Source organism: Achromobacter sp. 1014246743, assembly GCF_059760725.1.
In genome coordinates this window covers 1-113,732 of sequence record NZ_JCBANA010000003.1, presented here as the reverse complement: position 1 = coordinate 113,732, position 113,732 = coordinate 1, and the positions used below count along the sequence as shown (strand labels likewise).

Genomic DNA, 113,732 nt, shown 5'->3' with positions numbered 1-113,732 from the left:
CGACGAAGACCACCACCTGCGGCGCTACATCGCGCTGGGGCAGGCATGATCGGCAAGGACACGACCATGACCCAGGCCTACGCCGCCCCGCCTATCGCCCCGCCCTTTTCGGCGCCGTTTCCGGTCAAGACCGCCGCCGACGTCGCACGCCTGGCGGCCCGGCCGCTGGCCGACACGCTGACGGTGCAAAGCACCTACGAGATCTTCCGCAATTCGGCCGCGGCCTTTGGCGCGCGCAAGGCGCTCACCTTCCTGCGCAGCGCCGACCCGGACGACTCGCCCATCCACTGGAGCTACAACGAGCTGCTGGCCGGGATCCACCAGACCGCCAACCTGCTGCATCGCCTGGGCGTCGGGCCGCGCGACGCGGTGGGCGTGCTGCTGCCCGGCTGCCTGGAATACCACCTGGCGCTGTGGGGCACCGAGGCCGCCGGCATCGTGCAGCCCCTGAACCCGCTGCTGACCGACGACAAGCTGGCCTCGCTCTTGACCACCGCCGGAGCCAAGGTGCTGATCGCCTACGGCTCGGACGCGGAATGCGGCGCCTGGTCCAAGGCACTGCGCCTGGTCGAACGCGTGCCGTCCCTGAAGACGCTGCTGCGCGTGGCGCCGCACGACGAGGCGCCCGACCAGCGCCCCACCCTGCCGGACTTCGCGCAGGACTTCAACGCGGCGCGGGCCGGGCAGCCGATGGACCGCCTGGTCAGCGAACGCGTCATCCGCGCCGAAGACGTGGCGGCGTATTTCCATACGGGCGGCACCACCGGCGCGCCCAAGCTGGCCATCCACACCCACGCCAACCAGGTCTTCACCGCCTGGGCCGCCGTGCAGCTGCAAGGCGCCGGGCCGGGCGACGTGGTCATCAACGGCTATCCGCTGTTCCATGTGGCGGGCGTGCTGCCGGCCTCGCTGGCGGCGCTGTCGGCCGGCGTGCAGACCGTCATCCCCACGACGCTGCTGCTGCGCAACCGCGACGTGCTGCGCAACTACTGGCGGCTGGTCGAGCGCCACCGCGCCACCTCGCTGCAGGGCGTGCCCACCATCCTGGCCGCGCTGGCCGACATTCCGCTGGCCGGGGCCGATATTTCCTCGCTGCGCTATTGCCGCACGGGGGCCGCGCCCTTGCCGGCCGAGCTGGCTGCGCGCTTCGAACGGCTGTTCGGCCTGCACGTGAACGAAAGCCTGGGCATGACCGAAATGGCCGGCATCACGTCCATCACGCCGCCGGGCTCGCGCTTTCCGGTCAATTGCGTGGGCTTTCCGCTGCCCTACGTGCAGGTGCGCGTGGCCGCGCTGGACACGCCCGCCGGCCAGCCCGCGCGCGACCTGCCGCCGGGCCAGCCCGGCATGCTGCTGTTCAAGTCGCCCAACGTGATTCCGGGTTTCCTCGACCCCGAGGACACCGCGCGCGCCTTCACCGACGACGGCTGGCTGATCAGCGGCGACGTGGGCGTGCTGGACGCCGAGGGCCGTCTGCACCTGCAAGGCCGCGCCAAGGACCTGATCATCCGCAGCGGCCACAACATCGACCCCAAGACCATCGAAGACGCCCTGGCCACGCACCCCGCGGTGCACATCTGCGCCGCCGTCGGCGCGCCCGACCCCTACGCCGGCGAACTGCCCATCGCCTTCGTCACGCTGGCCGAGGGCGCCGACGTGTCCGAAGCCGACCTGGTGGCCTATGCCGCCGCCCATGTCGACGAAGGCCCCGCGCGGCCCAAGCGGGTCATCGTGCTCGAACACATGCCCATGACCAACGTGGGCAAGATCTACAAGCCCGACCTGCGCCGCCTGGCCACGGCCGTGTCGGTGCAGGCGGTGGTCGAGCGGGTGCTGCAAAGCGCCGGCCTGCCGCCGGACAGTGCTGTCCTGCGCGTGCTGGCCGACGCGCAACCTGACGTCGCCGTAGAAGTCGACGCAACCACCCCCGCGCCGCTGAAGGAGCAGCTGCGCGAGGCGCTGGCCCGTTTGCCGGTCAAGGTCGCCGTCCACGGCTGACGACTGGCGCCCCCATAAAAAACACACAGGAGACAACCCCATCATGGTCCACCCCCCCCTGCGCCGCACCTGCCTGGCTGCCCTGCTGGCGCTGGCCGGCATCGCACTGGCCCCCGCCGCGTCGGCGCAAAGCGCCTTTCCCACCAAGCCCATCACCGTGATCGTGCCGTTCCCGGCCGGCGGGTCCACCGACCGCCACCTGCGCATCGTGGCGCAGGACGCGTCCAGGTACCTGGGCCAGACGGTCATCATCGAAAACCGCCCCGGCGCCGGCGGCACGCTGGGCCCGGCCACCATGTCGCGCACCGCCAAGCCCGACGGCTACACGGTCGCGCTATACACCCTGGCCATGCTGCGCATGCCCTACATGCAGAAGACCACCTGGGACCCGATCAACGACTTCACCTTCATCATCGGGCTGTCGGGCTATACCTTCGGCGTCACCGTGCGCGCCGATTCGCCGTTCAAGACCTTCAACGAATACATCGAGGCCGCGCGCAAGAACCCGGGCAGCGTCGATTACGGCTCGACCGGCGTGGGGTCGTCGCCGCACCTGCTGATGGAAGAAGTCGCCCTCAATGCCAAGGTCAAGCTGAACCACGTGCCCTACAAGGGCAACGCCGACATGCAGCAGGCGCTGCTGGGCGGCCACGTCATGGCGCAAAGCGACGGCACCGGCTGGGACCAGTTCGTGGACTCGGGCAAGATGCGCCTGTTGGTCACCTTCGGCGAAAAGCGCACCACCCGCTGGCCCGACGTGCCGACCGCGCTGGAACTGGGCTACAAGGTCAGTTCCACGTCGCCGTACGGCCTGGCCGGCCCCAAGGGCATGGACCCGGCGGTGGTCAAGGTGCTGCACGATGCCTTCAAGAAGGCCTTGCTCGATCCGGCCAGCCTGGACGTGATGAAGCAGCTGAACCAGGAACCCGTCTACCGCGACAGCGCCGACTACAAGGCGTGGGCGCAGGCCACCTACACGAAGGAAAAGGGCCTGATCGAGTACCTGGGGCTGATGGCGAAGGATTGACGCCGCCGCGCGCCGGGCGGCTTCGGCCCGGCGTGCGAGGGGGTCAAAGGCCAGGAGTCAAGGCGGGGCTTGGCGCGCAGCCTGGCCCCGCCTGTGCTTTTCAGAAGGCACTCTTGTACGCGTACAGGCCCGGGGCGCCGCCCGTCATCACGAACAGCACGGCGGCATCCGGCGCATGGTGGCCGGCGCGCACGTCGGCCAACAGGCCCGCGAAGGCCTTGCCGGAATACACCGGGTCCAGCAGCAGCCCTTCGCTGCGGGCCAGCAATTCCACCGCCTCGACCATGGCCGGGGTGGGCACGCCGTAGCCCGGGCCGCGCTGGCTGCCGTCCACCACGATGTCGGCCGGTGCCAGGGCTTCTGGCGCGGCCTGCTCTGCATCCGGCCCGGCCTGCAGCAGCGCCAGCGTGGCGGCCGTGAGATCCAGCGTCTTGGCGTGGGCGACCGCCTGCTCGGCCAGCGTGGAGAACGATTGCACCGTCGCCGCCGGCTTGCCCGCCGCGATCATGCCCGCGGCCAGCCCGGCGTGCGTGCCGGCGCTGCCGTTGGCCACCACCACGCGGGTGAATTCCACGCCGGATTCGCGCGACTGCGCCAGGATTTCCAGCGCGCAGGCCGCGTAGCCCAGCGCGCCCGTGGGCGTGGACCCGCCCAGCGGCGCCAGGTAGACGCGGCGGCCGGCCAGTTCCAGCGTGCGCACGCGTTCCAGCGCCGCGGCCATGGCATCGGCGCCGGCCGGCAGGTCATGCACCACCGCGCCCAGCAGGCGATTCAGCAGCATGTTGCCGTTTTCTTCGTAGTCGGCATCGCTGCGCGGCACGACGCGGCCCAGCACCAGCTCGCAGGCCAGGCCGGCGCGGGCGGCTGCCGCCGCCGTCAGGCGCGCGTGGTTCGATTGCAGGCCGCCCACGGTCACGACCGTGTCGGCGCCCATGCCGCGCGCCTCGCCCAGCAGGAATTCCAGCTTGCGCAGCTTGTTGCCGCCACCGCCCAGCGACATGTGATCGTCGCGCTTGACGTACAGGCGCACGCCATTGGCCGCCGTGCCCAGGGCCGCTTCCAGGCGGGCCAGGCGCTGGATCGGCGTGGGGCCGTCAAGCAAGGCGTAACGGGGAAAGCGCTGCAGCGCAGCGGCAAGATCGATGGCCATGGAGGGGTTTCCGAAAAGCAGGGATGAAGGCAGGCCGATGGACAGCCCGGAAGTCAGTGCGGACGTCGGCGTCAAGCCGTGCGGATGTCAGCCCGGACATCCGCGCGCAAGACGCCAGCAGACCCCAGCAGGATACGCCAAGACCGCCCCGCGATTCATCATGTCTGTCAGGGCGATTGTGTAGCGCTCGACAGCAATCGCGGTGCCGCCGCATCAGGCCGCAGGCAATCCCTGCGCCGCCTGGCCGATCTGGTCGAAACAGATGTCGCGCGCGATGCGGGTGGCGGGGCTTTCGCTGCGGCCGCGCAGCGTGACGAAGGCGAAGTGTGCGGCGATGTCGAAATCGGCCGGCGGCGGCACGCGCGCCAGCACACCCGCTGCCACGAGCGAGGCCGCCGACGCCAGCACGCCCAGGAACACGGCGTCCGACTGCGCGGCGATATCCAGCAGGCAGGCAATGTCTTCGCTTTCCCGGTGCAGCGCAAAACCCTCTGGCCTGGCCGCGGCGACGCGCCGGGCGATCTCGGGCGACAGGCCGGTGGACATGACCGGATACGCCAGCACCTGCGGCAGCGACGGCCGCGGGCCTTGCAACAGCGGGTGGCCGGGCCGGCAGACAAAGCCCGAGGCCAGCGCCGGCATCGGCGCCACGTCCAGGTCGGCGTCGTTGTCCAGCGTGCGCACATGCACCACCAGCGCATCCAGCGTGCGTTCGCGCAGGCTGACCAGCAGCGAATCGGTGGGCCCGCGCGACAGCTTGACGCGCAGCGCGGGGTGGCCGTGCAGCATGCGGCGCATCAGCGGCACGCTGAGCAAGGCGCTGGGCGCGGCGCCCAGGCCCAACGCCACCGAGCCGGTCTGGCCCTGCGCCAGCATCTCGGCTTCGCGGCGGATTTCGTGCACTTCGGCCAGCACGCGGCGGGCGCGCTGCGCCACCTGGCGGCCCAGCGGCGTGGCCTCGTTGCGCTTGCCGATGCGATCGACCAGCGGCGCGCCCAATTCGGCTTCCAGCAACTGAATGCTGCGGCTGAACGCCGGCTGCGACAGGTGCAGCGCTTCGGCCGCCCGGGTGAAGGAGCCGGTTTCCAGCAGCGCCACCAGGTGGGCCAGTTGCGACAGGTTCATGAGTGGATCGCCTCGTCAGGTGGGCACAAAACCATGCATAAAACGCATTGTAATCAGCCAATCAATCGATTGGACAGATGAAATCACCGCTTCTAGCATTCTGGAAAACACTACGACACACCAAGGGACCTTCATGAAAAAGCTGCTGTTTTCCGCTGTAGCCATCGTGGCCGCGCTGGGCGCGGGCATTGCCCGGGCCGACGATTACCCCGCCCGCCCCGTCTCGCTGATGGTGCCCTACCCGGCCGGCGCGGCCAGCGACATCACCGCCCGCGCGCTGCAAGGCCCGATGGCGCAGGCGCTGGGCGGCCAGGTCATCGTGGAAAACCTGGGCGGGGCCAACGGCGCGCTGGGTGCCAACCGCGTGCTGGGCGCAGGGGCCGACGGCTATTACCTGTTCCAGGGCTCGCCCAACGAACTGATCCTGGCCGGGCTGACCAATAAGTCGGTCAGGTACAAGCCGGAAGCGTTCCGCATGATCGCGCCGGTGGCGACCTCGCCGTATGTGGTGGTGACCCGCGCCGACCTGGGCGCGGCCAATGTCGACGAACTGGTGGCCATGGCGCGCGCGCGCAGCGTGCCGCTGACGTACGGATCGGGCGGTGCCGGGTCGATGATCCACCTGATCACCGAAGCGCTGTCGCGCCGCGCCGGTGTCCCGTTGACGCACATTCCGTACCGCGGCGGTGCGCCGCTGATCACCGACATGGCCGGCGGCCAGATCGACTTTGCCATCATGCCGTACCAGGCCAACTATGACGACCTGCGGCGCGAGGGTCGGCTCAGGATCATCGGCACGCTCAACCGCGAACGCCTGGCGGCGCTGCCCGACGTGCCCAGCGTGCAGGAAAGCGCCAGCCTGAAAGACTTCAACTACGCCATCTGGACCGCCTACCTGGTCAAGCAGGGCACGCCCGACGCGGTGGTGCAGAAGCTGCATGCCGCCGTCGAGGCATCCCTGGCCGATCCCGCGGCGCGCAAAACGCTGCTGGCCCAGGGCAAGATCCTGTTCGATCCGCAGACCCTGGCCGACAGCGCCGCCTTCTATGCCGAACAGACCGCCGCCCTGACCGAACTGGTGCGCGCCAGCGGTTTCACGGCGGACTGAGCGCCCGGCGCTTCCTCTTACTCGCCCCGCGCGGCCGCCGCGGGGGCCTGCATTCCGATCCATGGAGTTCCGCATGTCCGACACCCTGATCCAGCCCGTGCTGGCGCATCTTGCAGCACGCCAGCCGCTGATCGAGCATTGGCTCAAGGCCTTCCTGCGCATTCCCAGCGTCAGTGCCGATCCGGCCTTTGCGCCAGGCATGGCGCAAGCGCGTGACTTCCTGTGCGAACGGCTGCGCCGCGAAGGCCTGGCCAACGTGCAGTTGCTGGACGGCGGCGGCGAGCCGGCCGTCTACGGCGAATGGCTGGGCGCGCCCGGCAAGCCCACGCTGCTGATCTACGGCCATTACGACGTGCAGCCGGCCGATCCGCTGGACCTGTGGCGCACGCCGCCTTTCGAACCCACCGAGATCGACGGCCGGCTGTATGCCCGCGGCACGTCCGACGTCAAAGGGTCGACCACGGTCGCGCTGGAAGTGGTGTTCGCCTACCTGGCCACGCTGCGCAGCTGCCCGGTCAACATCAAGCTCTTCATCGAAGGCGAGGAAGAAACCGGCAGCCCCACCTTGCGCACCCTGATCCAGCGCCACGGGCCGCTGCTGGCCGCCGACGCGGTGCTGTCGGCCGACGGCGGCCGCGCCAGCGCGCAGGTGCCCACCATCAATACCGGCGCGCGCGGCCACGCAGCGCTGGAAATCCGCCTGCGCACGGCCGGCAAGGACCTGCATTCGGGCCGTTACGGCGGTGGCGTGCGCAATGCGCTGCACGAAATGGCGGCGCTGCTGGCCACGCTGCACGCGGCGGACGGCCGCGTGGCGGTGGCCGGCTTTGATGACGACGCCACGCCGCCCACGCCGCGCCAGCGCCAGGACACCGCCGCCTTTCCGTACGACGAAGCCGCCTTCTTCACCGACGTGGGCGCAGCCAGCCACGGCGAGCCCGGCTACAGCCCGCGCGAACGCATCACGCTGCGCCCGGCGCTGGACGTGAACGGCATGTGGGGCGGCTACACCGGCGCGGGCACCAAGACCATCATCCCGTGCGAGGCCGCGGCCAAGCTGACGGTGCGCGTGGTGCAGGGCCAGGACCCCGCCCGGGTCATCCGCGCCGTGCTGGCCCACCTGCAAGCCGCCTGCCCGCCCGGCTGCGCGCTGGACGTGACCGCCCTGACCGACGGTTCGCCCGCCTCGACCCTGGCGCCCCGGCATCCGCTGGTACGCGCGGCCAGCGACGTGCTGCGGGCCAGCGCCGGCCAGGAACCGATCCACGTGCGGCTGGGCGCCAGCGTGCCGATCACGTCGCTGTTCAAGGAAACGCTGGGCATCGACACGCTGATGTTCGGCTTCAACCTGCCGGACGAGGACGTGCATGCCCCCAATGAGTTCTTCCGGCTGGGTTCGATCCGCGAAGGCGTGCAGGCCTGGACGCGGCTGCTGGACGCGTTGAGCCGCTATACGCCGGCGGCGTTCAGGCAGGGCTGACGGGCGGCCGCCACACGCGGTCAGCAGGCGCGGCGCCCTGGCGCCGCGGGCCCGGCCGTTCCTGGCCTGCGCGCGCCAGCGCCGGGGCGCCAGCGGGGCCAAGGCGCCGCCACCGCATTCGCGCACAGGTTTGGTATGCAATAAATGTTGCCTTTCCTGTACGCGTTTTTGCTAGACTGACTGCCCTGCGTTCTCCCCTGTCGGCCATTGTTGCCGCGCCCAATGACCGAGCAAGCCCTTCCCGACCCCAGTGCCGACGATATCGCCCGCGCCATCGCCGCCGCCATCGTGGCCCACCGCCTGCCCCCGGGCACCCGTCTGCGCGAAGAGGCCCTGGCGCGGGTCTACAAGGTCAGCCGCACCAAGATCCGCGCGGCGCTCCTGATGCTGTCCAAGGACAAGCTGATCAACATCGTGCCCGACAAGGGCGCCTTCGTCAGCAAGCCCGACGCCAACGAGGCGCGCGAGGTCTACGCCGTGCGCCGCATCCTGGAAGCGGCGCTGGCGCGCGAATTCGTGGCGCGGGCCACCGCCGCCGACTACCGCCGCATCGACGCCCACCTGGCCGAGGAACGCGCCGCGGTGGAAAGCGGCGACGTGCAGGCACGCAACCGCCTGCTGGGCGACTTCCATATCCTGCTGGCCGAGACGGTGGGCAATTCGGTGCTGACGGGCATGCTGCGCGAACTGTCGGCGCGCAGCGCCGTCATTACCGTGCTGTATCAAAGCTCGCACGACGCCAGTTGCTCGTCGCGCGAACACCATGCCTTCATCGAGGCCGCGCGCGCCGGCGACGCCGAACGCGCCTGCGCGCTGATGGACGAGCACCTGGAACACGTGCAGACCGCCCTGGACTTCAACGAAGACGACCGCGCCGGCGGCGACCTGGTGACCGCCCTGCTCAGCTGACGTGCAGCGAGTTTGATCCCGCTCAACTTGTGCCACATGGCCGCCCGATACAGTGGTACGTAGACGGCCGCCATTCGCGGGGGCCGCGGCACAAGCACGGGAGACATCATGTACAAGCACATCCTCATCCCCACGGACGGCTCGCCGCTGTCCACGGAAGGCGTCGTCAAAGCCCTGGACCTGGCCCGCGCGCTGGGGGCCCAGGTCACCATCCTGACCGTCGAAGAGCCCTTTCATGTGTTTGCCATGGGCGCGGCCCAGGTGGCCCACAACCTGAACGAATACCAGGACCAGATCCGCGCCCAGGCCGAACGCCTGCTGAGCGCGGCGGCGTCGCAGGCGCGCGAAGCCGGCGTGCCGTGCGAAACGCTGCGCGCCACGCACGAAGACCCCTACCAGGCCATCATCGACGCCGCCCGCGACCGCCGCTGCGACCTGATCGCCATGGCCTCGCACGGCCGCCGCGGCATGGCCGCCGTGGTGCTGGGCAGCCAGACGCAGAAGGTGCTGGCGCATTCCACGACGCCGGTGCTGGTGTACCGCAAGCAGGCTTGAGCGTCGTCCCGTGCGGTGTTTGACGGCGCCGCGGGCCGGCAGGCATGCCGGCTCGCGGCGGCGGCACGATCACGCCCCCGGACGCAGCAATTGCCCCATTCTTTCCTGTATCCACTGTTCGGTGGGGCTGGGGCTGCGGCCCTGCAGCCATAGCGTGCGCACCGACAGCGGCGGCAGGGACAGGCCCGCACACGGCACGCCGACCAGATCGTTGCGATAGCCCTCGTATTCGGCGATGTTCAGCGGCAGGATCGCCCAGCCCAGGCCGTCGGCCGCCATCGCCGCAATGCTGTAGAAGCTGTCCGAACGCCAGGCTGATGGGCTCATCACCACGTCCTGCACGCCGTCCATCTGCATCACCAGCTGGCGATGCCGCGCCAGGTCGTTGCGCGTGACGTCGCGCAGCGCGGCCAGCGCATGCCCACGCGCCACGAAGATGCCCTGCCCCACGTCGCCTAGATAGCGATGGGCGAACGCCGCCCCCGGATCCCCCCGGTCGAAATGAAACGCCACGCTGGCGCGGCCCTGCTGCACATAGTCGGCCACTTCGGTGGCCGTGCCGTTCAGCTGGGTCAGTTCCAGCGCCGGGAAGCGCGCCGACACCTCTTTGACCAGTTCGCCCAGCACCAGGTAGGGCAAGGCTTCGTCCAGCGCCACGCACAGGCGCGCATCCTGCCCGGCGGCGAACGACAGCGCGCGCTGCTCCAGCCCCGCCGCCTGGCGCAGCAGTTCGCGCGCCTCTTGCAGCAGCACCTGGCCCGCCTGCGTCAACGTGGCGTTGCGGCGCGAGCGGTCGAACAGTTCCACCCCCAGGTCGGCCTCCAGCAGGCCCAGCGACGTGCTGACGGCCGATTGCGCCCGGCCCAGTTGCCGGGCCGCCGCCGAGAACGAGCCCGCGTCGGCCGCCGCCACGAAATGCCTCAGCTGATCCAACGTCCAGTTCATGATGGCCCCTTTCAATCCATCTATTTTATAGATGCAATCAAACTTTTTATAGAAATTATGTAGATAGATAATGGCGGCCTTACAGGAGTATCCCTATGACGCAGCGCAACCTTACCCACGCTGTCGCCCCAGCCGCCCCTGGCCGCTGGCTCGTGCTGGCCATCGTGTCCAGCGCCCTGTTGCTGATCGTGGTGGACATGACGGTGCTCTATACCGCCTTGCCCCGGCTCACGCACGAACTCGGCGTGACGGCCTCGTCCAAGCTCTGGATCGTCAACATCTACGCGCTGGTGGTTTCCGGCCTGCTGCTGGGTATGGGCACGCTGGGCGACCGCCTGGGCCACAAGCGCCTGTTCATGATGGGCCTGGTGGTGTTCGGCGCGGCCTCGCTGGCCGCGGCCTATTCGCCCAACCCGGGCGCCCTGATCGCCGCGCGCGCCGTGCTGGCGATCGGCGCGGCCATGATGATGCCGGCCACGCTGTCGATCCTGCGCCTGACCTTCACCGACGAACGCGAGCGCGCCGTCGCCATCGGCGTGTGGGCCTCGGTCGCCTCGGGCGGCGCCGCGCTGGGCCCGGTCATCGGCGGCGTGCTGCTGGAACACTTCTGGTGGGGCTCGGTGTTTCTCATCAACCTGCCCATCGTGCTGCTGGCGCTGCCGCTGGCGCGCCGCTACATTCCGGCCAGCCGCCCCGACCGCCAGCGCCCGTGGGACCTGACCGGTTCGCTGCAGGTCATGGCGGGCCTGATCCTGACGGCGTACGCCCTGAAGGAACTGGGCCGCGCCCAGCCGTCCTGGCTGCATGCCGGGCTGGCCTGCGTGGGCGGCGCCGCGATGCTGGCCGTCTTCGTGCGGCGCCAGCGCGCGCGGCCCTACCCGCTGATCGACTTCGCCATCTTCCGCAACCCCAGTTTCAGCTCGGCGGTGGCGTCGGCGCTGTTCGCCGCGGCCGCCCTGCTGGGCATGGAACTGGTCTTCAGCCAGCGCCTGCAGCTGGTGCTGGGCATGTCGCCGATCGACGCGGCGCTGTACATCCTGCCTTTGCCGCTGGCTGCCTTCATTGCCGGACCGCTGGCGGGCTGGCTGCTGTCGCGCGTGAGCGGCGCGCGGCTGCTGTTCGTGTCGCTGCTCGTGTCGGGCCTGGGCATGGCCGGCTACCTGTTCAGCTTCGATGGCGCCCTGGCCGCGCAGATGACCAGCCTGTGCGTGCTGGGCGTGGGCATCGGCGCCACCATGACGGCCGCATCCAGCACCATCATGCAAAGCGCCACGCCGGAACGCGCCGGCATGGCCGCGTCCATCGAAGAAGTGTCGTACGAACTGGGCGGCGCGCTGGGCGTGACGCTGATGGGCTCGATCCTGTCGGGCGTGTATGCCCACACGCTGGATGTGCCGGCGGGCTTGCCGGCCGCCGGCGCGGGCGCCGCGCGCGACAGCCTGGACGAAGCCCTGATCGTGGCCGAGGGCCTGTCGGCCGACCTGGGCGCCTCGCTGGCGCACCTGGCCCGCACGGCTTTCGATGCGGGCTACGGGTCATCGCCACGGCCACGGTGATGCTGCTGGGCACCGCCATCCTGGTGCTGCTGAACCGGCTGCGCGGCGGCGCCCGGTCACGCGGGGCGACGGCGGGCTGATCCTGCGCCCGACGCCGTCGCGCGGGCGGGCAGCTATTTCATGACCGCAGTGCGAAAGGCCTGGTCCATATCGGCGATCAGGTCTTCTTCGTGCTCCAGGCCGATCGAAATGCGGATCAGGCCTTCGGACACGCCGGCCGCGTCGCGCTCGGCGGCCGGCACGCCCGAATGCGTGGTGGACGCGGGATGGCACACCAGCGACTCGGTGCCGCCCAGGCTGACCGCCGACTTGAACAGGCGCAGCGCATTGATGAAGCGAAACGCCTTGGGCCGCCCGCCGTCCAGCACGAACGCAAAGGTCGACCCCGGGCCGGTGCACTGGCGCTTGTAGACGGCCTGGTAGGCGTCGTCCGCGATCATTTCCGGATGGAAGATCTGCACTTTCTCGTGCGGATTGCCCGCCAGCCACTGCGCCACCTTGGTCGCGCTGCGCGCGGCCTGCTTCATGCGCAGCACCACGGTTTCCATCGAGCGCGTGATCATCCAGCACGAATGCGGGTCCAGTTGCGACCCGAAGGCGCTGCGGATGGCGCGCACTTTCTTGATCAGCTCTTTCGTGCCAGTGACCGCGCCGGCCACCAGGTCGCTGTGGCCGCCGACGTATTTGGTCAGCGAATACACGCACAGGTCCACGCCCTGCTCGGCCGGCTTCTGGAAGATGGGTCCCAGCAGCGTGTTGTCGCACACCGAGATCGGGCGGTAGCCGTGGCGCGACGCAAACGCGTCCAGCTCGGCCGTCATGGCCTGGAAGTCGATCAGCGCGTTGGTCGGGTTGGCCGGCGTTTCCACATAGAACAGGCGCACCGGGCCCTTGGCCGCGGCGGCTTCCAGGGCGTCGCGCATGCTTTGCGCCGACAGGCCGTCATGGATCGGATGCGAGCCGATGCCCCATTCCGGAAAGATCTTGGCGATCAGCGTTTCGGTGCCGCCGTACAGCGGCACGGACTGCACCAGCTGATCGCCCGGCCGCAGGAATGCCAGGAACACCGCGCTGATCGCCGACATGCCGCTGGACGTGACCGCGGCGTCTTCCGAGCCGTCCAGCAAGGACAGGCGGTCTTCGACGATTTCCAGGTTGGGATGGTTGAAGCGGCTGTACACCAGCCCGGCCGATTCGCCCTGCGGCAAGGGCTTGCGGCCCGACACCAGGTCGAAGAACTCGGCGCCGTCTTCGGCCGACCGGAACGCGAAGGTCGACGTGAGGAACACCGGCGGCTTGACCGCCCCTTCGGACAGGAAGGGGTCGAAGCCATACGACATCATCTGCGTTTCCGCGTGCAGCGGACGGCCGAAGATGTCTTTCTTGTGATAACTGGAATAACTCATGGTGTGCCTCTCTTTGGGGGAATTGCGGCCTACCTGCGGGCAACGTGCTCGTTCGGACACGATAGCGCCGCCCGCCGGGCGATGCAGCGAGTATGGGCCGCCCCGGCCACAATTTTCTTTCCATTTCTGCTGTCGAGATCGGATAATGAGAAATATTGTTTCCCATAACTCACCAACCATGAAAGACACTGCCTTGTTACATCAACTTGACGCGATCGATTGGAAAATCATGAAAATCCTTCAAGAAGATGGTCGCCTGTCCAACGCCGAACTGGCCGAGCGCGTGTCGCTGTCCGCCTCGCCCTGCTGGAAGCGGCTCAAGCGCCTGGAAACCTCGGGCGTCATCCGCGGCTACCAGGCCATCCTGGACCGCCGCGCGCTGGGCATGGGGGTGGTGGCCTTCGTCAGCATCTCGCTGGACAACCACACCGAGAAAACCTGCCACGCCTTCGAGGCCTCGGTGGCCGCCATGCCCGAAGTGCTGGCCTGCCACAACACCACCGGCCAGCACGACTACCTGCTGCACATCGTGGCGCGCGACTTCGACGCCTATTCCGAATTCGTGCGCAACCGCCTGCGCACGCTGCCCGGCGTGAAGGAACTGCTCAGCACGCTGTCGATGCACGAAGTGAAGTCGTCGACCAAGCTGCATCTGTAGCGCTTGCCGCGGCGTGCCCCCTTGCGCCAGAAAACCACAGCCGCCAGAGGTGTCATGAAGCTGTAGCGACCGAAAAATAGAGTGTCGATTCCGATTGAATCCCAAAGAGGACTTCCTGTTATGAAATCGACGCTCCGCATTGCGGCGGCTGGCGCCTGCCTGTCCGTCTTCGCCCTCTGCCCCGCCCTCTCGGCGGCGGCCACCGCCCCCTCGGTCCAGCTGTACGGCCTGATCGACACCGGCCTGCAATACGTCAACAACGGTCCGGGCGGCAACAGCAAGACCGGCCTGGCCACGGGCAATCTCAGCGGTTCGCGCTGGGGCCTGCGCGGCACCGAAGACCTGGGCGATGGCCTGTCCACCGTGTTCGTGCTGGAAAACGGCTTTGATTCCGACAACGGCACCACCATGCAGGGCGGACGCCTGTTCGGCCGCCAGGCCTACGTGGGCCTGGCCAGCAAGGACTGGGGCCGCCTGACGCTGGGCCGCCACAACACGCTGATGATCGAATGGATGAGCAAGTACAACCCGTTCGACAACGCCAACTTCTCGATCAAGCGCCCTGACGCGGCATTCTCCGACCGCACCGACAACGCCGTCATGTACGTCGGCAAGTTCGGCCCCGTGTCGGTCGGCGGCTACTACAGCTTCGGCTGGAACAACGAACAATCGTTCGACGACAAGACGCTGGGCCGCATGATCGGCGGCGGCGTGCGCTATCAGTCCGGCGGCCTGGACGCCGGACTGCTGTACCACTCCAAGAACGCCGACAAGCCGGCCAAGGGCGCCAACAGCGACAACCGCGAAGACCGCATCGTGGCCGGCGTGTCGTACGACTTCGACGGCTTCAAGCTGTACGGCGGCTACCGCTGGCTGGAACAGAAGCTGACGCAGCGCAACTACAAGAACAACCTGACCTGGCTGGGTTTCACCTACCTGCCGGTGCAGAACAACCGACTGTCGTTCACCGTGTATCACCTGGACGATGCCGTCTGCGACGACATGAACAACGCCGTCTGCCCCGCCGCGCAAGCCGCGGGCACCGGCCAGAAGTCGACCATGTTCGTGCTGGGCAACGAATATGACCTGTCCAAGCGCACCACGGTGTATGCGGTGGCGGCCTACGCGGTCAACGACGACAAGTCGTCGCAGAGCGTCATCGGCGGCAAGTACGGCGCCAACGTCGAGCCGGGCAAGAACCAGTTCGGCCTGAACCTCGGCCTGCGGCACCGGTTTTGAGCGCGCTTGATCCCACCGCGGGCGGCACGGCGATTGCCGTGCGCGGCCTGCGGCACGCCTTCAACGGCCACACCGTGCTGGACGGCGTCGACCTGGACGTGCCCGCGGGCACCGTCCTGGCGCTGCTCGGCCCGTCGGGCTGCGGCAAGAGCACCCTGCTCAAGGCCCTGGCGGGCTTGCTGCGGCCGCAGTCCGGCCGCATCGACTTCGGCGGCGCCACCGTCTGCGACGCGCGGCGCCACGAGCCGCCGGAACGCCGCGGCCTGGGCATGGTGTTCCAGGACTACGCCCTGTGGCCGCACCTGAGCGTGGCGCAGAACGTCGCCTTTCCGCTGGAAATGCGCGGGGTGCCGCGGCGCGAGCGGCCCGCCCGAGTGCAGCAAGCCCTGGCCCTGGTCGGCCTGGACCAGCACGCCACGCGCCGCCCGTCGGACCTGTCCGGCGGCCAGCAGCAGCGCGTGGCGCTGGCCCGCGCCATCGTGGCGCGGCCGCGCGTGCTGCTGTTCGACGAACCGCTGTCCAACCTGGACCGGGCCCTGCGCGAATCGCTTTGCGTCGAGATCGGCGCACTGCTGCGCCGGCTCGGCACCACCGCCGTCTATGTCACCCATGACCACGAGGAAGCCCATGCCCTGGCGCACACGATCGCCCGCATGGCGCACGGCCGCATCGCCGACCTTGTCATGTCCAAACCCCGGGACTCTGCCTAAAATGCCCCACGCACCCCTTTCAAAACTCCTCGCTACGTTCTTTATGACGCTTTCGTTCGGATTGGCCTCGGGCCAGGCCAAGGCGCTTACCGTTTACACCGCGGGCCCCGGCGGCCTGATCAAGCAATTGGCCGCGGGCTTCCAGGAAAAGACCGGCATCAAGGTCGACGTGTTCCAGGCCACCACCGGCAAGGTGATGGCCCGCCTGGAAGCCGAGGCCGCCAATCCGCGCGCCGACGTACTGATCTCGGCCTCGTGGGACACCGCGCAAGACCTGGACCAGCGCGGCTGGCTGCTCGCCTATGACAGCCCCAATGCGGCCCAGGTGCCGGCGCGCTTCAAGACCCCGACCTACGTCGCGCAGGGCATTTCCGCACTGGGCATCGTCTGGAATTCGCGCAGCGGCACGCCCGAACCGCGCGACTGGTCCGACCTGACCGGCCCGCAGTTCAAGCAGGCCGTCACCACGCCCGACCCGGCGCTGTCCGGCGCCTCGCTGGACCTGCTGCTGGGCCTGCAAAGCGCCCAGGGCGAAGCCGCCTGGAAGCTCTTTGAAACGCTGCGCGACAACGGCATGACGATCTCGGGCCCCAACGCCCAGGCGCTGACGCCGGTGCTGCAAGGCGCCAAGGCGGCGGTGTTCGGCGCGGTCGACTACGTGTCGTACGCCAGCGTCGAAAAGGGCGAATCCATCAAGGTCATCTTCCCGTCCAGCGGCACCGCCATCGCGCCGCGTCCGATGATGATCCTGAAGACCACCAAGGCGCCCGACGACGCCCGCAAGTTCATCGACTACGTGCTGTCCGAAGACGGCCAGCGCGCCGTCGCCGACGCCTGGCTGATGCCTGCGCGCCAGGACGTGGCCGGCAAGCGGCCCCTGTTCAAGGACCTGGCGCTGCTGCCCGAGACCGCGCCCGGCGCCCACCGCGCCGAGGTGCTGGCCCGGTTCGCCCGCCTGTTCGGCCAACACTGACCGACCGGGATGCCGGCCCGCCCGGCATCCCCACCCCCACCATGAAAAGCGTCTTCATCCTGGCGGCCATCACCCTGGCCGCCCTGGGCGTGCTCGTCGCCCTGCCGATGGCCTTCGTCGCATTGCAGGCCATCTTTCCGCACCTGGCCGACGGGTCGCTGCGCAACCCCTTCGGCGCCTGGGCGGCCACCCTGGCCACGCCGGCCGCACTGACCTTGATCGGCGGCACCCTCAAGCTGGGCCTGGGCGTGGCGGCCGTCAGCGCCGTGATCGGCATTCCGCTGGGCGCCCTGCGTGGTCTGTTCCAGGTGCCGCTGGCGCGGCTGTGGGACCTGCTGTTCCTGGTGCCCTTTTTGCTGCCGCCCTACATCGCCGCGCTGTCCTGGACCATGGCGCTGCAACCGCGCGGCTACCTGGAACAGCTGGCCGGCTTCCACCTGGGCCCGCTGCTGTTTTCCCCGGCGGGCGTGACGCTGGCGATGGGGCTGGCGATCTTTCCGGTGGTGTATTTCGCCGTGTCGCGCAGCATGGCCGCCACCGGCGCGAGGCTGGCGGACGTGGCGCGCGTGTTCGGCGCCGGGCCCTGGCGCGCCTTCGTGCGCGTCACCCTGCCGCTGGCGCTGCCGGCCATCGCGGCCAGCCTGCTGCTCGCCTTCACCCTGGCCATCGAGGAATACGGCGTGCCCGCCGCGCTGGGCTCGCAGGCCGGCGTCAGCGTCATGACCACCGCCATCGAGCGGCGACTGGCGGACTGGCCCATCGACCTGCCCGGCGCCGCGCTGCTGTCCATGGTGCTGGTAGCGTTGGCGTTGACCGCCTACGCAGTGCAGCGCGCGCTGGTGGCCGGACGCGGCTTCGAAACCACCACCGGCAAGCCCGCCCCGCTGGCGCGCGGCCCACTCGGCCCCTGGCGCTGGCCGGTGCTGGCCCTGTTTGTCGCCGTCGCGCTGGTGGCGGTCGCGGCGCCGCTGGCCTCGATGCTGGCGGCCGCCTTGACGCGCCACGTCTCGGCGGGCCTGTCGCCGGCCAACCTGACCCTGGCCCATTTCGCGGCCTTGTTCCAGAGCGGCGGCGAAGCCTGGCAGGCGTTGTCCACCAGCCTCTTCCTGGCCAGCGGCACGGCGCTGGCGGCCGGCGCCGTGGGCCTGCTCGCGGCCTGGTGCGTAGCGGGCCGGCACGTGCCGGGCGCCGCCGTCATCGACGCGCTGGCGCTGCTGCCCGCCGCCCTGCCCGGCGTGGTGGTGGGCGTGGGGCTGATCCTGGCCTGGAACCAGCCGTTCTGGCCCGCGTCGCCCTACGGCACCTGGGGCATCCTGCTGCTGTCGTACACCTGCCTGCTGCTGCCCTACCCCGTGCGCTACGTCAGCGCGGCGCTGTCGCAGATCGGCGCCAACCTCGAAGCGGCCGCGCGGGTGCACGGCGCCAGCGCGGCGGCGGCGCTGCGCCGCATCGTGCTGCCGCTGGTGCTGCCGGGCCTGGCCGCGTCGATGCTGATGGTGTTTGCCGTGGCCTCGCGCGAATTGGTCACCTCGCTACTGCTGGCGCCGGCCGGCGTGCAGACGGTGTCGATCTTCGTCTGGCGCCAGTTCGAGCAAGGGTCCGTGGGCGAAGGCATGGCCATGGCCGCGGTGGCCGTGACCGTCAGCCTGACGCTGATGCTGGCGGCCACGCTGATCCGGCGCCGGCAATAAGGCTGGCCTGAAGCGCCGCGGGGCCTTGCCTTGCAAAGGCACGGCCCCGCGCGCAGGCCCCGCACAACGCCGGGGCCGTTTGCTGAATTACATCTGCCCCTGCACTACCCGGTTGCGGCCCTGGCGCTTGGCCTGGTACAGCCCGCGGTCGGCCACCTGGATCAGGTCGGTGCAAGGCTGGTCGGCCACCGGTACGGCCGTGGCAGTGCCCACGCTGACGGTCAGCCACGGTCCGCCGCCCGCATCCTTCTGCGGAATCTGCATCGCTTCCACCGCGCGGCGCAGCTTTTCGGCGGCCAGGCGGGCGCTGCCCGCCGGCGTGCCCGGCAGCACCAGCGCGAATTCCTCGCCGCCAAAACGCGCCGCCAGGTCGGTGGACCGGTCGCAGCTGGCAAAAATGGTGTTGGCCACGCGTTTGAGGGCCTCGTCGCCGGCGATGTGGCCGTAGGTGTCGTTGTAGGACTTGAAGTGGTCCACGTCGATCATCAGCATGCTGATCTCGCGCCCGTCACGGCGCGCACGCAGCCATTCGGCGTTGAGGTATTCATCGAAATAACGGCGGTTGCCCAGGCCCGTCAGGCCGTCCGAATTGGTCAGGCGGCGCAGTTCCATATTGCTTTCCAGCAGCTGCTGCTGGCTCTGGCGCAGGGCCTGGTAGGCCTCGTCACGTTGCACCATCGCCAGGTACGAGCGCGAGTGGTAGCGGATGCGGGCCACCAGTTCGATCGAATCGGGCAGCTTGACCAGGTAGTCGTTGGCGCCGGCCGCGAACGCCGCGCTCTTGATGGCCGGGTCTTCCTTGGTGGACAGCACGATGATGGGAATGTCGCGCGTCACCGGATGGCTGCGGTATTCCTGCACCAGGCTCAGGCCGTCCACGCCCGGCAGCACCAGGTCCTGCAGAATCACGGTGGGCCGCGTCTGGATGGCGACGGTCAGGGCCTTGTAGGGGTCCGAACAATAGTGGAAGTCAATGTTGCCCTCCGTGGCCAGGGACCTGCGGATGGCCTCGCCGACCATCACCTGGTCGTCGACCAGCAATACCATGGCCGCATGCGAATTCAGGTCCGCCGACGCCGGGCTGTCAATGGGAGGGTGCATAGTGTCTGTCCTTGATGTCTCGCTGTATCCGCCGGCTCAAGCAAACGCCTGGATCAAACGGGGGGCAATCTTGTCCAACGGGCGGATTTCAACGGCGGCCTGCAGCGCGGCCGCCGCTTTCGGCATGCCATAGACTGCGCTGGTGGCCTGGTCCTGGGCAATGGTCAGGCAGCCGCGCTCGCGCAGCGCCTTCAGGCCGCGCGCCCCGTCCTGGCCCATGCCCGTCAGCAGCACGCCGACCGCCAGGCCGCGCCAGTGCTGCGCCACGCTATGAAAGAATACGTCAATTGAGGGACGGTACAGGCTTTCTTTGGGATTCTCGGTGTAACGCAGCGTACCATCCGCCACCAGATGCAGATGGTCGTCGGTGCCGGCAAGCAATACCTGGCCCGGCGCCGGGCGCTCGCCTTCGCGCACCAGCCGCACCGGCAGATCGACCTGATCGTTGAGCCAGTCGGCCATGCCAGCGGCGAACGAGGCGTCCACGTGCTGTACCAGCACGATGCCGGCGGGAAACGTCACGGGCAGGTCGCGCAGCAGTTGCGCCAGCGTGGCCGGGCCGCCGGCCGACGCGCCGATCACCAGCAGCCCCTGCGACGGGCCCGGCTGGGTCGCGCTGCGGGCCACCGGCGTCAGCGCCGTGCGGTTATTGCCGTAGCGGCCGATCAGCCAGCCGATATTGCGGATCTTGCGCAGCAAGGGCGTGGCCGCCGTGCGCAGGTCGGCGCTGCCCACCACCGGCGTGTCCACCGCGTCCAGCGCGCCGTAGCCCATGGCATCGAACACGCGCGCAGTGTGGCGGGCCACGTCGACCGTCACCACCACGATGGCGCAGGGAGTTTCGGCCATGATGCGGCGCGTGGCCTCGACGCCGTCCATGACGGGCATGATCAGGTCCATCAGCACCACGTCGGGGCGGTCCTGGGCACAGCGTTCCAGGGCCTCCTGGCCGTTGGCCGCCACCCAGGCGACTTCCAGCCCGGGTTCCAGGGCGATGACACGCCGCAGGGTTTCGACGGCCATCTGCAGATCGTTGACGATGCCGATTCTCACGTTCGCGCCTTTCCGATCAGGTCTTCGACGGCGTCCAGCAGGGCGTCGTCGTGGAAGCTGCCCTTGGCGAGGTAATAGTCGGCACCGGCATCCAGGCCGCGCCGCCTGTCCTCTTCGCGATCTTTGTAGGACACTACCATCACCGGCAGGCTTTGCAACTTGGGGTCAGCCTTGATGCGCGTGACCAGCTCGATGCCGTCCATGCGCGGCATGTCGACGTCGGTCACCACCAGGTCGAAGGGCTCGTTGCGCAGCATGTTCCAGCCGTCCATGCCGTCCACCGCCACCGCCACGTCAAAGCCGCGGTTCAGCAGCAGCTTGCGTTCCAGTTCGCGCACGGTCAGCGAATCGTCCACCACCAGCACGCGCTTGCGGCGCCGCGCCTGCGCCACCGGGCCACCGCCGTCCACGCGGGTCAAGCGCCCGCCTTCGACCAGCTTCTGCACCGACAGCAGCATGTCCTCGACGTCCAGGATCAACAACGGCGTGCCGTCGTCCATCAGCGAACCGGCCATCACGTCCTGCACCTTGCCCAGGCGCGGGTCCAGCGGCTGCACGACCAGGGTGCGCTCGCCCACGTAGCGATCCACGGCGATGCCGTAGCGCTTGTCGTGGTCGCCCACCACCACGACCTGCAGCGTCTCGGCCGCCGGGGCGGGGTCGCCCGACCGCAGGATCTGGCGCGCCGACACCAGGCCGATCTGGCGGTCCATGAAGCGGAAATGCTGGTGCCCTTCAAGCTGCTCGATGTCCTCGGCGCGCACCTGCAACGCGTGGCTGACGTAGGCCAGCGGAAACGCGTAGATTTCGCCCTGCACCTCGACCAGCAGGCTGCGCACCACCGACAGCGACAGCGGCATTTCCAGCACGAAGCGCGTGCCCTGCCCCGTCTGCTGGTGGATGCGCACGGCGCCGCGCAACTGCCGCACCATGGTCTGCACCACATCCAGCCCGACGCCGCGGCCCGATATCTCGGTCACCTCGCCGCGCGTGCTGAAGCCGGACAGGAACAGGAATTCCAGCAGTTCGGCCTCGCTCAGGCGCGCCGCGGTGTCGGCGTTGGTCAGCTTGCGCTGCACCACTTCGACCCGCAGGCGGTCCAGCGAAATGCCGCCGCCGTCGTCGCTCAGTTCGATCAGCAGCATACCGGCGGCGTGGCGCGCCGACAGCCGGATCAGGCCCTCGGGCGGCTTGCCGGCTTCCAGGCGATCCATCGGCATCTCGATGCCGTGGTCCACCGCGTTGCGCAACAGGTGCATCAGCGGCGCATCGAGCTTGTCCAGGATGTCGCGATCGACCTGGGTGGCGTCGCCATCGATTTCCAGCCGCACCTGCTTGCCGAGCGAGCGGCCCAGGTCGCGCACCATGCGCGCCATGCCCCCCACGCCGTCGCCGAAGGGCCGCATGCGGCAGGCCAGCGCCGTGTCGTACAGGCGCTGCGCCAGGTGGCCCATGCGCCAGCCGAATTCATCGACCTCGCTGGCGCGCTGCGTCAGTTCCTGCTGGCAGGCTTCGACGATGCGCTGGGCATCGTCCAGCGCGGCCTGGCTGCGGGCATCCAGGTGCGCCTCGGCCAGCGACGCGCGCAGGCTGTCCAGCGCCTGGCCCGCGCCCGATTGCAGGCGCCGCAGCCGCAGCATGGACGCGCTGAACGGCGCGATCCAGTGCGATTCGACCAGGGTTTCGCTGGACAGGCCCAGCAGCTTGTTGAGCGTGTCGGCCGTGACCCGCAGCACCCGCTCGCCCTCGCCCAGCGCCTGGTCCGACACGCGGCGCGCGGGCGGGGGCGGCGGCGGCGGGTCGCCAGGCCGCTGGATCGGCGGCAGGAAGTCGGATGGCCTGGGCGCACGTTCGACCACCGCCGCGGCCGGCGGCGCATTCGGCGCGTTGGACAGGCGGGCCACCAACTCGTCGATCTCGCTGCCCAGTTCGGCGCCCGGCGTGGCTACGCGCTGCAGCAGGTCCGCACCCAGCAGCAGCGCGTCGATATCGGCGGCCTGCAAGCGCAGCCGCCCTTCCTGCGCCGCCACCAGGCAGTCTTCCATTGCGTGCGCAATGCGCACGGCCGGATGCAGGTCGACAATGCGCGCGGCCCCCTTGAGCGAGTGCGCGGCGCGCATGCAGGCTTCGAGCTGGGGCGCCGACGTCGGGTCGTGCTCCAGCGCCAGCAGGCCGTTGTTCAGCACCTGCACCTGATTGCGGGTTTCCAGCTGGAACAGTTCCAGCAACGAGGCGTCGCGCATCTGGTCCGGGTTCACGCCAGGCTCCGTTCCATGGCTTGCATCAACAGGGTCTCGTCCAATACGCCCACGCTATGGGCACCGCAGCGCACCACGCCGCGGGAATATTTCAGGCTGGCGCCTTCGACCGTGGCGGGCAGCGCGCCCAGCGCGTCCAGGTCCACGGAATGGATACCTTCGACCTCGTCGACCGGCAGCACCACCGCGCGGCCGGCGCCGCCGAAGATCAGCATGCGCGCCGCCGACGGCCGGTCGCGGCCGTTGTCGGACGCCGTGGCGTCCAGCCCCAGCAGCCGCGCCAGCGACACGCACACCGTCAAGGTGCCGCGCACGTTGGTCACCCCCAGCACCGCCGGGTCGCGCCGGTGCGGCAGCGTCAGGATGGCCCGCGTGCTGGCCACTTCGTCCAGCGCCTTGGTGGACAGCCCCAGCCATTCGTTGCGCAGGCGGAACACCAGCAGCGACGACAGGCGCGCCTGCGCCGCCAGGGCGGCAGTGGTGTCCTCGACCTGCGCCGCGGCCTGCGGCGGCAGGCGGTCCAGGATGCGCTTGGCCGCCGCGGCATACACCGGGCAGTTGCGGCAATGCACGTGTTCGGGCAGCCGTTCGCAGCTTTTATCGCCGCGGATGCCGATGCGGTTCCAGCAATCGTCCACTTCGGACAGCCTGGCCAATGCGTCAGTCACGGCGGGCCTCCTGGCGCGCGGCGCGCGCCTGCAAGCGGCGGGCGCCTTCCTGGTCGCCTTCGGACGCGATCAACGCGGCCAGGTGCAGCAGCGCCTCGCGGTGGGTCGGGTCCAGGTACAGCGCCTTGCGGTAGGCGGCCTGGGCCTGTCGGGCGTCGCCTTCGGCGTCCTGCAACAGGCCCAGCAGGTACAGCGCCTGGGCGCTGGCGCCGTGGCGGTCCAGGTGAGCGCGGCACCGCGTCATCGCCTCGGCGACACGGCCCTGGTCGGCCAGCATCGCGACACTGCGCAGCGAGGCCTCGGTGTCGTGGGCGGCAGGCGCAGGATAGGACGGGGAATGGGCGGCGCTATGGCCCGCCAGGGCGGACGCCGTGGCGACGGCCGGGCGGGGCGCCACGGCCCGGATCGGCGCGCGGCCTTGCGCCCCCAAGGCGGGCCGAGGAGCGGGCGGCGGCGCCGTCCAGGCCATCGAAGCGGGCGCGGCGCCGTCAACCGGGGCCGCCGGTTCGGCCCGGAACGCAAACGCCCGCGCCATCGGCACCGCCGGCAGGCGCCGCGCCGTCAGCAGGCTGGTCTCGGCCGGCCCCACGAACAGAATGCCGTCGCGCCGGGCAAAGCGGCGCAGCACCGCCACGGCCCGTTCCTGGGTGGCGGCGTCGAAATAGATCAGCAGATTGCGGCAGAATACGAAGTCGTAGGGCGCCGTGTGCGGCAACAGTTGGTCGTCGAACAGGTTGCCCGCCAGAAAGCGCACGCGGGCCGTGACGTGCGCGGCCAATTGATGGCCCTCGGCCGTTTCGGTGAAATAGCGGTCGCGGTACGACAGGTCGTCGCCACGGAAGGAATTGCGGCCGTAGCAGGCGCGGCGGGCGAATTCGACCATGCGTTCGCTGATGTCCACCGCGTCCACCTGGAAGCGCGCGGCCGGCACGCCGGCATCCAGCAAGGCCATGGCGATGGAGTAAGGTTCTTCGCCGCTGGAACAAGGCACGCTCAACACCCGCAAGACCTGCTCGCTGGAAGCGGTGGCTGCGGCGGCCGGTGCCGCGGCGGCCGATGCCCTTGCCGACAGCCCCGTGCCAAACAAGCGCTCGCGCGCCAGCGCCGCCATCGCGGCCTGCGATTCCGGGTAACGGAAGAACCACGTTTCCGGCACGATCACGGCCTCGATCAGCTGCTGCATCTCGGCCGGCGAGGTCTGTACCCGCATCAGGTAGTCCTGCTCCTCGTCCGCGCCCACGGCCTGCATGCGCAGGCGCACCGCGCGTTCGATCGCGGCCTTGCCGATCGAGCCGCTGTCCAGCCCCATCTTGCGCTTGAGCACCGTGCTGAATTCATCCACCCGCATCATGGCAGGGCTCCTGCCCGCGCCGCGTTGGCGGGAAACAGCAATGCGCGCACCGGCTCGGGCAACAGATCCGCCACCCTCACGGCCTGCACCATGCCGCGCGCATCGCTCAGTACGGGGCCCAGGTAGCGCGCGGCCGGCATGTCCAGCCCCACGGGCTGGAACGCGGCGGGATCATAGTGCACGGTTTCGGTCGCCTGCTCCAGGATCAGCCCCAACAAGCGCGCGTCGCCCTGGCCGGCGGGCCGGTAGCGCACCAGCGCCAGCCGGGTGCTGGTCACCATCACCGCATCACCGGCGCCCGCCAAGGCGCTCAGGTCAATGGCCGGCACCGCCGTGCCGCGGCAGTCGAACACGCCGGCCACCCAGGGCGGCGTGCCGGGGACCTGCTTGAATGCGCGCATGCCCAGCACTTCGACCACGTCGGCCGCGTCCAGCGCGTAGCGGTCCGCGCCGATGCGAAACAGCAGGTACAAACGGCGCCGGGCGGCGGCGTTGCCGGCCGCCGCGGGCGGGATCGGGGCAAGGTCGGGCATGGCCGCCTCAGACCTTGAAGCGCGATACGCCGCTGCGCAGGTCGTTGGCCACCAGCGTCAGCTCTTCGATCGCCAGGCTGGACTGGCGCAGCGATTCCACCGTCTGCTGGGCCGCGTCGCTCAGTTGCTGCAAGGCCTGGTTGATCTGCTCGGCGCCGGTCGCCTGCGCCTGCATGCCTTCGTTCACCATCTGCACGCGCGGCGCCAGCGTCTGCACCTGCTGGATGATCTGCGACAGCTGGTCGCCCACCTGCTGCATGTCGGCCATGCCGCGGCGCACTTCTTCCGAGAACTTGTCCATGCCCATCACGCCGGCCGACACCGACGACTGGATCTCGCGCACCATCTGCTCGATGTCGTAGGTCGCCACGGCCGTCTGGTCCGCCAGGCGACGGATCTCGGTCGCCACCACCACGAAGCCGCGGCCGTACTCGCCGGCCTTCTCGGCTTCGATGGCGGCGTTCAGCGACAGCAGGTTGGTCTGGTCAGCCACCTTCGTGATGGTGGTGACCACTTGCGTGATATTGCCGGCCTTCTCGTTGAGGATGGCGAGCTTGGCATTGACCGAACCGGCCGCGCCGACCACGTTGCGCATCGTGTCTTCCATGCGCGCCAGGCCGACCTGCCCGCTGCCGGCCAGCGAGGCCGTCTGCTCGGCGGCGCCGGACACTTCCGTCATGGTGCGCACCAGCTCGCGCGAGGTGGCCGAGATTTCGCGCGACGTCGCGCCGATCTCGGTGGTGGTGGCCGCCACTTCCGATGCGGTGGCCTGCTGCTGCTTGGACGTGGCCGCGATTTCGGTGACCGACGTGGCCACCTGCACGGCCGAGCGCTGGGTCTTGCTGACCAATCCGGTCAGTTCGTCCACCATGCCATTGAACCCGCCCTCGATGGCGTTGAATTCGTCCTTGCGGGCCAGCGTCAGCCGGCGCGTCAGGTCGCCGCTGCCGGTGGCTTCCAGCGTCTTGACGATGGCATTCATGGGGTTGACGATGGCGCGCATCAGCAGGATGCCGCAGATGACGGCGGCCACGATCGCCAGCCCCAGCGACACGAGCATGCCGACCTCGGCCGTGTCCACGGCCTTCTGGATGCTGATGGCCGACTCGTCGGCCTGCTGCTTGTTGGCCGCCACCATCTGGGCCAGCACATCGCGGCCGATGTAGAACGCCGGACGCAGGTCGGACTTGATCTTGGCCTGCGCCTTCGCCGGGTCCGCCTGCATGGCGGGATCGAGGATTTCGCCGCGGATGCGCATGTAGGCTTGCAAGGTCTTTTCGAATTCCTCGAACATCCGCCGGTCGTCGCCGCGCACCACCGTGCGGCGGTATTGCTCGATGTTCTCGTGCAGTTGCTGGTCATTCTTGGGCAGCGCGGCCAGGCCAGCCTGGCGCTCCTGCTCGGAGTCGCTGTTGAAAGCGTCCTGCACCACCACGAAGCCCGCGAACCACGACGAACGGATCGACGTGCTGTAGTAGATGCCCGGCACCGCGTCCGAATTGATCGACTTGGCCTCGGCCTCGACCTGCAGCAACCGCTGGTAATCGACCACCACCATCAGCGCCATGATGGCCAGGATGACCAGGAAGCTGGCGATGATGCGTTCACGTAGTGTCAGATTCTTCATACCGGGGACCTTTGTGCAGTATCGGCTGCCCGCGCTCGGATCGGCGCGGTCGACGCTGGCGGCGCACGTTGTCGGCGCGCCGGCCGCCCGTTCATGACGGGATGTGGGAATAATCAACAATTATTGCAAAGGCGCGGCCGCTCAGCCATGAAAAAACAGGGGAAACCCCATAAAGCCGCCCTGGTTCGTCGGAAAAAAGCAAAGCCCTCTTACAAGGGCTTGTCTTTTAGTGTGACAACGCGTACCCAATGCTCGCATGCCTGCGGCCACAGGCTTCAGCGCAACCAGTTTTCGACGGCAAGGCCGCGGATACGCTCGAATTCCCGGGTATTGCCGGTCACGAGCGTCAGGCCCAGCGCGCAGGCATGCGCGCCGATCAACATCTCGTTGCCGCCGATGCTCTGCCCCGCCGCTTCCAGCTCGGCGCGGATGGCGCCGTATCTGGCATCGGCCGGCGCTTCCAGCGGCAAGACGGGGATGACCTCCAGCAAGCGCTCCACCTTGGCGCGCAACTTGGCGGAGCCCTTCTTGGCGCACCCGAAGCGCAACTCGGCCGCGACGATGACGCTGGTGCACACCTTGCGATGACCGACCCGGGCAATATGCCGCGCCGCCGGACCGGCGGGGTCGCGCAGGAGCGCGCTGATGATGCTGGTATCCAGCAGATAGCCACTCACAGCGCATCCTCGGGCGGCGGTGGCGGATCGGCGATATCCGGAAACTGATCATCAGGTCCGAGCGGCGCTTCCTGCTGCCATTGCGCCAGCAATTCCACGACGTTTCTCGGCCCTGCCAGCGGTTCGATGATGAGCCTATCGCCCTCTCGGCGGATCAGCACGCGATCGCCCGGCAATTCAAATTCGGCCGGGATGCGAACGGCCTGGCTGCGGTTGTTGCGAAAGAGCTTGGCTTCGCGAGGCCGCAAGGCAGGTTTCGGGATCGTCATGGCAGCCCCGCCGCTCAAAATTGCATATGCAAAATTGTATATGCCTATGAATCAGTTCCACAAGCCCTGAGGCGGACGCTGCCCCACCCAGTCGCGCACCTGCTCATAGGCATGCGCCAGCCGCAGCACCGCCAGGTCACCGCGAGGCGGGCCGATCAGCTGCATGCCCATGGGCAGCCCGGCCGCGCCAAAGCCCACCGGCACGCTGATCACCGGGCAACCGGCCAGCGTCCAGGGCGTGACGGTTTCCATCCAGCGGTGATAGGTATCCATGCTGCGGCCGGCGATTTCCTTGGGCCAGTCCAGCTGCGCATCGAACGGGAACACCTGGGCCGTGGGCACCGCCAGGAAATCGACGTCCTGGAACATGGCCAGCACCGTCTGGTACCAGGCGCTGCGCTCTTCGGTGGCCTGGAATACCTGGTGCGCCGTCATGCCGTCCAGGCCTTCGACTTCCCAGATCAGGGCGGGCTTGACCAGCTTGCGCGTTGCGGGGTCGCGCACCAGGCCATGGAACTGCCCGCCCACCATCAGGTGGCGGTGGGCCAGCCAGATGCGCCACAGCCGCGCCGGGTCGAACGGCACGCGGTAGGCGTCGACCTCGCAGCCCGCCGTTTCCAGGTCCGCCAGCGCCTGCTCGCACAGTTCAAGAATGCCCGGTTCCATAGGCAGGTAGCCGTTCCAGTCGCCCAGCCAGCCGATGCGCGTGCCGCGCAGGTCGGCGTCCAGCGGCTGCGCGAACACGGTCGGATCATCGCCCAGCGACAGCGGCACCCGGGCATCCGGCCCGGCAATCACCGACAGCATGCGCGCCACGTCGCGCGGCGTGCGGCCCATGGGGCCTTCGTACGACAACTGCTTGAGGAACACTTCGTTGGACGGCCCATAGGGCACGCGCCCGGCCGACGGCCGCATGCCGTAGACATTGCAGAACGCCGCCGGATTGCGCAGCGAACCGCCGAAATCGCTGCCATCGGCCACGGGCAACAGACGCGCGGCCAGGGCCGCCGCCGCCCCGCCGCTGCTGCCGCCGGCCGTCTTGGACCGGTCGTACGGATTGAGGGTGGTGCCATAGACCTGGTTATAGGTGTGCGAGCCCAGGCCGAACTCCGGCACATTGCTGCGACCGATGAAGATCGCCCCTGCCGCGCGCATGCGTTCGACCAGGATGGAATCGTGCGATGGGACGTGGTCTTTGTAGACCAGCGAGCCCATCGACGTGACCATGCCGCGCACGGCGGTCAGGTCCTTGGGCGCCTGCGGCAGGCCATGCAGCCAGCCCAGCCACTGCCCCGCCGCCAGTTGCGCGTCGCGCTCGTCGGCTTCGCGCAGCAGGTCGTCGGCATCACGCCGCGCCACGATGGCGTTCAACTGCGGGTTGACCGCGTCGAGGTGCTGCAGATAGGCCGCCATGACCTCGCGGCAAGAGACGCGGCGCTGACGGATGGCGTCCGACAGCGCATGGGCGGGCATGGCGACGATATCGTTCAGGCGGCCCAGGGGCGCGGGCGGGGGGGTGCGGGGTTCCATCGTTGTTTCCTCTTGGGTCTGCTCTTGGGGCTGCTCTGGGGCTGCGTTCGAGCCGGCGGTCCGGCGTGCTGGCCGGCTGGCGATCGGGCCGCCATTGGCACGCCGACAATACTACGCCGTCAAACGGCGCGCACAGCCATCAAGAGAGACATTCCGGCGTCATCGCGCCGCACGGCCGCGCGCGGAATCAGACGGACGGACGCGCAAACACCAACAGCGTGGACGTCGCCGACGCCAGCAAGCGACCCTGCGCATCGGTCAGCTTGGCTTCGGCATACGCCACCCGCTGGCCGAATGACAGCACGCGGCCTTCGGCGCGCAGCAAGCCGCTGTGGCGCGTGATGGCCTTGTGATAGGCCACCTTCAGTTCCAGCGTGGTGTAGGCCTGTTCAGCCGACAGGCGCGAATGCACCGCGCAGCCGCAGGCCGAATCCAGCAAGGTGGCGGCATAGCCGCCGTGCACCGTGCCGATGGGGTTGTAGGCATGCGGGCCGGGCGTGCCGGCGAACACCGCCAGGCCTTCCTCGGCCTCGATGAAATCGAAGTCCAGCGACACCAGGATGCCGGGTTTGCGGCCCGAGGCCAACAACGCGCGCAACTGCTCCAGGCCGCTCAGGCCGGCGCCGGTCTGATCGACCAGACTGGGTTCGCGTTGCGGGGCGGTGGACACGCGGGCGGACTGGGAGGAATCGGACGTCATGCGCAGGGCTCCGGAATGGGAAGGGAAAGGCCGGTCAACCGGGGCGTCGCGCACGCCCACGGCAATCGTCGAACACGCTGATGATCCTGATATGACAGCCATCATATAGCAAACATTCGATGACGCCAGCCTGTCCGGCATTGCCCCCCATCCTGCCAACGCCCGACCGCTCCCCGCATCGAACCGGTCAGCGCGCCGCCCGGCCCGTGCCGATCAGATCGATCAGCCCGTCGGACAGCGTGCCGCGCCAGCTCAGGTAGTCGTGCCCACCCGCCACTTCCTGGTGGGTGACCCGATAGCCCTTGGCCTGCAGCACGTCGCGCAGATGGCGATTGGTTTCGACGATGCCGGGCTGGCCGCCGCGGCCCATCTCGAACCGTCCCGCCACCAGGTAGAAGCGCACCGGCAGCGTGCGCCGGGCGGCAAACTGGCGCGTCAGCCATTGGTCTTCCTGGCCCGGCTGGCCCCACCAGTACGAGCCCGACTGGCTCAGCACGTTGCCGAACACCTCGGGATGGCGCAGCGCCGCATACGACGATGCCAGGCCGCCGTAGCTGGACCCGCCGATGACGGTGCGGGCGGCCGGCGCGGCGATGCCCTGCCGGGCCGCCCACGGCATCAGTTCGCGCGCCAGGAAATCGGCGAAGTCCGGATTCGGCGGCAGTTCGGCCGCGCGCGAATCGGCCGTGGGGTTCGAGATCAGCACCGCCGCCGTCGGCGGAATCACGCCCGCGGCGATCATGTTGTCCAGAATCGTCGGGGTGGGCACCCGGCTCAGATAGGGCCCGGCATCGAACAGCACCAGCACATGATTATGGGCGGCGCCAGGGCGCCAACCGGCCGGCCGGTACAGGTGGATATCACGGGTGTTGCCCAGGATGGCGCTGGCCAGGGGACGGGTTTGGACCGTGCCCGGTGTGACGCCGGCGCGCGGCGCCACCCAGGGCTGGGCGGGCGCATCAGCCAGTTCCAGCACCGACGCGTACTGGAAGGCGTCGATGCCGCGCTCGGGATAGGCCTTGGGATTGAAGGGATCGGCCTGCGCGGTGGCCAGGATGGCGCGGCGCCGGGCCGTGTCGGACGCCGGCAGTTCGGGCACGTCGGGCGCCATCTTGTACGACAGCCGCGCCGACCGGGGCAGCACGAAGCTCTTGTACCAGACGTCTGACGCCCCCAGCCGCTGCAACGGCGCGTGGTCGGAAGACGGGCTGCCGAACAGCCGCACATTGCGCTCGGCGCCGCGCCACAGGAAAGTCACGCGGTCGTGCGTGGCATCCACCGGTTCCACCAGCGGCGCGCCGCGTTCGGCGATCTCGCGCCAGAAGGCTTCGGTGCTGCCGCCCTGCGCCAGCGTGCCCGCCAAGGCCGCCAACCGCGGGCTGTCGATGACGGGTGCGGGCGCGCGCTGCGCCGCCAGCGGCACGCGTTCGGCCACCGTCCAGCGGTAGGCGCCCTGCCCGGCCGCGCGCACGAGGTAGCGGCCGTCGGCCGGCGCCACCAGCATCAGCCCGCCGGCCGGACGTTCATCGTCGCTCAGCCGGCGCACGTGGCGGCCGTCGGCGTCCAGCAGGTCCAGCGTGACGCCGCGCGCGGCTTCCCAGTCACCCGCCAGGAATTCGCCCTTGGACAAGGTCAACGCCGTGTCCGCTGGCGTACCGGGCACAACCTGGCCCTGGGCGCTTTGCGCCCGGGCGTCGCCGGGGCCGCCCAACGCGAAGGCCAACGCCAATGCCAAGGGAGCGGCCCGCCACGGATTCATCTTGCTGCTATGCATCTTCGTTTTCCTTACCAGCGGTAGTTCAGGCTTGCGGACACGGTGCGGCCGGTGCCGTAGAAGCACGCGGTTTCACCGGCGCACGAGGCCACGTAGGTCTTGTCGAACAGGTTGTTGACGTTCAGTTGCAGACGCGCGCCGGCCAGCCGCGGCGACACCTGCGCCAGGTCGTAGCGCAGCACGGCGTCGTAGAGCGTCACGGCCGGCACCTTGAAGGTATTGAGCGGATCGCCGTAGCTGGTGCCCACATAGCGCACCCCCGCGCCCAGGCCCAGGCCGGCCAGCGGCCCCTCGGCGGCGGTATACATGCCCCACAGCGCCGCCAGGTGGCCCGGTTGGCGCGCCGGCTGCCTGCCCTGCACGCCGGCCTGCGAACTCTGGCGCACCTTGGGGTCCACATAGGTGTAGGACGCCACCACTTCCAGCTGGCGCGTCAGGTTGCCGCGGGCTTCCAGCTCGACCCCGCGCGAGGCGATCTCGCCCGTCTGCACGTTGAACCCGATGGTGCTGTCGTAGGTGGCCACGTTGCGCTGGCGCAGGTCGAAATACGACGCGGTGAACATCGCATCGGTGCCGGGCGGCTGGTACTTCAGGCCGGCTTCCCATTGCTTGCCGGTGGTGGGCTTGAACGGGTCCGATCCGGGCGCGCCGCGCGTCAGTTCGGGTTCGAACGACGTCGAATAGCTGGCGTACGGCGCCAGGCCATTGTCGAAGTTGTAGATCGCGCCGACGCGGCCGGTGAAGGCGTCATCGTCCTGGCGGCTGTCGGCGCCCAGGCGGTTCTCGGTGCGCGCGCGCGACCAGTCCTTGCGGCCGCCCAGCACCACGTTCAGTTGGCCGATGCGCACCTGGTCCTGCAAGTAGGCGCCCAATTGCGAGGCGGTCTGCAACTGGTCGGTCATCAGCGCCAGCGGCCCCACGGGCTGGCCATAGACCGGGTTGCGCCAGTCCAGCGTCGGACCCTTGCCGCGCAGCAGCTGGTAGTCGGTGCGCGTCTGGCGGTAGTCCACCCCGGCCAGCACGGTGTGGCGCGTGGCGCCCAGGTCGAAGTCGGCCTGCGCCTGGTTGTCCACCACGACCTGGCGGATCTTCTCGTGCTCGTCGCTGGCCGTACGCGTGAACGTCGCCTGGTCGGGCAGCAGCACACCGAACACCAGCTTGCGGTAGCGCTGGCTGATGGTCGAATAGCGCAGGTTCTGGCGCAGCGTGAAAGTGCCGTTCAGCCGGTGTTCCAGTTCATATCCCACCGAGCCCTGCTCGCGCCAGGACTTGTCGTAGTCGGGGTCGCTGCCGTTGAAGCTGCGCGGAATGTGGCCATAGCCCTTGCTGCCGCCATACACCAGCCCCATGGCCGGCAGGAAGTTGCGGTAGCCGGCTTCGGGCTCGTTCTGGTAGCTGGTCAGCAGCGTGAAGCGCGTGTCGCTGTTGGGCAGCCACGTGAACGCCGGCGCCAGCGCCACGCGTTCATCGCGCACGCCATCCACGTCGCTGTGCTGGGTGCGCGCCAGTCCGCTCAGCCGATACAGCAGCTTGCCGTCGTCGTCGATCTGGCCGCCGGCATCGAACGCGGCCGAGGCGCGTTCGTGGTTGCCGACATCGAACTGCACCTCGCGCAGCGGCTCGGCCTGCGGCCGCTTGCTGACCAGGTTGAGGATGCCGCCCGGGCTGGCCTGGCCATACAGCACCGATGACGGACCCCGCACCACTTCCACCCGTTCCAGCAGCCAGGGATCGATCTGCCCCTTGGACGCCGAGCCATAGGCCAACCCGTCCAGGAACTTGGGCGCGTAGCCGAAGCCGCGCATGAAGACTTCATCGGTCTGGTTCGACGACCCGCGGTACTCGGTGAACACCCCGCTGGAATAGCGCAGCGCCTGCGACACCGATTGCACATCCTGCGCCTGCATCTGGTCGCGCGTGATCACCGACACCGCCTGCGGCGTTTCCATGATGGACGTGTCCGTCTTGGTGCCGCCCGAGCTGCGCCGCGCCAGCATGCCGTCCACCGGACCGGTGGCGCTTTCGCTGCGCCCGTCCACCGTCACGGGCGCCAACGTGCTGATGCCTTGCGGCACGACCCGCAACGACCAGGCGCCCGACGCGCCGCGTTGCGCCTGCATGCCGTGGCGCGCCAGCAGCGCGGCAAAACCGTCTTCGACCGTGTAGGCGCCGCGCAGGCCGTCGCTGTGCAGCGCATCGGTCAGGCGACTGTCGCCAGCCAGCAGCACGCCGGCCTGCAAGGCATAGCGGTTGAGCACGTCGGTCAAGCGGCCCGGGCCGACATCGACGTGATGAACGGTGGCGGCCGGGGCCGACGGACCGGCCGCCGCGCACGGCGGGGCCAGCGTGGTGGCCAACGCCACGGCGGCGGCCGCGGCCGACAGTTGCCGGGACAGCCAGGCCCGCCGCAAGGCCGGACGCGGCGCGGGCGCGTGGGGGATCGACATGAAAGCTCCTGAATTCGGGTTGTGCAAGCACAGGCCTGCAATGTCTATACCGAACCAGGAACCGAAAAGGGAACTGCACGGACGACCACCCACCAGGGCAAGGTACGGCTGGCCTTGACCGGCAGCACGGCTTCCAGCATGGCCAGCGCATGGTCGGTGTCCGCCAAGGGGAAATTGCCCATCACGCGCAGGCCCGCCACCGCGGGATCGCAGCCCAGGTAGCCGCGCCGGTAGCGCCCCAGTTCCGCCAGGAAATCGGCCAGCGGCCGGCTGTCGGCCAGCAACACCCCGCGCGCCCACGCGTGCCGGGCCGGGTCGGCGGTCGCTGCGGGGGCGATGCCCGACCGCGTGAACACCGCCCGTTCGCCTGCCGCCACGCGGCGCCGTTCGCCGGTATCGGCGCAGCTCAGCTCCACGGCGCCGTCGAACACGTCCAGCGTGCTGTCGGTGGGGCCGCAGCGTACCGAAAAACGCGTGCCCAGCGCCCGCAGCAGGCCCTGGTCGGTACACACCAGGAAGGGTCGCTGGCGCGGATCGGCCGCGGTGTCCACCAGGATCTCGCCGGCATACAGGCGCAACAGCCGGCGATGGTCGTCGTAGCGCGGCTCGACCGCGGTGTCGGTGTCGAGCCAGAGATGCGTGCCGTCGGCCAGGATTTCTTCGCGCACCTCGCCCACCCCCGTGCGCAGGCCGGCATGCCACGACCGCCAGGGCGTCCCGCGTACCGTGAACAGTCCCGCCACACCGGCCGCCCCCCAAGCCAGGCACAGCCGCAACACGCGGCGGCGCCGTTGGCCCGAGGCCCGCAACACCCCTGCTCCCAGCGCGGCGCCGGCCTGACCGGCCAGCACTTCGAAACGGCCGCTGACCTGTTCCACATACGACCAGGCCTGGCGGTGGGCCTCGCGCGCCTGCACCCAGCGCGTCCAGCGCTGCCGGTCAGCGGCCGTGCAGTCGTGGTCGCGCAACACCGCATACCATTCGGCGGCCTGCTGCAGGGTGTCGAAATCCGGGGCGGGCCCGGCCGCGGCGACCGGATTTTCCGTCAAGGCCTGCCGCATTCAATGCCCCGGCGGGACCGTCGCCGCGCCGACCGCGCCGATCGTGCCGGCAACACCGGCTGCACCGGCTGCACCAGGCGCACCTGGCGCGCCGCTGGCGCTTGCCGCAAGGGCGATGCAATGCAGCATGGCCTGCGCCATGTATTTCTTCACCATGCGTTCCGACACGCCCAATCTCGCGCCGATGTCCGCATAGCCCACGCCTTCCAGTTGTGCCAGCACGAAGGCCTGACTGACCTTGGGCGGCAGCCGGTCCAGCATGGCGTCGATCTCGAACAGGGTTTCCAGGATGATGGCGCGTGATTCCTCGGACGGCGCCACGGCCTCGGGGCGAGCCGCCAGGGCTTCCAGGTAGGCCTGTTCCAGCCGCTGGCGGCGCCAATGGTCCACCAGCAGACCGCGTGCGATCGTGGTCAGGTAGGCGCGCTGCCCGCCTTCGCCGCCCTCGATGCCGCGTGGCCGCGCCAGCACCCGCACGAAGGTATCGTGGGCCAGGTCTGCCGCGTCACAGGCGTTGTTCAGGCGAAACGTCAACCAGCGCTGCAACCACCCATGGTGGTCGCTGTACAAGGCGGCGGCGTCAGTGGGCGGGCACGGCATGGCATCGACATCGATTTAATAGGAATAAGTATCATTATTACCTGAAAGATGCCGCGATTGGATGCCTGTCTCATCCGTGCAACGCGTTTATCGGACGGTATCGCCAGACGGCGGCATCTGGCGCCTTCGGTGGCGACACCCCTCGGGACCTATTCAAAAAGATGCTGCGCCAGGTGATCCACGAACACCCGCAGCTTGGGCGACGGATGCCGGCTGGCGGGCCATAGCGCCCACATCGTGCCGTTGCCGCGCGTGCGTTCATCCAGCACGATCTGCAGCCGACCGTCCGCCAGCTCCTTGCGAATGGTGAAGTCAGGCAGGCAGACGATGCCCAGCCCGCTCAGCGCCAGGAATATCCGCATCTCGACGCTGTTGCACACCAGGGTCAGCGGCAGTTCGGGCGGCTGCGCCGTGGGGCCCACCTTCAGCGGCCATTTTTCCAGCTTGCCGGTGCTGGGGTAGCGGTAATGCAGGCAGCTGTGGCGCAGCAGATCGGCCGCGCGCTTCGGCGTGCCCTGTGTTGCCAGATAGTCCGGCGAGGCGGCCAATACGCGCCGGAACGGGCCCAGGCGGCGGCGTTTCAGTCCCGAATCGTCCATCTCGCCGGTGCGCACCACGGCGTCGTAGCCTTCGCCAATCACATCGACCATGCGGTCGGTGAAGTCCAGGTCCAGCTCGACCTGCGGGTAGCGCTTGAGGAAACTGGCCAGCGCCGACTCGAACAAGCCGCTGTAGCGCGGCAGGCTCACCCGCAGCCGGCCGCTGGGCGTGCCGCTGGCTTCGGACAATTCCAGTTCCGCCGCTTCGACCTCGCACAGGATGCGGCGGCAGCGCTCCAGGAACTTCTCGCCTTCCGGCGTCAGGGCAATGTGACGGGTGCTGCGATGAAACAGCCGCACCTTCAACCGCGCCTCCATCCGCGCCACGCTCTTGCCCACCGCCGACGCCGACACCCCCAGCACCCGGCCCGCCTCGGCAAAGCTGCGCGTGTCGGCCACCAGCACGAACACGCCGATACCGCTCAGGCTATCCATTGCGTTGCCTCGTCATTGCTGCCTCGTCATTGATTGCGTTGCCTCGTCATTCATTGCGTTGCCTCGTCATGCATTTTCCTGGCCTCGCGATCCCGTTGCCTTGCTGTCCATTGTTCCGTCTTCCGCCATCTCAATACGGACTCTCATGTCCGGAATATTCGGAATCCTAGCCTATTTTTCTTTTATGGCTGGCTGCCTATTCTGCGGGCACTGCGTGGGCTGAGTGGCGTTCCCCCCCCACATCACGCCCACATTCCTGTTTCGCTTGCGGCGCTGCGCCGCCTGATCCGACCATGACATCGCCTGAGCTTTCCCCCGCCCCCAACCGCTGGCTGCAATTGCTGGCCGCCTGCCTGACCGCCGTACTGATCCCGCTGTGCTTCACCGGCCCCGCCGTGGTGCTGCCCTCGATCAGCCAGGCGCTGGGCGGCACGCCGGTGCAATTGAACTGGATCCTGAACGGCTACATCCTGGCCTACGGCAGCGTCATCATGGTGTCCGGCAGCCTGACCGACCTGTACGGCCCGCGCCGCGTCTGGCTGGGCGGGCTGGCGTGGTTCTGCGCCTTTACGTTTCCCGTCGCCTGGGCGCCGTCGGCCGGCTGGATCGACGTTCTGCGGCTGATGCAGGGCGTGGGCGGCGCGGCGGCCTTTGCCGCGGCCATGTCGTCGCTGGCGCCGCTGTTCCATGGCGCGGCCCGCGCGCGCGCCTTCAGCCTGCTGGGCACGACGTTCGGCATCGGCCTGTCGTTCGGCCCGCTGATCTCGGGCTGGCTGGTGCAGACGGCCGGCTGGCGCTGGGTCTTTCACGGTACCGGCCTGGTGGGGCTGATCGGCCTGGCGCTGGTGGCCGCCAGCGTGCGGGCCACGCCGGGCGTGACGCACGGACGCTTCGACTGGCGCGGCGCGCTCAGCTTCACGGGCGCGTTGGGGCTGTTCACCTACGGCATGCTGCTGGCCCCCGAAAACGGCTGGACCGACCCCGCGGTCGCCGGATCGCTGATCGCCTCCGTGCTGCTGGCCACCGCCTTCATCATCGCCGAGCTGCGCACGCCGCATCCGATGCTGGACCTGTCGCTGTTTCGCAGCGCGCGCTTCGTCGGCGTGCAGGTCCTGGCGGCCTCGCCCGCCTTTCTCTTCATCGTGCTGATCGCCATCCTGCCCGGCCGCTTCATCGGCATCGACGGCTATCGCGCATTGGAAGCCGGACAACTGATGATCGGACTGGCCGCCCCCTTGCTGGTCGTGCCTTTCCTGGCGGCGCTGCTGACCCGCTGGGCCAGCCCGGGCGCGCTGTCCAGCGCAGGCCTGGTCGCGGTGGCGGCCGGCCTGGCCTGGCTGGCCCGTGACCTGTCCGGCGGCGCCGATGCACTGTGGCTGCCCATGGGCCTGATGGGAATCGGCATCGGCCTGCCCTGGGGGCTGATGGACGCCATGGCGGTCAGCGTGGTCGAACGCGACCGGGTCGGCATGGCCACCGGCATCTTCAACACCGTGCGCGTGTCCGCCGACGGCGTGGCCATTGCCGTGGTCAGCGCCTTGCTCGCCACGCTGATCCACGCGCAGGCGTCCAGCGCGCTGCCCGGCGCCAGCGCCCCGGCCCTGCTGCAAGCCGCCAACCGCACCGCCCTGGGCCAGTTGGCCGAAGCGACCGAGGTGCTGCCCGGCGCAGGCCCCCTGCTGCACCAGGCGTATGACACGGCCTTCGGCCAAGTGCTGTATGTCCTGGCGGGCATCGCGCTGCTGCTGGCCGTGCTGGTGTACGCGTTGCTGGCGCGCCCGCGGGCGACGCCGGCAGCGACCGTGCGCACGCAAACATCCTGATGCCGTCGGATCGCGCCGGTTTGCGCCAGATCAACTCGCCCGCCTCCCTCGCGCCCTACTATCCAGGCCATCTTTTCAGCCGTCGCCCGGGGAGACGCCCTTGTCCGAATCCGACCTCTGCACCGAAGCCGAAATCCGCGACCTGGTGCATACCTTCTATGCCAAGGCGCGCGCCGACGACGCGTTGGGCCCGGTATTCGAGGCCCAGGTGCACGACTGGGACGAGCATCTGGTCACACTGTCGGACTTCTGGTCGGCCGTGCTGCGAGGCACCCGGCGCTTCACCGGCATGCCGATGCCCAAGCACGTGGCCATGCCGCACTTGAGCGCCGAATTGTTCGAACGCTGGCTGGCGCTATGGGGCGAAACCCTTGCCGCGCTGCCCAATCGCGCCCTGGCCGAGGCCGCGGGCGAAATGGCAAACCGTATGGCGCGCAGCCTGTGGTACGGCTATCAGCTCAGCCGCGACCCGAACCAGCCGTTGACGGACCTGCGCCCGGCGTAAGGGCCTGCCGTAGACCCAGCCCGCCCGCGCCCGCTGCCCTGGCCCTAGTCCACCCGCCACCAGCCAGGCAGTAGCTTGCGCACCTTGGCCCGCCGATACCGGTCGTCGATCAGATGCACCGTGCCCACGTCCTGCTCGGTGCGGATCACCCGGCCGGCCGCCTGCACCACCTTTTGCATGCCGGGGTACAGATAGGTGTAGTCGTAGCCCTGCGCCTCGCCATAGCGCAAGTCCATGGCGCGCTTGATGTTTTCGTTCACCGCATTCACCTGCGGCAGCCCCAGCGTGGCAATGAAGGCGCCGATCAGCCGCTTGCCCGGCAAGTCCACCCCTTCGGAAAACGCGCCGCCCAGCACCGCAAACCCCACGCCCTGCCCGCTCTCGGTAAAGCGCGCCAGGAACGCCGCGCGATCGGTTTCCCCCATGCCGGGCGTCTGCAGCCAGATCGGCACCTGCGGATGACGCTGGCGCATCAGGTCGGAAACCTGCCGCAGATAATCGAAACTGCTCAGGAACCCCAGGTAATTGCCCGGCCGGCGTGCGTATTCGGCCGCGATCAGGTCCACGATGGGCGCCAGCGAACGTTCGCGGTCGCGATAGCGGGTGGACACGTTGCCCACCACCTTCACCACCAGTTGCTCGGCCTGGAACGGCGCGGCCACGTCGATCCAGGCAGCATCCGCCGGCAGCCCCAAGGTATCGCGATAGAACTGCTGCGGGCTCAGCGTGCCCGAAAACAATACCGTGGCATGCGCCGCCGCGTGGCGCGCCGCCAGGTAGGGCGCGGGGATCACGTTGCGCACGCACAGGGTCGACGGCGGCGTCTTGGCGCCCTGCCCCCGCCCATCGGCCCGCGTCACGTCGAACAAGGCGTGCGAGCCGAACTGCTCGGCCAGGCGCATGAAATGCAGCGCTTCGAAATAGAACGCCAGCACGGGATCATCCTGCGCCAACGGCGACTCGCCCAGGTAATCGGTAATGGCCGCCACCGCTTTCTGCACGGCCGCCAACACCCCGGCCGGTGCGGCGTCGTAGGCCTGGTAGGCCTCGACCTGTTTCTTGTTCAGCGCGGTCCACGAACGCTGCAGGCCGTCCAGGGCCTTTTTCAGCGGCTTGGGCGCGGCCTGGCGCGCAGCGGCCAGGGTCAGTTGGTCCAGCTCGCTCGTATACATGCGGCGGGCGCGTTCGACCAGGTTGTGCGCCTCGTCCACCAGCACCGCCACCTTCCATTGATTGGCCTGCGTCAGGCCATGCAGCATGGCGGTGGCATCGTAGTAGTAGTTGTAGTCGCCCACCACCACGTCGCTCCAGCGGATGAGTTCCTGCGACAGGTAGTAGGGGCAGAGGTGATGCGCGCGGGCCACGGCGCGGACCGTGGGCGCATCCAGGCGGCCGTGGGGCCGACGCCCGGTCTGCCCCGCAACCACGCCGTTGTGCGGGCGTGAGCTTGAATCGAGACCTGGGGGTGAGCGCGGGCCGTCGTCTTCGCGTGGGTCACCCTCTTGAATCAATGCCAACGCCGCCTCGCGCGCCGCGGGCAGGCGGTCGTAGAACCCCTGCGCCAGGGGGCAGGAATCGCCATGGCAGGCCTTGTCGGGATGCTCGCAGGCCTTGTCGCGCGCCACCAGGTCCAGCACCCGCAGCCCGGGCGCCGCGGGCTGCGCATTCAGGGTATCCAGGGCCTCAAGCGCCAAGCCGCGCCCCGACCCCTTGGCCGCCAGGAAAAACACCTTGTCCAGCCCCGTGCCCGGGCTGGCCTTGAGCAGCGGAAACAGCGTGCCCAGCGTCTTGCCGATGCCGGTGGGCGCCTGCGCCATCAGGCAGCGGCCATCGCGCGCCGTGCGGTACACGGATACGGCCAGCTCGCGCTGGCCGCTACGGAATTCGCCATGCGGAAACGCCAACTTTTCCAACGCCGCGTCGCGCGCCTGGCGATGCGCCAGTTCGGTGCGCGCCCAGGCCAGGAAGCGGCTGCATTGTTCCTGGAAAAACGCTGCCAGCCAGGCCGCATCGCGGCTTTCGGCCAGCACGGTTTCTTCTTCGGTGGCTACGTTGAAATACACCAGCGCCACCTGCACCTGGGCCAGGCCGCGCGCCTGGCACAGCAGGTGCGCATAGACCCGTGCCTGCGCCCAATGCGCGGCGCGGTGGTTGTCGCGCACGCTGTCGAACCTGCCGCGATAGGTCTTGATTTCTTCCAGGCGGTTGGCCACGGGGTCGTAGCCATCGGCGCGGCCCCGCACCAGCAGCGTGTCGTACTGGCCGGACAGGGCCACTTCGGTTTCATAGGCCGGCCCGCGCCTGCCGGTGACCACCGCGTGGCCGGCCATGCCCTCCAGCCCACTGGGCGCCGGCGTGAAACGCAGGTCAAGGTCGCCCTCGCGGGCGGTGAATTCGCACAGCGCGCGCACCGCGACCGCATAACTCATGCCGCGGCCTCGCGCCAGCTGACATGGCACACGCGCACCGGCATGCCATGCGCCGCGCAATAAGCCAGCCAGCGGATCTGGTTGTCTTGCAGCTTGTCGCCCGGCCCCTTGATTTCGATGAGTTCATAGCCCGGCGCGTCGGGCTGGAACCGGATCAGGTCGGGCAAGCCCGAGCGGTTGGCCTTCACGTCACGCAGCAAGCGCTCGAAGAACAGCTTCAGGTGGGCGGCGGGCAGCGAGGCCAGCGCCTGATCCAGCAGCGCGTCGGACAAGGCGCCCCAGAACACGAACGGCGACTGCACACCCTGCTTTTCCGCGTAGCGCTGGCGGATGGTGGCGCGGTACTGCCCGGTGTCGAGCTGCGCCAGGCATTCGTCGAACAGCGCCTGGCGCCGGGCGTGGAAGTCGGGGGAATCCAGGTCGGCCGGACCGCGCTGGAACGGATGAAAGAACGCCCCCGGCAACGGCGCGAACACCGCCGGCCAGCACAGCAGGCCGAACAACGAATTGATCAGCGTGTTTTCCACGTAGTGCACCGGCGCGTCATCGCGGTGCAGGTGGTCGCGCGCGGCGAATTCCACGGGCGCGGGCGGCTGCGGGCGGTCAAGTTCGAGGTCGATGCGCGTGACCGGCGCGGCCGCCGCGCCACGCGGCGCGCCGTGGCCCAGCTTGCGACGCAGGCGCGGCAGCATGCGTGCCAGGCGCTGGGTTTCTTCTTCGCTTTCGGGCTGGGCCTGGGCCTGCAAGGCCAACGCCAGCGCATCGTCGAAACGTTCCATGCGTTCATGCACGCGGATGCGGCGGTGCCGCGCACCGGGATAGGCGCACTGGGCATAGACGCGCTGGGCCGCGGGCCAATCCTGCGCCCGCTCGCACGCCTGGCCGATGCGCAGCAGCACCTTGGCGCGACGCTTTTCCAGCCAGGCATTGCCGCTGGCGCAATCGGCCACCGCCTGCAACAGGGCGTCCAGGTCCAGCAGGTCGTACGGCACGTCATCCAGCGCGCGGCGGCAGGCGTGCAGCGCCAGGTAGCGGTCGACGTCGTCGCGCGACTGGAAAGCCCGCGACGCCGCATCGAGCGGCACCGCTTCGTACTGGAACACGCCCAGGTCGGCCAGCACGAATTCGGACCAATCCTGGTGCAGATTGCCGAAGAACATCAGGCGCAGGCGTTCGCACAGATCGGCCACTTCAACGCGCCAGGCGAGGTCGGCCTGATCGGCCCAATCCGCATAGGGTTGGGCCGCGGGGTGGGTTGCCCGCAAGGCCTCTAGCCAGTCGCCCTTGCGCGCCCCCTTGGCCGCCGCCCCGGCGAACATCCGGTCGAGTTCGGGCCGCGTATGCAACCCGAACAGTTCGTCCAGCGTCATGGGCGCATCGGCATCCAGCCAGCCCAGCGCCAGCAGCGGCGCCGCGGCATCCACGGTATCGGGGATTTCTTCGTAGACCAGCCGGCTGGCCCGAAACCACGGCCCGCGCCGCATCAGCATGCGCACCAGCAACGCCTGCGATGCCTGCGGCAACGCCGCGAAATCCGCCATGAAGCGGCGTTCGCGGTCGTCCAGCAGGTCGGCATAGCGTTCGCCGACCCACGCCAGGGCGCGCTGGAAATTGTGCAGGTAGTAGTAGCGGTGCGGGGCAAGCATCGGCGGAGCCGGAAGACTGGTTATTTATCCAGTAATCATAGCAGGCCGGACACCCCCCGTGCACCGCGGCACCTGGCCGGTGACGCGGATTCATCCATGCCGCACGATCTCGAACCCCTCGTCCTCCTGTGGCGCCACGAAATAAGCGGTGATGGCGTCGTACTGCGCCTCGCTGGTCGTGAACGGATGCGTGCCCGAGGCGTTGCGCGCACGCAGCCGCGCCTTGCAGACCGCGTCAGGCAGATCCAGGAAATGCAGTTGATGCGGGCAACCAGCGGCCGTGGCGACCTCGCGCAGCCACTCGCGGCTGCGGCGGGTGTTGGCCGGAAAGTCCAGCACCACCGACAGCCCTGCCCGTACCAGCGCAACCACGTGGCTGCCCATGGCATTGCGCAGCCGGCCGGCGCAACGGCCATAGTCGGCGACGTCCAGGATTTCACCCGGGTACAGCGCGGCCAGCCAGGCGTCTTCGGTGATCAGCAGCGTGTGCGGCCGCGACGCCAGTTGCGCGGCCAGGGTGGACTTGCCGGCGCCGATCTTGCCGCACAGGAAGTGCAGCGTCGGCGTGGACGTGGCAGGGGAAAGCGTGGATTGCATGGCATGCCTTCAGAAAAGAAGCCAAGCGGCGGGCCAACAAAAAACCCGCCAGTGGCGGGTTGATGTAGCGATGATCCGACGCGCGCTAACCCACCATTGGCCCAATGGGGGGAATAATCAAGGCGAACGAAGATTGCGGGCGGTTCATGCGAAGATGATGCGCGCGCCCAGCAACCCTGTCAACAAGGATCCCATGCCCGCTCCCACCGTGACCCTGCGCCTGGCCACCGCCCGCGACGCCGACGCCATCGCGCAGATGCACGCGGCCAGTTGGGCCGTCACCTACCGCGGCCTGCTGCCCGACGGCTTTCTCGACACGAACCTGGCCAGCGAACGGATGGTGCATTGGCAGGACAAGATGCAGGACGCCAACGCCGACGCCCAGGCCGTGTTCATCGCCGAACAGGATGGCCAGCCTATCGGTTTTGTGTGCGTGAAGCAGGAACAGGGCAACCCGGACGGCGTGCTGCTGGACAACCTGCACGTGCTGCCCGCCTACCAGGGCACGGGCGCCGGCAAGCGCATGGTCGCGCAAGCCGAGGCCTGGGCCCGCGCCCGCGGCGCCTCGCACCTGTACCTGTATGCGCTGGAAGGCAACACCCGCGCCATCAACTTCTACGAACGCCAGGGCTGGCACTACGCTGGCACGGAAACCGACCAGATCGGCGGCATCACGGCGCAGGCGCGGCGCTACGAACGGCCGCTATAAGACCGCTGCAAGACCGCTGTTGGAACGTTGCAGCCCCCAAAGAAACGGTGCCGCGCCGCCCGCAGGCAACGCGGCGCCGTTGGCCGCATGCAAAACGCGTGAAGCTAGCGCTTGGGCTGCGGCGCCGCGCCCACGTCCTTGCGCACCTTGGCCACGTCGGACGCGCTGACCTTGGCGCCCTGGTTGCCCCAGCTGGACCGCACGAAGGTCACCACGTCGGCGACTTCCTTGTCGGTCATGCGCCAGTCAAAGCCCGGCATGGCGTAGGCCGTGGGGGCCGCCGTCGTGCCCGGCATCTGCGCGCCCTTGAGCACGATGTGGATCAGCGAGGTCGGGTCCGCCGAATTCACGGTCGAGCTCAGCGCCAGTTGCGGGAACGTTTCCGTGTAGCCCTTGCCGGTACTGCGGTGGCAGGCCGCGCAGTTGTTCAGGAACGCCATGGCGCCGTCGCCCTTGTCCGTGCCGGTGCGCAGCGCCTGCGCCACCGTCTCGTTGTAGGCCAGCGGCTTGGTTGCGTCCTTGTTGACCGGCGGCAAGCTCTTCAGGTACACCGCGATGGCGTTCAGGTCGGCATCGGTGAGGTGCTGCGTGCTGTCCTGCACCACCTGCGCCATGCCGCCGAACGCCGCCGAGTGGCCGTTGCGGCTGGATTTCAGGAAGGTCGCGATGTCTTCCTTGCTCCAGCTGCCCAGGCCATCGGTCATGTCACCGCGCAGGTTCTTGGCCAGCCAGCCTTCGACCACGCCGCCCGACAGGAAGGCCGAACCGTCCGCGTCGCTCAACGCCTTTTCCTGCAAGGCCACGCCGCGCGGCGTGTGGCAGGTGCTGCAATGGCCCAGGCCTTCGACCAGGTACTGGCCGCGCAGCAGCGCCTGCTTGTCCGCATCGGCCAGCGCGGCGGCATTGGCGGCGGGGGCCGTCACGACGTCCGGGGCGAACATCCAGCGCCACACGCCCAGCGGCCAGCGCATCGACAGCGGCCAGGTGATGTCGGTGTCCTTGTTGGCCTGCTTGACCGGCGCAACGCCGTGCATGAAGTAGGCGTACAAGGCCTTGACGTCATCCGGCGTCACCTTGGCGTAGGCGGTATACGGCATGGCCGGATACAGCGAATGCCCGTCCTTGGCCACGCCGTGGCGCACGGCCCGGTCGAAGTCCTCGTAGGTGTAGTTGCCGATGCCCGTGTCCTTGTCGGGCGTGATATTGGTGGAATAGATCGTGCCGATGGGCGACTCGATCGGCAGGCCGCCGGCAAACGGCTTGCCGTTGGTGGCCGTATGGCAGGCGATGCAGTCGCCGACGCGCGACAGGTATTCCCCCTGCTTGATCATCTGCGCATCCGCGGCGGCCGGGGTGCCGTCGGCCGCCCAGGCGGCGCCGCACACCAGCATCGAGAGCGCCGCAGCAATGGTTTTCTTCATCATTGTGCGCTCCTCAGGCCTGGACCAGCGGGCCGGGGTTTTTCAGATACTGGTCGCGAATCGCTTGCGCGGCCCAGTACGCCAAGGCGCCGACCAGCCCGGTCGGGTTGTAGCCCATGTTCTGCGGGAAGGCGCAGGCGCCCATCACGAACACGTTGGACACGTCCCAGCTTTGCAGGTACTTGTTGACCACGCTTTCCTTGGGGTTGGACCCCATGATGGCGCCGCCGGTGTTGTGCGTGCTCTGGTAGACCCGGGTGTCGTAGCGCGCGCCCTTCTTGCGCACGGCCACGAAGTGCTTTTCGGGCTTCATGGCCTTGGCCACTTCGTCCATGCGGCCACCCATGTAGCCCAGCATGTCGAATTCGTTGTCGTGCCAATCGAACGTCATGCGCAGCAAGGGCTGGCCGAAGCTGTCCTTGTAGGTCGGGTCCAGCGACAGGTAGGCGTCGCGGTACGACATGACCGAACCGGAAATGCCGATGGTCATGTAGCGCTGGTAGGCGTCCTGCACGCCGGCCTTCCAGGCCGTGCCCCAGCTGGGCGTACCCGGCATGGTGGGCGTGGTCTTGATGGGACGGCCGCCATAGCGCACGTGGCGGATGCTGGCCCCGCCCACGAAACCCAGCGGGCCGTGGTCGAACTGGTCGCCGTTCAGGTCGTCCATGCCCACGCCGCCCGCGCCCGTGCCCACGAAGGGGTTGAGCTGGGTGCCCTTGGGCAGCAGCACGTTGACCGCGCCGTTCATCTGGTAGGCGTAGTTCTTGCCCACCACGCCTTCATTGGTCTTGGGATCGTAGGGCTTGCCGATGCCCGACAGCAGCAACAGGCGCACGTTGTGCATCTGGTAGGCCGACAGGATCACCAGATCCGCGGGCTGCTCGATCTCGCGGCCCTCGGCGTCGATGTAGGTCACGCCGACGGCCTTCTTGCCGGTCGAATCCAGGTTGACCTTGATGACGTGCGACTGGGTGCGCAGTTCGAAGTTGGGCTTTTTCAGCAGCACCGGCAGGATCGTGGTCTGCGGCGAGGCCTTCGAATACATGTAGCAGCCGTAGTTTTCGCAGAAGCCACAGAAATTGCAGGGGCCCAGGCGCACGCCGTACGGATTGGTGTACGGGCCGGACGCGTTGGCGGCCGGCGCAGGGTACGGGTTGAAGCCCACTTCGCGCGCGGCCTTCTCGAACAGCTGGGCGCCGTAGGTATTGGCCAGCGGCGGCAGCGGGAATTCCTTGCTGCGCTTGCCTTCCAGCGGGTTGCCGCCTTCGACGATCTTGCCGTTCAGGTTGCCGGCCTTGCCCGACGTGCCGCAGACGTACTCGAACTTGCTGAAGTACGGTTCCAGTTCGTCGTAGGTGACGCCGAAGTCCTGGATGGTCATGCCTTCGGGAATGAACTTCTTGCCGTAGCGCGTTTCGTAGCGCGTGCGCAGTTCAAGCTCTTCGGGCAGCGCGCGGTAGTGCATGCCGTTCCAGTGGAAACCCGCGCCGCCCACGCCCGTGCCCAACAGGAACGAGCCGTTCTGGCGGTACGGCACCGCCACGTCATCCACGCCGTGGCGGATCGTGACGGTTTCCTTGGACAGGTCCTGGAACAGCTTGCCGCGCACGGAGTACGCCAGCTCGTCCAGCACCTTGGGGTATTCCGCGTCCTTGGGCGTGTCCTGCATGACGCCGCGTTCCAGCGCCAGCACGTGCAGGCCGGCCTCGGTCAGTTCCTGGCCCAGGATCGCACCGGTCCAGCCGAATCCGACCAGCACGGCATCGACTTTGTCTTTCTTGATCGCCATGGCTTACCCCTTTTCCCCGGAAATCGAAACAGGCCCATAGGGATACTTGACGTTGGGCTGGTCGACCCAGTCCATGAAATCGCCACGTGCGCCAGGGAAACCCACCATCTTCCAACCCACCATGTTCTTGTTGCCGCCGTACATCGGGTCGGCAAAGAAGCCTTCCTTGGTGTTGGACAGGAGAAAGCTGAAGAACGTCTTGGCAGGCACGCTTTCCAGTTCGATCTTGCCGCCTTGCAGGTCTTTCAGGATCTGCTCCTGCAGGGGCTTGTCGAGTTCGGCGTAGACCTTGCCGTGGGTCTTCTTGCACCAGGCATCACAGGCCTCGATACCGTGGCGATAGACCTCGCGCGGATTCTGGTTCAGCTGGTAGCCCAGTTCGGGCGCCACGTCGGGATGGAACGGGCCCTGCATGTACCAGAGCTTGCCGTGGCCGAAAGGCGTTTCCATCTGGCGGTCGATGAATTCCGGCACGCCGGCTTCGATCGCGCCCGGACCGTACTGGTCAGCGGGGATCAGGTGATCCACCGCGGCGACGATGAAGTTCCATTCGGGCTTGGTGAAGTAGGTGGGCTCGTAGGCCTTGGCCGCGCTTGCCGCGCCGCCTTCCGAGGCGTTGGTACAGGCCGTGGTCAACGTGCCAACCGCCAGCGTCGACGCCGGCACGATGGCCAACGCCTGCAGAAACCGCCTGCGCGGTTTTGCGTCTTGTGTCATAGACATCTCCGTGAGAATTCCAAGTTGTCCTAGCGCGCTACCGAACATGAACCCTGGAAACACGAACTGCCGGGCTAGAAACAACACGCTTTTCGTTACATAAAAACAGCTTGCCCTTTGAAAAGGGACGTAAGGGAAAGCGGCCCTCATTATGCGCTTTTTGACCGATCTGATCCGGTCAATGGACCGGATCAGATCGCTTTTCTTGCCTTGGGATTCAGTTTTGCATTAAGGACACTGTAAGAAGACGACCCGCCCACGACCGCTCTGTATAGTGCGAAGGCCCCGTTTCTTTCGCGGCCAGCACGCTGTACATCCTGCCAATAAAAGTTACTTACAGACACCACTCCATGACCGAGAAAAGCAAAACCTGGCGCACGTCGACCACGACGACCCGTTGGAGCACCACGAACGACCTGTCCAGCGAGCAGCGCGCCAGCATCGAATCGCTGCTGGACGGCCAGTTGGGCGGCACCGACGTGCGGGTCAGCGAGCAATGGCGCTACGACAGCAGCGGCGAGGACGGCCCGTTCAAGGTGGAGATCAAGGATGGCGCCGTGACGGTGAACGGCCGGCGCTACGCCAGCCTGGACGAGGTGCCGCGCGCCGAGCGCGAGCGCATCGAGGCGCTGCGCGGCGGCCTGGCCGATGGCGGCCTGTGGGACATGCTGAAGGACGCCGGCGTGGATATCGGCGGACTGGCGGGCTCGGCGGGCCGGCCCGATCCGGACAAGCCGGAATTCATCATCGAAACGGATATTCCCGACGTGCGCCATGCCGCGCCCACGGCAAGTGGCGCGCCGCGGGCGGATGCGTTCGCGGCGAGCGCGCCTTCGCCTGATGCCCCGGCGCCAGGCGCCGTGCCGCGCAGCGGCGGCGGCCTGCTGCGCATCGTGCTGGGGGTGGTGGCCGTGGGCCTGGGCTGGTGGGTGCTACGGCTGATGAACGTGCTGTGACGGCGGTACGGCGTCTGCCACCGAGGCCCTAGGTCGTCGTCTGGACGTGCAGACGGCTGGTCTGGCAGCGGTGCAGCGCGCGGTAGTGTTCCAGCGGCCGGCCATTGGCGCCGTAGGCGATGGACTCGATGCGCAGCAGCGGCTCGGGCTCGGTCATGCCCAGCAGCGCGCAGGTTTCGGCGTCGGGCAGCACGGCATCGATCCAGCGCTCGGCGCGCACGATGCGCAGGCCATACTGGCGGCGCAGCACGTCGTACAGCGAACGATTTTCCAGCCGGGTGCGGTTCAGCCCCGGCGCCAGGTCGGCGGGCACCGCGGTTTCCACCAGCAGCTGCAATTCGCCGTCCACGCTGCGCAGGCGTTTCAGCGCCACGACCTGCCCGTCGTCGCTCAAGCCCAGCGACGTAGCCTCGCGCTCGGTGGGTGCGCGCAGTTCCTGCAGCAGCACCTGGGTGCGCACCGTGCGGCCCTTGCGCTCCATTTCATCCGAGAAGCCCAGCACCGTCGAGACGAAATCCTCGTCGCGTTCGCGCGCCGACACAAACGCGCCCTGCCCGCGGATCTTGTAGATCAGGCCGTTGCGCACCAGGTCGGCCAGGGCCTCGCGCACCACGATGCGCGAAATGCCGTACTGCTCGCCGAATTCGGCCTCGGTCGGCAGCTTGGCGCCGACGGCCAATTCGCCTTGCAGGATCTTGCCGCGCACCACGTCGCGGAACTGGGCCCACAACGGGGCGCCGGCGCTGCGGTCCAGCACGGTGTCTTCGGTAGGGGTCGAGCTGCTCATATCGTGACGGGACTGGAAATCGAAACGGGAAACAAAACAAAGTGCCGGTCGCGCAAGGTGGCGATGCAGGCCTGCAACTCGGCGTCGTGGCGCGCGGGGCTCCAGCCCAGCTCGGCCGCGGCGATACCGGCCAGCTCGGCCGCCAGCGCGGCGGTCATGCGGCCACGAATGGCCAGCAGCGTGCGGCGGATCACCAGGTCGGCCAGGTGCTGCACGGCCGTGTCGCGGCACAGAAAGCGGACTTCCGGGGCCGAGTATTCCGGCGCGTGCTTCAGCGGCGCATCGCCCTGGTCCGCAAAGCCGCGCGCCAGCGCCCGCGCCCCCGAACCATACCGGCTGACCAGTTCGGCCACGCGCGTTCGGTTCAAGCCGCTGGCCGCCTGGATGTCATCCAGCAGGCGGTCCAGCCCTGGCGCATCGGCCGGCATGCCGGCGCCGCCACCGATGGCCAACTGCTCGGTGGACTGCGCGCGGGTGCGGCCCAGTTGCGCCAGCACCGCGTCGGCCGCCAGTTGCGCCAGCGAACGGAAGGTGGTCCATTTGCCGCCCACCAGGCAGATCAGCGGCACATCCCGCGAGGCATTCGGCGGATCGATCACCACCGCGTGGTCGCGCGAGATCTGGCCCGGCTTGTCGGCATCCGATTGGGCCAAGGGCCTGACGCCGACGTAAGTGTAGACCACGTTGCCGCGGCCGAAATCCAGCCGCGGGAACACCTCGCGCAGCACGTCCAGCAGGTAGTCGATCTCGGCCGAATCGGTGGCCGCCTGGTCCGGATCGTCCACCGGAATGTCGGTGGAGCCGACCAGCACGCGGTCCAGGAAGGGGTACACGATGCAGACCCGGCCGTCGGACGCCTCGAAATACGCCATGCGGCCGCGCAAGGCATCGCGCAGCGCCGGATGATCCAGGATCAGGTGCGAGCCCTTGGTGCCCATCACGCGCGAACCCTGGCCTTGCAGCGCACCGGCCGAACGGTCCAGCCACGCGCCGGTGGCATTGACCACGGTGTCGGCGGTGACCTGCACCGATTCGCCGGTGAGCGCATCGCGCAGGGTCACCGTGCGCCCCTGGCACGCCGTGACGCGGCAGTAGTTGGACGCAACGGACTCGGACTGGTCGCGGTGGCCGTCGCGGATCAGTTCCAGCACCAGCCATTCGGGGTGGCGGATCCAGGCGTCGTAGTAGGTGGCCGTCCAGCGCACCGCCGCGCCGAACAAGGCGCCGTCTGCCGCCGCCACGCGTGCAATGCGGTGTTCCGGCATGACGCGCTGGCGCCGGCCCAGGCGGTCGTACAGGCGCAGCCCCAGCCCCACCACGCACAGCCCGCGCGCGCCCGGCGAGGCGCGCAGGCCCGCAAAGCGCAGCACGCTGCCCACCAGGCCCCCGAAGCGGCTGGACAGCGGCACCACGGTTTCCAGCGGCCGCACCAGGTGGGCGGCGTTGCGCAAGAGCAGATTGCGTTCGCGCGTGGCCTCGGCCACCAGCGAAAACGCGCCGCTTTCCAGGTAGCGCAGGCCGCCATGGATCATGCGCGACGGCGCGCTGCTGGCGCCCGCGGCGATGTCGCCCTTGTCCACGATCAGGCAGTCCACGCCTTGCAGGCACAGGTCGCGAAAGACGCCCGCGCCGTTGACCCCGGCGCCGACGATGACGGTGGAAAAGTGCCGGCCAGCGAGCTGGGCGGGACGCCGGTAAGGGGTATCGACAGCGGGTGGCGTGGCGGTTGCCGTACCCGCTGCGGGTATACCGGCGGCGCTCATCGCGCGGCTCCCGTCACCTGCGCGAAAGCCGGCGCCATGCTGTCCACCAGCGCATGGAATTCGGCATAGAAGTCGGCATGCGCCGACCGTTGGGCGGGATCCGGCTCGACCCGCTCGCACGGCGCCGGCAGGCAATCCGCCGCGCCCTGCGACAGCGCCGCGTAGCCCGCCGCGCCGCGTGCACCGGTTTCATCGTCGCCGCAGCGTTCCACCGCGTGGCCCAGCAGGCCCGCCAGCAACTGCGCCATGCGGCGGTCGCGCGCGCCGCCGCCCAGCGCGGCCACCCTGCCCGGCACGCCCAGCCCCTGCGCCGCCAGGCGTTTCAGATGCCAGGCATGCCAGGCCGCCACGCCATCCACCACGGCGCGGGCCATGTGGGCGCGAGTGTGGTGGCCTTGCAGCCCCACGAACCCCGCGCTGGCCCCCGGCGGCCAATTGCCGCCATGGATGAACGGCAGGAACCGCAGCCCCTCGGCCCCCAGGGGCACCGACATCGCGCTGTCGACCACCGCGGCCGCATCGGGAAATTGCAGCGCCCGCGCGGCCCAGGCCACGTTGGCCATCGACGACGGGCTGTTCTCAAGATAGAGCCGGCGGTCGGGGTCGCCGAAACGCACGATGGCGCCGACCTGCGGCTTGGGTTCGCGCGCGGGCGCCACCACGGCATTGACGCACCAGGTGCCCAGCACCGCCACCGCGTGGCCCAGGCGCTCGGCGCCCACGGCCCGCAACGACGCCAGCAGATCGATCGCGCCCAGCGCCACCGGCACGCCCGCCGGCAAGCCGAAGGCGGCCGCGGCCGACGCCGACACCTGCCCGACCACCGATCCAGCCGTGAGAAGAGGCGCCGCCTGCCCATGCAGGTCGGCCACCCCCGCGGCCTCGAAGGCCATTGCCGACCAGCCGCCGGTCTTAAGATTCAACAGCCCCGCCGTGCTGGCGTCGCTGGCATCGGTGGCGACTTGGCAGGTCAGCAGAAACGCCAGGTAGTCCTTGGCGAACAGCAGGTGCCGCGTGCGGCCGCGCAGCGTCGGATCGGCCTGGAAACGTTCGGCGGCGATCAGCGACGACTGCCCCGACCACGGTCGGCAACCCACCTCGTCATACAGCGCATCGCCCAGCCGCAGCCCCAGCGCGCGGGCGCGGGCCGCGGCGCGCTGGTCGGTCGAGGCGACCGCGCCCCCGCCCAGCAAGCGGCCACCTTCGTCCAGCAGATACAGGCCCGCACCGTGGCCCGTGCAACTGAGCGCGCGCAGATCGCGCAGGCGCTCGCCCAACTGTTGCGCCACGCCTTGCAAGGCATGCGCCAGCGCCGCTTCGATGGCATCGGCCGCCAGCTCGCACCCGCCCTGCGGCAGTTGCCGGTAAGGCAATGCCCCGCCCGCGGCCGCCAGGGTGGCCCCGCTCCCGGCTTCGAAGGCAACCGCCTTCAAGCCCGTGGAGCCCATGTCTATCCCGAGGTAGATGTCTGTTCTCATGTCATAACATTGTCTACGGAAATTTTCGGCAGGATAGCAGTGTTTCCCCTAGTAATCTAAAAATTTCGGCTGCCCTATAGTGCTGTCGATGTCATAACAACGAATCGATCATTTCAGGTCGATCGGCAGGTTCCCCGGGCCACAGGGCCGTTGGTTGCATCCATGCAAGTCAAGGAGCGGAGACATGAGACGAGATTTCCTGAAGACCGTGGCGGCGGCGGGCGCGGGCCTGGCCAGCGCCAATGCCTTTGCACAGGCCACGCCGCAAGCCCCCGGGCTGCGCGGCAACCCTGACGACGTCTACGTGATGAACGTGATGGTGTCGGGGGTGGAGTACTGGTTCCCCGTGTACGAAATGATGAAGCAGCTGGGCCAGTCGCTCGGCGTACGCACCCGGTATTCCGGCACGCCCGAATATGACGTCAACAAGCAACTGGCTTCGTTCGAGCAGGAACTGGCGCGCAAGCCCGCCGGCATCCTGCTGCACCCGATGAACCCGGACCCGTTCATCGAGCCCATCAACCGCGCCGCGGCCATGGGCATCCCGGTGGTGACGTTTGCGGCCGACTCGCCCAATTCCAAGCGCGTGTCGTTCGTGACGTCCGACAACGACCGCGAAGGCGCGCAGGCGGCCGACGCCATCGCCGCGGCCCTGGGCGGCAAGGGCGAATACGCCGTGCTGGAGAACCCCGGCCAGGACAACCATGACCGCCGCATCGCCGCCTTCATCAACCGCATGAAAACCAAGCACCCCGGCATGAAGCTGGTGGGCCGCGCGGCCAGCAACCAGGACCCCAACAAGGCCTACCAGGCCACGCTGAGCCTGGCGCAGGCCAACCCCGGCCTGGGCGCGCTGTTCATGCCCGAGGCCAATTCCGCGCTGGGCGCGGCCCAGGCCAGCATCGAAACCAAGAAGAACATCAAGGTGCTGTGCTGCGACGTCAACGCCAAGATCCTGGACATGATCAAGTCCGGCGAGGTCTACGGTTCGGTCAACCCCAACCAGGGCGTGCAGGGCTACATGGGCATGATGCTGCTGTTCCTGGCGCGCAACCAGCAACTGATCGACCCCATGAACGACGCCAAGCGCAACGGCAGCAACCCCATGGCCGTGCCGTTCCTGGACAACGGCCTGTCCATCGTCAGCAAGGCCAACGCCGACGACTTCTATTGGGACAAGTACCTGGCGCGCCGCGGCACCAAGGGCATCAACGAATGACGCCCGCCGCGCCCCTGCTGGCACTGCAGGGCATCAGCAAGCGCTTCGGCGCGGCGCAGGCGCTGGCCGGCGTGCACTTCTCGCTGCAACGGGGCGAAATCCATGCCCTCTGCGGCGAGAACGGCGCCGGCAAGTCGACGCTGATGAAAATCATCGACGGCATCCATGCGCCAGATGCCGGCGACATCCTGCTGGAAGGCCAGCGGGTCGTCATCGACGGCCCGGCCCACGCCATGCGGCTGGGCATCGGCCTGGTACACCAGGAAATCGCGCTGTGCGGCGATGCCACCGTGGCCGAAAACCTGTTCATGCCGCACATCAACACGCAACCGCGCGCCTGGATGGACTACGCCGACCTGAAGCGCCGCGCCACCCAGGTGCTGCGGCGACTGGGCCAGGACATCGACCCGGCGCTGCGGGTGGACCAACTGGGCATTTCCAGCCAGCAACTGGTCGAAATCGCCCGCGCCCTGACGCTGGACTGCAAGGTGCTGATCCTGGACGAGCCCACCGCGGCGCTGACCGAAGTGGAATCGGCCGCGCTGTTTCGCGTGCTGCACGGCCTGAAGGCGCAGGGCATCGGCATCATCTACATCAGCCACCGCATGGCCGAGATCTTCGAACACTGCGACCGCGTCACCGTGCTGCGCGATGGCCGCGACGTGCATTGCGCCGCCATTGCCGACATGACGCCGGACACCCTGGTGCGCAGCATGGTCGGGCGCGACCTGGGCAACTATTACCCGCCCGGCCAGGCCGACACCGGCAAGCCGCCCGAGATCCTGCTGGATGTACAGGACATCGACGACGGCGCACGCGTGCACGGCATTTCATTCCGCCTGCGGCGCGGCGAAATCCTGGGCATTTCCGGGCTGATGGGCGCCGGCCGCAGCGAACTGGCCGAAACCGTCTGCGGCCTGCGGCGCGCGCGCCAAGGCACGGTCAGCCTGCGCGGCAAGCGCCTGCGGCTGCGCCGCTATGCCGACGCGCTGCGCCATGGCATCGCCTATCTCAGCGAAGATCGCAAGGCCGCCGGCCTGTTCCTGGACATGCCGATCGAACAGAACGTGTCGTCCATGGCGCTGGCCCGCATCAGCAGCCGCTTCGGCCTGTTGCGGCGCACGGCCGAACGCCAGCTGGCCGTCGACCTCGGCACGCGGCTCAAGCTCAAGTCCGCCGGCGTGGGCCAGGAAGCCGCCTGCCTGTCGGGCGGCAACCAGCAGAAGGTGGCCATCGCCAAGCTGCTGGCCACCCGCCCCGCCGTGCTGCTGATGGACGAACCCACGCGCGGCGTCGACGTGGGCGCCAAGTCCGAAATCCACCACCTGCTGCGCGAGCTGGCCGACCAGGGCGTCGGCGTGGTGGTGATTTCATCCGAATTGCCCGAAATCATCGGCCTGTGCGACCGCGCGCTGGTGATCCGCAACGGCAGGCTGGCCGGCGAGCTGGCCCGCGCCGACATGACAGAAGAAAAGCTGCTCAGGCTGGCCTCGGGCCTGGGCGCACAGGAGACGGCATGATGACCGACCTACCCTCCCCGCAATCCGCCGGCGCGGCGCTGGCGCCCCCTGCCCGGGCCGCCGACGCGCCGCCGCGCCTGCGCCACCGGCTGGCCAGCCTGCGCGAAGCCGGCCTGCTGCTGATCATTGCCGCGCTGTGCATCGTGATGAGTTTCGCCTCGCCCCACTTCCTGACCTGGGAGAACGTGCGGGCGATGCTGCTGTCGTTTTCCATTGAAGGCATCGTGGTGGTCGGCATGACCTTCCTGGTCATCGTTGGCGGCATCGACCTGTCGGTGGGCTCGGTGGTGTGCCTGGCCATGGTGGTGACCGGCAAGCTGTTCCTGATGGGGCTGGACCCGTGGACAGCCGGCCTGGCGGCCATTGCCGCCAGCGCCGCGGTGGGCGCCCTGATCGGCGGCTGCGTCACGCGCATCGGCCTCTCCCACTTCATCGCCTCGCTGGCCTTCATGGTGATCGTGCGCGGCCTGTGCCTGGCCATCACCCAGGGCACGCCGCAGTCGCTGTTTTCCTTGCCGGCCCAGTTCAAGTTCATCGGCCAGGGCACCATTGCCGGCATTCCCGCCGTGATCCTGATCTTCGGCGCCATCGTCGCCCTCAGCGACTTCGCCCTGCGCCGCTCGGCCCTGCTGCGCAAGGTGTTCTATACCGGCAGCAACGAAAAGGCCGCGCTGTATGCCGGCATCCGCACCGGGCGCGTCAAGTTCTGGGTCACCGTGCTGTGCTCGGCGCTGGCCGGCCTGGCCGGCGTGGTGTACACCGCGCGCTTCGGCGCCGCCACGCCCACGTTCGGCGTCGGCATGGAACTGAACGTCATCGCCGCCGTCGTCATCGGCGGGGCCAGCCTGAAAGGCGGTTCGGGCACCGTGCTGGGCGCCGTGCTGGGCCTGGCGCTGCTGTCGGTGGTGACCAGCTCGCTGATCCTGCTGGACGTGTCGCCGTACTGGCAGGACGTGGTCAAGGGCCTGATCCTCCTGGGCGCCGTCACCGTCGACCATCTCATGAACGTCAAGAAAGGACACCGATGAACACCACCACGCTGGGCACTTCCGGCATCCGCTGCCAGACCGTGGGCCTGGGCACCTGGGCCATGGGCGGCTGGATGTGGGGCGGCAACGACGATGCCGCCGCCATCGACGCCATCCGCGCCTCGCTCGATGCCGGCGTGCAGCTGATCGACACCGCCCCCGCCTACGGCCTGGGCCACGCCGAAGACCTGGTCGGGCGGGCCCTGGAAGGCCGCCGCCAGCACGCCGTGATCGCCACCAAGTGCGGCCTGGTCTGGCACACCCGCCAGGGCCGCCACTTCTTTGACGAAGACGGCCAGGCGGTGCACCGCCACCTGGGGCGCGCGTCCATCTTCCATGAGGTCGAGCAAAGCCTGGCGCGCCTGCGCACCGACTACATCGACCTGTACATCACCCACTGGCAGGACGACACCACGCCGGTGGCCGAAACCATGGATGCCCTGCTCGACCTGAAGCGCCAGGGCAAGATCCGCGGCATCGGCGTCAGCAATGTGGAACCCGACATCCTGGCCGAATACCTGCGCCACGGCGCGGTGGACGCCATCCAGGAACGCTACAGCCTGATCGACCGCGACATCGAATCCACCCTGATGCCGCTGTGCCGCGAACACAACGTCGGCATGCTCGGCTATTCGTCGCTGGCGCTGGGCCTGCTGGCCGGCCCCATCGACCCGGCGCGCCAGTTCGGCGGCGACGACCAGCGCGCCGGCAACCCGCGCTTTTCCACTGCCAACCGCACACGGCTGCACGCGTTCTTCCAGGACCTGGAACCGCTGCGCCGGCAACTGGACTGCACCCTGTCGCAGTTGATGATCGCCTGGACCACCCGGCCCGGCGGCGTCACCGTGGCGCTGTGCGGCGCCCGCGACGCCCGCCAGGCCACCCAGAATGCCCGCGCCGCCGCGCTGCGCCTGGAACCCAACCATATCGCCGCCATCGATGCGGCCGCCCAGCGCCATCTGCAAGCGCTGGACTGACCCCGGAGCCCCCCCCATGCCGCACCTTAAACAAGCCCGCCTGAACCGCCTGCTGAACGCCGGCCGCTGCCTGGACATCGCCGTGGACCATGGCGTGTGCAACGAGCCCAGCTTCCTGTCCGGGCTGGAAGACATGCCCGCCGTCATGGCCCAGTTGCTGGCCGCCGGCCCCGACGCCATCCAGCTGAACTACGGCCAGGCCGACCTGCTGCAACAGCAACCCGGCCGCGACAAGCCCGCCCTGGTGATGCGCCTGGACATGGGCAACCCCTACAACGCCACCATCCACCGCGTCATGTGGGCGGTGCTGCAGAACGAACAAGACCCCGTGCTGCCCGCCGTGCAGATGGACGCGGCCTGCGTCGTGGTCAACCTGTTCATGCTGCCCGGCGAACCCGACCTGTTCCGCCAATGCGTAGCCAACATCGCCCGCGTGCGCGCCGACTGCGACCGCTACGGCATGCCCCTGATGATCGAACCGCTGGTCATGGCGCCGCACACCGAGCGCGGCGGCTACATGGTCGACGGCGACGCCGAAAAGATCGTTACGCTGGTGCGGCTGGCGCGCGAAATGGGCGCCGACATCGTCAAGGCCGACCCCACCACGCATGCGCAGGATTTTCATCGCGTGGTGCAGGCCGCCCGTTGCCCGGTGCTGGTGCGCGGCGGCGGCCGCGAAGACCTGCGCCAGGTGTTTGGCCGGTCGCGTGAACTGCTGGACCAGGGCGCCGTGGGGCTGGTGTATGGCCGCAACGTCTACCAGCACGCCGACCCGTCGGCGGTGGTGCGGGCGCTGATGGCAATGATTCACGACAACGCCGACGCCAGACAGGCCTGGGACATCTACGAAACCGGCAGCCGGTAAGGCCGACGCTGGCGCCAGCCGATTCCCCAGGCGCCAGCCGCCAGCCCCGCGGCCACGCCAAACGCCACCCCCATCCCCCGCGCCACCGCCTCGGGCGGCGCCGCCGCCAGGTCCGCCGCCCCGGCGGCCAGTGCAAACACCGCCCCCATGGCCGAAGCCCCGGTCACCAGCCCCAGGTTGCGCGACAGATTCAACATGCCCGCCACCACGCCGCGCTGATGCGCGTCGACATCGGCCAGGACGCCGGTATTGTTGGCCGCCTGGAACACCGCGTAGCCGACCGTCAGCACGACAATCGGCCCCAGGTAACCCGCCACCCCCAGCGCTACGGGAAGCGCCGCAAGCAACGCCGCGCCCGCGACCATGGCCGCCAGTCCCAGCCGCGCAATCCGTGCCGCGCCATGGCGGTCCACCAGACGGCCGGCCGGCACGCCGCACACCGCGCTGACCAGCGGCCCCACCGACATCACCCCCCCGGCCGCGGCCGCGCCCAACCCCAGCGCCTGGGTCAGATAAAACGGGCCGACCACCAGCGTCGCCATCATCACCGTGGACACCAGCGCGTTCATGGCCAGGCCGGCCGCCAGGCCGCGATCGCGCAGCATGGCCGGACGCACCAGCGGGGCCGCCACCCGCGCCTGGACCCGCAGGAACAGCCATGCGCCCGCCCCTGCGACCCATAGCAAGCCGATGTTCAGGCCGCCGAATTGGCCGCGTCCCGGCGTCATCGCCAGGGCATAGGCCGCCAGCGCGACGCCCAGCACGACCGTCCCGGCCACGTCGAAGCCCAGGCCAGCCGTCCTTTCGCGGTCCGCCGGCAGATGACGCGCCGCCAGCACGATGGCCAGCAGGCCCAGCGGCAAGTTCGCCAGGAACAGGAAGCGCCAGCCCAGCGCCGCGATCAGCACGCCGCCCAGCGTCGGCCCCAGCGCGGTGCCCACGGCCGACATCGTGCCCAGCAGCCCCATCGCGCTGCCCGTCCGATGCTTGGGCAGGATGTCGCCCACGAACGCCATCGACAGCGCCATCATCACGGCCGCGCCCGCTCCCTGCACGGCCCGCGCCGCGATCAGCAGCCCAAGCGTGGGCGCCAGGCCGCACAACGCCGACCCCACGGTAAACACCGCGATGCCCCCCAGCAACAGGCGCTTGCGCCCCCACTGGTCGCCCAGGCGGCCGGCGCCGACCACGCAGACCGTGATCGCCAGCAGGTAGGCCAGCACGATCCACTGCACCTGCGGGAACGGTGCGGCGAAGGCCTGCGCCAGCGTCGGCAGCCCCACGTTGGCGCTGCTGGTGCCCAGGGACGCCAGCAACAGGGACAAGGACAGGCTGGCCAGCGCCCAGGCGGGGTGCCGGCCGGCGGCCGGGTTCGGGTTCGGGTTCGGGTTCGACAAAGTTGGCGACATGGCTTTCTGCGAAGGTTGGCATCGGAACGGACCGCCCGACGTGCGTCGAACAGACCTGCCCCCCAGCGTAGGCCCGCCCCCACCCTGGCGGAAGACGCAGCATTTGCACTTTATCCATGCACCAGACGCCATCCCATGCCTGCGTCGTGATAACGTCGCGCCATGTCCCGCCCCGACCTCAACCTGCTGCTGACGCTGGACGTGCTGCTGGCCGAAGGCAATGTCGCCCGCGCCGCGCGCCGCCTGCACCTGAGCCCGTCGGCCATGAGCCGGGCGCTGGCCCGCCTGCGCGACACCACCGGCGACCCCTTGCTGGTGCGGGCCGGCCGCGGCCTGGTGCCCACGCCGCGCGCCATCGAACTGCGCGAGCACGTGGCCCGGCTGGTGCAGGAAGCCCACGCCGTACTGCGCCCCGCCGAACTGCTGGACCCTTCCCGGCTGGCGCGCACCTTCACGCTGCGTACCAGCGACGGCTTCGTGGAAAATTTCGGCGGGGCGCTCATTGCGCTCGCCGGCCGCGAGGCACCCGGCGTCACGCTGCGCTTTGTCGCCAAGTCCGACAAGCACAGCGCGCCCCTGCGCGAGGGCACCGTCGACCTGGAAACCGGCGTGGTCGGCGCCGCCAGCAGCCCCGAGATCCGCACGCGCGCCTTGTTCCGCGACAAGTTCATCGGCGCCGTGCGCGCCGGTCATCCCCTGGCCAAAGGCAAGATCACGCCGGCCCGCTACGCCGCCGGCCAGCACGTGCTGGTGTCGCGGCGCGGGCTGGACAAAGGCCCCATCGACGAGGCCCTGGCGGCGCTGGGCCTGACCCGGCACGTCGCCACCCTCGTGGCCGGCTTTTCCGACGCGCTGGCGCTGGCGCGCGGCAGCGATCTCATCGCCAGCGTGCCCGAACGCCACACCGGCAACCTGCGCGCCGGCATGCACAGCTTTGCACTGCCCGTCGACACGCCCGCCCTTACCGTGTCCATGCTGTGGCATCCGCGCATGGACGCCGATCCCGGGCACCGCTGGTTGAGGGAATGCGTACGGCAGGTCTGCGCGCCGTAAGGCCGGCGGTCAGGGCGGCCGACGGCGCTCCCCCGACCGACACGATCGCGCTACGCCCGCCGCCTGATCCGGTCCGGCCACTGCAAGGACTGCTCGCGGAATTCCTGCGGCGGCATCTCGTAGGCGCGGCGGAACGCCCGCGCAAAATCAGACGCGCTGCCAAACCCCAATCCGTAGGCAACTTCCATCACCGTCAGGTGCGGATAGCGCACCAGTTCCTCGGCCGCCAGCCGCAACCGCAGGTTGCGGATATAGGTGCCCAGCCCGCCCTCGTGCTGGAACATCCGGTACACCGTCGGGCGCGGCAATCGCAGCGCCTGCACCACGGCTTCCGGCGTCAGCCCGGCCTGGTGCAGATTGGCCTGGATGTAACGCCGCACCTCGCCGAACATGGCGGCCCGCGCCGCCGCGCGGGCATTGCCGGACAACCGGGCATCCCGGCCGAACGCCGCCAGCAAGAGGCGCACGCAGGCGGTGATGTCGTCCTGGGCCTGCGCCGCGCGCAAACCGCGCACCGCCTGCGCCAAGGCCGAGGCCTGCCGCAGCGCCAGCCGGACCAGCGGTGTAGCGTCCCGCAGCATCCGGCCATGCAGCGCCTCAGGGTCCGGAAACACCTCCAGCACCATGTCCGCCGGCACGAAAAACGTCAACATGCGGCAGGCGTGGCGCCGCATCCGTACCGGCTGGCCCAGATCCACCGCCAGCACCCGTACCGCGCCGCTCTCGTCCGGCGTACGCGGGCCGTTGCGCACGGCGACCTCGTCCACGCTGCCTTCCAGGAACACGTGGAAGGCAAAATCTCGGATGTTGTCGCGTGAAATGCGCACCAGCGACCGTTCCAGGCGCATGGCATCGGAACGGCAATCCGTGAACATCAGGGGGCCGACCCGAAAGCGGTCGATCGAGGCCTGGAAGGGTTGCTGCAGCGCATCCCGGCTGGGCAGCACATCCACCACATGCCCGACCTGCTCGCGCCACGCCAGGAAACGGCGTTCGGGAGCCTGCGCCGCCACATCGAAATGATGGTGGACGATATCGGGCGTGGCGGACGGGGCCGGGCCGGTCAGGAAAGCATTGGGGTTCATGCTTGAGGGTCGCTGCGCGGGTGGGCTGCAGGCTGGGCTGTGCCGAGCATAACAAAAAGTGAATACCCGTGGATTACCCTCAAACTGAGACGCACGGTATAGCCGTGCGACCAACAGTATCTACTCTGGCCGCGAGTTCCCGCAGCAGTTCGCGGACTCGGGCCGAAGTACCGCAAGCCGGCGGGGCGCCGCAAGCAGGTTTCTCGTGCGACGCCGCACCGCTATTTGGCGCATTCCCCTGCCCTGGGGAATGCGCTTTTTTTATCGGCGGGCACGGCGCAAGAAGCGTCGGCCGGCGAAACGGCTACCATACCGCCTTTGCCCGTTTCAGCTGCCTCATCACTGCCATGCCCAATCTGGTATTTCGCCCGCCCCGACCCGCCGACGTCGATCGTTGCTTCCAGATCGAGACCACCGCCTACGAAGGCGACGAAGCCGCCACGCACGCCAAGATCGCCACCCGCATCGCCCAGTATCCCCAGGGCTTCCTGGTGCTGGAGGCCGACGGCCAGATCGTCGGCTTCATCAACAGCGGCTGCGCCCACGACGTGGTCATGTCGGACGAGGCGTTCAAGGAACTGGTCGGCCACGACCCGGACGCGCCCAACGTGGTGATCATGTCCGTGGTGGTCGACCCCGCCCACCAGGGCAAGGGCTATTCCACCCGCCTCATGCACGCCTTCGTCGATCACGCCCGGCAACGGGGCAAGCAGGCCATCCACCTGATGTGCAAGGAACGCCACGTCGAGCTCTACCGCAAGCTGGGCTACCGCTACGTGCGGCCCTCGCCGTCCGACCATGGCGGCATGGCCTGGCATGAAATGGTGATGGACCTGTAGGCGTCTGCCCCCTGCGGCTGCGCCCGGGGGGCCGCCAAACACGGTGGCCCCGCCTGACGCGCTCAATCCAGCTGGATCTTCGCGCTGTCGATGATTTCCTTCCAGCGCCGGGTCTCTTCAGAAGACAGCCTGGCCAGGTCTTCGCTGGTGCCCGGGTACGGCACCGCGCCCTGATCGGCCAGTTGCCCCACCAGCGCCTTGTCGTTGGCAATCGCAATCACCGTGTCCTGCAGCTTGCGGATCACCTGCGGGTCGGTGCCTGCCGGCGCCATCACGCCATACCAGGACTCGACCACCGCATCCTTCACGCCCGCTTGCGCCAACGTCGGCACGTCCTTGAGGGATGCGCTGCGTTTATCGCTGGCCACCGCCAGCACGCGCACCTGGCCTGTCTTCACGTAAGCCAGCACGTTGGGCAGATTGGCGAACAGCACCTGCACCTGGCCTGACAGCAGGTCCGACGTGGCCGGGCCGGCACCGCGGTAAGGCACGTGCTCGAACTTGGCGCCCGAACGGTACATGAACAGCTCGCCGGTCAGATGGTTGACCGACCCCATGCCTGCCGACGCCATGTTCAGCTTGCCCGGATGCGCGCGGCCGTACGCCACCAATTCCGCCACCGTCGTGGCCGGTGCGTCCTTGGACACCGCCAGCACATTGGGCACCGTCGAGAACAGCGCCACCGGCGCGAAATCCTTGTCGGCGTTGTACGGCAGGTTCTTGGACAGGAGCAGCAGAATCGACTGCTGCCCCATCGTCGCCAGCAGCAGCGTGTAGCCGTCCGCCGCCGCCTTGGACACGAAATTGGCCCCGATGCTGCCGCCCCCGCCCGGCTTGTTCTCGACGATGACCGTCTGCCCCAGCTTTTCCGACATATGGTTGGCCAACAGGCGTCCCATCAGGTTCACCGTGCCGCCTGGCGCGAACGGCACCACCAGCGTGATCGGCTTGTTCGGATAGCCCGCCTGCGCCGCCTGCGCGCCCGGGCTGAGGCCCAATGCCGCGACCAGCGCCACGGCAAACTTCGGCAATGCGTTGACCATGATTGAATTCCCCTTGCATGCAGTGATTGATACGGCGGCGCAGGAAGCCGCGCCTTGTGCCGTGTGTTGGATCGATGTGAATCTGCCGGGATCAGACAGCGTGTCTGAAAGGATCGCTACGCCGCCGCCGTTGCCGCGGCCGCCAACGCGGCCGCCTGGCGCTGCAAGGCGTCGCGCGCCTCGGCCGCCCGCCGCTGCGCCGCGTCGATCGCCGCTTGCTGAACCGCCAGCCGCGCGCGCTGCTCGGCCAGGTGCGCCCGCACCGATTGCGGCGCCGGGCCGCCCAGCGACTGGCGCGCGGCCACGTTGCGCACCGGGTCCAGGCAAGCCGCGATGTCCGCCTCGTCCAGCGTCACCGGCCGCCCCAACTGCTCGGCCGCCGCCGACGTGATCATTGCCGGCGTGATGGCGCGCGCCGGCAGGCCCGCTTCCAGCGCCTGCCGCACCACTGCGCCAATGACGTGGTGCGCGTCGCGAAACGACGCATCCGCGCGGCGCACCAGCAGGTCGGCCAGGTCCGTCACCGTGGAAAAGTCATCCGCCGCCCGCGCGGCCATGCGCGTGCGGTTGGGCGCCACCTGCTCGACCAGCAGTTGCATCAGTTCCAGCGCCTTCAGCGCTTCCTCGCACGACTCCCAGCACGTGCGCGTGCTTTCGCGGCTACTGTCGCCCGAATGCGTGAAATGGGTCGACTTCACCGTCGTCAGCGCCGCCGACGTCAGCCCGATCAGGTGGCCCGTCTTGCCGCGCAGGTATTCCAGCACCGCCGGGTTCTTTTTCTGCGGCATGATGCTGGACGTGCTGGCGATGCTGTCCGGAAACGTCAGGTAGCCGAATTCGGGCGTGGACCAGATGTAGAAATCCTGCACCATGCGGCTGCACGTGATCATCATGATCGACAGCGTCGCGCTCAGTTCCAGCGCGAAATCGCGCGACGCCACGCTGTCCAGCGCATTGGCCAGCGGGCCGCTGAAGCCCAGCAGCGCGCTGGTCGTGCCGCGGTCGATCGGAAACGACGTGCCGGCCAGCGCGCAGGCGCCCAGCGGCGAGGCATCCGCCGTTTCCAGCGCGTGCGCCAGCCGGCCGATATCGCGCGACCAGGCATCCACCAGCGCCGACAGGTAATAGCCATAGGTGATCGGCTGCGCCGCCTGCATGTGCGTGTAGCCGGGCATGACACAGTCCGCGTAACGTTCGGCCTGCACCAGCGCCGCCTGCGACACGCCGATCAGGGCCGCGCCGATGCGGGCGGCAAAATCGCGCGCCCGGATGCGGTCGATGGTGGCGCCAATGTCGTTGCGGCTGCGGGCCGTGTGCAGGCGGCCGCCCAATTCCTGCCCCACCGCCTTGATCAGGTGCGCCTCGTAGTTGAAATAGGCCTCTTCGCGCGCCGCGTCCAGCTCCACCACATGGGGGCCTTCGGCCTGCATCACCAGCAGCGCCTGCGCCAGGCGCTGCGACGCGTCGTGGTCCAGGATGCCCTGCTCGTGCAGCATCAGCAGATGCGCCAGGTTCACCTGGGTCAGCATCTCGAAATTGGCGAAGAACTCCCGGTTCAAGCGCGGCAGGAAAAGGTGCTGCAACACCGCTTTGGCCAGGGGTTGCTTCAAGCGCGTACTGACTTTCGATTCCATATCGGGTCCGGAGGAAACAGGGAAAACCGTAGTCTCTCGCCGGGCCAATTCATACGTCAAATCAGATTCTTACAGCTACTCATACAGAAATGATATGATTTGGACCGCTCGCCGCGCCGGGGTTGGCAGACGCCCATGCGCCCGGCGCCGTCTGACGCAAGCGGCGTGTTTCCGTTTCGCCCCGCCAGGATTTCCTTCCATGAATTTCAAGCAAGTCGAGGCCTCTCGCGCCGTCATGATGACGCGCTCGATGACCACCGCGGCCGGCCTGTTGCACACCTCGCAGCCCAACGTCAGCCGCTGGATCGCCCTGCTCGAGAAAACGCTGGGGTTCGTGCTGTTCCAGCGTGTGGGCACCCGCATCATTCCCACCCCCGAAGCCGAGGCCTTCTACGCCGACGTCGAACGCGCCTTCATCGGCCTGGAATCGCTGAACGACAGCGCCAGTTCGATCCGCCGCCGCGGCACCGGCCTCTTGCGCGTCGGCGCGGTCGGGTCCATCACCCAATGCGTGCTGCCCGACGCCATCCGGCTGTTCCGCGAGAAGTTTTCCGACATCCCCGTGGTGGTCAACACCGGCGGATCCGACGTCGTCGCCAAATGGCTGGCCACGGGCGTTTGCGACATCGGCTTTTGCTCGCTGCACACCGACCTGCCCGGCCTGCATTACGAACGCATCAACACCGCCCACGGCGCCGGCATCGTGCCCGCCGCACATCCCTTGGCCGCCAAAGCCTTGCTGACCCCGGCCGACTTTCACGACGAGAACTTCATCTCGTTGCCCGCGGGCAGCTTCAACCGCGCCGCCATCGACCGCCACTTTCCCGACGACGCCCGCATCCTGTCGATCGAAACGCCCTACGCCACCACCATCTGCACCATGGTCAGCAAGGGCCTGGGCATTTCCATCGTCAATCCCGTGGTGCCGCGCGCGCTCGGCATTGCGGACCTGCGCGAGATCCCGTTTTCAGAGAAGGTCGAATTCCACAGCTACGCGGTCACGTCCGACCATCATCCGGTCAACACGCTGGCCCGGCGCATGGCCGAATGCGTGCGCGAAACCTTCACCGCGTTGGACATGCCGGCCACGCCAGGCTGAGCGCCAACCTGGCGTGGCCGCTTGCACAGCCGCCGCGCGGCCGGTCAATCCGCCGAACGGAACGGCTGCGACAGCGCCCAATTGCGCTCGAAGTGCGCCAGGTACGCCTTGGCCAGCGCCGGGTTGTTCCAGTTCACCAGCGCATTCTCGGAATTCTCGTGCGCCGCGGAATGGGCGAAATTGAAGCTGCCCAGTTCCACCGTCTGCCTGTCGGCGATCAGCACCTTGTCGTGATGCAGCTTGAAGGCCGACACGATGCGCACGTTCACGCCGGCCTCGGCCAGCGTCTCCAGCGCATGGCGAGATTTGCCGCTGCGATCCGTGACCAAATTCCGTTTATGGTCGGCCAGCAACGACACCGTGACGCCGCGCTTGGCCGCGCGCACCAGCGCTTCGGTGACGCTTTTGCTGGAAAAGCTGTAGGCCATCACATTGAGCTCGGTCTTGGCCGAATCGATCACGCGCAGCACCAGCGTTTCGGCCCCTTGGTCGGGAGAAAAACCGACTTCGATCGTACCGGCGGCGGGCACGGAAATGGGCGCGGCGGGTGCGGCGCTGGCGCCCGCAGCACCCGAGCCAACCGTTGCTGACCCCGACGCCGCCGGCTTGGCTTGCGCCTGCGCGGGCAAGGGCGACGTCAACGCCAGACCGGTCGCACAGACCGCAACGAATCGGGACAAGGCAAACGAAGCATTCACGGCAATCATCCGGGAAAAAGCAGCGGCGGCATCGTTGCCGCCCAAGCTGCCAACTGTACCGCGACGCCCCCCTTCTACGCTGTCCGTGATTGCCGCAAGTCAATGTCGCAGATTCACAGCCATCCCTTCAGTGCCTCGGCTTCATTGCTCCCAATTCATTGCTCTCGATTCATTGCTCCCGATTCATTGCCCCGAATTCATTGCCCCGACGCGCGCCGTCCTGGCCTGAACCCATGTGCTCGCGCCGCCCCCGCCGCCAGCAGCCCCACCGCCAGCAACGCCGCCACCACCCGCGGCAACGCGCCCGCCCCGGTCGTTTCCAACAGCACGCCGCCCAGCACCCCGCTGGCCGCGAACGCCAGGTTGAACACCGTCACCAGCATCGACTGCGCCACCTCTGCCCCGTCGCCCGCCGCGTCGGCCAAGGCCGTCTGCAACAGTGTCGGCGCGCCGCTGAAACTCAGGCCCCACACAGCCACGCCCGCAAACACCCAGGGCGCCTGCGCCTGGCCCTGTCCCAGCGCCCATGCCACCACGGCAAACGCGGCCAGACTGGCCAGCACCAGCGCCCGCAGCCAACGGTCCACCAGCAGCCCGGTGATCCAGATGCCTGCCAACGACGCCACGCCGAACACCAGCAACGCCACGTCCACCTGCCCCGCCATACCCAACGACGCCATGAACGGCGCGACATACGTGTACAGCGTGTAGTGCGCCAGAATCCACGCCAGGATCACGAACAGCACCGGCCGCACGCCCGGCGTCGTCCACACTTGCCGCATCGGCACGCGCCGCGCCTCGGCCTGGCCGGGGTAATCGGGCACCTTCAACCACACCCACGCCATCAGCGCCAGGCTCAGGCCCGACAACAGGCCGAAGATGCCGCGCCACCCCACGATGCCACCCAGCCATGCCGCCAGCGGCACCCCCAGCGACAGCGCCAGCGGAATCCCCACCATCGCCACCGCCATGGCCCGCCCCTGCTGCGCGGGCGGCACCATGCGCCGCGCATAACCGGCCAGAAGACTCCATGCCAGGCCGGTCGCCACGCCCACCAGGAAACGCGCGGCAAGCGTCAAGCCGTAAAAGGGCGACCACGCCGTCACCGCATTGCAGGCAAAAAATCCGCCTATCGCCAGCAACAGCGCCACGCGCCGCCGACAGCCGCGCAACAGCAGCGTCAGCGGAATCGCCGCCAGGCCCGACCCCAGCGCGCACAACGTCACCAGCTGTCCGGCCCACGCCTCGGACACCCCGAAGCCCTGCGCAATCTGCGGCAACAGGCCGGCCGGCACGGTCTCGTTGGCCGTCGCGATGAAACTGCACATCGTCAGCGCCAGCAGTGCCGCCATGGGCAGGCTCGTCCTCGCGGCGGGTTGCCCGTGGGCGGGGGTATGCGCTGCTGGCATTCGGGCAGCCGGCGTACGGGCAGCCGACGTACGGACGTCCGGCACGTGATCGTCCACTGCCGCCGAAGATGAGGTTTGACGCATTGTTGGCTTCCCTTGCATCGTGGGCCAAGGCCCTGGATTGAAGAGACGCCAGTCTGCTACCTGCCTTTGAATTTGATAATTGGCCTAGAATTTGAATAACTTTCAAATCCAGGTTAAAGATGGCAACGGATCGACTCGGTGACATGCGCTTGTTCGCGCAGGCAGCGGCCCTGGGCAGCCTGTCTGCCGCCGGCCGCAAGCTCGGCCTGTCGGCCGCCGCGGCCAGCGCCCGCCTCATCAAGCTGGAAACCGCGCTGCACGCCAAGCTGTTTCACCGCAGCACGCGTCAACTGCGCCTGACCGAAGAAGGCCGCATCTACCTGGCCCATTGCGAAGTCGCGCTGCGCGCCATCGACGATGCCGAAGCCGCGCTGCAGGCCGGCCAGCACAGCGTGCGCGGCAAGCTGCGCCTGTCGGCGTCCGCCGATTTCGGCCGCCACCTGCTCAGCACCTGGCTCGACGAATTCAGCGCCGCCCACCCCGACCTGAAGATCGCGCTGACCCTGTCCGATTCGCTGTCCAACCTGCTGCAGGACGACATCGACCTGGCCATTCGCTTCGGGCAACCCCAGGACGGCTCGCTGGTCGCCCGCTACCTGGCGCCCAACTGGCGCGTGCTGTGCGCATCGCCCGAGTACCTTGCCAAGCGAGGCCACCCCCGCACGCCCGCCGACCTGGCCGACCACGACTTCATCGTGCTGGTCACCGCCGCCGGCCCCCTGAACCAGTTCCACTTCGCCCACGACGGCCAGCGCCAAAGCATTACCGTGCCGCTGGAACGCGCCTGGGAAACCAACGACGGCGCACTCGCCCGCAACTGGGCCCTGGCCGGCCGCGGCATTGCCCGCAAAACCATCTGGGACGCGGCCGAAGACCTGCGCGCCGGGCGCCTGCACGCCGTACTGCCGCAATACAGCGTCGCCGAATCGGGTGTGCACGCCGTGTTTCACGGCACCCGCTACATGGCGCCGCGCGTGCGGCGGCTGCTGGATTTCCTGATCGAGCGATTTGCCCGTGCCAACGATGAGTTCTTGCCAGACGGGCCGCCGGGCACGGCCTAGCCCCACTGACGCGGGAAGCCTCAGTCCTCGCCGCCCCACCAGAACGCCTCGACCGATCGGCAACTTGGACCGTCGGTGACCTCGATATCGAAGCCCGACACGGCCTGGCCCGGACACGCCAGGCTGAGCGACAGCGCCGCGTCGCCCGGAGAGACCGTGCACCCCAATGACGCCAAGGCTGTTCGGTAGCGGCCGAGCAGCGCCTCGGCAGACAACGAAGACGCATACGACACAAAGTTGGCCTGGGCACGTTCGCCGTCCCGGCCTTCCAGCCGCTGCATCACCGGACCGCACGTCTCGAACACCGGAAAAGCGTTCAGCATGGCCGGCATGGAGCGGGCAGACCAGCTGCCGCGCGGCACGCCGTCTTCCTGCAGCTTGAACGACCAGATCGACAGGCCGGCGTAGCCCAGGATGGCGATCAGGATCAACGTCAGAAAAAACGGCCTTCGTCTTCGGATGGCAATGGGCGCCATGCTCCCTCATTCGGTGAAAAAATCAACGCGTGCGCGGCCGAGGCCACGAACCAAAACGCAAACGCTCTATCCGACACGCGACGACCGGTCATCGGATGCAGGCCGCCCAGATCGTAGCGCAAGCTGATGCCCCATACCCGCGCGGCAAATGCCGTCGCTCCGCTAAACTTTTCCACCCCCAGCCGGATATGTTGTCGAGGATGGCAAAAAAGGTCGATGCAGGTCCTCTTTGTCTACACATATCAGGAGATATCCATGACGCTCATCGCTGCCCAACAGGTCGCGGAATCCGCCGAGGCGCATGCAAGCCGGGCAAGTCCTGGTTCAGGTTCAGGCAACCGCCATCAATCTGCTGGATTACCAAGTTCGACGCGGCGACTATCCCGACCTGGTGCCACTGCCCGCCATTACGGGCCACGATGGATCCGGCATAGTCGCAGGCGTCGGACCCGGCGTAACCGCCTTCTCGGTCGGCGATGAAGTCTGGTACCCCCCCAGGTCTTCGCCGGTCCCGGCAGCTATGCCCAATACCACGTCGCGGCCGAAAGCATCGTGCGACACCGCCGGCGACACCAATGCGCCAGATCACGGGACTGCGCCGGCAAAGGTCCACCGGAGCAGAGCTTCCAATCATCAGGCCGAGCCGGCAAGCGCTTGCCTCTTGCAATTCAATGCACGTCTGCGCTTGCTGTTTGTGAGTGACCATTCGGACGCTCTCGCGGCTCGTACAAACGCATCGCGCCTCAGCCTGTCAGCCTCGTGGCCCCGCCGGCTTCACCGCATAACACCCCAAGAACATCGCCACCGCCGAATCCGCCACCCGTTGCCGCTCGGCCAGCGCCAGCGGCGGCTGGCCCAGCGTCACTTGCGGCCAGAACGCAAAGCTCTTCACCAGCCCTTGCAACTGGTGCCCGGCAAAATCCGCGTCCACCTTGGCCAGCCGGCCATCCGCTATGGCCGCCCGGATCCAGGCGGTTACCCCACTCTCTTTTTCCCCCATGCGGCACACGATCGCCTGCGCCCGTTCCGGGGAGTGAATGATCTCGGCCATTGCCACGCGCGCCAGGTCAATGAAACTCGCATCGCCCAGCAGCGCCAGCTTTTGCATCAGCAACTGGCGCAATTGCTGGTCCAGCGGCAGATCCGGCCGATAAGCCAGATCTTCGCTGTCGGCGCTGCTGTTCCACAGGTGCTCCAGCGTCAGCCCGAACAGTTCGTCTTTGCTGGGAAAGTGGTTGTAGACCGTGCGCTTGGACACACCGGCCGCCGCGGCGATGCGGTCCATGCTGGTGGCCTCAAAGCCCGCGCTGCGAAATTCCTCGACCGCCGCGCGCAGGATGGCCGCGCGCTTGCGGTCGGTCAGGCGTTGGGGAGGCTGGGGCTTGGAAGGTCGGGTCGTCGGCATGTCGATAATTTTACACCGGTGAGTGTACTTTTCAGAGAAACGAAACTACACTGTGCAGTGTAATTTTGGACACTACCGATGACGCGCACTTTCGCCGCTCTCCTGCTAGGACTTCTTGCCGTGACCGCCCTGACCAGCTTTGCCTTGTGCAGCCGCAACCCCAGCTATCCCGATTCTCCCCAACATCGCGAGGGCCGCTTCACCAACCCGTCGCCGCGCCCGTCCATGGGCTGGTGGAACGGCCTGAAATTGACGTGGGCTTTCCTGTTCGACAAGCCCACCGGCACCGTGCCCGACCAGCCGGTGCCGGTGCGCGCCCTGACCCGCGCCGACCTCGACGCCGCCCCCGACCGCAGCCTGTACCGCCTGGGCCATTCCACCATCCTCCTGAAACTGCGCGGCCGTTACTGGATCACCGACCCGGTGTTTTCCGATCGCGCATCGCCGGTGCAATGGGCCGGGCCGGCGCGCTTTCATGCGCCGCCCATCAGCATTGAAGAATTGCCGCCGCTGGCCGGCGTGATCCTGTCGCACAACCATTACGACCATCTCGACCACGCTGCCGTCCTGCAACTGGCCGGCAAGACGGGGCGTTTCATCACCCCGCTGGGCGTGGGCGACCAGCTGATCGCCTGGGGCATCGACCCCAAGCAGGTCGAACAGCTGGACTGGTGGCAATCCACCGTGGTCGACGACCTGCGCCTGACCGCCACCCCGGCCCAGCATTTCTCGGGCCGTGGCCTGACCGACAGCGACCGCAGCCTGTGGGCATCGTGGGTCATCCAGGACGAGGACCTGCGCGTATTCTTCAGCGGCGACTCCGGCTACTTCAACGGCTTCAAAGCCATCGGCGACGCGTACGGCCCGTTCGACCTGACCCTGATGGAAACCGGCGCCTACGACAAGCGCTGGGCCTTCGTGCACATGCAGCCCGAAGAAACCCTGCAGGCCCACCTGGACCTGCGTGGCCGCGTGCTGCTGCCGATACACAACGGCACCTTCGACCTGGCCATGCATGCCTGGCAGGAACCCTTCGAACGCATCAGCGCCTTGGCAGCCGAGCGCGGCGTGGCAGTGACCACGCCCGAGATGGGGGAAAGGTTGGATGTGGGCGCACCGCATGGGGGGTCGGCCTGGTGGCGAAGACTGACCCAGCCGACAGCGAGCCAGAAGGGCATGGCCAGCGGCCTCAAGGCACCGTGACAGCCCGCGTACTGCCGCGTACGATCAGCTCCGCAAGAGACACCGAGGTGTAGGGCGCCCGTTCCGCCGCATGGCTTTTCAGCTGGTGCTGAAACCACAGGCCACAAGCGGTAGCCAGCTCGGACACGGGCATCGCCAGTGTCGTGAGGCCTGGCCCCCACCACCGAAAACCAGGCTCGTCGCCGAAACCGACGACGGATAGACGGTTGCGAATCGCGATGTCGTACGCACACAGTGCATCCAGCACGCCATACGTGATCTGCACGGATCCCAGTACGATCGCCGTCGGCGGTTCCGGTAGGTCGAGAAGGCGGCGGACGGCGCTACGTCCCACCTCCCACGACGAAGGCGGGCCCACTTCTTCGCGGGCCATACCGGCGGCCTTGGTGCCTCGCAGCGCGTCGCGAAACCCGTCCAATCGCGCCGCGCCGGTGGACAGGTCAGCAGATCCGCCGATATATGCGATGCGCTCATGCCCCAGCGCCATCAGGTGCCGAGTTGCCACCTGAATCGCGTTGGCGTCATCGATCACAAAGCACTGATTCCCCAGCGGGGCGCAACGGCGCAGCAATTGACAATGCGGCATGGCGCCCAGCAGACGAATCGACTCGGCTAGCGGTTTGGCGCTAGGCACGATGATCACGCCTGCGGCATGGGCACTCGACAACTCGCGCAGATGCTGCGACTCGATTACGCGATCGTCACCCGTTTCGCAGAGCATCAGTTGATAGCCGCCAGCGGCCAGGCACTGCGACAACGCGTGGGCCGCAGTCGAGTAAAAGCCGTTGCGGATATCTGGAACCAGAAGCCCGATCAGATTGCTGGACACGCCCCGCATCATTTGCGCGGCACGGTTGGCCACGTATCCCAGGTCAGCCGCCGCCCGCGACACCCGCTGCTTTGTCTCTGCACTTATCCGTGGGTCGTCTCTGAGGGCTCGCCCCACCGTCGATACCGATATCTGCAACATCGCCGCGATGTCTTTCGCTATTGCCATGAGGGAATCGAGTCTGTTTGGTTGCTAACGATGGCACGAAGTATACAACTGGATGAATTTTCCTCCTAGATAATCATCAATGCTATCGATTGCACTATTTTTAAAAAAATGCCATGCTTGGACCGTCATTGATCTGGAGACCGCATATGGACCACACCGATCAAGCCCTTGAACATTGGGCCGCTGTCATGCGCTGCGAAGCGGCCGTTCTTCGGTTCACGGCGCATTTCGACGCACGCGAATATCACGAAATGGAACGCTACTTCGCGCCGGACGGCCTATGGAAACGACACGAAGGCGACGTGCGCGGCGTCATCCAACTGCGCGAGCGAATGGCCCAATTCAAGCCAGATTTCTTGATGCGGCATGTGATCACCAATATGCGCACCACATTGCATAGCCGCCAGACTGCAACCGTGGACTCGTACGTCACGCTCTATATGCATGTCTACGGCGATGCCGTCCCACCGCTACACGCGCCGCTCAATGGCCCAGTGGTCGTCGGGCGCTATGTCGACGACATGCGCTGCATCGACGGCGACTGGAAGATCCAGATCCGACAGCCCATCCACGACTTCAAGGCCCTGGCCTAGCACGCCAACTTTCGCCCCCAAAGATTGCACAACTCGCAGCGCTAACGTTAGCACTACCCCCCAAGACCGGATTGCTCTGCCAAGACAAGGATGCTCATGAAACTCGCTACCGTAAAAGCCGGCGATCAAATCGCTTTCGGCGCCATCGTGGACACCGGCTTCATCGATCTGAAGACAAGACTCAATGGGCGCTGCCAGGACCTGCGGGATTTGCTCGCGCAAGGCTTGGTCAGTGAAGCCGAGCGTCTGTGCCAGGGCGCTTCGGCCGACTTCAAACTGTCTGAAATCGAATTTCTGCCGGTCAATCCGCGATTGGACGCCCGCATCTTTGCCCTGGGCTGGTCTTACCGCTCGCACCAGCTTGAAACCGGCAAGGACGAACCCGCGTTTCCGGTCCTGTTCAGCAAACACCCGCAGGCGATTGTCGGTCACGGCCAGCCACTGCACTACCCCGCGCCCAGCACCCAATACGACTACGAAGGCGAGATCGCCATCGTCATCGGCCGCAGCGGACGCCACATCCCCCAACATCGATGGAAGGACTATGTCGCCGGCTACAGCATCTTCATGGATGGTTCCGCGCGCGATTTCCAGAAACACAGCATCACCGCCGGCAAGAATTTCGATTCGAGCAGCGCTTTAGGCCCGTGGCTTGTCACGGCCGACGACATTCCCGATCCCTCCCGTCTGCATCTGACGACGCGCCTGAATGGCGAAGTCATGCAGAACAGCGGCTTCGACTTGATGGCCTGGGACCTGGGCTTTCTACTGAACTACATCTCCACGATCTGCCAGCTGGAGCCCGGCGACGTAATCGCAACGGGTACGCCCTCTGGCGTCGGCGCGTTGCGCCAACCACCTCGGTTCATGCAAGTCGGAGAAACCGTGGAAGTCGAAGTCACCGGCATTGGAATCCTGCGAAACGTCATTGGAGCCACGAGATGAATAACCCCGAACTGCCCTCCCTTGAATCCCGTCGGGCGATCACCCCGGACCTCGTCAAGCCGAAAAAGTTGGCGCACCTGGTCTTTCGCACCCGGCAGTTGAGCAAGATGATCGACTGGTACCGCACGGTACTGGGCGCGCACATCGTCTTTGCCGCCGACGAGATCACGTTCCTGACCTATGACGACGAACATCATCGCATCGCGCTCATGGGTTCCAACGACTGGACCGATCCGGCACCACCGGATAGCGTCGGCTTCTATCACGTCGCCTTCACCTACAGCGGCCTTGAGCAGCTCCTGCAGACCTACACTCGCCTCAAGGGAATCGGCATTCTGCCCTACTACCCGATCGTGCACGGCCCCACGATGTCGATGTATTACCGCGACCCGGATGGCAATGCGGTCGAACTACAGATCGACGTCTTCGAGACAGCCGACGAAGCGACCGCCTGGATGAATGGCGAGGCCTTTCGCCGCAATCCCATCGGCGTTCCCTTCGATCCCGAGGACCTGATCCACCGCTACGAAGCCGGCGAGCCGATAGCCCGGCTCACCAAGCGCGCCGATACCTGACCTGAAACACCAGGGGCCGTTCACGCGGCCTTGCCCGGTCCGACCGCGCGAGCCATATCCAAGCCGCGCACACCATTCGGGGCATGTGATGCTGAAAAAAGTACTGTTGACCGACTATGCCTGGCCCGATCTGAGCATCGAGGAACAAATCGTCGGAGAAGCCGGCTTCGAGTTAATCCACGGTCCGCCCTCGCCCCCCGCCGAGGAAGACGTGGTGCGTTTGGTGGCCCTGCACCGGCCTGCGGCGATCCTGACCTGCTGGGCGCATATCAATGCCCAGGCCATCGCCGCCAGTCCGGACTTGAGGGTGGTTGCACGGCTGGGCGTCGGCCTGGACAACATCGACGTCGCGCAGGCCACACGCCAGGGGGTACTGGTCACCAACGTGCCGGACTATTGCGTCGAGGAGGTCTCGGACCATGCACTGGCGATGGTGCTGGCCTGGACGCGGGGCTTGCACACCTTTCATGCGCGGACCCGTGAAGGGCACTGGGAGCCCGAGACGGCGCGCCTGAAGCGCCTGTCCGAACTTGTCGTGGGTATCGTCGGCTACGGCCGCATTGGGCGCCGCACTGCGGCAAAGCTCAAGGCGTGGGGCGGCCGCATCGTGGTCAACACCCCGGGCAGGGTGGTCGAAGACGGTGTCAGCCACGCGCCTCTGGAAGCGCTGTTGGCCGCGTGCGACGTGGTCATCGTGCACGCGCCGCTGACTCCGGCGACCAAGCATCTGTTCGATGCCCGTCGAATTGCGCTCATGCGGCCAGGTTCCCTTTTGGTGAACGTCAGCCGCGGAGGGCTTGTCGACACCGAAGCGCTCACAGCGGCACTGACCAGCGGTCAGCTCGGCGCTGCCGGCCTGGACGTGCTGGATGGCGAGCCCCACATACCCGCCAGCCTCGCCAAGCTACCGAACGTCATGCTTACCCCACATGTCGCGTTCTCTTCCAACGCCTCTCTCGCTGAACTGCGCCGCCGCGCCTGCGCCGAAGTGGTCCGAGTGCTCAGCGGCAGCACGGCTCTGCATGCTGTGAATCGTCCCACCCCTCATCCCTGAAATCTATGAAATTCCACATCAAATCCCTACGCGCCAGGCAGATACTGGACTCTCGCGGGCGTCCCACGGTTGAAGTGGACGTCGAACTTCAGGACGGTTCACTCGGGCGCGCGGCCGTCCCTTCCGGGGCGTCCACCGGCGCGGCAGAGGCACACGAACTTCGCGACGGCGATCCCGCAGCCTATGCCGGCCTGGGGGTACGCAAGGCCGTCGCCCATGTGAACGGCGAGCTCGCGCGAGCGCTGGCGGGCTTTGACGCGGCGGACCAGGAAGGGGCCGATCGTCTCCTGCGCGCAACAGACGGCACACCCAACCTGTCGCGCTTGGGCGCCAACGCGGTCCTGGGCGTTTCACTTGCGCTATGCCGGGCCTTTGCCGTCGCTTCCCGCCAGGCCTTGCACGAACGCATCGCCGAACTGTCCGGCAATCGGCAAGTGACGATGCCCATGCCCATGGTGAATATCCTCAGCGGTGGCCTGCACGCCGGCCGCGGCATGGATATGCAGGACTTCCTGGCCGTGCCGGTTGCGGCTCGTTCGATCGACGATGCCCTGCGCCAGGTGGCCCTGCTCCGTACTGCCGCGGCCGAATTGATGGCGCAGCGCGGGCTGCCCACGCTGCTGGCGGACGAGGGCGGCTTGAGCCCGGGCTTTCGCACCGGACGCAAAGCGCTGCAGTTTATGGTCGAAGCGTTTGAGCACGCGGGCTTTCGTCCTGGAATCGATATGAGCATTGCGATCGACGTGGCCGCCAGTGCCCTGAAAGGGCCTGAAGGCAGGTATGCGTTGACGCGTGAAGGACGCCTGGCGACGGCGCAGGAAATGATCGCTCTGTTTGAAGAGTGGGTCCGCGACTTCCCGATCTGCTCAATCGAGGACGGGCTCGACGAAGAAGCGTGGAACGACTGGCAAACGCTGACAGCGCGGCTCGGCCCACAGGTCCAGCTTGTGGGCGACGATCTTTTCACGACCAATGCCACCCGTCTGGAAAAAGGGATTGCGGCCAATATCGGCAATGGCGTGCTGGTGAAATTGAACCAGAACGGCACCCTGACGGGAACACTGGACGTCATCGCACGCGCCCGCCGTGCGGGCTATGCGGCGATCGTCTCAGCACGTTCCGGCGAGACCGAAGACGCCTTCATTGCCGACCTTGCCGTAGGCTGCGCGGCAGGCCACATCAAGATCGGCTCTGTCCGTTGCTCTGACCGTCTGGCCAAATACAACCAGCTGCTGCGAATTGAAGAAGGCACCGGCGCCCCCTTTGCTGGCATGTCCCAGTACCGCGCATGGCAGGGAGATGCGCCGTGATCGCGCCGGACGCTACGCTACAGGACTTCTTTCTGCGCACGGGACTGGGCCTGCCCGACGAACCGGCGCAGTGGACCCCGCTGGCGGGCGGGGTCTCTTCGGATATCTGGCGGGTGGTCACCCCCAGCCATGACATTTGCATCAAACGCGCGCTGCCGCAGCTGAAGGTCAAGGCCGATTGGCATGCCCCGATCTCTCGCAACGCCTCGGAATGGGAGTGGCTGCAATTCGTGGCGCGGCATGTGCCAACCGCCGTCCCCGAACCGCTGGCGCACGACGCCAAGGCCGGTCTTTTCGCGATGCGCTTCCTGCCTGCCCACGACTATCCCTTGTGGAAAGCACAGCTTCTTGAAGGCAAGATCTCTCTCGCCACCGCAGCTGCGGTGGGTGCCACGCTGGCCATCATCCACGACGCCAGCGCGGCTGACGCCTCCATCCCCGAGCGCTTTGACACCACCGACAATTTCTACGCCTTGCGACTGGAACCCTATTTGCTCGACACCGGCAGAAAGCACCCAGCCCTGGCCGGCAAACTGGATTCCCTGATTCAGACCACGATCGCTTCACGCGTGGCGCTGGTACATGGCGACGTCAGTCCCAAGAACATTCTCGTGGGCCCAACCTCACCGGTGCTTCTGGACGCCGAGTGCGCCTGGTACGGAGACCCGGCCTTTGATCTTGCCTTTTGCCTGAATCATCTGCTGCTCAAGTGCCTGGTCCGGCCGCGCCAACAAGACGAGTATCTCGCCGCCTTTGCGGCATTGCGCGATCACTACCTGGCCGGAGTGCAGTGGGAGTCGACCGGAGAACTGGAAGCCCGGGCCGCAGCGCTATTGCCAGCGTTGTTTCTGGCGCGCATTGACGGCAAGTCACCAGTTGAATACCTGCATGATGAACGGGACCAGGATCTGGTGCGCACTTGCGCCATCCCCCTGATTGAACATGCCCCTGCCACCCTTGACGCGGTGGTGGCAAGGTGGATAGCCGTGCTGTCGCGATGAAGATGCCTGCTTGCTTCGCAGTGTCTCCGCTTATCATTTGAAAATTTATCACTGATAAATTATAGTGCCGCTCATCGGGCCCACGCCCGCTTGAGAGCCATCGGCATGACACCACAACGCATTGATACGGTTCCGGTCCTGATCGTCGGCGGCGGCATCGTCGGCTTGTCCGCTGCCCTGTTCCTGCAACGCCATCGCGTCCCCTTCATCCTGGTCGAACGCAGCCAGACCGGTTCGCCCCTGCCGCGCGCCCGCGGCTTTTCGGCCAGGACGCTCGAGCTCTATCGCTCGGTCGGTCTGCAGGACGACATCGAAGCCGTCGCCAAGACCGCCTGGAAGCAAGGCAAATTCGGCGGCGCCCGGCGTGGCCGGTCAATGCGGGAAGCCGAATCGCTGCCGCTCGCGGACATCGCCAAGCTGCACGCACTGGCCGATCCGTCGCCATGCGAGCTGACCGCCTGCCCGCAGACGCTGGTCGAACCGGTGTTGCGCCAGGCCCTGCAAGCGCGTGGCGGCGACGTGCGTTTCGGCTGGGAATTGCTGCGTTTCGAACAACAGCCAGACGGCGTCATCGCAACGGTCCGCGATATCGCAAGCCACGCGGAACACACCCTGCACGCCGACTACCTGTTCGCCGCGGACGGCGGCCGCAGCGACATCCGGCGGCGCCTGGGCATCGAGCGCCAGGGCATCGACGCCAACCGCCACTACCTGAACCTGTTCTTCGAAGCCGACCTGACCCGCCAGGTCGCCGACAGAACCTTCAGCCAGTGCGAGGTGCACAACGAGCGGGTCAGCGGCCTGTTCCTGGCGATGAACAACGCCACCCGCTGGTCGTTCCACCTGGCCTGCGACCCCGCGACGCAGCAGCCCGAGCAGTGGACCGACGACCACCTGACGCGTCTGGTGCAGGCCGCCATCGGCGCCGATATTGCCGTGACCCTGCTGCACCGGTCTCCGTGGAACACACGAGTCCGTGTCGCCGACCGTTACCGCGATGGACGCGTCTTCCTGATGGGTGACGCCGCGCATCTGATGCCGCCCTGGGGCGGCTTCAACGCCAACACCGGCATCGCCGATGCGCACAACCTGGCCTGGAAAATCGCCCACGTCCTGCAAGGCGTCGCCGCCCCCACCCTGCTGGATACCTACGACCGCGAACGCCGCCCGGTGGCCCGCCGCAACGGCGAACAGGCGTGGCTGCGCACCGACTTCGACGCCCGCTTCCAGATTCGCACGGACGACAACGCCGGTTTCTTTGACCGGCTGGTCGACTATGGCGAACTGCAGATGCGCACCCGCTACGGCGCCGACGACACGGTGCCGACCTTGCACGCACAACCTGGCACGCGCTTTCCGCACGCCTGGATAGAACATCTGGGGCAGCGCCGTTCGACGCTGGATCTATTTGGTGCAGGCTATGTGAACGTCGGCGGCGCTCAAGCGCCCCGCCCTGCAACCGGGACCGCCTACCGGGTGGGGTCGGATTTTCGGTTCATCGACGACGGCGTCACGTGGCAATCGCTGACCGGACTGGCGGATGACGCTGCGCTGGCGATTCGTCCGGATGGCGTCGTGGACCTTTGAGGACGCCCGGGCGCCTCACGGCGCCGAGTCCGGCACGGCGCGATACACCGCTACCTGATCGGACCGAATCGATTCCTGCAAGGTATACGTAGACCCGCCATCGCCCCGCAGCTTCCACTGCTTGCTGGCTTTGGACGCATTGCCGTTGAAGGCCGCATCCGGCACCGCCTGGAAGCTGTCGTAGCGATACAAGGTGTACGGCACGCCGGGCTTCAGGCCGGACACCGTCACCGTCAAGGTCAGCGGCCGGGACGCGGGCCGGGCTCGGCCGCCTTCCGGCATCGCGGGTTGCTCGTCGTTGACGCTCGTCGACAAGCGCACCGGCAGCGTCTGCCCGTCGCGGTCAATGATCCCCGTGATCGCCAGGCCATGGTTGCCGGCGCCACGCGGCAAGGAATAAACCGCGCCGTCCGCTGCGTTGGCCTGCTGCCGCGTCGCCTGAAACGCCCCGAAGGCGTAGCGGTACAGATAATCCGGCTTGCCCTCAGGCGACCACAATCCATGGTCGCTGAACGTCAATACCTCATCGGCGGCATAGGCCGCCGGTGTCGTCACAGGCCGCGTCGACGAGACGCCGATCACCGACACGATATGGTCGTACTGCGCATCGCCCGCGTCGTCGTCATCCGTATCCTCGAACAGGCGCAGGTTTTCATACACACCGATCAGGACGGGATGGCCCGACGCCACATGGGTCTTGACCCAGACCAGGAAGTCATTCGCGCTCGTCCCGGAACCGCCCTGCCACGGCACGGCCTGCAAGCGCATTTGCGCGGCCGCGTAGGCGTCATTGACGCCCAACAGCAACTGGCTGCCCTGCCTGGCCTGATCCCGATTGCGGCTGGCCAGCGCTCGGGCGTCGTACTGAGACACATACTGCCCGTAATACAGCCCTGCGCTGATCAATCCGACCTCGCCGCAATAACCGTAATTGGCCGTCCATTGCTGACGCGGCGGGATATCGTTGGCGTGGGTGTAAGAGCCCGCCTGGGCGGCGTGCGCCACAGGCCACGCCGCGAGCAATGCCCACTGCGCCAGGCGCGCGCCGTGCTTGAACAGGGTATGGAAACCGGACATGCCTATCGCCTTTCCGCATCGATGTGCGAGCGCTACCGGACCTCCGGTCGTCGCAGCCGTAGACGATACCCGAAGGCCGGGCGGGCCGGAGCGACACCGGCCCGCCCCCGTTCAGTTCGCGAAATCCGTCGCTTCGGACGCGCCTCTCCACCCCGTGAGATCGCGGCGGACCGCTTCCTGCTTCTCGTCGGCAAAGCCGTTGGCGAGCTTGCCCACGAACAGATGCACGGGCGGTTCGGCTACCGACGCAGCCTGCTGGATCAGCAACGCCACCTTTTCCGGGTCCCCGTCCTGCTTGCCGTCCAGCCCCTGATGCAGATCCAGCGAGGCTTGCGCCGCGGTGTAATCCGCAATCGACCGCTTGGCGATCACCAGGCTGTTGTTCGTCAGGAATTCCGTGCGCACCGGCCCCGGATACACCACTGTCGCCTTGATGCCCAATTCCGCCGCCTCGGCTGCCAGCGTCTCGGTCAGCCCGGCAAGCGCGAACTTGGTCGCCACGTAGCTACCCCAGCCCGCATAGCCACCCATGAAGCCGGCAATCGACGCCACGTTGAAGATATGTCCGCTGCGCTGCTGGCGCAGATGCGGCAGGCTGTGACGCAACACGTGCAGCGGCGCGAACACGTTGACCTCGAAATTGCGCCGCACTTCTTCGTCCGTCAGCGCCTCCACCGCCCCCTGCTGACCATAGCCGGCGTTGTTGACCACCACGTCGATGCGGCCAAACGTGGCCATGGTCTGCTCGATGGCCGCCTGCACGCTGGCTTCCGACACCAGATCGACTTCCAGCGCAAGCAGATTCGGGGTGTCGCTGCCCAGCGCCTTGTGCAGACTGTCCAACGTCCGCGACGTCGCCGCCACCTTGTCGCCGCGCGCCAGCAATTGGCGAGCCAGCGAGAGGCCGATGCCGCGAGCGGCGCCAGTAATGAACCACACGTTGTTGCCTTGATGATTTTGCATTTGCTGTGCTCCTGATGTGAGGGGATTGCAGGAACAGATGCTAGGCGCGCAGGCCCTGGTCGAATAGGCACACAGCTATCGGATGATTGCCTATTCCTAAACCCAAGGCCCCACTCTTGCCCAATACCGGGCAAAATCATGCCTAAGACTCTTAGCCGGAGATTCACGCCATGGTGACTGCCACCACTGCCCAGCACCAGATGACCGCCCTGCTCGCCCAGTTGGCCCCGCAAGAGGGGTACACCCGGTCGCGCCTGGACGGCGTGCGCTTCATGCGCGCCAACCGGCCCGTGGGCCGCACCCCGGTGCTGTACGAACCCAGCATCGTCATCGTCTGCCAAGGCTCCAAGCGGGGCTACCTGGCCGACCGGGTCTACCACTACGATGCGCAGCACTATCTGGTGCTGTCCGTGCCGCTCCCCTTCTCCACCGAAACCGACGCCACCCCGCAAGAGCCGCTGCTGGCCGTGTCCGTGCGACTGGACATGACCACCGTGGCAGACCTGGCGATCGAAGTCGACGGCGACGACAAGGAGCGGCAGGCGCAGCGCGCGCAACGGCCGGCGCCTGGCTCAAACGCGCAAGGCGTCCCCGCGCCCGAAGGCATCGTCTCGACACCGCTGGACGCTACCTTGGCCGACACCACCCTGCGCCTGTTGCGTGCCCTGTCTTCACCCATCGAAGCCCGGGTACTGGCGCCTGGCATCGTGCGCGAGCTGTGCTTTCGGGTGCTGCAAGGAGAGCAAGGCGGTGCGATCCGGGCCGCCCTGGCCAGCCAGGGCAACTTCGGCCGCATCTCGCGCGTCCTGCAAAGCATCCACAACGATTACGCGCGGCCCCTGGACGTCAGCCTGCTGGCGCGCGAGGCCGGCCTGAGCGCGCCCGCCTTCCACGCGCACTTCAAGGCCATCGCCCGCACCTCGCCCATCCAGTACATCAAGTCCGTCCGGCTGCACCAGGCCCGCCTGCTGATGATCCGCGACAACCTCACCGCCGCCGCCGCGTCCGCCCGCGTCGGCTACGAAAGCGCCTCGCAGTTCAACCGGGAATTCAAGCGGCAGTTCGGGCGCAGCCCGGGGGAAGAAGCGCGGGAAATGAAGTTCGCGTTTGCGCTTTTGCCGGCGGCGCAGCTGGAAGCCGTGGCGTCGACGCATTGATCGCGGCGCACGCTATTCGTGCTGCAGAATATTGACCAATGTCCCCACGGGATCCCTGACATAGAACCGGCGCACGCCCCAGGGTTCGCTGACCGGGCCGTACTCGACGGCAACACCTGCCGCCTCGACCCGGCGCAGCGCCTCGGCAAGGTCATCCACCTCGATCGACAGCGCCGGCAGCGGCGTATCCGCGCCGCCCTGGCTGCCGACACTGAGCTGTACCGTCATCTTGGCCGACCCTGCGTACGTGCGGATCCAGCCATGGTCCATGGCCAGGTCCAAGCCGAGGATTTCCCGATAGAACCGGTCCACCACGGCAGGATCGGCGGCAGGGATATTGGCGATGATGCGCTTGACTTGCATGGGGCGTCCTATGGGTGGTCAGGTGAGTGTCGCGCGATGCGTTCCCGCACCTCAGGCGATGCCAGGCACATCGCCACAGCCTCGTAGCCTGGCGCGCCGGGATAGGGCGCGACGCGACGTGGCGGACTGTGATTGGCCGGGCAAAGCAGAATCGCCTCGTCCGGGCCGACTGCAGCAAGATCAAGAATAGCCGTAGAGCGCGTCATCAAGAACAGCGGCGGGCCCGCATGCCTGGCGCGATGTCGCAGATGCGCCATCAGGGCTTGCTGCGTGGCGTGGTCCAGCCCTTGCTCGACCATATCCACCACCCACACGTCGGGCCCGTCGGCCAGCAGGCTGCCCAGCAATGCCACCAGGGCGTCGGATCGCGTCGCCCCCTCGCCGATCAGCCACGCCAGCGCCTCATTGACGCGTGCCTGCAGCGCTGCGTCGGCCGCCAGTTGCGCCTTGGCAGCAGCGCATCCGTCGTCCAGGCGATTCAAGCCCAGGAATGCGGCATTGGGCAAGGCCTGGGCCAGGCGCTGCGCCAATCGGGTCTTGCCGCTACCCAACGAGCCGATCAGGTAATTCAAGGGCCGGACGTCCCGCAGTTCGAACCATTCTCCGCCCCACGGCCAGGGCAGCGCAAACGCCGCACGGATGTCTGCCGTCGGACCCAGCAAGCCGGCCAGCGCCGCGCCCGACGGCATCTGGCCTTGCGCCAGATCCGCCTGAATGCTCCGCACTTTATCCAATTTGCCCGCCAGCGCCTGGATGTCACCGGCAAGCGCCGCATCGTGCGCCGCCAACGCCGCTTGCAGGCTAGCCGGATCGCCATCCAGCACCCTGGCCACCTGCGCCAGGCTAAGCCCCAACCCGCGCAACGCCGCCACCTTCGCCGCACGCGCCATGTCTGCGGCGGCATACATTCGGTACCCCGCCTCGCTGCGGCCCGGGTTGACCAAGCCCTGGCGCTCATAAAGCCGCAACGCCTTGACCGACACGCCAAGTTGCCTGGCGGCCTCGGAAGCACTCATGCACGATTGAGAAGCACGCATACACCACCCTTTATGTTGACCAAGAGCCGCTAGCGTGAGGGTGGCCCCAGGGGTCGGGTCAAGCATCCGTGTCCGCTCGACCTCGGTCAAGCGACATTCGGCGGCCGTGCGCTACCCGGCCATGCGCCGAAATGACGCCCGATAATCAATCGGTTCCAGGTGAAGCTGATCGTGCAGCCGGCCCTTCAGGATATAAAGCTTGGGCGCTTCGCTGAACTGGAACACGCGGTAAAGGTGAAATGCCTCTTCCGCTTCCTCGGAAAATTCCAGCTCGTTGCGGCTGATGATGAATGACGACGCATGGCCACCGTTCGTGGTTTTGACCTCGATAAAGCGGTGCTGGCTGGGTGTTTCGTGCGACAGGATGTCGTAACCGATGCCATCGCCCAGCCGATCCGACACCCAGTCCAGCTGTTCGAAGAGTTCCGGATACCCGGCTTCGACAAGGCGGCGTTGCTCGAACCCGATCACCCAGTGTTCGCCGGCACGCCCCAACTTTCGGTTCGCTTCGTCGCGCTGTGCCCAATTGGTTTTGCGCGGCAACCTGAGCTTGGATGCGCCCTTTTCCAGCTGCGCCACGGTTTCAAGGGCTGGCGGCTCCACCAACGATGCATGAAACGTCCGTTCGCCCGGCGCCTTGACTTCCTCGATCGCGTCAACGACCTGAGAAACCAGGCCCGGCTGCGCTTGAATGAACCGCTGCACCCCCTGGCGCAGCAGCAATTGCGCATTGCCTCGGGGCTTGTAGCCGCGAATGAACGGCAATTCCAGACCGTTCAAGATCGCGCTGATGTTCTGGTACTTCAGTTCCACCGACGCTTTGCTGCGATTGCGCAATCTGGGACGCAACTGCGCATTGAATTCCGACTTCACGTAGGCTTGCTGCGCCGCTTCCAGCCGCAGCATTTCGAAGTACGAGGCCACCGTCGCCTGCACCTCGTCCGCGGTCCAATCCTCGCCGATCGTCACGACCTCGAAACCCAGCTGTTGCAGCCGGGGCACGACGGTCGCCTCGCCATCCGAAAAGTCCGTGGGTTTCAGCGGCCCCTCGTCGGGAAACTGATAGCCGAAGGCCACGCCGACGATGGCCTTGGCATCGCACAACTGCCCGGTCTTGGCGTCGCGCACCAGAAAGCTGCGCGACTTCGCGTACCCGTAGCGCGACAGAAAGGCCGTTCGGCCAAGTTGCGCGAACTCGTCCAGTGCGCGTTGAACTGCAGCGGGGCTTTGAAGGCGGGACAAATCAAGCGCCATCACAACCTCGCCTTAATCGCTGCAGCGAAATTAGTGTCGCGGAAGTTGCATTGGCATTTTGGTATTGACACAGTGCCGACAAAAAATATGAAAATAACACTTCATGTTACAACACCCTACTTTCCCGTATTTTGCTGTTTGCTTTGGCTTCATCAGAAACACTCATTCTCGACTCCCACCGCATACTTGCTCAGCGCATCGCCTCTGAGAGCCGAATCGTTTCCGTCGATATTGAGGCCCATCCCGATAAGGGAAACCAGATTTTCGCTGTCGGCGCGGTCCGATCAGACAGGCCAGACGAGTTCAACCAACCCAGTTCTTTGATCAAGGCTGGCTCGGTTACCGCGTCCCTGAATGACTTCTCCCTTGACGGCCAAGTCCTGTTGGGACATAACTTGAAGCGCCACGACATACTGCTGATGCGCGACCAACTACCACGGTTGGAATGCCTGCAGTGGCCTGTCATCGATACCCTTGAGCTTTCAGCGCTAGCCTTTCCAACAAATCCCTATCATCGATTGGTGAAAGGCTACAAGCTGCTCTCGGATCAGCGTAACAATCCCACCCAGGACGCTCGGGTAGCCCTCAACGTATTCGAAGAAGCCGTCGAGGCGCTGTTGCAGGCCCATGCCCAAGAGCCTTGGTGGCTGGCCGTCCTGCACTTTCTGCTGCATCGCGACCAGGCAATGGCGCTGGTGCTGCGACAGGTGCGCGGCGAAGCTCCACCCGCCGGCGCCATGGTGGCCCCCATCATCGCCAGCCGGTTTTCGGGTCACTGCTGTGCCACTCGATTGCAGGATCTGGTCACCGACATTGCAGCATCGTTCGATAATCAAGATCCTTGGACAGTTGCATTCGCACTTGGTTGGATCCGCGTCGCGGGCGGCAACTCCATCCTTCCGCATTGGGTATTTCACGAAATTCCCGCTGTCAGAAAACTGATTGCCGAACTACGTGAAACGGATTGCCATCAGTCCGAGTGCACATATTGCCGACACAATCACAACCCTGAAGCGCTGCTCGCCGCGCTATTCGGTAAACCCGGCTTCCGGGCGCAACCGGCCACCGCTGACGGCTCTTCATTGCAACGTGCGATCGTCAGCGCCGGCTTGGCTCGCGAAAGCATGCTCGCCGTCCTGCCCACAGGTGGCGGGAAATCCATTTGCTATCAGCTTCCCGCCCTGGTGCACTATCGTCGCTCAGGGCGGTTGACTGTCGTTATCTCGCCGCTGCAATCACTGATGCGGGATCAGGTCGACAATCTGCTGAAAGCCGACGTCCAATGCGCGGCCACCGTCAACGGAATGCTCACTCCGCTGGAACGGCGGGACGTACTGAACCGTATTCGTCTGGGCGATATCGGCATCGTCCTGGTTTCTCCAGAGCAGTTCAGAAGCCGCACTTTCGTCGAAGCAATCCGCATGCGAGAGATCGCCGCCTGGGTATTCGACGAAGCCCACTGCCTGTCCAAATGGGGGCATGACTTCCGGACAGACTACCTATACGTTTCCCGCTTCATCAAGGAACAGTTTCCCGGACACGCGCCGATAGCTTGCTTTACCGCTACGGCCAAACCGGACGTCGTCGACGATCTGATCAGCCACTTTCAGGACAGTCTTCAGATCGAACTGAAACAGTTTCTAGGTGGCCACGAACGCACGAACCTGTCCTATGCCGTAATGCCAACCGCCGGCGGAGAAAAGCCACAGCGCATCGTCGAGCTGTTGCGCGATGGCTTGCGACAAGATGATGCCGCAGTCATTTTCTGCGCGACGCGAAAAAACGCCGAGATCATTGCCCAGATCGTCCTACAGCAAGGTATAGCCTGCGGCTGCTACCACGGGGGTCTCTCGGCCGAACGGCGCAAGGAGACGCAACGCCAGTTTCTGGACGGTGAGTTGCAGGTTATTGCGGCCACCAACGCATTTGGTATGGGCGTGGACAAGCCCAACGTGCGCCTCGTGATCCATGCCGAGATTCCAGGATCTCTGGAAAATTACCTGCAAGAAGCCGGCAGAGCGGGCCGCGATGGCGCCGATGCCCGTTGCGTGTTGCTGTTTGATTCCCAGGATGTGGAGACCCAGTTCCGTCTGGCTTCCACCTCGCAGCTGTCGCAACGAGACTTCACCGGGCTGCTCCGGGCCCTGCGATTTCAAGCCAAGAAGCTTGGCAAGGACGAGATCGTGATCTCGGCCAAAGAGTTGCTGACGCAAAGCACCGGAACGGGCATTGAAGTCGACTCGCCAGATGCCAGCACAAAAGTCACGACTGCCTTGTCCTGGCTGGAACGACACGGCTTTTTGAAGCGCGACGAGAACGCCACCAAAGTGTTCCCGGCAAGCCTGCGCGTGGCGACTCTGCAAGAAGCCAAAGAATGTATTGAAAAGGCTGATCTGACCGCTCGCGTGCAACAGCAGTTCCTCGCTGTCGCCACTGCCCTTTTCAGCTCGGAAACACCCGAAGGTCTGAGCACCGATGAACTCATGCTCGATGCGGGCATCAGGCCCGAAGAGTGCTTTCGCATTGTTCATCAATTGGCCAAACTGGGCATTCTGGTCAACGACCTGGGCCTGACGGTGCGCCTGATGCGGGGAGTGAAAGGCGCATCCGCTTCCCGCCTGGAATATCTGAGCGCGATGGAAAAAGAGCTCGTCGAGCTCATGGCGGAAAGCGCTCCCGACGCCAATCAGACCGACGCACAGCAGCATCTCAATCTGAGAGCGGTCTGCACCGAACTACGACACCGCCTCAAGCTGGACGACGACAAGGGCCAGCTCGACCCGTCGCAAATCCGGGCGTGCTTGCGATCCATGACCGATGGATTTGGCGCCGGCAACGACAAGCGCAGCATGATTCAGCTGCAATCACTCGGCGACGACACGCTGCGCGTGACCCTGCGCCGCCCCTGGTCCAGTATTCGAAAAATATGCGAACTGCGACGTGCCGTCGCCCAAGTCACCCTTAATCGATTGCTCGCCCAAGTGCCGGACGGTGTCAAGGGTGCCTGCCTGGTGGAATGCAAAGCCCAGGATCTGATTGATGCGATCAACGACGATCTGGTTTTGAAAAGCACGTTGCGCGAACCCGAAGTTGCCCTCGAGCACGCCCTGCTTTATCTGCACCAGACTCGGGTACTCGAGTTGGACAAGGGGCGATCCATTTTCCGGTCTGCTATGACCATCCGAATGGACTCGGACAGCGCCAGACGGTTTAACCAGGCCTCTTTTGCGCCTTTGGAGGAGTTCTACAAGGAGCGCACGCTGCAGACGCATGTCATGCATGAATACGCCTTGCTGGGTGTCGAAGACTCCGCAAAAGCACTTGCCCTGGTCAAGGCATACTTCACCTTGCCCCACAAGCAATTCATCCGAGAGTTCTTCCGCGGGCGCACCGAATTGCTCGAGCGCAAAACTACTGACGAGTCCTACCAACGCATCGTAGATGATCTGCGGCATCCCGTGCAGCAGGCTTTGGTCACACAACCTCGAACCGGAAACCACCTGGTTCTGGCCGGCCCCGGCTCTGGAAAAACCCGGGTCATCGTGCATCGAATCGCCTATCTGCTGCGGGTTCAACGCATCCAGCCGGGACGCATCATCGCGCTGACCTACAATCGGGGCGCAGCCATCGAACTAAAGCGTCGGCTGATGGCGCTAGCAGGAGAAGATGCCAACGGCGTATTGGTCATGACCTATCACGCCATGGCACTACGTTTGACCGGCACCAGCCTGGCGGGCGCGGAACGCAATGCCAGCAACGTGGATTTCAAGAAAATGCTGCAGGATGCCATCGACCTGCTCGAAGGCAATGCGTCAGCCCTGGTAGACGCCGACGAGGTGCGAGATCGGCTGCTGCAGGGTTATGAATATATCTTCGTTGACGAATACCAGGACATCGACGAACTACAGTACGCCTTGGTCAGCGCGCTGGCTGGCCGCCGACGATCCGACGCAGACACCAAGCTCAGCATCATGGCCGTGGGCGACGATGACCAAAATATCTACTCGTTCAAAGGCGCAAACATCGAATTCATCCGTCGCTTCCGCGCCGACTATGAAGGAGAGCTTACCTATCTGGTCGAGAATTTCCGCTCCACGCAGAACATCATCTCGGCCGCCAACCACGTTATCCAGCGCGGCGCCGACCGCATGAAGGTGGACCACCCGATCCGCATTGATGCTCGCCGCAAGGACGAGCCGCCCGGAGGCCGATGGGCCACGGCCGATAAAGCGGGTAAAGGCGCCGTTCGCTTGATCACCAGCCCATCAGATCCGAACCTGCAGGCTCAGTTGATCCTCGCCGAGATCCAGCACATCCGACGACTTGACCCCACGACAAAACTCTCGGCGATTGCCGTGCTCAGCCGCACCCATGCTCCCTTGGAGAAAATTCGGGCCATCTGTGACGTCGAAGGTCTTGCCTGCGAGATCACCGGGCCGGAGGCGGCCAAGGGACAGATTGCTCTGATGCGAACACGAGAAGGCTGGGGATTGGCGCAGAGGCTGAGGCAACGCCAGTTGCGCATGGTCCGGCTCCCAGCGCTGCGAAAAATGCTGCTTCGCCTACGACTCGCTCAGCCCAAAAATGGCGTGCTGCTCGATTTGCTGGACGCTGTCGATGAAGTGATTTGCAGCCTGCAGGCAGATGTCGTTCCTGCCGCCGAAGCATTGGATCTGTTTTACGAAGCCTCCAGTGAATTGCGACGCGATGGGCGCGAAAACGCCATCAGGCTGATGACGGCGCACGCAGCCAAAGGGTTGGAGTTTGACCATGTAATCGTCATGGACTGTGACGACTGGCGATGGGACCAAGAAGACGAACGGCGGCTGCTGTATGTTGCGATGACGCGCGCTCGCCAATCATTGAGCTTGATGCGGGCAGAGAGTGGGCGCAACCCCCATCTCGTCGATCTGGGAACGCTGGATGGAGTGCATGACCAGCTGCCGCGCATTCGACCTGAACACCGCGCGGATATTGAACGCCGATATGTCATGCTGGGACCGGCCGACATGGATATCGGATACGCAGGCCGCAAGGCGAAGACCGAGCCTATTCATACCGCGCTCGCCGCGCTGAAAGCCGGCGACGCCGTCGATGTGAGAGGCCGCGTGGTCCATTCCTCGTCGGGCCAAATAGTGGGGCAACTTGCCAAACGCGTAGACGAAACCCCTCTTCAAAATGGGACTGCCAGCGTGATAGCCGTCATGGTGCGTACGCGATCGCAAACCGCCGAACAATACTTGCCTCTGCTCCAGGTGGATCAATGGGAGACGCCACTGGCCGAAGTCGTCGTCATCCCAAGCCAGCCTCACTGATATCCATCACGTCAGTGCGGCCCGCGCAATCGCCGCATCCTGCTCCGGCGTCCCGCCGGACACCCCCAGCGCCCCCAGCAACGCCCCTTGCTCGTCAAACAACGGCAGCCCCCCGCCCATCAGCAACAGCCCACCTGCGTGCACATGATCAAAATGCGGCGCCGGCACGCCCACCTGCAACGGCGCATTCAGCGCTTCGCTGGGCATCCGGAACATCACCGATGCCCGGGCCTTGGCCAGCGCCAGTTCGTTCGATGCCAGCCACGCATCGTCCATGCGCGTAAACGTGACCAGGTTCGCGCCGCGATCCAGCACCGCGAACACCGCCTTCACCCCGGCCTGCTCGGCGGCCTGGCGGCCACGGGCCACCAGGCGATGCGCCTCGTCAATCGCGATGTCAGGCATTCTGTGACCACTCCGTGGCCTGCCACTGTTTGGCCACATCGATCGTCGCAAGCGGCCGCATGGTGCGATACAGGTGTTTCTCGGCGGGAATGATCTCGACCATCGCGTCGATCATTTCCTGCGGATCGGCCTGGTTCAGCAGGCTTGCGCTGAAGTCCGGCATCGGCACCACCGCCTTGTCGGCGTCGTACCACTGCACGAAGCTCTCTGCGCCCGTGTCGTTGAAACCCGTGCCAAAGACGCCGGGGTTCACCGTGGCGACCTTCACGCCATGGGGTTCCAGTTCAGCCTTCATCGACCCGGCAATCGCTTCGATGGCGTGCTTCGTCGCGCAGTAGATGCCCAGAAACGGCACCACCAGAATGCCGCCCATCGACGACGTCCACACCACCTTCCCCGACCGGCGCGCCACCATCTTGGGCACGATGGCCTGCACCAGCTGCAAGTGCCCGAACACATTGATGTCGAACGACTCACGGACCCGCTGCATCGGGATATCCGCAATCGAGCCGCCTTCCATCACGCCCGCGTTCAGCACCAACACGTCGGGATCAAAACGGCCGGCGTGCGCGATGTCGATGCTGTCGAGCAGGTTGAGCTTGATGACCTCCATGGCCACGCCCGCCTCCGCGGCATCTGCCCGCAGGCTGCGCACCTGCGGCCAGGTTTCGGCGGTGGCCACGACCTGGTGGCCCTGACGCGCCAATTCAATTGCGGCGCCCCGACCAAAACCCGAGCTGGCACCTGTAATCAAGATCTTCTGAAACATGGTTTGCATTCCTTCCGTACTGAGATGTGCACTGCTGCCAGCCAGTGTAGGAACACGCTACTATCAAAACAATCACATCAATGCTTGCTGACCTGATGAATCCTATTCACCAATTCAAAGGCTGCGACCTGCTGGCCCTGAACGTATTCCTGGCCGTCGCCGTGCACCGCAGCTTTCGCGCCGCAGCCAAGGAATTCGACATCACGGCGTCGGCAGTCAGCCATTCCATCAAGACCCTGGAACAGCGCCTGGGCGTGCGGCTGCTCAACCGCACCACGCGCAGCATGTCCTTGACCGATGCCGGCGAGCGGCTGGCGGCGAGGCTGCGTCCCACCTTGGCGTCGCTCAGCCACGCCCTGCTGGAAATCGACGACCTGCGCGAGACGCCCAGCGGCACGGTGCGCATCAACGCCAGCGAAGGCGCGGTGCGGCTGGTCCTGCGCCCGCTGCTGGCGCGTTTCCTGCGCACGTATCCGCAGGTGCATCTGGATATCGTGTGCGACGGCAGGCTGAGCGACGTGGTGGGCGAAGGCTTCGACGCCGGTATCCGGCTGGCCGAGGCCGTGCCGCAGGACATGATCTCGGTGCGAGTCGGCGGCCCGGTGCGCTTCGCGGCCGTCGCATCCCCGACCTACTTCGCGGCGCGAGGCCGGCCCACGGTGCCGCAGGATCTGCATCAGCACGACTGCATCCGGTTTCGCTTTGACAGCGGGGGCCTGTACCGCTGGGAGTTCGCGCGGCATGGGGTGCAAGAAAGCATCAACGTGAACGGGCCGCTGACGCTGACGGACCAGCCGCTGATGGTGGACGCGGCAGTGGATGGCATCGGCATTGCCTTCGTGCCGGACCATCTTGCGGTGCAGGCGCTGGAGGACGGCAGGCTGGAACGGGTACTGGAAGATTGGTGCCCGGCGTATCCGGGGCTGTGTCTGTATTACTCGGGGCACCGGCATGTGTCGGGTGCGTTGCGGGCGTTGATTGAGATGTTGCGGGAGGCTGTGTGAGGGGCATCCGTTTACGTGCTTACGCCGCCTCTGATAAAACCATCCATCCGCCCACCGTATTACGCCGCCGAGAATTCATTCATGACCGATACGCTGCAACACCTTAGCCAACAACAACGTGAATTCGCCCAGGATCGCGATTGGGAGCAATTCCATTCCCCCAAGAACCTGGCGTCTGCCCTGATCGTGGAAGCGGGCGAATTGCTCGAACACTTCCAGTGGATGACCGAAGCGCAAAGCCGGTCGCTCTCGCCTGAAAAACTCGCGGAAGTCGGCAGCGAGATCGCCGACGTGCTGCTTTATCTTGTTCAGCTGAGCAACGTGCTGGGCATCGATCCCGTGCAAGCCGCGCAGGCCAAGATTCTGGTCAACGCGCAGAAATACCCCGCTGACCGCGCCAAGGGCCGCAGCACGAAATACGATCAGCTTTGACGGCGCCTGGCAGGATCACGGCGCCCCGCCACGCCTAGCATCAAGACACCGCCGGACTGGCGCGATCCAGCGCCGGAGTCCGCGCCCGATACTGCTCGATCCATTTCACCGACTGCGCAATCCCTCCGAACGGAAAGAAATGCAGGCTCACCGATCCATGGGCGTCCGTCAGCCCGGCGGTCAGGCGATCCACGAACACATCCGGCCCCGCCGTGCCGAACAGCTTGCCCAGCGAGATACCGTACTTGGACCACATTGACGCGCAGGCGCTGACGCCGCACAGCGCGGCATAGCGCGCCAGCACCGCAATACCCGCGGGCCCCGGCACGCCCACTCGCACGGGATGGTCAATGCCCCGCTCGCGCAGCGTTTGCAGCCACGCCAGCGCCACGTCGGCATCAAATCCGAACTGCGTGATGATCAAGGGCGCCATGCCGCCGCGGGTAATCATCTGGCACTTGCGTTCCAGCACCTCCCACCGATCGGACGCGCTCATGACCGGATGCCCTTCCGGATGCCCGCCCACGCCAACGACCCGGATGCCCGCGCGTTCGAAAACGCCGGTTTCGATCAACGACGCACTGTCGGCAAACGGCCCGACCGGGGTCGACGGGTCGCCTGCGATCACGAAGCAGCGCTCGACTCCAGCTTCAGCCACCGCGCGCGTGACGAACGCATCCAGCTCGGCAAGCGACGCGATCCGGCGTGCAGACAAATGCGGCATGGGCTCGAAACCCAGCCCGCGCACGGCCCGCGCAGCAGCCAGTCGCGCCTGGTCGTCCTGCCCGGGCAGGTAGGGAATGGAAATGGTCGACCCGGGCAATATCCGGGGCGCCGCGGCGGTCAGCGCGGCAATGTCCTTCGTGCTGACTTCCAACGAATAGCCGTCGGTGATGTGGCGAAGGGACTTGGGCGTACTGGGATGCATCAGGGAATCAGTGAAAGGCCCGCAGAACGGCTCGAAAGATGGTTCGAAAAGCGGGCTCGACGAACGGGCTCGACAAATGGATTTGCCAGTCGGCTCAGCGGACGGTCTGCGTTCAGCGATAGGGTTCAGGCAATGGCTTCCGGCGCTATGGCGGCAACGGGCACGGCGGCGGGATGGCGGGCCAGTTCGATGAAGGCCCGCACGTAGTCGATGGCCGTATCGGCCTCGCGCGCGCCCAGGAAGATCTGCTTGGCGATGCCGCGCACGCCCAGCCGCACGGGCACCACGTCCATCCTGGCCGCGTATTCCTCGACCAACCAACGGGGCAACGCGGCCACGCCGCGACCGCTGGCCACCATCTGCACCATGATGTCGGTGGTCTCGATGGCCTTGTGGCGCCTGGGCGTGACCCCCGCCGGCAACAGAAACTGGTTGTAGATGTCCAGGCGCTCGATGTCCACGGGGTAGCTGATCAGCACTTCCTGGGTCAGCTGCTGGGGCTTCACATAGGCCGCGCCCGCCAGGGGGTGGCCCTTGGCCACCACCAGCACCTGCTCGTAGTCGAACACCGGCTCGAACTTCAGGCCGGGCTTGAAGAGCGGGTCGGGCGTAACCAGCAGGTCAATCTCGTAGCCGAACAGCGCCCCGATCCCGCCAAACTGGAACTTCTGCTTGACGTCCACATCCACGTCCGGCCAGGCCGCCAGGTAGGGGGACACCACCTTGAGCAGCCACTGGTAGCACGGGTGGCATTCCATGCCGATGCGCAGCGCGCCGCGCTCGCCCTGCGCGAATTGGCCCAGGCGCTCTTCGGCCAGGTCCAGCTGCGGCAGCACCCGGTTGGCCACCGCCAGCAGGTATTGGCCGGCCTGCGTCAGGCGCAGGCTGCGACCTTCGCGCAGCCAGACGTCGGTGCCCAGCTGCTGTTCCAGCTTCTTCATGCTGTGGCTCAGGGCCGACTGGGTCAGGTTCAGCACGCCGGCCGCGGCCGTCAACGACCCCTGCTTTTCGACCTGCTGGACGATGCTGAGGTGGATGCGCTCAAGCATTCAGATGATTCCTGCTCATGGATTCGTGAAATAAAACCATTTTACTTCATCACCCCCCTCCTCTAGCATGCGCTTCCGGCTTGTTGCTGCACCTGCACAAAGCAGATGCGGCGCCGCGTAGATCCCTTCAAGTGAAGCAAAAATGACACGCCCCCTCCGTCTCGTCGCAGTTTCCGGCGGACTGCAACGCCCCTCCAAGTCCGCGGCCCTGGCCGAGCACCTGCTGGACCTGATCGCTGACGAATTCCCCTGCGAACAGCATCTGGTCGAACTGGGTCAGCTTGCCCCCCAACTGGCGGGCGCGGTCTGGCGCTCGCAATTGCCCGACACGGTCGAGCGGGAACTGAGCGTCGTCGAGCAAGCGGACATTCTGGTGGTGACCACCCCCGTCTACCGCGGCTCTTACACGGGTCTGTTCAAGCATTTCTTCGACTTCATCGACCAGGACGCCCTGGTCGACACGCCCGTCTTGCTGGCGGCCACCGGCGGCAGCGAACGCCACGCCCTGATGATCGACCATCAACTGCGGCCGCTGTTCAGCTTCTTCCAGGCACGCACCCTGCCCCTGGGCGTCTACGCCACCGACAAGGATTTCGTCGACTACCGCCTGCAGGACCCGGCCCTGATCGAGCGGACCCGACTGGCCGTCGAGCGGGCATTGCCCTTCATTGAACTGACGCGCGATCCCCGCGCGGCCACCGCCCCAGAAGCGGTCGCGGCCTGAAACACGGTCCATCAAACCACCGACACCGGCGTTATCGCCCCGCAGACTTTTTTAGAAAAACTGGCACACCCAATCAAAATGAGCAACGCGTTCACCTTCAGCATCAAAAGCATCAATTTTGATGAAAATTATCAGCCGTCTGACAGTACGCGCATCACGACCAACTTCGCCAATCTGGCCCGGGGAGCAAGTCGCCAGGAGAATCTGCGCAACACCCTGAAGATGATCGACAAGCGCTTCAATAACCTGGCGCATTGGGACAACCCCAATGGCGACCGCTACTCGGTCGAACTCGAGATCATCTCGGTTGAAATGAACATCGGCGCCGAAGGCGGCAATGCGGCCTTTCCGCTGATCGAGATCCTGAAGACCAACATCGTCGACAAGAAGAACAACGAACGCATCGGAGGCATCGTCGGCAACAACTTCTCGTCGTACGTGCGCGACTACGACTTCAGCGTGCTGCTGCCCGAGCACAACAACAACAAACCCACCTTCAGCACCCCGGAAAATTTCGGCGAACTGCACGGCAAGCTGTTCAAGCACTTCGTCAATTCCAGCACCTACAAGGCAAATTTCAGCAAGCCGCCCGTCATCTGTATCAGCGCCTCCAGCAGCAAGACCTATGTACGCACCGAAAACCAGCACCCCATCCTGGGCGTCGAATATCAGCAGAACGAATTCTCGTCGACCGACCAGTACTTCGAAAAAATGGGCTTGCAGGTCCGCTACTTCATGCCCCCGGGCAGCGCCGCGCCGCTGGCCTTCTACTTCCAGGGCGATCTGCTGGGCCACTACACCACGCTTGAGCTGATCAGCATCATCAGCACGATGGAAACGTTCCAGAAGATCTATCGCCCCGAGATCTACAACGCCAATTCCGCGGCCGGCAAGTTCTATCAGCCGAGCCTGAAGAACCAGGACTACTCGTTGACGCAGATCGTCTACGACCGCGAAGAACGCAGCCAGCTGGCGGTCAAGCAAGGCAAGTTCACGGAAGAACACTTCATCAAGCCGTACGCCAAGACGCTCGAAAGCTGGGCCGCCAACACCGCCCTCTAATCACTCGAAACACACAAGAAACTCAGACCATGAAAAAACTCCTGCCCACTTCCACCGCCGGCAGCCTGCCCAAGCCCTCCTGGCTGGCCCAGCCTGAAAAGCTCTGGTCGCCCTGGAAGCTGCAAGACGAAGAACTGGTCGAGGGCAAGCAAGACGCCCTGCGCCTGGCCCTGCAAGAACAGCAACACGCCGGCATCGACATCGTCAGCGACGGCGAGCAAACCCGTCAGCACTTCGTCACCACGTTCATCGAACACCTCAGCGGCGTCGATTTCGAAAAGCGCGAAACCGTCCGCATTCGTGACCGCTACGACGCCAGCGTACCCACCGTCGTGGGCGACGTCAGCCGCCAGAAGCCGGTGTTCGTCGAAGACGCCAGGTTCCTGCGCCAGCAGACCAAGCAGCCCATCAAGTGGGCCCTGCCCGGCCCCATGACGATGATCGACACGCTGTACGACGGCCACTACAAGAGCCGCGAAAAGCTGGCCTGGGAATTCGCCAAGATCCTGAACCAGGAAGCCCGCGAACTGGAAGCCGCCGGCGTCGACATCATCCAGTTCGACGAGCCGGCCTTCAACGTCTTCTTCGACGAAGTGAATGACTGGGGCATCGCCACCCTGGAACGCGCCATCGAAGGCCTGAAATGCGAAACCGCCGTGCACATCTGCTACGGCTACGGCATCAAGGCCAACACCGACTGGAAGAAGACCCTGGGTTCGGAATGGCGCCAGTACGAGGAATCGTTCCCCAAGCTGCAGCAATCCAACATCGACATCATCTCGCTGGAATGCCACAACTCGCACGTGCCGATCGACCTGCTCGAACTGATCCGCGGCAAGAAGGTCATGGTCGGCGCCATCGACGTGGCCAGCGACAAGGTTGAGACGCCGGAAGAAGTGGCCAACACGCTGCGCAAGGCGCTGAAGTTCGTGGATGCAGACAAGCTGTATCCGTGCACGAACTGCGGCATGGCGCCGCTGTCGCGGGCGATTGCGAAGGGCAAGCTGCTGGCGCTGAGCGAAGGCGCGGAGATTGTGAGGAAGGAACTGCAGGGCTGATAGCCCATTGAAGCGGGATGGGGGTGGAGGGATTGAAGCGGTAGGTTGTTCTCCAAACCCATTCCCAATGAAAAAAGGCGCCGAGGCGCCTTTTTTCATTTACCGCGAAACTACTGCGGTTTTTTTCCACTCGATCATCAATAGGTCTCGCAAGCCCGCGTGGACAAAGGGATTTGCGATGAGCGACATGGGCCGCTACCGTCGTATTTACCGTCACCCGAAAAGCGCTTTGTCTGGTGCGGAAGATGGAAGAACTTGGGGGGCGACGACTCCGGCAACTCCACCTGGAGCAGCGCGATCCGCGAAGCGGAGACGTAACGACGTGTTTCGTTTACCATTTATTTACGTAACGCTGTTTTCGGCTACCGCGAGATGATGCATCCGGTAAGGCAAAAATGCTTCCTCACAAATTAGCGAATACAGCCTCCTAGAGATCGTTAAAGCATCGGAGGGATTCGTGCATCTTCACTCATATCGCCTCAAGAATTTTCGACGTTTGAAGGACGCTCATATAGAGCTAGCTGATGACATCTCGATATTTGTAGGATCGAACAACAGCGGAAAGACGTCGGCAACTCAGGCTATCCAAGCGTTTGTCACGGGTGGAAGGGACCGCTTCAGTCTTTATGATTTCAGCTCTTCATGCTGGAGAGTTTTCGATCAGGCTGGAGAGATCAACTTAGCTGAGCCAGTTGCCGATGGTTTTTCACTGCCAAGCATAGAACTGGATCTCTGGTTCGAAGTAGCCGCACCAGACCTATACCTAGTGATTCCCTTGCTTCCCAGCACAGCGTGGGCAGGAACGAAGGTTGGAATTCGGGTTTCGCTTAGTGCAAAAAACCCCACGACTCTGATCCAAAACTACCAAGAAGCCAAAGCTAAAGCCGCTGAGCAAGTCGCAGAACTGCTGCCGGGGTCACAGTACACACCTTGGCCTCGCTCCATGACTGACTATCTTCAGCGTGAACTTAAAAGCGAATATGAGCTGCGTTATTTCATTTTAGATCGAACGCATTTCGATGAGAATTTTCACGAAATTGAGGACTATCGTCCCGAAGAATTAGGTGGCGAACCAGGCGGGGGCACAATCCTAAAAGCGCTCATCCATATTGATAGCCTGGGAGCTCAACGGCATTTGGCCGACCCAAATCCAGAAGCAGGCGGAAGATCAGAAGACCTATCGAAGCGTCTGAGCCGCTTCTACAAACGCAATCTTAATCAAAGGCAGGACGATCACACAGCGCTCAAGGCTTTGTTCGACTCTGAGCAGGCACTTAACATTCACTTGGATGGGGTATTCAAGCCGATGCTCGATCGGCTAGCAAAGCTGGGGTATCCGGGCATCAATAACCCGCGATTGAAAATTATGTCAGCGCTAGACCCTGCCCACGTGATGAGTCAAGACGCGCGCGTCCACTATCAGATTGGAGATGGCGAAGATGTTGCCACACTCCCTGATAGTTACAACGGGCTCGGCTTCAAGAATCTGATCTACATGGTAGTAGAGATTCTGGACGCCCAAGCAAGATGGATGGCTATGGACAGTCGCCCTCCATTGCACCTGATTTTCGTCGAGGAACCAGAGGCTCACTTGCACGCCCAGCTTCAGCAAGTCTTTATCCGAAATGTGCTTGAACTTCTGAACATAGAAGGCGACGATGAAAGCATATTCGGAAGTCAAATGGTTATAACCACCCACTCGCCACACATTCTTTATGAGCGAGGGTTCAAGCCAATCCGCTATTTCCGTAGAAAGAAGGTTGGCGGCGAACAGATGACTGAGGTCATAAATCTATCTGCCTTCTACCAAGCTCAGCCAGATGACCGAGACTTTCTCGAACGATATTTGAAGCTGACTCACTGTGACCTTTTCTTCTCAGATGCCGCAATTCTTGTTGAAGGCAATGTTGAAAGGTTGCTATTGCCCATAATGATTCAGAAAACGGCGAAAACTCTTCGCTCAGCTTGCCTATGTATTTTGGAGGTCGGCGGAGCCTTTGGTCATCGCTTCCAGTCGCTCATAGAGTTTCTTGGTTTAACTACGCTAATCGTCACTGATATTGACAGCGTAGCGCTCGTGATACCCGGGGCCGAGGCGGACGAAGACGACGAGGAAGCCGAGGAATTCGAGGTTCCTGCTGATGCAGAGGCAGACATCGCTGCGCAGGCTGTGGTCGATGGGCAAAATTCTATCGGCGCGCAAGAGGCAGCCCTGCCCAAGAAGAAGTACGGCAAGGCTTGCTTGCCAAGTGAAGCTGGGGCCGCTACCTCGAACCAGACCCTCATAAAATGGCTTCCTGGCAAGCTAACAATCGAAGAATTGCGCAACTCTTCCGATGCCGACAAAACTCATGAGCTTGAAGATGGTGCAAAGGTTCGCGTTGCCTATCAAACCGAACGTGCTATCACTTGGAACGGCTCCACCGAAAGTCTTTGCGGGCGCACGCTCGAAGAGGACTTCGGCCTCGAAAATGCTGAGTGGTCACAAGCAGCAGCGAGGAAGTCTCTTGGCCTGATTGTGAAAGGGGGGGCCGCCAATCCTTATGAGCTTGCCAGAGGCCTTAATAAGAAGGTTTCAGGCAAGAGCTTCGACAAGACTAAGTTCGCACTGGCTCTATTAACCGAGAACGAAGATACGTGGCACGTCCCTGCATACATTCGTGATGGACTCGTTTGGTTAAGGGACGAGGTTCGCATCGAAGTGGAGAATGTATTGCCCGATATTGTTCTGAATGCCGAAGCCGCCGCCCTAGGAGAAGAGCATGAGTAGCCGGGCGAATAAGCCAGATACCCAAGCGGACCTAGATCTTCGCAACTGTCTTAGAGAGGCTCCACCGCGCAGCTTCATAATGAAGGCTGGTGCCGGCTCTGGAAAAACCACCTCTCTCATTAAGGGGCTGTCGTCGGCCATTCGCATACACGGCGAAAGACTGAAGAAGTCCCGTCAGCGCATTGCTTGCATTACTTACACGGAGATCGCGGCCGGAGAAATATGGAGGGACGTCGGCAGTGATCCGATGGTTCATGTTTCGACTATCCACAGTTTCATGTGGCTGCTAGCCAAACCGTTTCAAAAGGACATTCGCGCTTGGGTGTCCACGCGCATCACGGAGAAAATCGAGGCGCTTGAACAGAAGCAGGCCACTTACGGCCCCAGAGTTCAACAGCGTACGAAAGATAAAGACGCCCGCGACATGGAACGTCTCCGCAGACAGTCTGGTCGCATCGCAGCGGTCAAAGGTTTTCGGTATGGAACAGGTAGCGACTACGTCAAGGGAATCTTGGGACACGACGATATTTTGAAGCTTGTACCCTACCTCATCGCTGAGCGCCCTCTGTTTCGAACCCTTCTCGCGCGCCAGTTTCCCTTCGTATTTGTAGACGAGAGTCAGGACACGACTGCAGAAGTCATCGACCCATTGAAGATTGTCGAACGCGAACCAGGCGTGTCACTTTGCCTCGGCTTCTTCGGCGACCCGATGCAACGAATTTATGCCACGGGAAGTGGCCTGGTCGAAGCATCGCCGAATTGGGCTGACATTCCCAAGCCAGAGAACTTTCGGTGTTCCACCAAAGTGTTGAATCTCGCCAACGCCATACGGCGCGGTGGTGATGACCTCATTCAGGTTCCCGGCGAACGCCTCGGATCCGAAGGCATCGTGCCAACCCCTGAAGGTTCAGCCCATCTTTTCATCTTGCCGGCGGACGATACGCGGGACGCGAACTTGGTACGCGTACGAGACTGGATGGCGGCGCGAACCGATGACAACGAATGGCGAAATGAGCATGATCAGGTCAAACTTCTCGTCATTGTTCACCAGATGGCCGCGAGGCGTTTAGGGTTCGGAGAGCTTTATACGGCACTAAACTCCAAGGCGCCGACAGCATTCAAGGATGGTTTTCTGGATGGATCTGCGTGGCCTCTTTCGCCGTTCGTTAAATTTTTGATTCCAGTGGCCGTAGCCCACAATCAAAGCCGGCAACTTGAAGTGATGCGGCTAATCCGGGAGTACTCACCGCTTCTCGAAAAGGACAATTTACTTGGAGCGAACGTCGCAGAGCGACTCAAGGTGCTCAGTGAGCTTATAGCCTCAATCGCAGATGCCATAGCGGGAAACTCCAATGCCACGATCGGCGAAGTATTGAAGAAGGTCTATGCCGCAGGACTACTAATCCTAGACCACCGACTGGCAGCGTACTTGGACCCTAATGCGCCCCCACCTGTCCCGCCAGTCGAGGAGGCGGGCGATGACGACGACCAAGAAGAAGATGACTCCGACAAGGAAATCGCTTCTATGGATGCTTTTTTGGCATGTCCTGCCACACAGCTTCTGCCGTATCAGACCTACATCTCGGAGCGCTCCCCTTTTTGGACTCAGCAAGGCATCAAAGGAGCAGAATTCGACAGAGTGCTAGTCGTGCTGGACGATGCAGAAAGCACCCATTTCCAGTTTTCCTACGAGAAGTACCTGGGTCTCAAAGCGCCTTCGGATACAGACCGAAAACACATCGAGGCGGGCGAAGAAACGACCATGGATCGAACACGCCGCCTTTTCTATGTGAGTTGCACGAGAGCTCTAAAAGATTTGGCAGTAGTGCTTTTCACAACCGATCCCGATCACGCTGAGGGACATGTTCGCCAACTCGGTCTTTTTGAACCCGATTCCATTCATACTCAAGCCGTCTTTGATGCAGGATGATTCGTTCACGCAGGATCTCCGCCGCTAGTAGGTTGGTGGCCAACTGCACCATGCGGCGCGGGCAGGTTCTTTGTGCGGAAGCGCAGACCAAACTCGACCAGCAGTCTGCTGGCTTAGGTCATGCCCACCTAAGGCCTTGGCGTGGTTCGGCCAAGTGCGCTGCTGGAGTCCTCTTGAAATAGAGAATCGCCGGGACGCTCGCCAGCCTCTGAGGTAAAAAGATGAATTCGAATGATTCAAAAGAGTTTGAGCTTGATGAACTTGCTGCAAAAAGTCATACCCCTCCAGGTTGGCCAATCCAGACTATTGAACTAGTGCCGAGTGGCAGGGCGCCAAAGAAGTATGGCCCAACTACGTATCGGTTTGGTGCGGTGTTGACGCTCAGCGTTATTCTCCCTAGAAGAGGCTGGACGCTCGTAAAGAAAACAAAAAACTACGCTTACTTCATCCCTCCCTCCGACCAATCATCGCCGCCGTTCAATATTTCTATTGCTGTTCCTCCGGCGGAAGAGGTTCTTGCGCTTGTACACAGAAGCTATGCCAGGGGTCAATCATGGAGGGGGCAATTAGGCGAGTGGCCCGCTTGGTACCTTCACGAGCGAAACACAGATCTGCAAGAAATGTGGCGCGATCCCGGAACCGGCCTAATGGCTTCGCGCCTTCACAAGAACCCGCCAAAGTCGAGCTTGACCATCGGCGAATGGGGCGTTTGGGAAGCCAATGCCACGGGCGTAGGCGGCGAGTTTGTCCTAGGAGTCTTGCCTCCCTCTCTCGTGTCTGCACCAGCAATCAGCGGCGCTGCATCAGAATCAACGCTCTCCGAAGGAGCCTCGACGACGGTCGAATTGACGCTCTACGAGCGCAACGCTACGGCACGGAAGCTCTGCATCGCGTACTACGGACCGACCTGCCTAGCATGCGGCCTGAACTATGAAGACAAGTATGGGACAATTGGCGCCGATCTTATCCATGTCCATCACGTCACTCCATTGTCGGCCATTGGCGAGGCTTATCAGGTGGACCCCATACGAGACTTGATCCCCCTCTGCGCCACGTGTCATCACGTCGTACATAGAAGAGACCCTCCATATTCAGTTGCCGAAATGAGAGCCGCGATCACCGCTCAAGCGGCCCGTAAATCTGGTAGTGGTCGAGGAGGCCAAACTTGAGCCATAGCACCTGCCAGTTCTAGATCATCGTGACAACACGCAAGACCTTATCTGCGGGCATGAACTCAAGCGTAACTGTTACACGTTCAGGACCTCCGTCTTCGCGTGGAAACTCCAGCATGATTTGAAGTAGCTACCCCTGTAACCAGCGGACTCAGTAGTCTCAGGAACATCCCATGAAAAAAGGCGCCTAGGCGCCTTTTTTCATTCACCGCGAAACCACCGCAGCTTTATTCCCACTCTATCATCAATAGGAGATTCATATCCCCGTGTAGCGCGGTTTATGATGTGCCACGCAACCCAATGCCATGAAAAATACCACGCTTCTACTTCTTCGATTTTCGCGCGGCCAGTTCGGCGCGCATCCATGCGGATGACTCCGCCATGTCTCGGCGCAGCTCGGCCAACTCGTCTCGGGATAGCTCCACGACTCGCCGGCGTTTCAGTTCGGCTTGTGCCCATTCGATGGACCGGCCCATGTCTTGGCGTAGCGCCTCGATCTCCGCTGGCGTGAGAGAGCAAGGGAAGTCTTTCATTTGATGCCATTCTCCTTGCCACCATCATGGTGTCTACACCAGACTTACCCCGATGATAGACATGATGGAGGGCATTGCGTAGAGCAATTAGTAAACTGCTATCAGGACAGCCATGAAAGTCGAATAAACCCTGCGACACGTCATACAAGGTATGAAATCCCTCAAGGTTATGCTCGAATGCTCGGTCGGGATTGTGGATAGCCTCCTCTTGATCGAACCGCTCTCAAAGCTAAAGCCGAAAAGACAAACAACCCGCGCCCGCAGGCCCTGCGCTAAATGGAGAGCTCCGGGCCTACGCGCGCTGACCCGATGCAACCAGAGGCAGGGGTCCCTTTTGGGAGCCGATAAGGGGTCCCGTTACGACGCCGATTGACATGCATCCCGTTAGACCGGGTCGAACATCCCCCTGAATTCCGGATCGCTAAAGTAGGCAAGCTTTTCAGCAAATATTGGTCATTGCCCGGCCAGGAACAGCAATTGTCCTTTCGCCGGCAGATTGCGCACGTCATCTGGGGTGAGTAGCGGCCGGCCGGTATGCTGTTGGCTGTCGGAGATGCCGGTCTTATCGGAATCGAGGGCTCTCGCCATAGTCTGAAATACGACGGTCTCCTGTCCAAGCAAATCAGAGATGAGGCGGGCGCTGTCATAATCAAGCTGCGTCTCACGTCAGCAGCAGCACAAACAACCCTCGAAGCCTCGCGAAGCCCGCAACTCAGAGATCTGGATGTTCTATCCGCTCCCACGCTGCACCATCGAAGCGGAAAACATCTTTCGATGCGACGACCCAAAGCACGTTTCCGCTCGCCTGCGCAAAGAACGGGCCATTGTCGATGGATTCGTGATCAGCGCGATTGCTCAAGCGCGGAAGAGGGGGATTGAATCTACCAAAATTTCCGGTTTTGGGATCATACTCGTAAAGACCGCCGGGACGAACACTCGCAGCCAGGACAAGCTTTTCCCGATACAAAGTGATCATGTGAAAGAGATTGTGCTGCTGCCGCAATGCGACGGGTGAAAATCCGCGTGCGTAACTCCCGTGCAAGAGCACGCCCTCTCTTCCGCATAGCCAGACGCTATCGTGATTTTCGATGTAAATCCCGGTCAAAGCCGTTACCGGAACTGGGATTTCCAGTTCGTGTAACTCATAACCATCCCAGAAACAAAGGACCGGTTTCGAACCTGGCCCCTCCTCCCCGCACAGATAAATCGCGTCCTCTGACAAGCCATTCATATCAAAGAATAATACGTCGCGAGAAGCAGGAGTAAGCGCCGATCGCGTGACCCATTCCTGCCAATCCGGAGAAAGAAATACCGGCTCTTTTTCAGGTTTTGCGTCTTCCTGCGCATTCGGGTTCAACAGCAATTTCTCAGTCAGCAGACGCCAATCATTGTTTCCCTGGCGCACATAGATTTGCCCGCCTTCTCCGCAGGCATATAGATGCTGGCCGATCTCACGAATACGAGTTAGACGCCCATAACCTTTCGAATCTTCACTCCAACTACCGGCTCCCTGAATTTTCTCCTGAAAATTCTCCTTCCAGTAGGTGTGGTAAACGTCGCCTTCCGACGACAGCAGAACGAAATAACCATCTACCGTAGGATGCTCAACGCTATGATACACCGTCATGCTTTGAATATGGAAACCGAAGTCGGAATACGTCCAGTCCTGCGGCGGCAAGTCGTCACGATCATACCGGTAAAACCGGCCATCGGGATCGAATGGCTCAGCATTGTCTCTCGTTGCGACAACGGCAAGTGTCCTGTCCGGCCTCGCGTACGCTCTCGTAAATTCGATAGGCAGCCTAGTTTTCATGGTTTTCTGGTCGCTCCTTCAACAGCTCCAGACTTCAAAGCCGATATGGTTTCTTCAGGAAGAGGAGGATATTGTTTAGCTCGTAAAAGCTGGAACGGATTTTTTCCAGCATATTGGGTCGTCAGCGCCGCCATAATCTCTTTTGCACAATCCGGCCTCACGCTTATCATAGCCTGGGCCGACGCCTGAACTACTTTATGTAAGGGCGCAGTGAAAGGTGGCGTAGAATTTCTGCCGGCATTTTCGATCGCCTTGTCCGCCAGATGCCCGCCCCAGTGCTCGGTTTGCTCGACCCGGGCATTGCCAATAACACATATAGCCATACCATCATTTAGACTGGGCATCTTCGGGATGCGCTTGTCGGCTTCCTTGATCGATTGCGACCAAGTCTCGATATCTGATGAAGGCCTCGCCGTAGAGCCTCATGGCGTTAGCAAAACGCCCAAGAGCGCTGGCAATACTTTTTACTGTTAAATCGTCCATCCGCTGCGCCTACCGGTTAAAAGGCATGACTGTCTCGGGACTCATGTGTCGAGCATGTCCCACTCGTCGCCGAGCACCCAGCGTATTGCAGACAGCTTGCCATTGATCATCCCCCACTCGAAGTCGGTCCAAGGCCCCAGCTCCTCAGTGCCGAGCTCTTCTTCGGCCCTCTTCATTGCGGCGAGCATCCCTTCCCAAATCGTATCTACCATTAGGTTTCGCCGTTCTTCCGGGGAAGCTTGGTCCCAAATCTCTTTAGGCACCAACTTTTCTTTACCGTTTTCGACGCGATCAATGATGTTCCATTTCCTGTTGTACCAAACCTGGGTTGTCAGCTTGCTCTCCGCCTCAAGAAGCTCAGAAAGCTGTCTGGGATCTTGGTTGTATTCACGCTCGAATCTGGTCTCTTCGATCAGGTCGCTCGCGAACTCGCCGAGCAGCGCACTAAGGTTAGTTTCGTATCGCGATCTCACACCATCAAAGAGCGGAGCCAAATCGGAATGAGGGATACGCGTATCAGCCCCTTTTTGGCTGAAGTCGTGGATGTTGTGGGTCACGAAGGCGAACACGTCCTCGTCTTTACGCTCGGCTAGCGCATCAATGTAGGTCTCGATAATGATGGCATCGCCAATCCCGTTCATTTGCCGATGAAACGGAGCAATCTTAGCAATAGCTCGATCCGCAGCGCGCACCTTGATGTTATCGCTGGCCGGTACAGGCGTAGTTTTCTCGAACAACTTTTCGATCAAGTCCACCGCCTCGTTCACAGCCTCTCCACCAGTTGCAACCCGGTGATCGACTTCGTTTAGCTGCTTCAGTGTGGAATCCCGCCCATCTTCAGGGGCGAATTGGATAATCGCCTCCCTAACGCGCTTGAAGTGACTGGAAAGACTGGCCCGGCTCGCAGCCATTACTCGGTCTCGATTTCGCGAAAATTCCTCGATGACTATCTGAGGCATGATGAGAACCACCTCGCCTCCATCGGTCATCGCGGACAGCGCATCCAGCAGTGGAAGTTGGCGGTGGTCCTTTGTAAGGTCCAGCCACACCGAAGTATCAATTAACAAATTCAAAGCCATTCGTGTTCATTCCCCATTACAATTTGCCCAAGCGCCTCGGCGATTTGCTATAGCACCAATAAAGTATGCGTCATTCCATGACGATTTAGATGGACACTGTTCCTTGGCGTCGATTCTTCGCAAGCCAGAGCTTCATAATGCGCCGGTGTGCCAATTCGGTTCTTGCCCACTCATGGATTGCCGCATCTCCTGCCTTAGCCTCTCGATCTCGCCCGGCGACAGTTTTTGCACGCGCGGTTCGCGGCCGTCTGTCATGATCTTGCGTCCCCTTGGCAGCCCGCAGCCAAGGCATCCTCCTCGGTCAATGCATCCTCTTGGAAGGCCCCCATGAGGTCTGCCTCGGCCTGGCTGACCTCAGCCCATATCCGTTTGACCTGAGCCGGGCTGTAGCCGGCCAACTCGGCCGTCCTGGTGATGCTGTGGCCGGAGCGGCGCAACGCGATTACCTGGGCGCGGCGCTTTGGATCGGCACGACGTCCCCGGTACTTGCCTGCCCCCTTCGCAAGCTCAATACCCTGGCGCTGACGCTCGCGGCGGTCCTCGTAGTCATCGCGGGCCATCTGTAGGGCGAGCTTCAAAAGCATGTCCTGAATCGATTCCAGCACGACCTTGGCGACGCCCGTTGCCTCGGCGGCCAACTCGGACAGGTCCACCACTCCGGGAACGGCTAGGCGAGCGCCCTTGCCCCGAATCGCGTCAACCAGACGCTCGGCCTCGGCGAGCGGCAAGCGGCTGATACGGTCGATTTTCTCCGCAATGACCACCTCGCCCGGCTGTAGGTCTGCGATCATGCGCAGCAGCTCAGGCCGATCAGGACGGGCACCTGATGCCTTCTCGCGGTAGACGCCGGCAACGTAGTAGCCGGCCGCCCGCGCGGCCTCGATGATGCTTTCCTGGCGTTCCAGGTCCTGCGCGTCAGTGCTGACGCGCAGATATACCCGCGCCACGCGAGGGGATGGGTGGCCGTTCATGATGTTGCGTCCCATACGTCACCATCCTCTATGCTTATGTCTGCTGGCAGCAGCGCCCTTGCGGCAGACAGTGCTGCGTCCCGGCTACCGTGGGGAATCGATTTCATTCATTCGGCTCCTTTGGGTATAGGTTAATGCGCCCATGGTAGCTCACCAGGCTCAATTTCGAAAGGCGGGTTTATATGCGCCTAGCGCATTTTCCCGGCCCTAATGAGCTGCCAAGACAATTTCAGCGCCCCTGACAGACAGTGGCTTCACGCCCACATATGTGCTAATGTGGGTTTGTGTAATCTGCGGAGCTTATCTTATGAGTCGCCTGACCATCGACATAACGGACCAGCAGCACCAAAGCCTCAAGGCTCTGGCCGCCTTGCAGGGGAAGACCATCAAGCAATACGCCCTGGAACGCCTGTTTCCTGGTGATGCGGACGCCGAGCAGGCATGGCAGGAGCTGAAAACCCTGCTGAGCACGCGCGTCAGCGACGGGCTAGCCGGCAAGGTGTCCACCAAGAGCGTCGGAGAAATTCTCAATGAGGAACTTGACGGGGACCGCGCTTGACGGCCTACGTCCTAACGACCGATGCCGAAGCCGATCTACGCGGCATCATCCGCTACACGCGCAAGGAATGGGGCGCGGCCCAGGTACGGCGCTATATCGCCAAGTTGGAACAGGGGATTGCCGCCCTCGCTGACGGACACCGCCCCTTCAAGGACATGAGCGAAATTTACCCGGCGCTGCGGATGGCCCGCTGTGAACATCACTACGTCTTTTGCCTGCCACGCCAGCGAGCGCCCGCATTGGTCGTGGCGATTTTTCATGAACGCATGGATCTCATGACGCGATTGGCTGGCAGGCTCAACAGGGAGGATTCGAGCGCATGAAAACGCGAAACGTAGTTGATGCTCTGTCCATGTCCGGGCTGGCAGATACCGAGATTGACACCGAAATTCATTCAGGCAGCGGCAATGTCTATGTCGATATCGGCTTGCCGGATGCTGACGCAATGCTGGCTAAATCGCACCTCGTTGCGCAGCTCGGTCGGATCATCCACGAACGGCAGTGGTCGCGGGAACAGGCGGCCGCCGTGGTGGGCCTGTCAACGTCTGCGCTGTCGCGAGTGCTGCGCGGCCAGTTCCGCGCCTACCAGGTCGATGACGTGGCCGGCTGGCTCAACAAGGCCAGGGACGCGGCGAGATGAGCTGGGACAAACGTGGAGAAGACAAGGCGAAATAACAAGGGCGGCACACTGGCCGCCCTTGTTGTCGGGATACCTTAAAGGGAAGATTAGCGGCGCTTGCGGCCGTTGAATAGCCCGACGCGCACTTTTGAGAGCTTGTCAGCGGTTCCGATCAGCCTTTGCCCAGTACGGAGCATGACGGTCTGCTGTAGGTGTTCCATCTTGGCAAAGAATGCTTTGGTCAATGGGTCGAACCCAAATGCCCAAATCAGGCGGCCGAGTAGATAGAAGCCAGGCACGAACACCAGGAACAGTACCGGCCAGATGACGAAGAAGTCAGAGAACGTGTGCGGGAGCAGGAAATCCATAAAGCCTCCGATTTATTGAAAACGGCCGTGATGAGCGCTCAGAACGTTCTGAATCTGCGTTCTGGCTTTCAGGAAGTCATCGCGTGTCGCGAGGCCCGTTTCGGCCTGGTAGAACAGCACCATGAACATGTTGGCCGTGGCTTCGGCCAGCGGCCCCAGCTCGCGGGCGGTTGCCTGGTCCAGCCAGTCGATATCGTTCAGTTCCGCTGCCGCGTGCTGAACGACTTGGGAAAATTCGTTAGGATGTACAGTTGCCATTTTTCACCTCTCTCACAGGTGGATAGTGGAAGTGTCGGCCGGCGTTGCATCGTCGGCCGACGCGCTTTAGGTCGCCTGCGGCCGGTTTACGAACGCCGCGACCTCATCATTGCCGGCGTCTGCCGGCGCATTGTCATTCGAGCTGGAAAGGCTGCTGTCAGCGGTCGAGCTGCTGGCCGCCTTGATCGTCGCAGCGAGCTTGCCGCCGGCGGTTTCCGCAATCCGGCTCTTGGCCGCGTCGGCCATGCTGCCGGCTTTGGCCGAGGCCATCGAGCCGATGCCTTTGGCGAGGTTGGCGACGGTCCCTTTCGCGATCTGGCCGGCTGTCTTGCCAGCAGAGGAGCTACCGCCTCCACTCTTACCGCCAGAGCTTCCGCCGCCCGATGCGCCATCGCCGGCCGCCTGCGCCATCGGGGAGCCGCTGTCCGAATTACTGAAGCCGGCGGCTTGAGCATACGGTGACGCCGTATTCCCGCCGCCACCCGAACCGCCAGATTCCCCGCTGCCGCTGATGCTCGGCATACCTCCGCCATCGGCGGCTTGCGCGGCCGCCGAGGCGGCCGCCATGAGGGCTTGAG

100 protein-coding genes and 4 pseudogenes (1 of these 104 running past the window's edge) are annotated in these 113,732 nt (G+C 65.5%); 48 read left to right on the top strand and 56 right to left on the bottom strand.

Annotation, left to right across the window (positions count from 1 at the left end):
• The 3 genes in view from AC6LJ2_RS02575 to AC6LJ2_RS02565 are tightly spaced (at most 43 nt apart) and all read left to right on the top strand, a layout consistent with a single transcriptional unit that may run on beyond the window.
• Positions 1-49, top strand: the 3' end of a protein-coding gene (locus AC6LJ2_RS02575; protein WP_498150688.1) for an acyl-CoA dehydrogenase family protein. Its footprint begins 1,085 nt before the window's first position; the window shows 49 of its 1,134 coding nt (coding positions 1,086-1,134); its start codon lies beyond the left edge, outside the window; it ends in the stop codon at positions 47-49.
• Positions 50-66: 17 nt separating this feature from the next.
• Positions 67-1,998, top strand: coding sequence for an acyl-CoA synthetase (locus tag AC6LJ2_RS02570; protein WP_498150702.1), 1,932 nt, complete (start codon positions 67-69; stop codon positions 1,996-1,998).
• 43 nt (positions 1,999-2,041) lie between these two features.
• Positions 2,042-3,025: a tripartite tricarboxylate transporter substrate binding protein gene (locus tag AC6LJ2_RS02565; RefSeq protein ID WP_263914491.1), complete on the top strand. Its 984-nt coding sequence runs from the start codon at positions 2,042-2,044 to the stop codon at positions 3,023-3,025.
• 100 nt (positions 3,026-3,125) lie between these two features.
• On the opposite strand, the gene AC6LJ2_RS02560 is transcribed toward AC6LJ2_RS02565, so the two are convergent.
• Positions 3,126-4,175 carry a pyridoxal-phosphate dependent enzyme gene (locus AC6LJ2_RS02560; protein WP_263914490.1) on the bottom strand — a complete coding sequence of 350 codons (1,050 nt, stop codon included), beginning with the start codon at positions 4,173-4,175 and terminating at the stop codon, positions 3,126-3,128.
• Between the two features lie 213 nt (positions 4,176-4,388).
• Positions 4,389-5,300 (bottom strand): LysR family transcriptional regulator, encoded by a 912-nt coding sequence (locus AC6LJ2_RS02555; protein WP_263914489.1) that lies wholly within the window; start codon positions 5,298-5,300, stop codon positions 4,389-4,391.
• Between the two features lie 133 nt (positions 5,301-5,433).
• Between AC6LJ2_RS02555 and AC6LJ2_RS02550 the strand changes: the two genes are divergently transcribed.
• From AC6LJ2_RS02550 to AC6LJ2_RS02535, 4 genes are all read left to right on the top strand, one after another.
• Complete coding sequence (locus tag AC6LJ2_RS02550; RefSeq protein WP_263914488.1) at positions 5,434-6,408, top strand: Bug family tripartite tricarboxylate transporter substrate binding protein; 975 nt, start codon at positions 5,434-5,436, stop codon at positions 6,406-6,408.
• A 73-nt stretch (positions 6,409-6,481) separates the two neighbouring features.
• Positions 6,482-7,888, top strand: coding sequence for a dipeptidase (locus AC6LJ2_RS02545; protein ID WP_498150687.1), 1,407 nt, complete (start codon positions 6,482-6,484; stop codon positions 7,886-7,888).
• Positions 7,889-8,110: 222 nt separating this feature from the next.
• Positions 8,111-8,797, top strand: coding sequence for a GntR family transcriptional regulator (locus AC6LJ2_RS02540; RefSeq protein ID WP_263914486.1), 687 nt, complete (start codon positions 8,111-8,113; stop codon positions 8,795-8,797).
• 108 nt (positions 8,798-8,905) lie between these two features.
• Positions 8,906-9,352: a universal stress protein gene (locus tag AC6LJ2_RS02535; protein ID WP_263914485.1), complete on the top strand. Its 447-nt coding sequence runs from the start codon at positions 8,906-8,908 to the stop codon at positions 9,350-9,352.
• Positions 9,353-9,421: 69 nt separating this feature from the next.
• Here AC6LJ2_RS02535 and AC6LJ2_RS02530 read toward each other — a convergent pair whose 3' ends face one another.
• Complete coding sequence (locus AC6LJ2_RS02530; protein ID WP_498150686.1) at positions 9,422-10,297, bottom strand: LysR family transcriptional regulator; 876 nt, start codon at positions 10,295-10,297, stop codon at positions 9,422-9,424.
• A gap of 95 nt (positions 10,298-10,392) precedes the next feature.
• On the opposite strand from AC6LJ2_RS02530, the pseudogene AC6LJ2_RS02525 reads away from it, so the two are divergent.
• Positions 10,393-11,933 (top strand): annotated as a pseudogene (locus AC6LJ2_RS02525) (MFS transporter).
• Between the two features lie 33 nt (positions 11,934-11,966).
• Here the strand turns inward: AC6LJ2_RS02525 and AC6LJ2_RS02520 are convergent.
• Positions 11,967-13,259: a cystathionine gamma-synthase family protein gene (locus AC6LJ2_RS02520; protein ID WP_263914481.1), complete on the bottom strand. Its 1,293-nt coding sequence runs from the start codon at positions 13,257-13,259 to the stop codon at positions 11,967-11,969.
• Positions 13,260-13,437: 178 nt separating this feature from the next.
• On the opposite strand from AC6LJ2_RS02520, the gene AC6LJ2_RS02515 reads away from it, so the two are divergent.
• The 5 genes from AC6LJ2_RS02515 to AC6LJ2_RS02495 all read left to right on the top strand — a co-directional run bounded on the left by AC6LJ2_RS02515 (position 13,438) and on the right by AC6LJ2_RS02495 (position 18,530).
• On the top strand, positions 13,438-13,917 hold the full coding sequence (locus AC6LJ2_RS02515; RefSeq protein ID WP_263914480.1) for an Lrp/AsnC family transcriptional regulator: 480 nt from the start codon (positions 13,438-13,440) through the stop codon (positions 13,915-13,917).
• Between the two features lie 120 nt (positions 13,918-14,037).
• Entirely contained in the window at positions 14,038-15,156 is a 1,119-nt protein-coding gene (locus AC6LJ2_RS02510) for a porin (RefSeq protein WP_498150685.1), read from the top strand.
• On the top strand, positions 15,153-15,866 hold the full coding sequence (locus tag AC6LJ2_RS02505; RefSeq protein WP_498150684.1) for an ABC transporter ATP-binding protein: 714 nt from the start codon (positions 15,153-15,155) through the stop codon (positions 15,864-15,866). Before AC6LJ2_RS02510 ends, AC6LJ2_RS02505 begins: the two co-directional genes overlap by 4 nt.
• A 43-nt stretch (positions 15,867-15,909) precedes the next feature.
• A complete protein-coding gene (locus tag AC6LJ2_RS02500) occupies positions 15,910-16,839 on the top strand; it encodes an ABC transporter substrate-binding protein (RefSeq protein WP_498150683.1) in 930 nt (309 codons plus the stop codon).
• A gap of 41 nt (positions 16,840-16,880) precedes the next feature.
• Positions 16,881-18,530, top strand: coding sequence for an ABC transporter permease (locus AC6LJ2_RS02495; RefSeq protein WP_498150682.1), 1,650 nt, complete (start codon positions 16,881-16,883; stop codon positions 18,528-18,530).
• An 87-nt stretch (positions 18,531-18,617) separates the two neighbouring features.
• On the opposite strand, the gene AC6LJ2_RS02490 is transcribed toward AC6LJ2_RS02495, so the two are convergent.
• From AC6LJ2_RS02490 to AC6LJ2_RS02415, 16 genes are all read right to left on the bottom strand, one after another.
• Positions 18,618-19,631 carry a response regulator gene (locus AC6LJ2_RS02490; RefSeq protein ID WP_263914473.1) on the bottom strand — a complete coding sequence of 338 codons (1,014 nt, stop codon included), beginning with the start codon at positions 19,629-19,631 and terminating at the stop codon, positions 18,618-18,620.
• Between the two features lie 36 nt (positions 19,632-19,667).
• Positions 19,668-20,684: a chemotaxis-specific protein-glutamate methyltransferase CheB gene (locus tag AC6LJ2_RS02485; protein ID WP_263914472.1), complete on the bottom strand. Its 1,017-nt coding sequence runs from the start codon at positions 20,682-20,684 to the stop codon at positions 19,668-19,670.
• Positions 20,681-22,942 (bottom strand): response regulator, encoded by a 2,262-nt coding sequence (locus tag AC6LJ2_RS02480; RefSeq protein WP_263914470.1) that lies wholly within the window; start codon positions 22,940-22,942, stop codon positions 20,681-20,683. The genes AC6LJ2_RS02485 and AC6LJ2_RS02480 overlap by 4 nt, the downstream gene beginning before the upstream one ends.
• Complete coding sequence (locus AC6LJ2_RS02475) at positions 22,939-23,610, bottom strand: chemotaxis protein CheW (RefSeq protein ID WP_498150681.1); 672 nt, start codon at positions 23,608-23,610, stop codon at positions 22,939-22,941. Before AC6LJ2_RS02475 ends, AC6LJ2_RS02480 begins: the two co-directional genes overlap by 4 nt.
• Complete coding sequence (locus tag AC6LJ2_RS02470) at positions 23,603-24,961, bottom strand: CheR family methyltransferase (protein ID WP_498150680.1); 1,359 nt, start codon at positions 24,959-24,961, stop codon at positions 23,603-23,605. Before AC6LJ2_RS02470 ends, AC6LJ2_RS02475 begins: the two co-directional genes overlap by 8 nt.
• Positions 24,958-25,494 (bottom strand): chemotaxis protein CheW, encoded by a 537-nt coding sequence (locus AC6LJ2_RS02465; RefSeq protein WP_498150679.1) that lies wholly within the window; start codon positions 25,492-25,494, stop codon positions 24,958-24,960. Before AC6LJ2_RS02465 ends, AC6LJ2_RS02470 begins: the two co-directional genes overlap by 4 nt.
• A gap of 7 nt (positions 25,495-25,501) precedes the next feature.
• Positions 25,502-27,121 (bottom strand): methyl-accepting chemotaxis protein, encoded by a 1,620-nt coding sequence (locus AC6LJ2_RS02460; RefSeq protein ID WP_263914466.1) that lies wholly within the window; start codon positions 27,119-27,121, stop codon positions 25,502-25,504.
• A gap of 275 nt (positions 27,122-27,396) precedes the next feature.
• A complete protein-coding gene (locus tag AC6LJ2_RS02455) occupies positions 27,397-27,798 on the bottom strand; it encodes a type II toxin-antitoxin system VapC family toxin (protein ID WP_263914464.1) in 402 nt (133 codons plus the stop codon).
• Positions 27,795-28,067, bottom strand: coding sequence for an antitoxin (locus tag AC6LJ2_RS02450; protein ID WP_498150678.1), 273 nt, complete (start codon positions 28,065-28,067; stop codon positions 27,795-27,797). The genes AC6LJ2_RS02455 and AC6LJ2_RS02450 overlap by 4 nt, the downstream gene beginning before the upstream one ends.
• A gap of 51 nt (positions 28,068-28,118) precedes the next feature.
• On the bottom strand, positions 28,119-29,597 hold the full coding sequence (locus AC6LJ2_RS02445) for an amidase (protein WP_445656647.1): 1,479 nt from the start codon (positions 29,595-29,597) through the stop codon (positions 28,119-28,121).
• 187 nt (positions 29,598-29,784) lie between these two features.
• On the bottom strand, positions 29,785-30,297 hold the full coding sequence (locus AC6LJ2_RS02440) for a PaaI family thioesterase (protein WP_263914461.1): 513 nt from the start codon (positions 30,295-30,297) through the stop codon (positions 29,785-29,787).
• A 187-nt stretch (positions 30,298-30,484) separates the two neighbouring features.
• Entirely contained in the window at positions 30,485-32,071 is a 1,587-nt protein-coding gene (gene fes, locus AC6LJ2_RS02435; RefSeq protein WP_263914460.1) for an enterochelin esterase, read from the bottom strand.
• A gap of 11 nt (positions 32,072-32,082) precedes the next feature.
• The gene (locus tag AC6LJ2_RS02430) at positions 32,083-34,518 is read right to left on the bottom strand and encodes a TonB-dependent siderophore receptor (RefSeq protein WP_498150677.1); all 2,436 of its coding nucleotides are present in this window, start codon (positions 34,516-34,518) and stop codon (positions 32,083-32,085) included.
• Positions 34,519-34,562: 44 nt separating this feature from the next.
• On the bottom strand, positions 34,563-35,579 hold the full coding sequence (locus AC6LJ2_RS02425) for a FecR domain-containing protein (RefSeq protein ID WP_498150676.1): 1,017 nt from the start codon (positions 35,577-35,579) through the stop codon (positions 34,563-34,565).
• The gene (locus AC6LJ2_RS02420; protein ID WP_498150675.1) at positions 35,580-36,179 is read right to left on the bottom strand and encodes a sigma-70 family RNA polymerase sigma factor; all 600 of its coding nucleotides are present in this window, start codon (positions 36,177-36,179) and stop codon (positions 35,580-35,582) included.
• 149 nt (positions 36,180-36,328) lie between these two features.
• Positions 36,329-37,213, bottom strand: a complete 885-nt coding sequence (locus AC6LJ2_RS02415) for a LysR family transcriptional regulator (RefSeq protein ID WP_445656651.1) — start codon at positions 37,211-37,213, stop codon at positions 36,329-36,331.
• Between the two features lie 293 nt (positions 37,214-37,506).
• Between AC6LJ2_RS02415 and AC6LJ2_RS02410 the strand changes: the two genes are divergently transcribed.
• Positions 37,507-39,036 carry an MFS transporter gene (locus tag AC6LJ2_RS02410; protein WP_498150674.1) on the top strand — a complete coding sequence of 510 codons (1,530 nt, stop codon included), beginning with the start codon at positions 37,507-37,509 and terminating at the stop codon, positions 39,034-39,036.
• Between the two features lie 100 nt (positions 39,037-39,136).
• Positions 39,137-39,541: a group III truncated hemoglobin gene (locus tag AC6LJ2_RS02405; RefSeq protein ID WP_498150673.1), complete on the top strand. Its 405-nt coding sequence runs from the start codon at positions 39,137-39,139 to the stop codon at positions 39,539-39,541.
• Between the two features lie 44 nt (positions 39,542-39,585).
• Here the strand turns inward: AC6LJ2_RS02405 and AC6LJ2_RS02400 are convergent, their stop codons facing one another.
• From AC6LJ2_RS02400 to AC6LJ2_RS02390, 3 genes are all read right to left on the bottom strand, one after another.
• Positions 39,586-41,970, bottom strand: coding sequence for a helicase C-terminal domain-containing protein (locus AC6LJ2_RS02400; protein ID WP_498150672.1), 2,385 nt, complete (start codon positions 41,968-41,970; stop codon positions 39,586-39,588).
• Positions 41,967-43,616, bottom strand: coding sequence for a VRR-NUC domain-containing protein (locus tag AC6LJ2_RS02395; RefSeq protein ID WP_498150671.1), 1,650 nt, complete (start codon positions 43,614-43,616; stop codon positions 41,967-41,969). The genes AC6LJ2_RS02400 and AC6LJ2_RS02395 overlap by 4 nt, the downstream gene beginning before the upstream one ends.
• Positions 43,617-43,706: 90 nt before the next feature.
• Entirely contained in the window at positions 43,707-44,213 is a 507-nt protein-coding gene (locus tag AC6LJ2_RS02390; RefSeq protein ID WP_263914451.1) for a P-loop nucleotide/nucleoside kinase family protein, read from the bottom strand.
• 193 nt (positions 44,214-44,406) lie between these two features.
• Here AC6LJ2_RS02390 and AC6LJ2_RS02385 point away from each other — a divergent pair, with 193 nt between their 5' ends.
• Positions 44,407-44,922, top strand: coding sequence for a GNAT family N-acetyltransferase (locus tag AC6LJ2_RS02385; RefSeq protein ID WP_498150670.1), 516 nt, complete (start codon positions 44,407-44,409; stop codon positions 44,920-44,922).
• 104 nt (positions 44,923-45,026) lie between these two features.
• Here AC6LJ2_RS02385 and AC6LJ2_RS02380 read toward each other — a convergent pair whose 3' ends face one another.
• The 3 genes from AC6LJ2_RS02380 to AC6LJ2_RS02370 are packed head-to-tail and all read right to left on the bottom strand — an operon-like array spanning position 45,027 to position 48,849.
• Positions 45,027-46,346 (bottom strand): c-type cytochrome, encoded by a 1,320-nt coding sequence (locus AC6LJ2_RS02380; protein WP_498150669.1) that lies wholly within the window; start codon positions 46,344-46,346, stop codon positions 45,027-45,029.
• A gap of 10 nt (positions 46,347-46,356) precedes the next feature.
• Positions 46,357-48,132, bottom strand: a complete 1,776-nt coding sequence (locus tag AC6LJ2_RS02375; protein WP_263914447.1) for a GMC family oxidoreductase — start codon at positions 48,130-48,132, stop codon at positions 46,357-46,359.
• A gap of 3 nt (positions 48,133-48,135) precedes the next feature.
• A complete protein-coding gene (locus tag AC6LJ2_RS02370; protein WP_445656658.1) occupies positions 48,136-48,849 on the bottom strand; it encodes a gluconate 2-dehydrogenase subunit 3 family protein in 714 nt (237 codons plus the stop codon).
• A gap of 350 nt (positions 48,850-49,199) precedes the next feature.
• Between AC6LJ2_RS02370 and AC6LJ2_RS02365 the strand changes: the two genes are divergently transcribed.
• Positions 49,200-49,805: a hypothetical protein gene (locus tag AC6LJ2_RS02365; protein ID WP_498150668.1), complete on the top strand. Its 606-nt coding sequence runs from the start codon at positions 49,200-49,202 to the stop codon at positions 49,803-49,805.
• Between the two features lie 28 nt (positions 49,806-49,833).
• Here AC6LJ2_RS02365 and AC6LJ2_RS02360 read toward each other — a convergent pair whose 3' ends face one another.
• The 3 genes from AC6LJ2_RS02360 to AC6LJ2_RS02350 are packed head-to-tail and all read right to left on the bottom strand — an operon-like array spanning position 49,834 to position 53,833.
• Positions 49,834-50,592, bottom strand: a complete 759-nt coding sequence (locus tag AC6LJ2_RS02360; RefSeq protein WP_498150667.1) for a GntR family transcriptional regulator — start codon at positions 50,590-50,592, stop codon at positions 49,834-49,836.
• A complete protein-coding gene (locus tag AC6LJ2_RS02355; protein ID WP_498150666.1) occupies positions 50,589-52,355 on the bottom strand; it encodes a glycerol-3-phosphate dehydrogenase/oxidase in 1,767 nt (588 codons plus the stop codon). The genes AC6LJ2_RS02360 and AC6LJ2_RS02355 overlap by 4 nt, the downstream gene beginning before the upstream one ends.
• Positions 52,352-53,833, bottom strand: coding sequence for an FGGY family carbohydrate kinase (locus AC6LJ2_RS02350; RefSeq protein ID WP_498150665.1), 1,482 nt, complete (start codon positions 53,831-53,833; stop codon positions 52,352-52,354). The genes AC6LJ2_RS02355 and AC6LJ2_RS02350 overlap by 4 nt, the downstream gene beginning before the upstream one ends.
• 184 nt (positions 53,834-54,017) lie before the next feature.
• On the opposite strand from AC6LJ2_RS02350, the gene AC6LJ2_RS02345 reads away from it, so the two are divergent.
• Genes AC6LJ2_RS02345 through AC6LJ2_RS02325 form a run of 5 tightly spaced genes read left to right on the top strand, consistent with a single transcriptional unit; the run spans position 54,018 to position 59,442 of the window.
• The gene (locus AC6LJ2_RS02345; RefSeq protein ID WP_445656662.1) at positions 54,018-55,052 is read left to right on the top strand and encodes a substrate-binding domain-containing protein; all 1,035 of its coding nucleotides are present in this window, start codon (positions 54,018-54,020) and stop codon (positions 55,050-55,052) included.
• A complete protein-coding gene (locus AC6LJ2_RS02340) occupies positions 55,049-56,572 on the top strand; it encodes a sugar ABC transporter ATP-binding protein (RefSeq protein WP_445656663.1) in 1,524 nt (507 codons plus the stop codon). The genes AC6LJ2_RS02345 and AC6LJ2_RS02340 overlap by 4 nt, the downstream gene beginning before the upstream one ends.
• Positions 56,569-57,600, top strand: coding sequence for an ABC transporter permease (locus tag AC6LJ2_RS02335; RefSeq protein ID WP_445656664.1), 1,032 nt, complete (start codon positions 56,569-56,571; stop codon positions 57,598-57,600). Before AC6LJ2_RS02340 ends, AC6LJ2_RS02335 begins: the two co-directional genes overlap by 4 nt.
• Positions 57,597-58,577, top strand: a complete 981-nt coding sequence (locus AC6LJ2_RS02330) for an aldo/keto reductase (protein ID WP_498150664.1) — start codon at positions 57,597-57,599, stop codon at positions 58,575-58,577. Before AC6LJ2_RS02335 ends, AC6LJ2_RS02330 begins: the two co-directional genes overlap by 4 nt.
• Before the next feature lie 16 nt (positions 58,578-58,593).
• Positions 58,594-59,442 carry a class I fructose-bisphosphate aldolase gene (locus tag AC6LJ2_RS02325; RefSeq protein ID WP_445656666.1) on the top strand — a complete coding sequence of 283 codons (849 nt, stop codon included), beginning with the start codon at positions 58,594-58,596 and terminating at the stop codon, positions 59,440-59,442.
• Here the strand turns inward: AC6LJ2_RS02325 and AC6LJ2_RS02320 are convergent.
• The gene (locus AC6LJ2_RS02320; RefSeq protein ID WP_498150663.1) at positions 59,421-60,851 is read right to left on the bottom strand and encodes an MFS transporter; all 1,431 of its coding nucleotides are present in this window, start codon (positions 60,849-60,851) and stop codon (positions 59,421-59,423) included. The genes AC6LJ2_RS02325 and AC6LJ2_RS02320 overlap by 22 nt on opposite strands.
• A 162-nt stretch (positions 60,852-61,013) precedes the next feature.
• Between AC6LJ2_RS02320 and AC6LJ2_RS02315 the strand changes: the two genes are divergently transcribed.
• Entirely contained in the window at positions 61,014-61,904 is an 891-nt protein-coding gene (locus tag AC6LJ2_RS02315; protein WP_263914434.1) for a LysR family transcriptional regulator, read from the top strand.
• Positions 61,905-61,954: 50 nt separating this feature from the next.
• Here the strand turns inward: AC6LJ2_RS02315 and AC6LJ2_RS02310 are convergent, their stop codons facing one another.
• The gene (locus tag AC6LJ2_RS02310) at positions 61,955-62,989 is read right to left on the bottom strand and encodes an AraC family transcriptional regulator (protein WP_498150662.1); all 1,035 of its coding nucleotides are present in this window, start codon (positions 62,987-62,989) and stop codon (positions 61,955-61,957) included.
• Positions 62,990-63,336: 347 nt separating this feature from the next.
• On the opposite strand from AC6LJ2_RS02310, the gene AC6LJ2_RS02305 reads away from it, so the two are divergent.
• On the top strand, positions 63,337-63,828 hold the full coding sequence (locus tag AC6LJ2_RS02305; protein ID WP_498150661.1) for a GNAT family N-acetyltransferase: 492 nt from the start codon (positions 63,337-63,339) through the stop codon (positions 63,826-63,828).
• Positions 63,829-63,890: 62 nt separating this feature from the next.
• Here AC6LJ2_RS02305 and AC6LJ2_RS02300 read toward each other — a convergent pair whose 3' ends face one another.
• Both AC6LJ2_RS02300 and argH read right to left on the bottom strand, forming a co-directional pair.
• On the bottom strand, positions 63,891-64,871 hold the full coding sequence (locus AC6LJ2_RS02300; protein WP_498150660.1) for a Bug family tripartite tricarboxylate transporter substrate binding protein: 981 nt from the start codon (positions 64,869-64,871) through the stop codon (positions 63,891-63,893).
• Positions 64,872-64,987: 116 nt separating this feature from the next.
• On the bottom strand, positions 64,988-66,505 hold the full coding sequence (gene argH, locus AC6LJ2_RS02295) for an argininosuccinate lyase (protein ID WP_263914429.1): 1,518 nt from the start codon (positions 66,503-66,505) through the stop codon (positions 64,988-64,990).
• A gap of 199 nt (positions 66,506-66,704) precedes the next feature.
• Here argH and AC6LJ2_RS02290 point away from each other — a divergent pair, with 199 nt between their 5' ends.
• A complete protein-coding gene (locus AC6LJ2_RS02290) occupies positions 66,705-67,604 on the top strand; it encodes a LysR substrate-binding domain-containing protein (protein ID WP_498150659.1) in 900 nt (299 codons plus the stop codon).
• 44 nt (positions 67,605-67,648) lie between these two features.
• Here AC6LJ2_RS02290 and AC6LJ2_RS02285 read toward each other — a convergent pair whose 3' ends face one another.
• Together AC6LJ2_RS02285 and AC6LJ2_RS02280 are read right to left on the bottom strand one after the other, a co-directional pair.
• Positions 67,649-68,302, bottom strand: a complete 654-nt coding sequence (locus AC6LJ2_RS02285; protein WP_263914427.1) for a phospholipase D family nuclease — start codon at positions 68,300-68,302, stop codon at positions 67,649-67,651.
• Between the two features lie 197 nt (positions 68,303-68,499).
• Positions 68,500-69,654, bottom strand: coding sequence for an MFS transporter (locus AC6LJ2_RS02280; RefSeq protein ID WP_498150658.1), 1,155 nt, complete (start codon positions 69,652-69,654; stop codon positions 68,500-68,502).
• A 260-nt stretch (positions 69,655-69,914) separates the two neighbouring features.
• Between AC6LJ2_RS02280 and AC6LJ2_RS02275 the strand changes: the two genes are divergently transcribed.
• On the top strand, positions 69,915-70,856 hold the full coding sequence (locus AC6LJ2_RS02275; RefSeq protein ID WP_498150657.1) for a LysR family transcriptional regulator: 942 nt from the start codon (positions 69,915-69,917) through the stop codon (positions 70,854-70,856).
• Between the two features lie 20 nt (positions 70,857-70,876).
• Here the strand turns inward: AC6LJ2_RS02275 and AC6LJ2_RS02270 are convergent, their stop codons facing one another.
• A complete protein-coding gene (locus AC6LJ2_RS02270) occupies positions 70,877-71,332 on the bottom strand; it encodes a hypothetical protein (protein ID WP_263914424.1) in 456 nt (151 codons plus the stop codon).
• A gap of 307 nt (positions 71,333-71,639) precedes the next feature.
• On the opposite strand from AC6LJ2_RS02270, the pseudogene AC6LJ2_RS02265 reads away from it, so the two are divergent.
• Positions 71,640-71,887 (top strand): annotated as a pseudogene (locus AC6LJ2_RS02265) (alcohol dehydrogenase catalytic domain-containing protein); the annotation flags it as partial.
• A 196-nt stretch (positions 71,888-72,083) separates the two neighbouring features.
• Here the strand turns inward: AC6LJ2_RS02265 and AC6LJ2_RS02260 are convergent.
• Complete coding sequence (locus AC6LJ2_RS02260) at positions 72,084-72,737, bottom strand: TetR/AcrR family transcriptional regulator (RefSeq protein ID WP_498150656.1); 654 nt, start codon at positions 72,735-72,737, stop codon at positions 72,084-72,086.
• Positions 72,738-72,815: 78 nt separating this feature from the next.
• On the opposite strand from AC6LJ2_RS02260, the gene AC6LJ2_RS02255 reads away from it, so the two are divergent.
• Positions 72,816-73,940, top strand: coding sequence for an MBL fold metallo-hydrolase (locus tag AC6LJ2_RS02255; RefSeq protein ID WP_498150655.1), 1,125 nt, complete (start codon positions 72,816-72,818; stop codon positions 73,938-73,940).
• On the opposite strand, the gene AC6LJ2_RS02250 is transcribed toward AC6LJ2_RS02255, so the two are convergent.
• Entirely contained in the window at positions 73,927-74,937 is a 1,011-nt protein-coding gene (locus tag AC6LJ2_RS02250) for a LacI family DNA-binding transcriptional regulator (protein WP_263914019.1), read from the bottom strand. The two genes, AC6LJ2_RS02255 and AC6LJ2_RS02250, sit on opposite strands and share 14 nt — an antisense overlap.
• Before the next feature lie 146 nt (positions 74,938-75,083).
• Here AC6LJ2_RS02250 and AC6LJ2_RS02245 point away from each other — a divergent pair, with 146 nt between their 5' ends.
• The 7 genes from AC6LJ2_RS02245 (at position 75,084) to AC6LJ2_RS02215 (ending at position 82,002) form a co-directional block, all read left to right on the top strand.
• Positions 75,084-75,530 (top strand): nuclear transport factor 2 family protein, encoded by a 447-nt coding sequence (locus AC6LJ2_RS02245; protein WP_263914020.1) that lies wholly within the window; start codon positions 75,084-75,086, stop codon positions 75,528-75,530.
• Between the two features lie 96 nt (positions 75,531-75,626).
• Positions 75,627-76,475 carry a fumarylacetoacetate hydrolase family protein gene (locus AC6LJ2_RS02240; protein ID WP_263914021.1) on the top strand — a complete coding sequence of 283 codons (849 nt, stop codon included), beginning with the start codon at positions 75,627-75,629 and terminating at the stop codon, positions 76,473-76,475.
• Positions 76,472-77,050: a VOC family protein gene (locus AC6LJ2_RS02235; RefSeq protein WP_498150654.1), complete on the top strand. Its 579-nt coding sequence runs from the start codon at positions 76,472-76,474 to the stop codon at positions 77,048-77,050. The genes AC6LJ2_RS02240 and AC6LJ2_RS02235 overlap by 4 nt, the downstream gene beginning before the upstream one ends.
• 88 nt (positions 77,051-77,138) lie before the next feature.
• A complete protein-coding gene (locus tag AC6LJ2_RS02230) occupies positions 77,139-78,104 on the top strand; it encodes a C-terminal binding protein (RefSeq protein WP_498150653.1) in 966 nt (321 codons plus the stop codon).
• Between the two features lie 5 nt (positions 78,105-78,109).
• Entirely contained in the window at positions 78,110-79,414 is a 1,305-nt protein-coding gene (eno, locus tag AC6LJ2_RS02225) for a phosphopyruvate hydratase (RefSeq protein WP_498150652.1), read from the top strand.
• On the top strand, positions 79,411-80,415 hold the full coding sequence (locus AC6LJ2_RS02220) for a phosphotransferase family protein (RefSeq protein WP_498150651.1): 1,005 nt from the start codon (positions 79,411-79,413) through the stop codon (positions 80,413-80,415). The genes eno and AC6LJ2_RS02220 overlap by 4 nt, the downstream gene beginning before the upstream one ends.
• A gap of 105 nt (positions 80,416-80,520) precedes the next feature.
• Positions 80,521-82,002, top strand: coding sequence for an FAD-dependent monooxygenase (locus AC6LJ2_RS02215; RefSeq protein ID WP_498150650.1), 1,482 nt, complete (start codon positions 80,521-80,523; stop codon positions 82,000-82,002).
• A gap of 15 nt (positions 82,003-82,017) precedes the next feature.
• On the opposite strand, the gene AC6LJ2_RS02210 is transcribed toward AC6LJ2_RS02215, so the two are convergent.
• On the bottom strand, positions 82,018-83,007 hold the full coding sequence (locus tag AC6LJ2_RS02210; protein ID WP_498150649.1) for a hypothetical protein: 990 nt from the start codon (positions 83,005-83,007) through the stop codon (positions 82,018-82,020).
• Positions 83,008-83,190: 183 nt separating this feature from the next.
• Entirely contained in the window at positions 83,191-84,042 is an 852-nt protein-coding gene (locus AC6LJ2_RS02205) for an SDR family oxidoreductase (RefSeq protein ID WP_263914029.1), read from the bottom strand.
• A gap of 170 nt (positions 84,043-84,212) precedes the next feature.
• On the opposite strand from AC6LJ2_RS02205, the gene AC6LJ2_RS02200 reads away from it, so the two are divergent.
• A complete protein-coding gene (locus tag AC6LJ2_RS02200) occupies positions 84,213-85,199 on the top strand; it encodes an AraC family transcriptional regulator (RefSeq protein WP_498150648.1) in 987 nt (328 codons plus the stop codon).
• 12 nt (positions 85,200-85,211) lie between these two features.
• On the opposite strand, the gene AC6LJ2_RS02195 is transcribed toward AC6LJ2_RS02200, so the two are convergent.
• The 3 genes from AC6LJ2_RS02195 to AC6LJ2_RS02185 form a co-directional block, all read right to left on the bottom strand.
• Positions 85,212-85,562, bottom strand: a complete 351-nt coding sequence (locus AC6LJ2_RS02195) for a VOC family protein (protein WP_025136157.1) — start codon at positions 85,560-85,562, stop codon at positions 85,212-85,214.
• 8 nt (positions 85,563-85,570) lie between these two features.
• A complete protein-coding gene (locus tag AC6LJ2_RS02190; RefSeq protein WP_263914141.1) occupies positions 85,571-86,599 on the bottom strand; it encodes a MerR family transcriptional regulator in 1,029 nt (342 codons plus the stop codon).
• 111 nt (positions 86,600-86,710) lie between these two features.
• On the bottom strand, positions 86,711-87,853 hold the full coding sequence (locus AC6LJ2_RS02185) for a protein NO VEIN domain-containing protein (protein ID WP_498150647.1): 1,143 nt from the start codon (positions 87,851-87,853) through the stop codon (positions 86,711-86,713).
• A 143-nt stretch (positions 87,854-87,996) separates the two neighbouring features.
• Between AC6LJ2_RS02185 and AC6LJ2_RS02180 the strand changes: the two genes are divergently transcribed.
• Positions 87,997-93,168 (top strand): RecQ family ATP-dependent DNA helicase, encoded by a 5,172-nt coding sequence (locus AC6LJ2_RS02180; protein WP_498150646.1) that lies wholly within the window; start codon positions 87,997-87,999, stop codon positions 93,166-93,168.
• Between the two features lie 6 nt (positions 93,169-93,174).
• Here the strand turns inward: AC6LJ2_RS02180 and AC6LJ2_RS02175 are convergent, their stop codons facing one another.
• Together AC6LJ2_RS02175 and AC6LJ2_RS02170 are read right to left on the bottom strand one after the other, a co-directional pair.
• A complete protein-coding gene (locus AC6LJ2_RS02175; protein WP_498150645.1) occupies positions 93,175-93,573 on the bottom strand; it encodes a GlcG/HbpS family heme-binding protein in 399 nt (132 codons plus the stop codon).
• Positions 93,566-94,342, bottom strand: a complete 777-nt coding sequence (locus AC6LJ2_RS02170) for an SDR family oxidoreductase (RefSeq protein WP_263914034.1) — start codon at positions 94,340-94,342, stop codon at positions 93,566-93,568. The genes AC6LJ2_RS02175 and AC6LJ2_RS02170 overlap by 8 nt, the downstream gene beginning before the upstream one ends.
• A gap of 95 nt (positions 94,343-94,437) precedes the next feature.
• On the opposite strand from AC6LJ2_RS02170, the gene AC6LJ2_RS02165 reads away from it, so the two are divergent.
• Together AC6LJ2_RS02165 and AC6LJ2_RS02160 are read left to right on the top strand one after the other, a co-directional pair.
• Positions 94,438-95,346, top strand: coding sequence for a LysR family transcriptional regulator (locus AC6LJ2_RS02165; RefSeq protein ID WP_498150644.1), 909 nt, complete (start codon positions 94,438-94,440; stop codon positions 95,344-95,346).
• A gap of 81 nt (positions 95,347-95,427) precedes the next feature.
• A complete protein-coding gene (locus tag AC6LJ2_RS02160) occupies positions 95,428-95,778 on the top strand; it encodes a nucleotide pyrophosphohydrolase (protein WP_498150643.1) in 351 nt (116 codons plus the stop codon).
• Between the two features lie 40 nt (positions 95,779-95,818).
• Here the strand turns inward: AC6LJ2_RS02160 and AC6LJ2_RS02155 are convergent, their stop codons facing one another.
• Positions 95,819-96,706: a methylenetetrahydrofolate reductase gene (locus AC6LJ2_RS02155; RefSeq protein ID WP_498150642.1), complete on the bottom strand. Its 888-nt coding sequence runs from the start codon at positions 96,704-96,706 to the stop codon at positions 95,819-95,821.
• A 125-nt stretch (positions 96,707-96,831) separates the two neighbouring features.
• Positions 96,832-97,755: a LysR family transcriptional regulator gene (locus AC6LJ2_RS02150; RefSeq protein WP_175192163.1), complete on the bottom strand. Its 924-nt coding sequence runs from the start codon at positions 97,753-97,755 to the stop codon at positions 96,832-96,834.
• A 142-nt stretch (positions 97,756-97,897) separates the two neighbouring features.
• Between AC6LJ2_RS02150 and msuE the strand changes: the two genes are divergently transcribed.
• From msuE to AC6LJ2_RS02120, 6 genes are all read left to right on the top strand, one after another.
• Positions 97,898-98,479: an FMN reductase gene (msuE, locus tag AC6LJ2_RS02145; protein WP_498150641.1), complete on the top strand. Its 582-nt coding sequence runs from the start codon at positions 97,898-97,900 to the stop codon at positions 98,477-98,479.
• A gap of 78 nt (positions 98,480-98,557) precedes the next feature.
• Positions 98,558-99,541 carry a DUF1852 domain-containing protein gene (locus AC6LJ2_RS02140; protein ID WP_498150640.1) on the top strand — a complete coding sequence of 328 codons (984 nt, stop codon included), beginning with the start codon at positions 98,558-98,560 and terminating at the stop codon, positions 99,539-99,541.
• Between the two features lie 29 nt (positions 99,542-99,570).
• Entirely contained in the window at positions 99,571-100,599 is a 1,029-nt protein-coding gene (locus AC6LJ2_RS02135; protein ID WP_498150639.1) for a methionine synthase, read from the top strand.
• Positions 100,600-101,056: 457 nt separating this feature from the next.
• The gene (locus AC6LJ2_RS02130; protein ID WP_498150638.1) at positions 101,057-103,369 is read left to right on the top strand and encodes an ATP-dependent nuclease; all 2,313 of its coding nucleotides are present in this window, start codon (positions 101,057-101,059) and stop codon (positions 103,367-103,369) included.
• Positions 103,362-105,299, top strand: a complete 1,938-nt coding sequence (locus AC6LJ2_RS02125) for a UvrD-helicase domain-containing protein (RefSeq protein ID WP_498150637.1) — start codon at positions 103,362-103,364, stop codon at positions 105,297-105,299. Before AC6LJ2_RS02130 ends, AC6LJ2_RS02125 begins: the two co-directional genes overlap by 8 nt.
• A 221-nt stretch (positions 105,300-105,520) precedes the next feature.
• A complete protein-coding gene (locus AC6LJ2_RS02120) occupies positions 105,521-106,468 on the top strand; it encodes an HNH endonuclease (protein WP_445656715.1) in 948 nt (315 codons plus the stop codon).
• Between the two features lie 326 nt (positions 106,469-106,794).
• Here the strand turns inward: AC6LJ2_RS02120 and AC6LJ2_RS02115 are convergent, their stop codons facing one another.
• The 6 genes and pseudogenes from AC6LJ2_RS02115 to AC6LJ2_RS02090 all read right to left on the bottom strand — a co-directional run bounded on the left by AC6LJ2_RS02115 (position 106,795) and on the right by AC6LJ2_RS02090 (position 111,365).
• Entirely contained in the window at positions 106,795-107,004 is a 210-nt protein-coding gene (locus tag AC6LJ2_RS02115; RefSeq protein WP_034043854.1) for a hypothetical protein, read from the bottom strand.
• A gap of 453 nt (positions 107,005-107,457) precedes the next feature.
• Positions 107,458-107,643, bottom strand: a pseudogene (locus tag AC6LJ2_RS02110) (type IV secretory system conjugative DNA transfer family protein); the annotation flags it as partial.
• A gap of 73 nt (positions 107,644-107,716) precedes the next feature.
• Complete coding sequence (locus tag AC6LJ2_RS02105; RefSeq protein WP_153576098.1) at positions 107,717-108,817, bottom strand: hypothetical protein; 1,101 nt, start codon at positions 108,815-108,817, stop codon at positions 107,717-107,719.
• Complete coding sequence (locus tag AC6LJ2_RS02100; protein WP_153576097.1) at positions 108,814-109,161, bottom strand: hypothetical protein; 348 nt, start codon at positions 109,159-109,161, stop codon at positions 108,814-108,816. The genes AC6LJ2_RS02105 and AC6LJ2_RS02100 overlap by 4 nt, the downstream gene beginning before the upstream one ends.
• Before the next feature lie 180 nt (positions 109,162-109,341).
• Positions 109,342-110,379 (bottom strand): PIN domain-containing protein, encoded by a 1,038-nt coding sequence (locus tag AC6LJ2_RS02095; RefSeq protein ID WP_034043849.1) that lies wholly within the window; start codon positions 110,377-110,379, stop codon positions 109,342-109,344.
• Positions 110,380-110,630: 251 nt separating this feature from the next.
• Complete coding sequence (locus AC6LJ2_RS02090; protein ID WP_233622050.1) at positions 110,631-111,365, bottom strand: recombinase family protein; 735 nt, start codon at positions 111,363-111,365, stop codon at positions 110,631-110,633.
• A 292-nt stretch (positions 111,366-111,657) separates the two neighbouring features.
• On the opposite strand from AC6LJ2_RS02090, the gene AC6LJ2_RS02085 reads away from it, so the two are divergent.
• The 3 genes from AC6LJ2_RS02085 to AC6LJ2_RS02075 are packed head-to-tail and all read left to right on the top strand — an operon-like array spanning position 111,658 to position 112,549.
• A complete protein-coding gene (locus AC6LJ2_RS02085) occupies positions 111,658-111,909 on the top strand; it encodes a type II TA system antitoxin, ParD family (RefSeq protein WP_034043847.1) in 252 nt (83 codons plus the stop codon).
• Positions 111,906-112,232 carry a type II toxin-antitoxin system RelE/ParE family toxin gene (locus AC6LJ2_RS02080; protein ID WP_200012244.1) on the top strand — a complete coding sequence of 109 codons (327 nt, stop codon included), beginning with the start codon at positions 111,906-111,908 and terminating at the stop codon, positions 112,230-112,232. Before AC6LJ2_RS02085 ends, AC6LJ2_RS02080 begins: the two co-directional genes overlap by 4 nt.
• Positions 112,229-112,549, top strand: a complete 321-nt coding sequence (locus AC6LJ2_RS02075) for a helix-turn-helix domain-containing protein (RefSeq protein ID WP_052168512.1) — start codon at positions 112,229-112,231, stop codon at positions 112,547-112,549. The genes AC6LJ2_RS02080 and AC6LJ2_RS02075 overlap by 4 nt, the downstream gene beginning before the upstream one ends.
• 86 nt (positions 112,550-112,635) lie before the next feature.
• Here the strand turns inward: AC6LJ2_RS02075 and AC6LJ2_RS02070 are convergent, their stop codons facing one another.
• The 3 genes and pseudogenes from AC6LJ2_RS02070 to AC6LJ2_RS02060 form a co-directional block, all read right to left on the bottom strand.
• Positions 112,636-112,896: a hypothetical protein gene (locus AC6LJ2_RS02070; protein WP_034043842.1), complete on the bottom strand. Its 261-nt coding sequence runs from the start codon at positions 112,894-112,896 to the stop codon at positions 112,636-112,638.
• Between the two features lie 12 nt (positions 112,897-112,908).
• Positions 112,909-113,154, bottom strand: coding sequence for a type I toxin-antitoxin system ptaRNA1 family toxin (locus AC6LJ2_RS02065; RefSeq protein ID WP_200012249.1), 246 nt, complete (start codon positions 113,152-113,154; stop codon positions 112,909-112,911).
• Between the two features lie 66 nt (positions 113,155-113,220).
• Positions 113,221-113,732 (bottom strand): annotated as a pseudogene (locus AC6LJ2_RS02060) (P-type conjugative transfer protein TrbL); the annotation flags it as partial.

Bases quoted from the DNA above. Each gene is read 5' to 3' on its own strand.
- AC6LJ2_RS02570 (WP_498150702.1), top strand. From the start codon at position 67: ATGACCCAGGCCTACGCCGCCCCGCCTATCGCCCCGCCCTTTTCGGCG.
- AC6LJ2_RS02565 (WP_263914491.1), top strand. From the start codon at position 2,042: ATGGTCCACCCCCCCCTGCGCCGCACCTGCCTGGCTGCCCTGCTGGCG.
- AC6LJ2_RS02560 (WP_263914490.1), bottom strand. From the start codon at position 4,175: ATGGCCATCGATCTTGCCGCTGCGCTGCAGCGCTTTCCCCGTTACGCC.
- AC6LJ2_RS02555 (WP_263914489.1), bottom strand. From the start codon at position 5,300: ATGAACCTGTCGCAACTGGCCCACCTGGTGGCGCTGCTGGAAACCGGC.
- AC6LJ2_RS02550 (WP_263914488.1), top strand. From the start codon at position 5,434: ATGAAAAAGCTGCTGTTTTCCGCTGTAGCCATCGTGGCCGCGCTGGGC.
- AC6LJ2_RS02545 (WP_498150687.1), top strand. From the start codon at position 6,482: ATGTCCGACACCCTGATCCAGCCCGTGCTGGCGCATCTTGCAGCACGC.
- AC6LJ2_RS02540 (WP_263914486.1), top strand. From the start codon at position 8,111: ATGACCGAGCAAGCCCTTCCCGACCCCAGTGCCGACGATATCGCCCGC.
- AC6LJ2_RS02535 (WP_263914485.1), top strand. From the start codon at position 8,906: ATGTACAAGCACATCCTCATCCCCACGGACGGCTCGCCGCTGTCCACG.
- AC6LJ2_RS02530 (WP_498150686.1), bottom strand. From the start codon at position 10,297: ATGAACTGGACGTTGGATCAGCTGAGGCATTTCGTGGCGGCGGCCGAC.
- AC6LJ2_RS02520 (WP_263914481.1), bottom strand. From the start codon at position 13,259: ATGAGTTATTCCAGTTATCACAAGAAAGACATCTTCGGCCGTCCGCTG.
- AC6LJ2_RS02515 (WP_263914480.1), top strand. From the start codon at position 13,438: ATGAAAGACACTGCCTTGTTACATCAACTTGACGCGATCGATTGGAAA.
- AC6LJ2_RS02510 (WP_498150685.1), top strand. From the start codon at position 14,038: ATGAAATCGACGCTCCGCATTGCGGCGGCTGGCGCCTGCCTGTCCGTC.
- AC6LJ2_RS02500 (WP_498150683.1), top strand. From the start codon at position 15,910: ATGACGCTTTCGTTCGGATTGGCCTCGGGCCAGGCCAAGGCGCTTACC.
- AC6LJ2_RS02495 (WP_498150682.1), top strand. From the start codon at position 16,881: ATGAAAAGCGTCTTCATCCTGGCGGCCATCACCCTGGCCGCCCTGGGC.
- AC6LJ2_RS02490 (WP_263914473.1), bottom strand. From the start codon at position 19,631: ATGCACCCTCCCATTGACAGCCCGGCGTCGGCGGACCTGAATTCGCAT.
- AC6LJ2_RS02470 (WP_498150680.1), bottom strand. From the start codon at position 24,961: ATGATGCGGGTGGATGAATTCAGCACGGTGCTCAAGCGCAAGATGGGG.
- AC6LJ2_RS02465 (WP_498150679.1), bottom strand. From the start codon at position 25,494: ATGCCCGACCTTGCCCCGATCCCGCCCGCGGCGGCCGGCAACGCCGCC.
- AC6LJ2_RS02460 (WP_263914466.1), bottom strand. From the start codon at position 27,121: ATGAAGAATCTGACACTACGTGAACGCATCATCGCCAGCTTCCTGGTC.
- AC6LJ2_RS02450 (WP_498150678.1), bottom strand. From the start codon at position 28,067: ATGACGATCCCGAAACCTGCCTTGCGGCCTCGCGAAGCCAAGCTCTTT.
- AC6LJ2_RS02445 (WP_445656647.1), bottom strand. From the start codon at position 29,597: ATGGAACCCCGCACCCCCCCGCCCGCGCCCCTGGGCCGCCTGAACGAT.
- AC6LJ2_RS02440 (WP_263914461.1), bottom strand. From the start codon at position 30,297: ATGACGTCCGATTCCTCCCAGTCCGCCCGCGTGTCCACCGCCCCGCAA.
- fes (WP_263914460.1), bottom strand. From the start codon at position 32,071: ATGCATAGCAGCAAGATGAATCCGTGGCGGGCCGCTCCCTTGGCATTG.
- AC6LJ2_RS02430 (WP_498150677.1), bottom strand. From the start codon at position 34,518: ATGTCGATCCCCCACGCGCCCGCGCCGCGTCCGGCCTTGCGGCGGGCC.
- AC6LJ2_RS02425 (WP_498150676.1), bottom strand. From the start codon at position 35,579: ATGCGGCAGGCCTTGACGGAAAATCCGGTCGCCGCGGCCGGGCCCGCC.
- AC6LJ2_RS02420 (WP_498150675.1), bottom strand. From the start codon at position 36,179: ATGCCGTGCCCGCCCACTGACGCCGCCGCCTTGTACAGCGACCACCAT.
- AC6LJ2_RS02415 (WP_445656651.1), bottom strand. From the start codon at position 37,213: ATGGATAGCCTGAGCGGTATCGGCGTGTTCGTGCTGGTGGCCGACACG.
- AC6LJ2_RS02410 (WP_498150674.1), top strand. From the start codon at position 37,507: ATGACATCGCCTGAGCTTTCCCCCGCCCCCAACCGCTGGCTGCAATTG.
- AC6LJ2_RS02400 (WP_498150672.1), bottom strand. From the start codon at position 41,970: ATGAGTTATGCGGTCGCGGTGCGCGCGCTGTGCGAATTCACCGCCCGC.
- AC6LJ2_RS02395 (WP_498150671.1), bottom strand. From the start codon at position 43,616: ATGCTTGCCCCGCACCGCTACTACTACCTGCACAATTTCCAGCGCGCC.
- AC6LJ2_RS02390 (WP_263914451.1), bottom strand. From the start codon at position 44,213: ATGCAATCCACGCTTTCCCCTGCCACGTCCACGCCGACGCTGCACTTC.
- AC6LJ2_RS02385 (WP_498150670.1), top strand. From the start codon at position 44,407: ATGCCCGCTCCCACCGTGACCCTGCGCCTGGCCACCGCCCGCGACGCC.
- AC6LJ2_RS02380 (WP_498150669.1), bottom strand. From the start codon at position 46,346: ATGATGAAGAAAACCATTGCTGCGGCGCTCTCGATGCTGGTGTGCGGC.
- AC6LJ2_RS02375 (WP_263914447.1), bottom strand. From the start codon at position 48,132: ATGGCGATCAAGAAAGACAAAGTCGATGCCGTGCTGGTCGGATTCGGC.
- AC6LJ2_RS02370 (WP_445656658.1), bottom strand. From the start codon at position 48,849: ATGACACAAGACGCAAAACCGCGCAGGCGGTTTCTGCAGGCGTTGGCC.
- AC6LJ2_RS02365 (WP_498150668.1), top strand. From the start codon at position 49,200: ATGACCGAGAAAAGCAAAACCTGGCGCACGTCGACCACGACGACCCGT.
- AC6LJ2_RS02360 (WP_498150667.1), bottom strand. From the start codon at position 50,592: ATGAGCAGCTCGACCCCTACCGAAGACACCGTGCTGGACCGCAGCGCC.
- AC6LJ2_RS02355 (WP_498150666.1), bottom strand. From the start codon at position 52,355: ATGAGCGCCGCCGGTATACCCGCAGCGGGTACGGCAACCGCCACGCCA.
- AC6LJ2_RS02350 (WP_498150665.1), bottom strand. From the start codon at position 53,833: ATGAGAACAGACATCTACCTCGGGATAGACATGGGCTCCACGGGCTTG.
- AC6LJ2_RS02345 (WP_445656662.1), top strand. From the start codon at position 54,018: ATGAGACGAGATTTCCTGAAGACCGTGGCGGCGGCGGGCGCGGGCCTG.
- AC6LJ2_RS02340 (WP_445656663.1), top strand. From the start codon at position 55,049: ATGACGCCCGCCGCGCCCCTGCTGGCACTGCAGGGCATCAGCAAGCGC.
- AC6LJ2_RS02335 (WP_445656664.1), top strand. From the start codon at position 56,569: ATGATGACCGACCTACCCTCCCCGCAATCCGCCGGCGCGGCGCTGGCG.
- AC6LJ2_RS02330 (WP_498150664.1), top strand. From the start codon at position 57,597: ATGAACACCACCACGCTGGGCACTTCCGGCATCCGCTGCCAGACCGTG.
- AC6LJ2_RS02325 (WP_445656666.1), top strand. From the start codon at position 58,594: ATGCCGCACCTTAAACAAGCCCGCCTGAACCGCCTGCTGAACGCCGGC.
- AC6LJ2_RS02320 (WP_498150663.1), bottom strand. From the start codon at position 60,851: ATGTCGCCAACTTTGTCGAACCCGAACCCGAACCCGAACCCGGCCGCC.
- AC6LJ2_RS02315 (WP_263914434.1), top strand. From the start codon at position 61,014: ATGTCCCGCCCCGACCTCAACCTGCTGCTGACGCTGGACGTGCTGCTG.
- AC6LJ2_RS02310 (WP_498150662.1), bottom strand. From the start codon at position 62,989: ATGAACCCCAATGCTTTCCTGACCGGCCCGGCCCCGTCCGCCACGCCC.
- AC6LJ2_RS02305 (WP_498150661.1), top strand. From the start codon at position 63,337: ATGCCCAATCTGGTATTTCGCCCGCCCCGACCCGCCGACGTCGATCGT.
- AC6LJ2_RS02300 (WP_498150660.1), bottom strand. From the start codon at position 64,871: ATGGTCAACGCATTGCCGAAGTTTGCCGTGGCGCTGGTCGCGGCATTG.
- argH (WP_263914429.1), bottom strand. From the start codon at position 66,505: ATGGAATCGAAAGTCAGTACGCGCTTGAAGCAACCCCTGGCCAAAGCG.
- AC6LJ2_RS02290 (WP_498150659.1), top strand. From the start codon at position 66,705: ATGAATTTCAAGCAAGTCGAGGCCTCTCGCGCCGTCATGATGACGCGC.
- AC6LJ2_RS02280 (WP_498150658.1), bottom strand. From the start codon at position 69,654: ATGGCGGCACTGCTGGCGCTGACGATGTGCAGTTTCATCGCGACGGCC.
- AC6LJ2_RS02275 (WP_498150657.1), top strand. From the start codon at position 69,915: ATGGCAACGGATCGACTCGGTGACATGCGCTTGTTCGCGCAGGCAGCG.
- AC6LJ2_RS02270 (WP_263914424.1), bottom strand. From the start codon at position 71,332: ATGGCGCCCATTGCCATCCGAAGACGAAGGCCGTTTTTTCTGACGTTG.
- AC6LJ2_RS02260 (WP_498150656.1), bottom strand. From the start codon at position 72,737: ATGCCGACGACCCGACCTTCCAAGCCCCAGCCTCCCCAACGCCTGACC.
- AC6LJ2_RS02255 (WP_498150655.1), top strand. From the start codon at position 72,816: ATGACGCGCACTTTCGCCGCTCTCCTGCTAGGACTTCTTGCCGTGACC.
- AC6LJ2_RS02250 (WP_263914019.1), bottom strand. From the start codon at position 74,937: ATGGCAATAGCGAAAGACATCGCGGCGATGTTGCAGATATCGGTATCG.
- AC6LJ2_RS02245 (WP_263914020.1), top strand. From the start codon at position 75,084: ATGGACCACACCGATCAAGCCCTTGAACATTGGGCCGCTGTCATGCGC.
- AC6LJ2_RS02240 (WP_263914021.1), top strand. From the start codon at position 75,627: ATGAAACTCGCTACCGTAAAAGCCGGCGATCAAATCGCTTTCGGCGCC.
- AC6LJ2_RS02235 (WP_498150654.1), top strand. From the start codon at position 76,472: ATGAATAACCCCGAACTGCCCTCCCTTGAATCCCGTCGGGCGATCACC.
- AC6LJ2_RS02230 (WP_498150653.1), top strand. From the start codon at position 77,139: ATGCTGAAAAAAGTACTGTTGACCGACTATGCCTGGCCCGATCTGAGC.
- eno (WP_498150652.1), top strand. From the start codon at position 78,110: ATGAAATTCCACATCAAATCCCTACGCGCCAGGCAGATACTGGACTCT.
- AC6LJ2_RS02215 (WP_498150650.1), top strand. From the start codon at position 80,521: ATGACACCACAACGCATTGATACGGTTCCGGTCCTGATCGTCGGCGGC.
- AC6LJ2_RS02205 (WP_263914029.1), bottom strand. From the start codon at position 84,042: ATGCAAAATCATCAAGGCAACAACGTGTGGTTCATTACTGGCGCCGCT.
- AC6LJ2_RS02200 (WP_498150648.1), top strand. From the start codon at position 84,213: ATGGTGACTGCCACCACTGCCCAGCACCAGATGACCGCCCTGCTCGCC.
- AC6LJ2_RS02195 (WP_025136157.1), bottom strand. From the start codon at position 85,562: ATGCAAGTCAAGCGCATCATCGCCAATATCCCTGCCGCCGATCCTGCC.
- AC6LJ2_RS02190 (WP_263914141.1), bottom strand. From the start codon at position 86,599: ATGCGTGCTTCTCAATCGTGCATGAGTGCTTCCGAGGCCGCCAGGCAA.
- AC6LJ2_RS02185 (WP_498150647.1), bottom strand. From the start codon at position 87,853: ATGGCGCTTGATTTGTCCCGCCTTCAAAGCCCCGCTGCAGTTCAACGC.
- AC6LJ2_RS02175 (WP_498150645.1), bottom strand. From the start codon at position 93,573: ATGCCTGACATCGCGATTGACGAGGCGCATCGCCTGGTGGCCCGTGGC.
- AC6LJ2_RS02170 (WP_263914034.1), bottom strand. From the start codon at position 94,342: ATGTTTCAGAAGATCTTGATTACAGGTGCCAGCTCGGGTTTTGGTCGG.
- AC6LJ2_RS02165 (WP_498150644.1), top strand. From the start codon at position 94,438: ATGAATCCTATTCACCAATTCAAAGGCTGCGACCTGCTGGCCCTGAAC.
- AC6LJ2_RS02160 (WP_498150643.1), top strand. From the start codon at position 95,428: ATGACCGATACGCTGCAACACCTTAGCCAACAACAACGTGAATTCGCC.
- AC6LJ2_RS02155 (WP_498150642.1), bottom strand. From the start codon at position 96,706: ATGCATCCCAGTACGCCCAAGTCCCTTCGCCACATCACCGACGGCTAT.
- AC6LJ2_RS02150 (WP_175192163.1), bottom strand. From the start codon at position 97,755: ATGCTTGAGCGCATCCACCTCAGCATCGTCCAGCAGGTCGAAAAGCAG.
- msuE (WP_498150641.1), top strand. From the start codon at position 97,898: ATGACACGCCCCCTCCGTCTCGTCGCAGTTTCCGGCGGACTGCAACGC.
- AC6LJ2_RS02140 (WP_498150640.1), top strand. From the start codon at position 98,558: ATGAGCAACGCGTTCACCTTCAGCATCAAAAGCATCAATTTTGATGAA.
- AC6LJ2_RS02135 (WP_498150639.1), top strand. From the start codon at position 99,571: ATGAAAAAACTCCTGCCCACTTCCACCGCCGGCAGCCTGCCCAAGCCC.
- AC6LJ2_RS02125 (WP_498150637.1), top strand. From the start codon at position 103,362: ATGAGTAGCCGGGCGAATAAGCCAGATACCCAAGCGGACCTAGATCTT.
- AC6LJ2_RS02120 (WP_445656715.1), top strand. From the start codon at position 105,521: ATGAATTCGAATGATTCAAAAGAGTTTGAGCTTGATGAACTTGCTGCA.
- AC6LJ2_RS02115 (WP_034043854.1), bottom strand. From the start codon at position 107,004: ATGAAAGACTTCCCTTGCTCTCTCACGCCAGCGGAGATCGAGGCGCTA.
- AC6LJ2_RS02105 (WP_153576098.1), bottom strand. From the start codon at position 108,817: ATGAAAACTAGGCTGCCTATCGAATTTACGAGAGCGTACGCGAGGCCG.
- AC6LJ2_RS02100 (WP_153576097.1), bottom strand. From the start codon at position 109,161: ATGCCCAGTCTAAATGATGGTATGGCTATATGTGTTATTGGCAATGCC.
- AC6LJ2_RS02095 (WP_034043849.1), bottom strand. From the start codon at position 110,379: ATGGCTTTGAATTTGTTAATTGATACTTCGGTGTGGCTGGACCTTACA.
- AC6LJ2_RS02090 (WP_233622050.1), bottom strand. From the start codon at position 111,365: ATGGGACGCAACATCATGAACGGCCACCCATCCCCTCGCGTGGCGCGG.
- AC6LJ2_RS02085 (WP_034043847.1), top strand. From the start codon at position 111,658: ATGAGTCGCCTGACCATCGACATAACGGACCAGCAGCACCAAAGCCTC.
- AC6LJ2_RS02075 (WP_052168512.1), top strand. From the start codon at position 112,229: ATGAAAACGCGAAACGTAGTTGATGCTCTGTCCATGTCCGGGCTGGCA.
- AC6LJ2_RS02070 (WP_034043842.1), bottom strand. From the start codon at position 112,896: ATGGATTTCCTGCTCCCGCACACGTTCTCTGACTTCTTCGTCATCTGG.
- AC6LJ2_RS02065 (WP_200012249.1), bottom strand. From the start codon at position 113,154: ATGGCAACTGTACATCCTAACGAATTTTCCCAAGTCGTTCAGCACGCG.